Origin of the sequence: Treponema sp. OMZ 906 (assembly GCF_024181185.1) — a bacterium.
Lineage (GTDB): Bacteria > Spirochaetota > Spirochaetia > Treponematales > Treponemataceae > Treponema.
Genome location: NZ_CP051196.1, coordinates 692,058 through 807,400 on the forward strand (window position 1 = coordinate 692,058; position 115,343 = coordinate 807,400).

A 115,343-nucleotide genomic window follows, 5' to 3' on the forward strand; every position below is an offset into this window, starting at 1 on the left:
GCCGATATATATTTAATTGATATGCTCTCTTTTAATAATATAAATGCCAAAAATGTTCCTATGAATGGTGCAAGCGAATAATATGCACTTGCTTTAGCTGCACCCAAGTATTTTTGAGCACGAATGTATGTAAAAATACTTAATCCGTAGGCTACAAATCCTAACAATAATGCGAAAGGAATATATTTAAGAGCAAAACCGATTTTACCGGAAACAAGAGCGACAATTATCGAACCAAATCCTGAACAAAGTCCTTTTATTGTTACAATCTGATATGTACTTTTATTTGATATTCTGCGGGTACAATTATTTTCTAATCCCCAGCAAATTGTTGCTCCAAGAACAAACAAAGAGCCTATGGAAAAATTTAATCCTTCAATATTTTCAAACGAAAGAATTATACTTGAAGCAGTAATAAAAAGAATTGCAAGCCATAATCTCCATGTCACTTTTTCCTTAAATATAATCAATGCAATTAATGCTGTAGCTACTATTTCAAAATTTCCAAGCAAAGATGCATTTGATGAAGTTCCGTATTTAACCCCAAGCATTAACAAAATTGGAGCTACAATATCAAGACCAATCATTCCCAAAGTGTACGGTAAATCAGGTTTACCAAGCCGTTCAGATTTTTGCTCTTTTTTAAAATTGAATAAATACAAAATTCCTACACCAAGTCCTGCTCCAATATAAAGAAGCCCGGCCAAAAATACAGGTGAAATATTTTGAAGGAGTATTTTAGAACAAGGAACATTCAATGCATAAAAAGCTGCAGCAGCAACTGCATAAATAATCGCGATTATATTTTTATTCATTTTCAATTAAATAATGTCCGCTTGAAGCGGGGGGTCTACATTACTTTAATTTTGAGAAAGATATTTTAATATTTTTACAGTTGGAGCATTTTCATTTCGTGTTATCAATGCAGAAACCAAAACATTTGTATCAATAACAACATATTTTTTCATTTGCCGAATACCTGTTTTCTCGTTTCAGCAATTTCTGCATTTATTTCTTCAAGCGACATTTCCGGAACATTATTGTCTTGAATACTTTTTCGAACTTGATCATATATTTTCCATCTGGTATTTTCTTCTCGCAATTCAAACGGTAATCCTCCCACAGCAATACTTTTCTTGAAAAAAATTCTTATTGCAGTCGGTAAATCCAACCCTAAATTTTCATATATTCTTGAAACATCTTCTTTAATTTCGGAATCGACTTTTAGCTGTACTAATGTTGCATTTGTCATAAAAATCTCCATATCTATGCATACTTCAGTATTATTATAGCATTATTTTTTAATATAATCAAATGGTAAAAGGAAAAAGTTGCCCACTGGGCAATCCGTCTAACATCCGCTTAATCTGCAAATGGGCTTGACCCGTTTGTCAGCGTTGAAGCGGGTGTTAGATTTTCTTTTGAATTCCAACAATTTTCCAAAACCCATTGTTAAAACTTGGGATAGCAACATCATCCGTTTTTGATTCATATATTAATCTAAATGTTAATGAGTTTGAATCTGTATCTACATATACTTCAGTTATTGCTGGTGCTTCATTAACTATCTTTGTAAAATGAAATACCTTATAAACCATATTACTATATTCTTGCTTTATACTAGGTATTTTTGCTTGACCTGAATAAAAATAACGTTTCCAGAATAATTCCGAAAGAGCTTTGTAATTTCTCTTTTCGAGGTATCGAAAAAATTGAAGCACGACATATTCCGGTTCATCTTTCTCTATTTTAGATGGATTTACATTGATGAATTGAATATCTTCGACTGAATATTGCTTCGCTTTCCATTTTTCCAGTTCTTCTTTTACAAGATTATTTTTCTTTATTCTTAATAAGATATCCATGAAATCTGGAGGAATATTATCAGCTATAAACTTACTATGTCGTTCTTTTTCAGAGAGCTTTGCTTGTGCCCAGTCGCGAATTACAAATAAATAGTGCCAGCATTTTAAAGCGACTTTTTTATTTGCATATCCTAAATCAAGTCCATGAAGTATACCATTTCTATAAGGCTCTTCTATTTCATCAATACGTGTTTTGAATCGTCCTTTTCTAAATACACTTTGAATGACTTCAAGTCCATTATCAATAGTAGTTATTGAATCCCATGCATCCATATCCTTATTTTCAGAATGAAAGCCTTTACCAACAACATCATTTACAATACCATCTATCATCATCAAAATAATAGGTATCATTGCATAGAATTTATTTTCTTCATAATCCATAAAAGCCGATTTAATAAGAGGTAGTCTTATGGATGTTATTTCTATACGATTAAGCAATTGTATTTCAAATTTTATTCTTTCATTATTGTAATAGTTTGAAAATTCAGCTATTGCATCAGCAAGGTTATCATTCTTAGCCAGGTCAATTTGAGTTTGCATAAAATCGGTATCCATTGAATCATATGCAATCCAGCCATATTCTGAAAAAAATAAATTAAATTCGTCTGGAATTTTCTTCATTTCAATTATTTTCTCTTTGAGTTCTTTTACTTGATTTGCTAAATATTTGACTTTTTTACTTCCACCAAATAAAAAAGGAATAAATTTAGCAACTTTTAATAGAGCTTCAAAACCATATATTTGCTCTTCTAACTTATTAAGTGACTCAGTATCGGAATATTTCATACCTTTTCCATTTTAAATATAAGTCTAACTACCGCTTAACCTGCATTTGCGGCTCGTCCGCAATGTCAGGTTGAAGCGGGTGTTAGATGTTCTTAAATACAAACATTATTATTAAAATAATGACAATCAAAGGAATATAAAATAAATTTAATGTTTTTGAATAAATTGTATTTATCCAAGTATTTTTTCCATTGTTAAATTCTGATGTATTCATCGAAAAGTCACTATCTGAAGATTTTCGTACTTTATCATATAAAGAACGATATTGCCGTTCTTTACTTAAATAAAATGCATCTAAAATCCAAAAACATGGGATAATAATATAAGCAATAATTATAAATTTAATATTAGAATCCTTTGCAGCAAGACCAAAAACGGCTGCTACTATTGTTAATGTCCATCCTTTTATTAAAAAAGAACAATTTGCCATTCTCGAAATTATATTTTCTATCAGTTCTAAATGCTTCTCTTTATCCATGAATATGCCTTCCTTTATTATCAGAACCTAAATATTGATATAAATAATCTAAAGCTTTTATATTTTTAAAGCCTTTCGCTCCCCAGTCTTTTATTTCTTTAAATGTTAATGTTGGCAAATCATTTAAACTATCAACTTCATATTCCACTTTTAATGATTCCTGTGATTTCGAAAAATTCTCGACTATTCTTCTATGTTTAGCCGCAGATTTTTTTTCTATATATTTAATCATAGATAATTCTGTATAAATCCATGGAGACAATGTTTTATTTTTTACAGAGTCCTTTGGTAAAATAGAATTTGGAGTATTAAGAAAAAAAAGGCATTCTGTATTATAAATCATTTTTGTTAGTGCAACTGTTAACATCATATGAACATGGCTTGTTGAGAGATTTCGTAAATCATAATCGTATATATTTTCATTTTCAATCTTACAATACCTTTCATCAATGGCTTTTAACAATTTGTCAGAATATCCCCATATACATGAATCTATAAAACATGCTAAGTCAAGGTTTTTATATAAATAACCGGCTAAAGTCAAAACGCTATCAAAATCTTTATGTGAATGAGAAATAAAAACGTCAGCTTCTATTTGAGGAAACCAGTTTTCTGATAGTTTTGTCGCATTTATTTTTCCATTTATTGAGAAATTTTCCAAATTCGCATCAATCTTTTTTCTCATAGACTCATACATTGCTATCCCTTCGTTGAAATAATACCCATTTTTTTTTAAATTAAATTCTAATGAATAAGCTTTTACCATTTTAAAATTCTCCTTTTCGCACCGATAGGTGTCAATCTAACATCGTTTTAAACCGTAAAAACGGTTTTGCCAACGGCAAAATTGGCGCAAAAGTTGCGGTACCGAAAAGGCACGAAAAGCAGCTTTTGTGCCAAAGTTTTTATCGGTTTTGAAAACCTTGTTATGGCTCAAATATTTCTTATACAAAAATATATTTCATTTTTTTCAGAAACATTTTCTATTCTTTTAGAAGCAACTTTTCTATTTTTTATTTTCAAGTAGCGTAAAGTCGCATTTAATATAATTTGAAAATCTGGCTTGAACAGATTTTCAAATTATTTCCTTTTTTCTTCCCTGCAAGCTTGCTTACAACCTCTTCTTCGTCCAAGCCCTAAAGTTCAATTTCATAATTTCATCGAGCTTGACTCGATGAAATTATATCCCATTAATTATTTTTCTTTCTTGTAAAGGATGATTAAATCACCATCAACAAAACCAAGTCCAATGCCTTCAAATTTTTTCAAAATAGGAGAATTGTTTTCTTTATCTAAATAAATTTTTATATTTGTTTCTATTTCTTTCAATGTTTGTTTCCAATTATTTTTATTAGTAAAAAAATACATATTTTCGCCGGAACTAAATATTTCGTCACAAGCCCAATCTTCATCATCTAAATCAAAACTTTTGGTTGCTACAAATTGAATTCCATAAGTATGCGGATTTTCTTCTTCATATAAATTAAAATTTATACCTTTAGTATTTTCTGGTAACGGATTTTTTAATATTTCATCGAGCCATGAAGTGAAATTATTATAATCAAATTCTTTATAATAATTTTCTTCTTTTTTCTTTCCCCCAAAAAACATTTTAACTCCTTTCAAAGCAGGCCAGTGGCCTGTCGCCATAACATTCGCTTAACCTGCATTGCCGCAAAGGCAATGTCAGGTTGAAGCGCATGTTATACGAAATTCCTTCAAAAAAAATTATATTTTATACATATCGACAATTAAACCCAAAAATTCCAAGTCTTGTATATCGCTAGGATTTTTATAAAAAACTTGAATATTACCATCCGATTTATATATTTTTATTTTACCTCTACTACCAGATAGAGAAGGCATTTTTTTACCATCATAATATATTTCTAGATTACCGATGGAACCATGATGAGGAAGAAAGCCTCCTTTTACTCTAACCGAACATCGAGTTGAATAAACACCTTTTGCTCTTTTTTCGGCAAAAGTTAATTCTTTTTTCTCCGATTTATTCGAACTACTTTCATTTTTCACTTGAGTTGTATCTTTATTAAGTTTTCGTTTCTCTTTTTTTTCGTTTTCAGATTTTTCTTGTTTAAAATCTTTTACCTTAGTTTGATGGGTAGAGGTACTTGGAGAACTTGAACTGAAAATATTTCCGTTGTTTATAAAAATCTTCTTAAATAAATCATCTGAAGCATCATTTCTAATTTCATTTTTTATTTCTGTTTCCTTTATCTTCTTTTTACTTTTTTTATTTATCCTTTTAAGAGAAGGAACTACAAGAAAAACCACTAAAACTATAAAACAAATTACATACCAAGACATTTTATTTTTCTCCCTTTAATTTTTTATGATTGATACAAATCTTTCTATATCAAAATTTTTCATTCGTAAATCTTTTCGTAAGTACAAAGGATGCTTTGGAAATCCGGTTTTACCAATATCGAGACATTTCCATGAAGGATTATAGTTACTAACTAAGTTATAAATATCAAAAAGACATTTTCTTAGAAACTTAATATTCATTATATTACCACCAAAGGCTAATAAAATAACCGGTTTATTCATTCCTGAAATAAGTGTTTTTATTTTGCTTAAGTTTTTTTTATGTATTTCTTGATTGAATTCTTTTAAATTGTATGGTTTTGTTGCTCTTTGTGGATAGAGATTTATCATTGCAAATCCATCGAAGTTTTCTTGTTCTGCATAGTGCATTACTTTTTTCATTGTTCTATCGGGAACTTCAGAATCTGCTGTACTTGGATTAAGACCTAAAACTATAAGTTCATGTTTTCCTTTCTTTTCCAACAAATATCTATAGGACAAAGTATATTCATCAATATATTTTTGATTTTCTGAATCTCCTATTATATTTGTCCATTCCATGTTTTAACCTTTTCTTGCGCCCCAATGCGGGCGTCCGTATAACATTGTTTCGACCTTTCCTCATTATATCATAGAAACTACATGCTTTCAATCTAAACTGTTACAAGATAAGAAATTAAATCTTTCTACTATAATACCCGCCGGAACACATCATCAACAGCCAGATTAGGCCTATCTTCACTAAATGGGATAAAGGCGAATCACATTCGGTCGATAGGGCTTTGAACGCCGAGACCACCGCGGTTGAGGACGTGGGTGTAAACCATAGTGGTTGAAACATCGCTGTGACCGAGAAGTTCTTGGATGGTGCGGATATCGTAACCGGATTCCAGTAGATGTGTTGCAAATGAGTGGCGGAACGTGTGGCAGCCGATTGGCTTCGGAATACCCGACCGTAAAACAACTTCGTGCAAAGTGCGTTGAATAACCGAAGGATCAATATGATGCCGTCCCTGCTCTCCGGTTTCTTTATTCTGCCATCGGCGTGCTTGGGGAAACACCCATTGCCACGCCCACGTTTTACCTGCAGCGGGATATTTTTTTGCAAGAGCAGAAGGAAGCGGCTCTGAACCGAAACCGTCTTTGCAGTCTGCCTCATGAATGCGGCGGACATTTTCCAAATGCTTTTGCAGCGGAAATTTCAAAGATACCGGTAGCATAGTTTTACGGTCTTTTGCTCCCTTTCCGCAGTGTACCGTAATTTCATTTTTATCAAAATCAATATCCTGTACCCGTAGCCGCAGTCCTTCCATCAGCCGCATTCCCGTTCCATAAAGTATGCGGATAAAAAGACTGTAGTCATTCGTGGATAAAAGAGAGAATATCTTTGCTGTTTCCTCACGGCTCAGTACAGCAGGCAGCTTCTTAGACTTTTTAGCACGGATGATATTTTCATGAACTGCTATTTAGAATCACGGACATTCTTGTCGGAAATGATACGTTTAATATTTATTTTGTGCAGCACGAAGTAGATGCCCCTTCCGTAAGCCTTTTGAAAATAGACGCCACAGATGCTAGGAGCCTAGCCGAAATAAAGCGGAGACGTATCGGGTATACGTTGAGCATTTATTTCGGCGTAGCGACAACGCAGATGTGCCGTATATTTCAAAAGGTATGAGGGAAGGCACATTGAATAACCTCCTCCATCCTCGTAACAGGGTGGAACTGAATGCCTTTCTTTACGTGCTCGGGGATTTTTTCGAGGTCGCGGATATTTGCGGCGGGGATGATAATCTCCTTGATGCCGTTGCGGCGGGCGGCGATAGTCTTTTCTTTTAAGCCGCCGATCGGGAGTACCTGACCGGTCAGAGAGAGTTCGCCGGTCATGGCGAGTTTCGGTTTAATGACTTTACCGGACAACAGCGAAAGCAGCGCAACGGTCATTGTGATGCCGGCGGAGGGGCCGTCTTTGGGAGTTGCGCCTTCCGGAATGTGCAGGTGGATAACGTGGTTTTCAAACCACTTAACGCTTGCAATGCCATGTGCGTCGGCAAAGTGGCGCACCCATGTCCATGCAATCGATGCGGACTCCTTCATCACATTGCCCATCTGACCGGTCAGGCGGAATTGCCCCTTGCCCTTATTCGATAAGGCTTCTATCAACAGGGTATCGCCGCCCATGCTCGTCCATGCAAGCCCGATCGCCGTACCGGGGACTTTCGCGTATTTGATATCGTCGTCGCGGAAGATAGGTTTGCCGAGCATCTTTTCGATTTCGGCGGTATCCGGCGCAAACACATCTTTTTCGCCGCGCTCGCCGGTAACCAGCTCAACGGCGATCTTCCGGTGGAGCTTATCGAGGTTCTTTTCAAAGTTGCGTACTCCCGCCTCCCGCGCATAGCCGTTCGCAATATGCAGCAGTATCTGCTTGGAATATTTCACCTGCGTTTTCTTTAAGCCGTTTTTCTCAAGGCTTTTCGGCAGCAGATAGTGCCTTGCGATTTCTACCTTTTCCGAATCGATATAGCCTGCGAGTTGAATAACTTCGGCGCGGTCGAGCAGGGGACGCGGAATACCATCAAGTGTGTTCGCCGTCAGAATAAACACGATATGCGACAGGTCAAACGGCAGATCGAGGTAGTGGTCGCGGAACGAGACATTCTGTTCGGGGTCGAGCACTTCAAGCAAGGCGCTGGAAGGGTCGCCCTGATAGCTTTGCCCCATCTTATCGATTTCGTCAATCATAAAGACCGGCGCCTTTGTTTTTACGATTTTTAATCCCTGCAAAATCTTGCCGGGCATCGCGCCGATATACGTTCTGCGATGTCCTTTAATTTCAGCCTCATCCCGCATACCGCCCACCGAGAATCGGAAAAACGGTTTATTCATTGCACGGGCAATTGACTTGCCGACACTCGTTTTACCGACACCGGGCGGCCCTACCAATAAAACAATCGAGCCCTTCGTATCATTTTTCAGCTTCCGTACCGCAAGGTATTCGATAATCCGCTTCTTTACATCCTCCAGCCCGTAATGATCCGCGTCCAAAACTTTTTTCGCTTCTTCTATATTATACGCTTCCGGTTCGGGAGGATTCCACGGGAGTGTCAGCGCGGTTTCAAGATAATTCCGTCCGACAATGTATTCAGGCGAATTCGGCTCGAGGAACTTGAATTTTTCAAACTCAGCTTCTATCGTCTCTTTTACTTCACCTTCAAAATGGAAAGAGTCGATCAGCTTGCGGAATTTCTCTTCATCGGCATCCTTCGGATCGGAGCTCAAGCCCAGCTCTTTTTTGATGCTTTTGAGTTCTTCATGCAGAAAGTATTCGCGCTGATTTTTTTCAATCCGCGTATTCAGATCGGCCTGAATCTTCCGCTGAACATCGAGCAGTTCTTTTTCTTTTTTGATATGAACAAAAACTTTTTCCATCCGTTCACGGACGTTGATCGTTTCCAGTATTTTTTGCTGATCCTCTTTCGGGATGTTTAAAATGCTGGCGGTAAAGTCTGCAATCTTTCCCGGATGGTCGATATTGACAATGTTGAGCCGCATCTCTTCCGTAAAAAGCGGGTTATTTTCGGAAAGTTCTTTCATCTCTCCGATAAGCCCGCGGAGCATCGCTTTTACCTCAACCGTATTCTCTTCCTCATCTTCGAGGTACTGAACCGCTACGACAATCGGTTTTTTCTCGTTGACAACTTTGCGGATTTTGAACCGCTTTAAGGTTGAAATAAGAATATTGATCCCGCCGTCAGGCAGGTTGATTTTTTTGATAATCCTCGCCGCAGCTCCGATTTGGTATACATCAGAGGCACCCGGATCTTCCGTCTCGTTTTTTAACAGCGAGAGCCCGATAAAACCGGTACTGCCGTACGCTTCTTCGACAGAGCGGATATCATCGGCGTCGTTTATCAAAAGCGGGGTAAAAATCCCCGGATAAATAGGCCGGCCGTTCAGCGGAATAAGATTGATTTTTTTAGGCAAAAGTTCTTCGATTGGAATAACCGCCTTTGCGTCTTGTTGAGTTGACGTATCTGCCGCGTTCGGCGTATCTAAAGTCTTTGAAGTATCTGAATTCATAGCTTTAAATATCGTCATTATTCAGCGAAAAGTCAATAAATGGCCTTTTATCTCTTTAGAAAATGCGGTATACTGACCCTCATGGGGAAAAGTATCGTTTTTGTTAATCAAAAAGGCGGGGTAGGGAAGACCACTTCAGCCGTCAATATCGGCGCATACTTTGCACAGGCAGGGAAGAAAACGCTGCTTGTGGACTTTGATCCGCAGGGAAATATGTCGTCGGGCGTCGGTATTTCCAAAAAGCAGCCGAGTATTTATGATGCAATTGCCGGAAAAATTCCTATCCAAAAAACGGTCAGACCGACGGCGGTTAAGGACTTGTATGCAATCCCTGCCGATATCAATTTATCGGGTGCGACCATCGAACTGGTTGATCAGCAATCTCGAGAATTTTTTCTCCGTGACAATCTTGCGCTCCTTAAAGAAGAATACGAATATATTTTAATTGATTGCCCTCCGTCATTGGGGATTTTAACGCTGAACGGACTCGCCGCTGCGGATGAAGTGTTTATTCCGCTGCAGTGTGAGTATTTTGCGCTTGAGGGGTTAACGCTCCTTTTACAAACCGTTAAAAGAGTACAGGAAAAAATCAATCCCCGCCTTAAAATCGGCGGTATCTTTTTCACGATGTACGATTCTCGCACAAAGCTCGCGCAGGAAGTGGTGCAGCAGGTTACCGCTTATTTTAAAGACCGCGTATGCAGCACGATTATTCCGCGTAACGTCCGCCTCTCCGAAGCGCCCTCCCACGGGCTGCCCATCTGTAAGTATGACGATTCCTGCATCGGCGCCCGCAGCTATGCAAAACTCGCCCAGGAGGTGCTTGACCGTGCCTAAATCTGCACTGGGTAAAGGGCTCGACTCCTTGCTTCCTCCCGACATCACGGATTTGTACTCAAACGATGTTGCTGCACAATCTTCTGATGTACAATCGGATAACGGTTTGTCTGTAATGCAGCAGCAGGGTATGACGCAAGGGGCTGATGTGCAACAAGCCGGTACTCAAAATCGTGCCGATACGTTCGGTTCTGCTCCGGTTGAGCTTGACCCCGCGCTGTTAAAACCCAATCCATTTCAACCCCGCCGCACCTTTAACGAAGAGAGTTTGCAGGAGCTTGCCGCTTCCATCAAAGAGCACGGGATTATTCAGCCGATTATCGCGGAAAAAAACGGCGATGAATACTATATTATTGCGGGAGAGCGGAGAACGAGGGCGGCGCTTTTAGCGGGGCTTACGCGGGTTCCGGTTATCTTCCGTGAATTTGAAAATAGCAAAAAGCTTGAAATTGCGCTTATCGAAAATATCCAGCGGGAAAACCTCAATCCGATTGAAGAGGCTAAGGCATATCAGGAGATTATGCAACTGTCCAACCTCAATCAGGAGGAGACCGCCAAGCGGGTAGGGAAGAGCCGATCGGCGGTTGCCAATGCGATGCGGCTTTTACAGCTGCCCGACGAAATGCAGACGGCGCTGGAAAAAGGCTCCATTACCGCAGGTCATGCGCGGGCAATTCTCTCTCTTATCAATCCGGCGGATCAAACGCTTCTGTTTACCCGCATTACGGAGCAGTCGCTTTCGGTGCGTGAAGCGGAAATGCAGGCAGCTCAGTTGAAAAACGGCAGCCGCGCCGGACAGAAAAAATCAGCACCGCAGCCGGTAAGCCGGCCGGAAACGGATGATGCGCAGCTTGCAGTCAAAGATATTGAGCAGCAATTTATCGATGCGCTGGGTACAAAGGTTGAAATTAAAGGCGATCTTGAAAAAGGTATCGTGCATATTTCGTACTTTTCGCAGGCGGATCTTGATGCGCTATATAATAAAATTGCCGCAAAATAGTATTGCAGGAACATAACCTTCGATGGCAAACCTTTCCGATTATATAGTTTGGCGCGGCGATCTTCCCTTTGAAGTGCGCCCGTTCAATGCGGTAGATGCGCTGATTCTGTGTCAGCTTTCTTACCTTAACTTTTCCGATATTGTTCCAGCCCAATTTACCGATGGTATTACGCTGCGAGAAGCTGCCCGTATCTACGGCGCCGATTCTACGCGCGGAACTCCTGAAGAGTTCGGTGTGTTAATCAACCCGCTTACCGCCGATTTGCTCAAAACTGCTGGGGAAACGGAGCGCTTCGGTTCTATTCTTTTAAAAGGCTTTGTGAATGAGATTGACCGCAGTGCGGATAAGCAGTTTGCAGCGATTACCGCCCTGCTTCCAACGGGGGCTGTCTGTGTTGTCTATCGAGGTACGGACGATAGTATAATCGGATGGAAAGAAGACTGCCTTTTGAGCCTTTCCGCCCCCATTCCCTCTCACGCTGCAGCAGCGGATTATCTTTCGGCGGCTGCGGAAGCTGCCGTTGTGTGCGGTAGCAAAAAGCTCTATATTGCGGGGCATTCCAAGGGCGGAAACCTTGCGCTCTATGCGGCCGGGAGTGCCGCTGCTTCGATACGGGAGTGGATTGAGCGGGTGTTCTGTTTTGACGGCCCTGGCTTTGCTTTTGACATTGAACAGCGGAGCGGATTTCAAGCGATTATTCCTAAAACCTCTTCTTTTATTCCGCAGTCTTCCGTTGTCGGCGTGCTTTTATCCTATCTGCCGCATTATACCGTTATTGAAAGCGCCGAAACCAACACCTTCTGGCAGCATGATGCATTTTCTTGGCAAATTAAACGGGACGAGTTTGTAACCTATCAGCAAGGGCGGACAAAGGAAAGCTATTTTGCGGAAAAAACCATGCGGGAATGGCTTTCTCATCTTAACGATACCGATCGGAAAGAATTTATCGAAACGTTGTTTGCCGTTCTATTCGGCACCGGTGCGGAAACGCTCAGTGAATTAACGGCTAATGGACTGGGTCATTCGCTGCATATTTTAAAAGAGCTGCATACGGTAGATTCCGAGCGGCGGAGAGAGCTGTTTGCCGTTATTAAAGCATTCTTTGGGGCAGTTTATACACATTTTCCGTATCCGTAAGCCTTCATTCGTGCGAGGGGTTAATACCCCGATGCTTTGCTAATGCGGCATCTTCTATCCTGAAGGATGCAAAGCAAATCTAACCGAGCTTTTTCGGATGTCCTAGTCGTTTTCTTTCGCTAAATCAAGGCTTTCGGCATTCGGTTTGAATATCTTACTACAGATAATGAAGCAGATAAAGCTGAGTGCCAATCCCGGAATGATGGGGTCAAGACCGAAAAGCGAGGTCTTTGTTTGCTCAAGGATGATGACGACAATACTTCCGGCAATGAGCGAGGCAATAGCGCCGATGTTTGACGCCTGCTTCCAATAGTGTCCCATAACATACGGGAAAAAGGCGCCTGCCGCTCGCAGTGTAAACGAGAATAGCAGCAGTTTAATGATGCTGCCGGTGTTAAACAGTGCAATGAGCATACCGAATATGCCGACTATCAGCATAGTGATTTGCGTAACGCGCATAACTTCTTTGTTTGTCGCATTCGGTTTGATGTAAATTTTGTAGATATCGTTTCCGAATATGGAACCGGCGCCCAGTAAGTCAGAGTCGGCGCTCGACATCGTTGCAGAAATAATACCGGAAAAGAGAAGTCCGACAATCAATGCAGGCATTGTTGCCATCGCCAAATGCGGCAGCGCATATTTCGGACCTTGGCTCAGTATTATATCTCCGTCTATTTTTTTCATATTGATAAGCGCCAACGTAATGATACCGAGAAGCGTCGGAATGAAGGCATATACAAAGTTCAGTATTGCGGAAATGATTGAGCCCTGTACGGCAGCTTTTTCATCACGGGCGGCATAATAGCGAGAAACCGCTTCTTGCCCCACCGAAAACGATGCAATATACATAACGATCATCGAAATAATCGCGCCGATACCGATTCCCTTAAACGGATTGAATGTGTCGGGCGGAACATTTGCCGCAACTGCTTGCATACCGCCTGCAAGATTGAGAGAGAACGGCAGTGCAAGTGCCATACCGATGATAATCAAGAACACCTGCACAAAGTCGGTAATGGTAACGCTCCATAAACCTCCCATAATCGAATACGCGGTAACGACAATGGCAACAATGATGACCGCTACGGGATAATTGATATTCAGCATAAAAGAAACGATTGTGGCCGAAGCGATAAACTGAGAGGCCGTCAAACCGATCAATGGTAAAATCATAATAATTGCGGTAATGAGTCCTGCCGAACCGCTGTAGCGGCGTCTAAAGTATTCGGGTACGGTTTTAACCATTGTCCGGCGCAGACGGGGTGCGAATACGGCAAGCACGATATACGCAATACCCATCGTTGCAACATACCAAAATGCGCTCAATCCCCAGTTGGTGAAGGACTTCTCAGCCACACCGAGCGAGCTTCCTCCTCCGATTTCCGTCGCGGTTAATGTTCCCGCCATTAAAATCGGCCCCAGCCGCCTTCCGGCTACCATAAAATCTTCATTCGTTTTAATCTTTTTTGAAGATATCCAGCCGATAAAAAGCATCAATAAAAGATATGCGACGACAATGACCAATACCATCGTATTCATGATTCCTCCTATTTACAGACGTCTCGGCAAGTTAACTCACATTCTTAAAACGTCATAAATATATACTACTATAGTTTTTTATAATCCGCTACATTGATATTCGAGGTTTTACATATTAAACCTGCCCGGAAACTTCCGTTTCTGAACAGGGTACCTCTTCAGCCTCTTAACGTATCAATTACTTATTAGTTATCACTAAACAAGAAAATTATTGACATTTTGAGGTATTCAGTATAAAGTTTAAGATGACAGTTATCTACTGTTATAAGGAGCAAACATGTCTGGAATCATGATGGTGATCGTGTGTATTGCTCTCGTAATTATCGGTTTAATTCTTGGATGGACGATTCGCTGGCTGTATGCCAGATTTCAACTATCTGCTTCTGAACAGCGTGCAGAGCGGGTTTTACAGGAGGCTATAAAAGAGGCTGAAGCTCAAAAGAAGGATATCCTTCTTGAGGCAAAAGAACAACTTATTCGGGAAAGAAATCAACAAGAACGAGAGAACCGCGAACGGAGAAGCGACCTTCAACGGATGGAACGCCGCTTAACCCAAAAAGAAGAGCAGCTGGATAAACGGCTGGAATTGGCAGAAAAAAATGAAAAGCAACTCGTTGAGCGGAAGGATGCGCTTGACGAACGTGAAAAAGTCTTGGATGGGGAGGAAGAACGGTATAAGGAAGAGCTGGAGCGGATTTCCGGTTTAACACAGGCGCAGGCCAAGGATTTAATTATCCAGAGCCTTGCAAATGAGGCGAAGAAGGATGCGCAGGTTCTTATCAATAGAATAGAAGAAGAAGCGAACCTTACCGCTGAAAAAAAAGCGCGTGATATCTTGGTTACGACCATTCAGCGGCTGACTACGGAGACAACAAGCGATATAACCGTTTCTACGGTGAGCTTGCCGAGTGATGAAATGAAGGGGCGGATTATCGGGCGTGAGGGGCGCAATATACGTGCGCTGGAAACCTTGACCGGTGTCGATATTATTATCGATGATACGCCCGAGGCGGTGGTTATTTCCTGTTTTGATCCGGTGCGGAAGGAAATTGCCCGTATCGCATTGGAACGGCTTATCCTAGATGGCCGGATTCACCCTGCGCGAATTGAAGAAATCGTACAGAAGGTTACGCGCGAAATTTCGCAAACCGTGTATGAAGAAGGGGAAAAAGTACTCTTTGACCTCGGTATTCACGATATGGGACAGGAAATGGTGCGTGCGCTCGGCCGCCTGCATTTTAGAACGAGCTACGGACAGAACGTATTGCAGCATTCCAAAGAGGTTGCTATTTTGGCAGGTACGCTTGCCGCAGAAATCGGCGCGAATGTGGAAATCGCAAAACGCGGCGGTTTACTGCATGATATCGGTAAGGGTGCCGAAGCGGATTCGGACAAGAACCACGCCGAAGTCGGTATGGAGATGACGCGGAAGATGAGCCTCGATCCGCGTATCGTCAATGCGGTCGGTTCGCACCATAATGATATTGAGCCGTCCTGTGTGGAATCCGTACTGGTACAGATTGCCGATGCTATTTCCGCCGCACGGCCGGGCGCCCGCCGCGAAACGATGGATAACTATGTCCGCCGGCTTGAGAACCTTGAGGCAATTGCGGAAGGGTTCCAAGGCGTTGAAAAAGCGTATGCAATCCAAGCAGGCCGCGAGCTGCGGGTATTGGTAAACAATGAAAAAATACCCGACCAAGAAGTGAAGGCCTTAGGCAGGGATATTGCGAAAAAGATTGAAAACGATTTGAAGTATCCTGGCCGTATTCGGGTAACGCTCATCCGCGAAACACGTATTATCGAATACGCACGATAGCGGAAATGTTCGGTAAAGCAATTCCATTTACCGGTAATTGGTAATGAGTAGTAAAAAGCCGTCCTTAATAGGGCGGCTTTTTTATTTACTACATAAGTTCTATATAAAGTTTAATCATAAAACCCGTAATAACTATATGACCAATAATAACAATAATAAAATTAATTATTTTGTAGTTTAAGCTCGAATAGTCATTTTTTTTACCGATTCTGATTACAAAAATCTCATTCACCATTTCTAATGTCTGATAATATCTGGTACAAATCAGTATTAACTGGCTAAGAAATATCATTATGCAAAACGGCAGAAGTGAAATCACTAAATATTCAGTATTGAAACTTTTTTCTACTATTATCCTATTAATTGAGACTATGATGAAAGGTATATTTATTATCAAAGAATAAATTATAGAAAATGTAAATAAATGTATATATTTCAATTGGAAGTATTTTTCAATGAAATATAAAAAGGAACCTTTTTTATACTTATTTTCTTTTAAACTTTCTTTTTTATCTAAAACAATATCACCTGATAATTCCTTTTCGATTTTATTTATTTCAGCCAAGACTTCATCGTAAATATTTTCATTTACAAATAATTCATACTTTCCTGAAGTATTTCGGATTTCACTTTCATAATATTTATCATTTAAATGATTTTTTAAGAAGTTACTTTCTCTTTTATCATTGGTTTCAAATATTTTTTTCATATATTTTCCTATTATAAGTTATAAGCCATAAAGTCACTTACACCTCAAATATAAAAACTTCCAATAGTAACTTGAGCGCCTATTTTTTGCTTCAAATAATTACAAATCCTTAGCGTCGTGGAAATTTTCTACATAAATTTGAAGATGTATCTCTTTGCTTTCTAATGTTTTCACAAAGATATCATATACCTGCAAATTTCTAAGTTTAGCAAAAGTATTCGTATCCGGTTCTTCTGCAGTTCCTGCCATTTCTGAATCTAAATCCTTTTCGCCGAGTGTATTAAGCAAGGTGGAGAACTTTACTTGATTCTTCTTAACTTGTTTATTCAGTTTGTTGAGTGAAGATTCTTTTACGGTAAATAATGTAACCATATAAGCTACTTCATTATTACTCGCATCCAAGGCTTGTACCATAGAAGTGCATTTCATTCCTGTTATTTCAAATTTTTTTCCTGCCGCAGATGTTATTACAATATCAGCTTTTCCTTGAGGTACGATATTGGTCTGCAATGCTGTTACCCCTGTTCCTTTTGCAACCACGCCTCCCAAATACATTGCAACATCATCATTCACTTCCGTAAGCATTTTTTTAGGTTCATACTCATTGGAAAAACCATAGTTTCCGATAACTACCAATACTAATAATAAAAAAAATTTTCTCATTTTTTCTCCTCCGCGCCGTAGGTGTCAACCTAACATTATTTTAAACCGCATTGCATGAAAGTACAATATCGGCTTTGAAAACGGTGTTAGACGTTTTGTTCTTTAGTAATAATCCATTTATTTTTTGTTTTTGAAGCAACATAGCCTTTTGGTAATATATACATTGCTTCATACAATGGATATTTAATAATTATTTCTTCTAATGCTACAACTCTAGCATCTTCAGTATTCAATTGTCTACCAGATAAAAATTGCCAAGATTCATCTTCATTAGAATATACTACTAATTTTATTTTTTCATTATTTTCGAGAACATATTTATCTGTAAAAGTTATCGAACTTTTTGTTTGTAAAAATTTCCATTCTTTTTTATCGATAATGAAATTATATGTATTAATTAGTAGAATCAGCAAAACCATCCAATAAAGATTATATAAGATGCAAATTGCTTTGTTGCTAAATAATTCCCCCTTTAAAATAAAAGAAATTATATTAAGAATAACGTAAATTACAATTAAATATATAGAGACTTTATAACTAAAATATTCTCTTTTCTTATTTTTCCATAAATTATTTAAAAGCATTTCATAAATTTCAATATTTTCGTGCGTGAATTCATCAGTCTTTTGAATATTAGATTTTTTTCTTGCATCTAATTTTTTTTTACTCACTTTATTGCACAATATTGTCACACATAATCCAACACATATTAAAACAAACGAAATCAATAGGTAATTTATTGAGGATAACAAATTATGATCTTTAATAAAATAATACATTTTTACCCCTTAACTTCCAGCACAGTGCGTATAACATTCGCTTAATCTGCACTTGAGGTCTGCCTGCAATGTCAGGTTGAAGCGGCGCAAAGCTGCGGAAAGCAACTTTTATGACAAAGGTTTTATCGGCTTTGAAAACCTTGTTATGCTTTTTTTATTTTTACCTTGCCAGTTGATTTTAATAACTGAATCATATTTAGTAAAATACAAATACCACACAAAAACAACGATAAATATATATTTGTAAGTAATTCTCTTTTGACTTCAGGTTCTCTTACTGATTCAAAAGAAAGCTTTACAATTTCAAATATTGGATACCCTTTTATTTCTGGAAGCTTTAATACTTCTTTTATAATAACAGCAATATAACTTAAATATACTCCAACAGCCGTATATACCAAACTTATTAAAGAAATTATAAGTACACCCATCTTGTTCATTTTGCCTTTTGCCCAAACATAGCCTTTTTGTGAAAGATAAAAATATATTAAACCTGACGCACCTGCGATTCTACCTAACAAAAATAAAATGAATGTTACTAATATTCCAGGAATAGAAAAAACTATTGCTGCTATTGAACCTTGAAGATAATTATTTGGTTGGAGCCTAAAATCTTCATACGCATTGTTAATTTTAGTTTCTAATCTTTTTGCACAAGAAGAACACATTGGAACCGGAATACCATCAACATCAAATATATTAAGTCCATCTGTTGCTGTACAGTTATCTCCACTGCATTTTGATTTTTCTTGTGGGTATTTTTGTTTAATATACCCAGTTATGTCATCGATTACTTCTTTTATTTTTGAAATTTTGAAAGGTAAAAAATATTCTGTAAATACAATATGAACATCAAAAGACTGATCGTCAAAAAAATCTATACTTTTTGCATATCCTTTCCTTTCCCAAGATAAAATTTTCTTTTTATCATCTTCATTTAATTCAATTGGAAATATGAAATTCACATTTTTCTGATTCGCCCCATCTGCAAACATAACATATGTATTATTTATAAATCCATAAAAATATGTTCCGTTATTTTTGAACCCAAATTCTTTGCCCAATTTTTTTAAACCTGGAAAAACCATCCTATTCCCCCTTTTTCTGAAAACCACGCCTATAGCGTGTGAGCATAACATTGTTTTAAACCGCAAACCGGCTCGTCCGGTTTGTCGGCTTTGAAAACGGTGTTATGTGTTATTTCAAATTCTCATAGTGTGACCACATTCTAATAATTTTTACTGTGCCCTCATATTCAATACTATCTTCTACCATTTTTCCAACATAAACTTGATAGACAAATCTATGCTGAATATTTAATCTTCTGGAAAAAAGACCTGACAGATTTCCTACCAAAGCTTCATATGGTGGTGGATTTTGAAAAGGATATTTTCTAACAATTTCTATCAGTTCTTTGGCTTTACTATCCAGTTTTGCTGATTTCAAATTCTGTATATCCTTTATAGCTTGTTTTTCATATACAATTTTATACATTTACCACTCTACATCTTTCTCTGAAACACATTCGCTTAATGGAGTTTCAATTCCACTTTTAAGAGAATCATACATTCCTGGAATCGAGTTTAAATATAAAGTCTCCTGAATCGCATTCCAATCATCTTCGCCAATTAATACAGCATTTTTTCCTTTACTATTTGTAAGAGTAATTGGTTCTGAATTGAAATTTACATTTGCAATAAGCTGAAAAAGCTTTGCCCTTGCTTGAGTTACGTTCATCGCATGCATATAACACCTCTATCATTAGTATAATGTACACTATTACGTACGTCAATATACTTTTTGTCTATTCTTTAATGTTAAAAACCGAAGTTTCATTAAAATTCAAAGGAATATATCTTTGATGAAATATAATTTCCACTATCATCGAATTTAATTGATAAATAGGTAAAAGGCATTCCAAGGGTAAACATAGATCCTTGCTTTAAGAAATATGACAATTCATTATCTTGAGTGTATTCCATTTCAACGGCTGTAGTTCCAAGTAACTCTAAAACTTTTTCCTTATTTAGCCTTTTCTTTTCTAATATTTGAATTAAATCATCAGACATTTCAAATCTATGACTTACTTTATCCCATTTATTTTTATCAAATTTAGTTTTTTTATTTGATATATAAAAGATACACAATGAGGCAATAAAAAATACAATTACTGATAAAACAATTTTATTCTTTTTTTCCATAATTCAATAGAGAATCAAACGCCGCCACTGGCATTGTACACATAACAAGGAATTACCACAACTGTATTCAGATCTTTTATTCCGAGCAAATCATTTTGCATTACGACGACAGGACGTATTTTTGACGGCAAACTGCCTACCGGCTGCCCAAAATCAATTGTCCATATCTCACCATGTGTCATTTTTTAATTCCTCCCACATAGTGTTCATTGAACCTCGGGCAATATCAGTTTCCATTTCGGCATAGTTTTCTTCATTCCGTTTTTTTTTCAAAGACTCGAGCATTTTTTCCATTAAAATAATTGTCTGTTCATAGGAAAGAGAAAGTACTTGTTCCGTAAAATCTGCGTAAGCGGTATCTGACATATTGCACCTCCAACTTTCATTATACCATATTTCAAACAATTTTTCACAAAATTATGTTTTTTTTATCGGATGCCTGATGACCGTTTTCCATTTTTCCGGAGAACTTTTTCTGGGGTCTGAAAGATAAATTTCATGGTGCAAACGTTTTTCCGTCATATCGTTTTCATATCTATTTGATCGAATGAAATCATCCATAATTTTTACGCTTGTCGGTTCATCGTCATAAGAACCGTTATGCATTATCTGAACGCACAAGCCTTCTTCAATCGATAGAAATTCCGCAGAGGAGCAATCGATTTTTTTCTTTTCAGCAGCAGTCTTTACAGCCCAATCAAAATCTTTTTTTGTAACAAAATCTGGAATACGAATTACTGAAATCCAATTGAAGCTTGATTTGTCTGAATAGTCTACGCCGTCAATCCTGTCCTGCCACCAAAAACCTTCCAACGGAGGAACAACATATTCAAAAAATTCGTTAATTTTATAATCAGTCTTGTAACTCATTTTTAGAGTATACGCTACCGCATATAATACTCCAACTGCCCGCTGATAAGCGCCGCCTTCTTCATTGGGATTTCCTTTTCCCCTAACTGCAATATAATTCATTTTTGGAACTGTTACAATTTCTGGTTTATTTTTGGGAAGATAAAATTCCCGGTATTCTTTCTTGAAATCAAATGCCATTCTTTTCTCCATAATAGCTGCCCGAAGGGCAGTCCACATAACATTGTTTTAAACCGCAACGCAGCTCGTCTGCGTTGTCGGTTTTGAAAACAGTGTTATACGAATTATAAAACTTGTGAAGTTCTTATAATTAATTGCTCTGCTATTAATCGTAATAATAACATTTCTTTTAACAATACTTTATCATCATGGAATGGTTGATATTTAGAATTTTCTAATTCTTTACTATGAATAAGAGCATTACGTGTAATATAAATTCGATTTTCTAATTCTTTACAAACACAATTAAAATCATTGTTATCAAGATTTACAGTATTTCCATTAGAAAAAAGAACTTTCTCCGTCTTTAAATAATTAATATAATTTTTATCTTGGTTTTCAATTTCTTTTCTTAAATCTGTGATATCAATATATTTTTTCAAAGTTAAGGTTAAAGCATTTAATTCATTATGAACCATACCATCATTACCAATACTAGATAATTTTAATACTAATTTTACCAAATCAAGCAAATCTTTTTTTCGTTTGTATGAAAAAGTTGGCATTGTTATTTTTTCTCGAATTTTATTGACTAACTCATCATTAAAAACTGTATCAAAGAAATACTCAATTACATGATAATATGAAATAAATTCAAGATACGGGCTTTCAGATGCCATTGCCATTTGATAATAACTAATCAATTCACTTATATACTTTCTGCGAGGAGGGTCAAATTCTTTTTCTATTTCTGAAAATCTGTTACGTTGTCTAATCAATATCCCCCTTCGCTTAAATAAGTCCTGGATATTTTTTTGGGGCACTAAAACTGTATTATAATTATAACTAATTTGAAAAACGTAAGAAGAAACTAATTCATTAAATTCATTAATACTACGTTCTTTTTCTGATTTAATTTGAATTGTCTGATTTCTAAAAAAAGAGTTTTTTAAAAAGTCATAAATTCCAATTTCATCACCTTCTATTTCTTCAAATCGTCTTTTTAAAAACATTCTTGGAAGTTGTAATGATAAGATTTTTTCATAATCTTCATAATCCATTAAACGATCTAATTGAACCAATATAAATTCAAAAGAAGAAAAATCTATTTTATAATTAATTCTATTTTCAATATCTTCTACCGAAAATAGTTCTTTTGAATTACGGAATCCAAAATTTGAATTTACATCTTTAATTACAATTTCATAAACATTTTTTGTTGCAAATGATAATTCGTCCGTATGGATTATTGAAGCACATTCTTCATATACCTTTAAAATTTCTATATTACTAAAAGAAATTATTTTATCAGTATATTCAGATTTTACTTGTATCAAATTATTATTTTCATAAATAATATTACCGACAAGATTACATAATACATTGACAACATTTTCTTCATTTAAATTTTTCATTATTTAATTCCCTCATCCAGCCCTCTGGGCTGTGCGTATAACATTCGCTTAACCTGCATTTGCGGCTTGTCCGCAATGTCAGCGTTGAAGCGGGTGTTAGGACAATCTACCAATTTCTCACTAAGTTTTTTTCAGAATCCTTCATTCTTCCAAAAACTGCAAGAATGAAATCTATGCTATTTACGAGCACTGATATACTTACAAAACCTATTAATAATATAATAAATACACTTCTATCTATAAGAAGAAGTGAATACCAATAGCGAAAAACCAAAAAAAATTCAGTAACAATAATCAATCCAAGTAATAATTTTCCAATACCTATTACCGTTCGTCCTATATAGAATCTATCAATTCCTAAAAAACCTAAAAATGCAGAATAAAGTATTAAATAAGTTCTGCTTTTTGGTGAAATTCTTTTATTATTTTTTATTTCCAAATATCGGCTTTCGCTCTTTACAATCATACTACCTGCTGATAAAATAAAAGAAATATTTCTTATCAGAATAAATATATATAAAATGGAATTCTGTGCAGAATTAAATGCAGAAAAAAATGTAAGGTAATTTACTCCTTTCTGTGACACAGCGATAAATAAGGCGGAAACCGAAAAAGGATTATCAAATATTATTGTTATGAGAATATAAAAATAAAGTGTTAGAATTCCATACTCCCTTTCATTTGAATTACTTTTTAAACAGAAAATTCCCAGTAAAAAGAAAAAAATAAAGTTCTTAATAATTTCTTGCCACGGAACAATAAATATATCTTTATACTCATCTAAGGATGACAAATATCTTCCTACAATACTTTTTTGAAAAAAAATTAAAAGAATTATTGCAATAAGTAAACTTAGTTCTGTCCAAAATGCAATTAATCCTGTAACTTTTGAAAACTTATTCATTAATTCTCCTGAATTTTGCACGCCGTTAGGCGTGTCGTCCTAACATGGTTTTAAACCGCAACGCAGCTTGTCTGCGTTGTCGGCTTTGAAAACGGTGTTATGTGTTTATAAACTCTTTTACTCCATTTCTCCAACTACACCAAAAATGATTTCTTGCCCCCCACATGATCATTCCTTCAAGCATCATTGGGCATTTGTTTTTAATAAAATCATCTTTAATTTTTCCAAAATCAAATAAATATGCATAAAGAATTGCCATTTGAAAATCATGGGTGCAGAATAAATCTACTGTATTTTCTATATTACCGTTATCAAAAATATAATCAAGCATGATATTACTTGCTTTACCTAATGAATTAAATCCAGGAAGCGCACCATTATTTAATTCATATATAATTCTTGCATTTTCAAACTGATAGTTCTTAAATATTTTATCGGTTAATTCTCTATTGCTTACTTGAGGAAGTTCCAATTCATTTTTAGCCTGATTTATCGGTCGTGTATAGCCGCATCCATTTAATATTTCTTCACATGTTTGAATATTCCTTTCACATGAACTTGAACCTACAAAGCCAATACGATATTTTATATTTCGTCCAAAACTCCTTGCAAATTCAATTCCTTCATTTGTCAATATCGCCTTTCTGATATCACCTAAATCAATACTCTCACGAATTGAATGCCTAAATATAATTTTGCAATTAGCATTATTTGGAATTTTGGCAGCTCCTTTTTCCATGTGTTCATATATTGATATTAATTTCATTACTCAACCTCAAAAATATTGATTTTCTTTTTCTTCAATAAATATGCAAAAGCTCCGCCTGAAACAATACTGTCAAAAGCATTTCCGACACCGAATAATAATGCAATACTCATTAATGTCGGTGTCCATTTACCTGCAAGATACAAAGCAAATGCTATCCCATAATAAATTGAATTGGTAACTATTGATTCAAAAAGCATATAATTTGTTTTTCCAAGTCCGTAAAACTCGCAATCAAATACATTTTGCAATGCGTACAATACATAAAAGCCAAGAAGCACCATAACAAGGTTATATAATTTATCAACATCAGAAAATTGCAGCACATTTGCCATAAATCCTTTCCAACCGGGGATTGTTATAAACCAAACAAGACAGACTATCGCTGTAACTGCAAAATATCCGAGCGTATTATTTTTTATAGCCTTTTCATCTGTACTAACTTCCTGCTTTATCAATTCTCCAAGTTGATTAATCGGCAATAGCAACCATCCCCAGATAAAACTATTTGCAACCCAATAAGTACCCTGTTCATTTACCATATTAACCATACGGCTTATCATAAGCATATAAGCAATATTTCTTACAAAGGATTCCAAACCTGAAATACCGCCAATTTTTACAAATTCTTTTGCCCATGTAAATGAAAGTTTCTCTTTATTGAAAATCTTATATCCTTCTTTTGAAAGCAGAACCACAGATACTGCGAACAAAATTATGTTTACGATTATATTACTATAGCCGATTCCATTTACTCCAAGATTTGCAGATATGTTCAATGTAGAAACCAAAAATGTGTCAAAAACTATGCTTAATATTAATTTTGCGGCGGTAAGGATATAAACATATCGTGATTTTCCAAGTGTTATCAAACAGATAAGTATAAAATTACTTAAAAGTATAAAAATATTTGCTATGCTTTCTATTCTGATATAAATAACTGACTCTGAAATTATATCCTTGCTTGTAGCCATTATGGATAAAAGCGGATTAGTAAAACCTATTATAAAAACAGAACAAACTGCATAAACGGAAAATGAAATGATTAGTCCGGTCTTGATACGGTTTGTATAATCATTTTTATTATTGATCGCTTTTCCCATAAAGAAGTACAAAGGGAGAATAATTGCTTCATCTAAAATTTCATAAAGCAAGTTTACCCACGAAAGTTGACCCGCTATTGAAAACACCCAATCGCCTGGCAGTTTCCCTAAAAAAAAGACGCGTAAAGTTATGTAAATTGATGGACACAACCCCATCACAAGTAAAGAGATAAATAATTTCCAATTCAAATTCTTTAATGATCTTCCAATTTTGTTCATTTCAAAATCTCCTAATACTGGTTATGTGTTAAATGATATTCATTACATTGATCACAATGATAAACAAAAAGTTCTATTCCTTTTTCATCAAAAATTATTTCCGCTCTCCTTTTAGCCGCTTCATAAGTTGGATAGGCTTGCTTTGTTTTACCGTTAGAATCAAGGCAATAACTTATATGATTTGGCGTCTGACGCTCTTTTGGTGAAAGGTGCCAGTAACCACATCGTGAGCATTTATAACTTACTTGTTCATTTCCATGTTGTCTTTTCACATATTCAATAGCTTCTTGCGCTTCATATTCAGATTCATAAGTCTTTAAGGGTGAACCATCTTTTTTCTTGCAAATATCACTATCAAACATTTGTCCTCCTAAACTGCTGCCCGAAGGGCAGTCCACATAACATCCGCTTAACTTGCATTGCCATGCCTGGTATAGGGCTTGGCATGGAAATTGCATAAAAGAAGCACAGCCGCTTTAGCGGCAAAGTGACATAAGCAATTTCCATAACAAAGGCAATGTCAGCGTTGAAGCGGGTGTTATGCTGCTCTTATCAATTATATTTTATTTCAACAATTAACAAAAAATCCAATACTCTTTTATTAAAATCTTTTGTTCCTTCATATGCTGAATGCCCATAATCTTCATACATATAAATTTGGCAGTTCAGTTTTTCAGCAATTTCCTCAGATAAGTTTCCTTCAGTAATATGCAATAAAAATTCCGTTTTCCCTTACTTCTCGTAATGATAAGCAGGGAATCAAAACTAAAGGTTCTTTTCCTTTGCCGAAAACGACATAGTTTATTTGAGAATTATCTAATTTTATTGAAGATTCTTTTATCATTTTTATACTTTTCAACCATCCCTTTAGGCATATGAGCATAACGGCTTAACCTGCAAACGGGCAATAGTCCCGTTTGTCAGCTTTGAACTTCTTGTTAGACGATTATTTCTATATCAAAATTTTTTCTAGCATATATTCTAAATTTTTATCGTTTAGTACAGAATAATCTGTTGTATAGAAAGAATTCATACTGTTTCTCTCATATTCCTGCAGTAAGGAAGTTAAATTTACAGCACAGCTTGGTTCTTGATGATTAGCAAGGAATCTTATTTTATACCATTTACCATATAAGTCATTAGGCTTCTTTACAAGAGCTAAATTGAAGCCAATCTCAACCAAATTTCCTAAACCGTCCTTGGATTTATAATCTGTTTCAATAATTCCAACAAGAACAATATCGTTCTTCTTAAAAAATGTAGTGGCATCATAAGAATAAAAAATTATTCCGTATGGATTACTTCTTTTTTGTCTTTCAATGGCTCTCTGCTTTATATATTCTTCATTTTCAGTTATCGCTTTGTAGCTGCAAAATGAAACATTAAGTTTTTTGTTCAAAAAGCTAACTTGTAAACTTTTCGGGGTTGAATGGCTATAAAGATTAGATTCTTTTATTTGGATTTTTGAGTCTGCAAATCTTAAATTAATGTTATCGACAATTCTTCTTATCTTTAAGTATAATTCCTCTACATGATAATCAATAAGTTTCTTGAAATTCTTTTCTTTTTCTAGTTGCTTTTGTCTTTCGAGTTTTTCTTTATTCGCTTTTTGAAGCGAAAGATTTCCCAGCATAGCTAATCTATCGGCTACGTCAGAACTTTCTTTTTGCAGTTTTTTAGCTTCTTGAAATGCTGATATAATCTCGTCGATTGTTTTATAACGATCAGCGCTCCTTTTCTGAGTCATTTTTTGTATAATCTGATTGATTTTTATAGAACAATCGCTACGCACAGATGTTATATCGGGGATTTGACTAAATAAGTGAGCTTCTCTCCATTCTAATTCACTTGAGCAATTAAATGGTAATTTACCTGCAATAATCTCATAAAAAATTATTCCAAGTGCGTATATATCCATTGCAATAGAATTTGTATCTCCTGTCCAACATTCAGGAGCCATATATGGAATTGTTCCTGCACCTTTGAAAGATTTTGTACGAGTTTTTTCATCAATATATTTTGCTAAACCAAAATCTGAAATTCTAAGATGACCGTCTTCATCTATTAGTATGTTTTCAGGTTTTAAATCGCGATGAACAACCTTGGAGTGTATTTCTTTCATCCCATGTAAAATATCAAAAATCTCAGCAAGACAAGTTTCAATTGCTGTGCCGTTTGAAAGATGTTTTCGAAGGCTTCCTTTTTCATAAAAATCTTGAACAATATAGAAATATGAATTGCCATCTAACTTAATTTTACCAGCAGATTTTGAATTGACAACATTATTATCTTTGAATGAAATACTGACATCTACTTCCCTTTGAAGCAATTCTTCGTATGATTCATCTTCAATAAAAATAAGTTTTAGAATTATCGGATTATTTGTATCTGACTCAATACCCTTATAGATTTCTCCCATTCCCCCTTTCGTGAAAAAAGAGAAATTCTTATAAATATGACCATTTGCTTCTATGTTTGGAATATTCATTTTTCCCCTCCAGATAATTCTATTAGATATGAAAAGATGATCATTGAAAACTGTTTTTTTGCAGGTACATTTATACCTACATTATAGTCACCGCAGAATAAATCGACAAAAGTACCTATATTGTCTGGAAAGAGCGACAAAAGTTGAGGTAATAATTTATATTTACCACCTATATAATTCATAGGTGAAGCTATAATCTGATTCATACCTACAAATATACTAAATTTAACAAAATTTTCTACTACTTAAACAACAGCTCAATGGGTGTCCACATAACATTGTTTCAGCCCTTCCTCATAATATCATAAAAACTACTCGTTCGCAATCTAAACTGTTACAAGATAAGAAATTAAATCTTTCTTCCATAGTATCCACCGGAACACATCATCAACAGCCAGATTAGACCTATCTTCGCTAAATAGGATAAAGACAAATCGCATTCAATCTATAGGATACATAATTAATAATACGCTCGGTACCAAAAGTACAAATTGATAATCTTGCTATGATGTTTGATGGCGAGAAGATGAAATTACACTCCACCTCACCATAAGATTATGTTCGGCATAGAGGTTAAATACTCAGACCAGATATTTATCATATCCATCGCAAGTCACATCTAAAGAAAACTTCTAAAACCTGAAGTTTTTAGCAGTTCCCAATACTTTCTTAGAATATATCTTCCTTTTTGACATTCCCCCGATTTCGCTATATACTGAAATCATCATAGATGATAGCGACTCTCTTAAAGAGAGAATATCTATCGGTATTCTACATTTATTATTTCATGATAGGAGTTTTTATGATTATTTTGACATTGAACTGCGGCAGTTCTTCGGTAAAGTATCAGGTGTATGATTGGGACAATAAAAGTGTCCTCGCATCGGGTGTTGTAGAGCGGGTAACCCAACCCGGCAGCGTGATTACCCACGAGGCAAGAGGAAAAGACAAGTATGTGCTGGAAAGTCCTTGTCCAACCCACACGGATGCGGTTCAGCTCATCATTAAAACGTTGACGCATTCGTCCGTAGGTGTTATCACCGATATGAATGTGATTAAGGCTGTCGGGCACCGTGTAACCCATGGCGGAGATAAGTTTATCAAATCGGTTATCGTAACCCCTGAAATTCTCAATACGTTCCGCGAAGTACAGGATTTAGGTCCGCTCCACAATCCTGCCAATATCATGGGTATCGAGGCTGCTCAGAAGATTTTACCGAATGTCCCGCACTGCGCGATTATCGACACGGCATGGCATCAGACGATGCCCGAGACCAGCTTTATGTATGCTATTCCGCACGAATGGTATGAAAAATACTATGCCCGCCGCTACGGATTCCACGGTACCAGCTTTTTATACACAGCAAAGCGGGCGTCCGTCATTCTTGGAAAAAAGCCTGAGGATACCAATATCGTCATCGCCCATATTGGGAACGGCGCTTCGATGTGCTGCGTTAAGCAGGGCAAGAGTTTCGATACCTCGATGGGACTGACACCCTTGGAAGGCTTAGTCATGGGAACCCGCTCCGGCGATTGCGACCCGGCGCTTCCCTTCTATATTATGCGAAAAACCGGCATGACACCGGCGGAAATGGATACTGCCTTGAACAAGAAATCAGGCTTACTCGGTGTTACCGGACAATATGTTGATCGCCGCGATGTTTCAGAAGCTATGGGGGAAGGCGATAAACGGGCACGGCTTGCCTTTAATATGGAAGTATATCGCTTGCAAAAATATTTTGGCGCCTATATTGCTGCGCTTGGTCAAAAACCGGATGCAATCGTCTTCACTGCCGGTGTAGGAGAATTCGGCTTTGACACCCGGCTCGCCGTCTGCGAAGGCTTAACCCACCTCGGTATCAAGATTGATCCCAAGAAGAATGCGCTTGCCCGTACCCGCAACGCGGAAACCTGCATCAGCGCCGATGACTCGCCGGTAAAGATATTCGTTATCCCCACCGACGAAGAGCTCGTTATGACGGAAGATGCGTATGCATTGATGAAGGGAACATACGACGTGCATACCAAGTTCACCTATTCATTCCAGTCGCCCGACTATGTTAACAAGGCTCGCGCGGAAGGCTTAAAAAAAGACCTTGAAAAGAAACCGGAGCTTGCAAACATCGTCGTAAAGATTCCGGGCGCACGGTAAACATGGCGCTGTCGAGAAACTTCAGTTTTTGGACAGCTTCCTTAAGCTTTAGATGCGATGTTTAAAATTAAATCGTTGCTGTATAAAGACTTAATTTTAAACTCGCCGGGGATGTTCCGAAAGTAACCAACTTTTGGGACATCCCCATTGTTTTTGACATACATCCGTGCATGTCGGGAGTTGAAGTTCCGCCTGGTGCGTTTATCCTCGGCCGGACGAAAGGCTTACAGCTGATGTGAGGTCGCCGGACATCTCTAAAAAGCTAACCGAGTTTTTAGAGATGCCCATAAACTTTATATCTCGTCTAGGATTGCGTACAGATACCCGCATCAGGCCATGTTTTTTTTCCCTCACTCCCCTTGTCTGCAACCATAGTTCTTTTTACATAACCAAGGTTCTTTTTTATTGAAATCGCTTTTTGTATAGAAGATTTTTGATATTATATTTTAATTTTCGCTTCGTTGTCGAGCAGTGTGCATACTGAGTACTGCTCAACGCATCCAAATCTTTAGGAGGATATATTATGGATAAAAATGGAAGGACGAACCTGTTTTTAGGCTGGGCAGCGGTGCTGATGCTTGCCGCATCGGTTTTATTTACCGCCTGCCCCAATGCAAATGCAACAAAGACACCGGAGTCGCCCACACCGAAGCCTAAGTACACACCCGTCGCCTACGACAAACTTGCAGAATACCTTGCAAATACTGCTTCTGCTACAGACGTAAACTACATCGAAGTAACCGGTCTTCAGGCGAAGCACTTAAAAGGGGATGATTCCGAACATGACCCTAAACCGAGTCCGCTCGGAGCAATCCTGCAAGCCCACCCGACTAAAAAAGTTGCACTCAAATTAGGCGGAAGCGTATCAGCTCTTATGGATATGCCCCTCTGCTTTTACAACTGCACAAGCCTTGTAGGAGTAGAGGCAATACCGAAAGGCGTTCAGGATATGACCGACTGCTTTGACTCATGCAAAAGCCTTACGCAGGCGCCGGTAATACCGAAAGGCGTTACGAAGATGAGCGGCTGCTTTCGGGACTGTACAAGCCTTACGCAAGCGCCGGTAATACCGGAAGGCGTTGAGAATATGAAAAGTTGCTTTTCCTCATGCACAAGCCTTACGCAGGCGCCGGCAATACCGGAAGGCGTTAATGATATGAGCTTCTGCTTTCGAAAATGTACAAGTCTTAAAAAGGCTCCGGCATCAATACCGGCAAGCGTTACGAATATGAGTCAATGCTTTGAAAACTGCGCAAGTCTTACAGAGGCTCCGGCATCAATATCGGCAAGTGTTAAAGATATGAGCCAATGCTTTAAAAAATGCACAAGTCTTACGCAGGTACCGGCAATATCGGAAGGCGTTGAGAACATGAAAGGCTGCTTTCGGGACTGCACAAGTCTTAAAGAGGTTCCGGCAATACCGGCAAGCGTTACGGAGATGTCAAGCTGCTTTTTCAACTGCACAAGCCTTACCTCCGTTACGCTTAAATGCAATTATGTTGCCGATAGGTTTGGCATTACATTCAAGAACTGCGAAGCCCTCCGCGAAAAGAGCATAAAAGTACCGAAAGCGTATTATGATGCCTACACTACAGCTGAAGCGCTTGATAGGATGGCTGTTCCCGGTGCCGATGAAGCCGAAAAAAAAGCAAAGTTTGAAGGGCTGACGCAGCTTAATCCTTAATTCAATGCATAATGGATAATTCCTTTAATTGATAATTGGTAATGGGTAATCGATGTTGGCGACAGAAGCCAATTATTACCCATTACAAATTGCAAAATTATTTCCATCCCCTTCGCCCCATCCTATCTTCTTTAGACAACGAGCTTAATCATCTATTTAAGAAAAAGCAAACGGTACTTTTGTATTTTAATATTGTTTTCTTCTTGACAATTACTTCTGTTTAACATTAGTATGGAGAATTGTCTTTAAGTTTGAAAATGGAGGTGCAGAGAATGTTAGAATCACAGATTATCACTGATGAAAAATTACCCAATGTTCACCCTGGAGAAATTCTTAAAGAAGACTTTTTAGATGCAATGAACATTTCTGCATATCGTCTGGCAAAAGAAATCAATGTTCCTGAAACAAGAATTTCGGAAATAATTCACGGAAAGCGTTCAATTACTGCGGATACCGCTATCAGATTTTCAAAATTCTTTGGAACGACAGCAGAATTCTGGCTCAATCTTCAGAATTTGTATGATTTAGAAGAAGAAAACAATAATCACTCCCGAGAATTTGAAACAATAAAAATGCACGCATATGCATAAATTGTCTAACATCCGCTTCAACGCTGACAAACGGGATTATGCCCATTTGCAGATTAAGCGAATGTTAGCAGCCGAATATGACTATGATACGTTGAGGATTTTCAGTAGCGGCACGGATAAATAAGTGCTTTTGAAAATAAATTTTTCGTAAGCCGTTTGAAAATAGACGATGCAGATACGAGGCGCGAGCACAAATTAACCGCAGGCGTATCTATGATACGTTGAGGATTAATTTGTGCGCAGCAACGAAGTAGATGCGCCGTATATTTTCAAACGGAGAAAAGGAGACTCGTATGTACATAAAAAAATTGATAGGCACCCAATGCTATCTTGCGCCGCTCAATATTGAAGATGCCGAACAGTATGCCGTTTGGCTCAACGATATGGAAGTGACCGAAAATCTGCAATTAATTTCGTCGATTATTCCTGTCGATGGAGAAAGAGAGCTTCTAAAAAAGCTCGCTCAAGATCACAATTACGGTATCATCGACAAAAAGACTAATGAACTGATTGGCAATGTCGGCTTTATCGACATCAATCACCTTCACCGGACGGCGGAAATCGGTATCTTCATCGGCAATAAGAGCTATTGGGGTAAGGGATACGGGCAAGAAGCGCTGTCGCTGCTGCTGGATTACGCTTTTAAAAAGCTCAACTTGCATAATATTCTATTACGAGTGTATGACTTTAATCGGCGTGCCGTTGCCTGCTACGAAAAAGTCGGCTTTAAAAAAATCGGAGAAATCCGCGACGGTTTAACCCGAAATATGGAATATCACAATATCATCCTGATGGATATTCTACCTGCAGATTTTTACGAAGCAAATCCGCAGTATAAAGTTGAAAAATAAGGAAACGCTTGCATAAAGTGTCGGAACTTCATAAAATACCGGAGTAACTTCAGCGGCCACAATAAGGCTGCCTCGTTATCCGTCGAGTTTCGGCAGAGCCGAAACATCGCTTATTAAACATGTGCGCTTTTCGCGCACTAATTCAACAGTTTCCAAAATACACATTTTATTCAACTGTTGAATTTTAAGGAATACCATGCTTGACTATCGATTTATCAAAAATAATTTGGAAGCGGTTAAACAAAATATTATTAACCGTGCGATGCATGCCGATGCGGAAGCTGCCGTCCGCCTCTTTGACGAACGAACTGAGATGGTAACTGCGTTGCAAGGGCTTCAGGCAAAACGAAATGAAAACTCCCTTGCAATGAAAAAGGCAAAGGACGCCGCAGAGCGAAATGCGCTTATCGAAACGGGTAAGGCGATCAAGGCTGAAATTGCAGCTGCCGAAGCAGCATTAAAAGAAAAGGAAGCGGCGCTTGATGCGGCCATGATGCAGATTCCGAATATGGCGCACCCTGATGCTCCGATCGGCAAAGAAGATACGGAGAACTGCGAAGTAAAGCGAGTTGGTACCGTTCCTCAGTTCGATTTTGAGCCTAAGGATCACGTACAACTGGCGGAAGCGCTCGACTTAATCGACTTTGATGCTGCGACAAAGGTCTCCGGTGTAAAGTTTTACTACCTCAAAAATGAAGCCGTGTTTTTGGAACAGGCACTGGTACTGTACGGCCTGAATATTTTGCGCAAGCACGGATTTACCCCGTTTATTACCCCGGATGTCGCAAAAGAAGAAATTCTCCGCGGTATCGGTTTTAATCCGCGCGGAAGCGAATCGAATGTCTATACTATAGAAGACGAAGGTACCTGCCTTGTCGCCACGGCGGAAATTACGCTTGGTGGCTATCATGCGGACGAAATACTCGAAAAAGCAAAGCTCCCGTTGATGTATTGCGGACTTTCGCACTGTTTTCGGCGCGAGGCTGGAGCTGCGGGGCAGTTCTCCAAGGGATTATACCGCGTACACCAATTTACCAAGCTGGAGATGTTCGTATACTGCACCCCCGAAGAATCGGATGCCATTCACGAAAAACTCCGTCTTATCGAAGAAGAAATCTTTACCGGTTTAGGCATTGCGTTCCGCGTTGTCGACACCTGTACCGGAGACCTCGGCGCTCCCGCCTATCGTAAATGGGATTTGGAAGCATGGATGCCCGGGCGCAACGGCGGGGAATGGGGAGAAGTTACCTCTACCTCAAACTGTACCGACTATCAGGCGCGCCGCCTCAATGTACGGTTTAAAGACGATGACGGGAAAAATAAATATGTGCATATGCTGAACGGTACGGCGATTGCCGTGTCCCGTGCGCTTGTCGCCATCATAGAAAATTATCAGCAGAAGGATGGCAGTATCAAAATTCCCGAAGTACTGGTGCCCTATTGCGGATTTGACGTCATCAAAAAGAGATAGGAGCGTTTGCAAAGTCTTGCATAAACCTCTCTATTTTTATATAATGCGTGATAATTTACTAAATTTCTGGAGTATCTGTCTATGAGCGGAGTGAGCATTGCATTATTGGTATTTTTCATTATAGTTGCTTTTTTAATTGTGGGGTTGGTATTATTACAGAATGAAGAAGGAGACAGCTTAGGCGGTCTTTTTTCGGGTGGATCGAATTCCGCATTCGGCTCACGTTCCGGCAACATTCTGACAAGGGCAACGTATACCCTGATAACACTTTTCTTTGTCGTTACCTTTTTCCTTGCATGGCTGAACAAAAGTCCCGGCGATTCCGGCTTGCAGCAAGACGCTCAAATACAGCAGGCGGAAACAGCAACGGAATGGTGGAAAGAGAAAGATTCCGATTCCGGCAAAACCGATACTACGGAAAATACCGAAACCGATCCTCGATCTTCCGAAGAGGCGGCAGCTAATAATACGTCTCATTAAAAAGAACTGTTGTATTTAATAACTGTTTTTGTTTTTTGGAATATGAATCGAAATAAGTTGCGGCGAGATGAATATATCTCTATTTCATTCTAGGATTGTTCCTCTATAAAAGGAGCGTACAGGTAGGCATGAAATATTTTATTACATTCGTTAGCACACTTTTTTTAATGGCCGGTTTAGTATTCTGTGCAGATATAACACCACTCTCATTCTATACCGAACCGGTGCTATTCCCCTTTAACGAAGTTGTCGGCATTGCAGAAGACAGCCATGATTGTCTGTACTTTGCTACCCGTTCTGGTCTTATTAAGTATAACGGGATTACGTCCGAAAAATATGAACACCTGCCTTTTGATAATACTACGATCCGTTCAAGTCAGATTCAGACAGCCTATATGGACGCCGATGACATACTTTGGCTTGGCACATACAACGGATTAGAGCGTTTCGATATTAAAAATGGAACAATCACCCATTTTCCTGTCAGCGATGATGTGATTACAGCGGTTTTTCGCGATTCAAAGCGGCACTTATGGATAGGGACAATTAATGGATTATATTTTTGCCGCGATGGAGGCTGTAAGAACTTTACCCCTTTCAATAACCATCAATATAACTCTTTTATCGGGAACAACACCATCAGATCAATCAGCGAGGACTCTCGCGGTGTCATTTACGCCTCAACGTATGACGGGGTGTGGCAATACAATGAAACAGAGAGGTCTTTTGAGCCGTGCAGCCTCATACCTGAGGGATGCCCCGGAAAAAACGGCGTTGTCTACCATTTTATCGAAGACATCAGCGGCGTATATTGGCTTTCCGTTTGGGGAGTTGGACTTATCCGTATTGTACCGGACAAAAATAAATATGAAATCTATTCGCTACCGGATGCGCGAATATATACACTCTATAATAATTTTATTACCGACGATTACATTGCGGTAGGTACGTGGGGCGGCGGTCTGTACGTCATCAATAAAAAGACAAAAGAAGTAACCCCATATAAAGCTAATCAGAACCTGGCGGGGGCTCTGACCAATAATGTCGTATATTCACTTTTTATAAACAAATACAATATGCTCTTTGTCGGGACCGCTGATGCGCTCAATATAGCGGATTTGAGCCGCCTTTCAGGCGATATTGCCGTACCGCTCTATGACGAAGATGCTGCAAGTCAAAAAAAGTTATCGCATCTTGACGATACAATCTCTTGTTTAGCATCCAGTACGAACTATATTTGGGCGGCTTCCAATAACATCCTTGTTCGATACGACCTTGATCAGTTGGAACCGGAAGAGTTCCCGTTCATAGTGAATAAAGATCAAGTAAACGGTGTGATTATTTATTCTATCAGTGTTATCAGCGATACGGAAGCTTGGATAGGTACTAATAAAGGCCTGTACTTCTTTGATTCAAATACGGCTTCATTTACGCCGATTTCTTTATATAACGGCAGAATATCCGATACTTCAAGTTTTTTGGTGCGTTCTGTTTATCAAGACGCTGATGATACGCTCTGGATCGGTACGTACGGTGCGGGGCTTGTCCATTTTTCACCCATAAAGGGAATACTTTCACAATACCGTCATTCAGACGTTCCCCGTTCGTTAAGTAACGATATTATCTTTTTTACCAATCGAGACAGTCGCGGTACACTGTGGATAGGTACAAATAGAGGTCTTTGTCGATATGTATCGGAGACAGACGATTTTATTTCGTACCTGTACGACGTAAATAAGCCTACGGGAATTTCTGCCAATCGTATTGATTCTTTTTGCGAAGATTCAAGAGGATTTCTATGGTTTGGCACAAACGACGGCGGTATTTGCCGGTTCGATCCAAAAACAGAACTCTTCCATACCTATACAAAAAGTATCGGTCTCTCCTCTAACCGGATCATCGGTATTACCGATGCGGATGACGGATTTCTATGGATAACAGCACTCAAATATTTAAATTTATTCGATATAGCACATGAAACGGCTCAAGCATATAATATCACCAATATACGCCGATATGGTTATTTCTCATGTGCGCCCATTGCTTTAAAAGACAAGGGATTGTTTTTCTTCGGCACCGATAAGGGTATATTAAAAATATCTCAAGAAAAGCTCTATGCATTCAGACTCCAGTTTGCGCCCATTAAAATACGAGCATTGACTGCAGACGGCCAGTCAATTAACCTTTATACAAGAAAGCAATCAATTACCTTCAGTTACAAAACAAAGGATATTAAAATTTCGTTTGCAGCGCCCTACTTTTCTCAGCATAAAAAGCCAATCGCTGCCTACAAATTGGTAGGCTTTGATAAAGATTGGGTTGTTGCTTCAGATAGGGATTTTGTACGATACACTAACCTTTCCCCCGGTTCGTATACGTTCTTAGTAAAAAATGTAGCAGAGGGACAAGATGTCGTACACGACAGTATTTCGTTCACCATACGGCAGAGTTTTCTTATTTCTCCCGTTATGATTTGGTTTTATATAGTCGTAGTATCTGTGATTGTTTTCCTAGCATATAAGATTCATAAGTTGTATTGGTTGCAGCGATATACCGATCTGCTCGAAGAAAAACAACTAGTGCTCATACAAGATAACTTTACCCTCAAAGAGCTTTCCCTGCTCGATCACTTAACCGGAATAGGCAATCGCCGGTATATCGATATGCTCGGTTTAAAAATATGGCAAATGGCGATAGAGCATAATGTTCCGATAGCGGTTATGATGTTCGATATCGACTTTTTTAAAAATTATAATGATCGCTTCGGCCATCAAGCAGGTGACGAACTGCTGCGTTTGATTGGAGCAGATTTAAAAAAGCGCATTAGAACGGAGACAGACTTGATAGGTCGGTATGGCGGAGAAGAATTCTTGATTGTAATGTATAATTTGCCTCCTGAAAAGGCGATTCATATTGCGGAAGGAATCAGGAAAACAATAGAAACAATGCATGGGCGGTACGCCACAGAAATGGTTGGACAGGCAACTATCAGTATCGGAGTCTTTGCGGGGAAACCTACCGAAAAAGATACTTTTGAACAAATGATCCATAAAGCGGATTGCGCCCTCTATCGCGCAAAACAGACGGGAAGAAATAAAGTTGTATTTTATGATACGACGATGGATCAGATAACAGACTGTAACTGACATACCGGCTATCCCTGATGCGGCTCGATCGAAATAGTGCTCACAGAATATTGGAATATTAAAAAGGAGCAGTGTGTGTGTAACCTTACTACTATGCGAAATATCGGCATCATGGCGCATATTGATGCCGGAAAAACAACGACAACCGAACGTATTCTTTTTTATACCGGAAAAATTCACCGTATCGGAGAAATCGATGACGGGGCTGCGGCAATGGACTGGATGCAGCAGGAACAAGACCGAGGTATCACCATTCAAAGTGCCGCAACAACAACCTATTGGCGCGATCATCAAATCAATATTATTGACACTCCGGGGCACGTCGACTTTACTGCTGAGGTGGAGCGCTCCTTGCGCGTACTCGACGGTGCAGTTGCCGTACTCTGCGCGGTAGGGTGGGTACAGCCGCAGACGGAAACGGTGTGGCGGCAGGCGGATCATTACCATGTACCGCGCATCTGCTTTGTAAACAAAATGGATAGAATCGGCGCCGATTTTTTTGCGGCGATGGAGGATGTTAAAGAAAAATTCAGCTGTACGGTGATGCCGCTAGAAATTCCCATCGGCAGCGCGGAAAGTTTTGAAGGAGTTATCGATCTTATAACAATGGAAGAAATCCGCTGGGATGCGGACACCGAAGGCGAAAAATTTACTCGCAGCCCGCTTTCCGACCAATACCGTGCGGAGGCTGAAAAATATCGTGAAAAAATGCTGGATGTTGTTTCCGCCTACTCTGATGCGGTAACGGATTTAATACTTGAGGGAGAACCCATTCCGGCAGAATTGATCAAAAAAGAAATTCGAGCGGCGGTACTCCGGCGTGATTATATTCCGTTTTTGTGCGGAGCTTCGCGGCGCAATATCGGTATTCAGCCGCTCATCGACGCAATTGTGGACTATCTGCCCGCACCCGACGAAGTTGCTCCTGCCGAAGGAATACAGGTCAAAAAAGGTACAGCGGTTTCCGTTCCCTGTAAAAGCGACGGTGTGCCGCTTGGTTTAGTCTTTAAGATTCAATACGATCGAGAGGCCGGTGCGCTCTGCTATGTCCGTATGTATTCGGGAAAGGTAAAATCCGGTGATCAGATATATAATGTCGGCAAGAAAAAACGGGAGCGGATCGGCCGTATCCTGCGGATGCACTCCAATAAATCCGAGCCGATGGATAGCGTGGAAGCGGGCGATATTGCCGTATTTGTCGGGCTCAAATTGGCACAAACGGGCGATACGCTCGGCAGCGAAGGGATGCCGATACTCCTTGAATCCATGCAGTTCCCCGAACCGGTTATCTCCGTAGCCATCGAACCGAAAAGTCTTTCGGAAAGCGATAAGCTCAAAGAAACACTCGCTATTCTATCACGGGAAGATCCCACCTTTATAAGCCGTGAGGATGCGGAGACGGGACAGCTGATTATCTCCGGTATGGGTGAACTGCACTTGGATGTTCTTACAACCCGTATGCTGCAGGACTTTAAGGTGGAAGCCCGTATCGGCAAGCCTCAGGTAACCTACCGCGAATCCGTTACACAAACGGTAGAACACACCGAGCGATTCAGCAAGGTGCTGGCCGGTAAAGAGCAGGCGGCACAGCTCACGCTCCGTGTAGAGCCGCTTGAACGAGGTTCGGGGAATAGCTTTAAGAACACGGTTAAGGTCTCGACGGGCGGCACTCCGCAGGCGCATTCCCTACCTGAAGATATTATCGAGGCGGTGGAGCACGCGATCCGCGGCGCCTTTAATTCGGGTATTCAATACGGCTATCCGTGCGTAGACATCGGCGTAACGCTCATCGATGCCGAATACGACGAGCTGACTGCGACAACCTTTGCGTTTGAAGCCGCCGCTGCGATGGGCTTTGACGAGGCGTGCCGAAAAGCCGCTCCCGAACTGCTTGAGCCGGTGATGAATGTTGATATTCTCTGTCCTAAGGAATTTGTCGGAGATGCGATGAGTCAGATGACGCAGCGCGGCGGCATGGTACTCGGCATGGATTCGAAGCCGAATATCGATGTCATTCATGCACAAGCGCCGATGGCGAAACTCTTCGGCTTTTCTACCGATTTACGCTCCGTTACGCAGGGACGCGCCTCTTTTACGATGAGCTTTAGTCATTTTGAAATTAAAAAAGGCGGCCTCGGCAGCTAACCGACCAACAACCGGTTAACCGGCAAAGCAGGTGCCGACATCCCACGCGGCGCGAATCATCGGGTGGTCTTCCGGTACTTTCTTGACCTTATCGGCGACCTTACTGAGGGGTACGGCGGTGATCCCCCCCTGTTGCAGAGCTGTCATAACGCCGTACCGTTCCTCTGCGGCGAACTCGGCAGCAGCAGCGCCGAAGCGCGTTGCCAATATACGGTCATAGCCGGAGGGGGTACCGCCCCTCTGCAAATAGCCGAGCACCGTAACCCGCGCATCGGCACCGGTAGCCGCTTCTATCTCCCCTGCGACCCGATATCCGATCGAACCGACCATAGATTTACGTGCTTCCTTTAAGGCTTTTTTGTTCATATCCTTTTCGCTAAACGATACGGCACCTTCGGCAACAGCAATTACGGAAAAATGTTTTCCTTTTTTACGGCGTTCCAGTAAGTGCTCGGCTATTGCTTCAATCCGGTAGGGGATTTCGGGGATGATAATAACATCGCTGCCGCCGGCAATACCCGCGTAGAGCGCAAGCCATCCCGCCTTATGTCCCATAATTTCTATCACCATAATACGGTTATGACTCGCCGCCGTCGTATGCAGCCGGTCAATAGCATCCGTTGCAATATCAAGCGCGGTGTGGAAGCCGAAGCTCATATCATTATGCACAATATCGTTGTCGATGGTTTTCGGAATACCGATGATATTCAGTCCTTCATTTGCGAGCATATCGGCCGTCGTTTGCGAGCCATTGCCGCCGAGGACGGCGAGACAGTCTAAACGTAAGTCTTTGTAATTTTTTTTAATACAATCAACCGCCCCGCTGCCGTCCGCATTACGCCAACCGCGGTCTTTAAACGGTTTTTCACGGGAAGCCCCCAAAATAGTCCCTCCGCGCGCGAGGATGCCGGAAAGATCTTGCTCCGTCAATATATGATACTTATTTTCGATGAGGCCGCGGTACCCTTGCTCAATACCAACCACTTCCATTCCGTAACGGTTCATCGCTGTCCGAGCTAAAGCTCTGATAGCGGCGTTTAAGCCGGGAGCATCGCCCCCCGATGTTAAAATGCCGAGGCGTTTATGTGCAGTCATATTAAAAGAATACCCTGCTTTCCCCGCTTATGCAAGTGCGCACTGGTAACAGGTATAAAAATTCGCTATACTGAAAAAATGAGTGAATTGATACAACCGAAAGTTCTTAAAGGATTTAGAGATTTTTTACCGCGCGACGAAATACGGCGGGCACTTTTAATCGAAACCGTTACCAATGTATTTAGAAATGCAGGGTTCGTACCCATCGACACCCCTGCTTTGGAATATTCCGAAGTGCTGTTGCGCAAAAGCAACGGGGAAACCGAAAAGCAAGTATTCCGTTTTAACGATAACGGTGGACGCGACATTGCGCTCCGTTTTGACCTGACCGTCCCCTTTGCCCGCTTTATTGCGGAACACTACAGCGAATTATATTTTCCGTTTAAGCGGTATCATATTGCAAAAGTCTGGCGCGGCGAAAAACCGCAGGCGGGACGTTACCGCGAGTTTATTCAATGCGATTTTGACAGCGTCGGTTCGGACTGTGCTTATACCGATTTTGAAATCCTGAAAGTCATGTATAGCGCCCTCAAAGCGCTCGGCGTTACAAACTTCCGTATTCATATCTCGCACCGCGGCATATTCAACCGGTTTTTAGACAGGCTGGAGCTAAAGGATAAAAGCGAAGATATTCTCCGCATTGTCGATAAATTGGCAAAAATCGGTAAAGAATCAGTAATTGAACAACTTGCGGAAATTGCCGGAGCTGAAAAGGCTGAAAAAATCGTGCAATACAGCAGCGGCCTTTCGGCAGACAGCGATTTTGAAACAATCCTCGCGCACATAGAAGCACTTGCAGGAGGCGCTGCCCCCGATACCGGCCGCTTACGGGACGTATATCAGCTCCTATGCGACGCAGGTATCGCGGACAGCTTTGTGCTTGACCCCTCCATTACACGCGGCCTTGACTACTACACCGGCATCGTGTACGAAACCTTTTTAACCGACCTTCCGCAGCTCGGGTCGGTTTGCTCCGGCGGCCGCTACGACAATTTAACGGGACTCTACATGAAAGATACGATAAGCGGGGTCGGCGCTTCGATCGGACTTGACCGTCTCCTTGCAGGATTGGAGCAGCTCGGCATCGGCTCCAAAGAGGCCTGTTTTATCGATGCAATCGTATTTTACGAAAAAGGCAACTTCATTCGGCGAAACAGCGCAGCGGCGAGTTATCTGGAACAATGCGGCTGCCGCGTAGAGGTCTTCCCCGAACCTAAGAAGATACAGCAGCAGTACGGCTATGCCGAAAAGAAAGGCATCGACTGGGGGCTTTTTATCGAGCCGCTGCCGGAAGGTTCCGATAGCAACAGCGAACCGGATGGGGTCTCCGTTTCTCCGGCACTGCAGAACTGTGCCGAAATGCCGGTGCGTCTTAAACACCTGCCGAGCCGTACGGAAACCCATCTGTTATTAAAAGATGTTCCGGCATCTCTAAAAGGTGGTAAAAAATGATTATTGCAATAGACGGCCCTGCAGGTTCGGGCAAAAGCACCGTTGCAAAGATGATTGCGGCGGATTTGGGCTTCACCTTTATGAACACCGGCAGCTTTTACCGTGCAATGGCACTCGCAGTACTCCGTTCATTAGGCGGAGACGAAAGCGGCGCCGGTGCGAAGAAGCCGGATTTAACAAACGAGGCCAAGTGGACGGATTTTGCAAAAAACGTATTGCTTGAATATAAGCGGGATGGAATGTATTTAGACGGCCGCTGCGTGGAACCATATCTTCGCAGTGATGCCGTCGAATCGATAGTCGCCGCTCTCTCCGCGATTGTGCCTATCCGGCACCTTATCAACAAAAAAATCCGTGCCGCTGCAGCAAAACTCAACATCGTCTGCGAAGGCAGGGATATGACCACCGTGGTATTTCCTAATGCCGAATGCAAGGTATACCTCGACGCCTCCGTAGATGCCCGAACACGGCGCCGTTTTGAACAAGGTACCAGCAGCCTTTCTGAAGCCGAAATACGGAAAAATATCGAAGAGCGGGACGCTATCGACCGGAATAAAAAAGAGGGCAGTTTAAAAATTGCCGAAGATGCTTTCTATTTAGATACATCGGACTTGACCATAATGCAGGTTTGTGAGAAAATAAAAGACAAAATACACGATAAAGGGTTATTTATGGAACAAAAGGAAGTGGCAATGGATGCAGTTACAAATTCCGATCAGAGCATCCAAACACAATTACCAGAGGAGTATTTAAATTTTGAATCTCCTGAAGTCGGAACATTAAAAGAAGGCCGTATTATTGCGATAACCGATGATTCGGTTTTTATTGACGTTGGCGGTAAATCAGAGGGACGTGTTGCACGCGAAGAATTTACCGAAGAGCCTCAAATCGGCGATACCGTACAGGTATACATTGAAAAGACAGAGGCGACGGACGGTAAGCTGATTATCTCCAAGCAAAAAGCAGACCGCAGCATTTTACGCAAAGAGCTGCAAAATGCATACCGAAACAAAACTCCTGTAACAGGTACCATCATAAAGCTCGTAAACAAGAGCGGATACGATGTAGATCTCGGTGCGAACATGATTGCATTCTTGCCGATCAGTCAGGCTGCCGCCCAGAAAGTAGATAAGCCTGAATCCCTGTTAGGCGAAAAGGGAACTTTCTATATCGAAAAGATGGTTTTTGACCGCAAGGGGAACAGAGATAATATTGTAGTTAATAGAAGAAAATATCTTGAAGATACTCTCGAAAAAAATCGCGAAGCGTTTTTTGAAAATACCAATATCGGAGACGTTGTAAAAGGAACAGTCAAGAGCTTTACCAGTTTCGGAGCCTTTATCGACCTCGGCGGTTTTGACGGTTTGCTTCATATTAATGATATGAGCTGGGGACACGTTACCCGGCCGAAAGATTTTGTAAAAAAGGGTCAGGAAATCGATTTAAAAGTTATCAGACTTGATCCCACCGAAAAACGTATCAATCTTTCATTAAAGCATTTCACCCCCGATCCGTGGCTTGAATTTGAAGATAAATTCCAAGTAAACGATATTGTAAAGGGACATGTTACAAAGATTACCGATTTCGGAGCTTTTGTAGAATTATCGGAAGGTATCGAAGGTCTTGTACACATCAGCGAATTCAGCTGGGTAAAAAAGGTAAGCAAACCGAGCGACATGGTTAAAATCGGTGATGAAGTTGAATGTATGATCCTCGGTTACGATATCCAAGCAGGGCGCGTCTCCCTCGGCTTAAAGCAGGTAACGGCAAACCCGTGGGATAATATCGATGAACGCTATCCTGTTGGAACCCGCTTAACCCGCAAAGTGGTTAAATTAACCAACGCCGGTGCGTTTATCGAGCTTGAAGAAGGGATTGACGGCTTCTTGCATGTCGACGATCTTTCGTGGACAAAACGGGTACGCCATCCGAACAGTGAGCTTCAGGCAGGTCAAGATCTCGAAGTAATTGTTATCGAATGCAATCCTGCCGAACACCGAGTTCGCCTTGGTGTAAAGCAGCTAAGTGATGATCCCTGGAAGACCTTCGCAGAGGCATATAAACCCGGTTCAACCGTCGAAGGCGAAGTTACTTCGGTAACCGACTTCGGCATATTCGTGAAAGTACCCGGCGGTATCGAAGGTCTTATTCACAAGCAAAATCTTGTAGAAAATCGTGAAGATAATCCCGACGAAGTATTAAAGAAATATGCCGTCGGCGACAAGGTAAAAGCGGCTGTCCTTGACGTAAATGTTAAAGATAAGAAAACGGCTTTTTCCATCCGCGACTATAAGAAACGTCTCCAGCAAGAAGAGCTTTCCCGCTATATGTCTACCAAACAGGAAGACGGCGAAGGCTCCTTTACGTTGGGCGATTTAATGAAGAATAAAGCATCGGAATAGTGTTGCCGTGAGGGCAGCGTATGTATATCTCAGGCCGTATTTTACCCGAAAGATTAGCTGCTCTCATCAACACACCCTTATTCACCCGCGGTGCTTTGGCTTCGGGTGATACCTTGCTCGAACTTATTCTCCGTTCGACTATGCAAGCAGTGGGCAGTACCGCTGCTTCTCTTTTTTTAGCGGATGAAACACTCCAAAATGCCCGGACGATTGCCTATATATGCGATGACGCCTTTTATTGCATTGACGCAAAAAGAGCATTACCGGCAGCAGCGGCATGGGTGTTACGACAAAACGAACCGTTAAGAATGAATACGCCCGATACGGAAAGCCGCTTTACCTCAAACGGTATGGATGAAACTCCTTATTCGGCATCGGGATTTATTGCAGTACCGCTACGTATAGAGGATTTCCGTATAGGAATACTTGAAGCAGTGGATAAAAAAGATGGAGGAAATTTTTCAGAGGCCGATCTTTCGTTATTGAGCCTTATAGCCGGATACGCTGCACCGGTTTATCGTACTTCGTGTGCATACCGACTCTATGTGGATACTGTAAAATACACGGAACAGCGAACAGACCGTGAAGCGAAAGAAACTCCCTTTATAGCGGCCAGTCCGGTAATGCGGGAAAAACTCGCACTCTGTAAACAGCTGGCATTTTCCGATATACCGGTATTTATTATAGGGGAAAACGGAGTAGGAAAGACATCTGTTGCAAAGCAGTTGCATGTTTACAGCCGTCGAGCGGGTTATCCCTTTATTCGTGTGAATTGTGCCGAACCGGCAGAGGAGCTGCTTGCACACCGCTTATTCGGTGCTAAGTCGGACAGTACAGATGTTTCCGATGAAAGCTGTTTTAAACAAGCGGAAGGAGGAACGTTGTTCCTTGATGAAGCAGCCGCCATTCCGCTTTCACTCCAAAAGAGGCTTTTAGACAGGATTTTACAGCTTGAACAAAGCGGCGGAAACATACGGTTGATTGCCTCAACATCCCGCGATATCGAGCAGTTAACCCGCGAAGGAGATTTCCTGTCGGAACTATACGGTAAATTAAACGTATTGCCGCTGTATATACCGCCGCTGCGGCAACGCAAAGAAGATATAGATGCACTCGCTCGGTTTTTTTTGCACCAAGCGGCGCAGGAAATGCGGAAGCCGTTTATTGATTTTTCGCCAGATGCTCACGAAGCGTTACAACAAGCGGAATGGAAGGGAAATATACGGGAGCTAAAAAATACTGTAGAATACGGGTGCTTAAACGGATGTCCGCCGCTTGTTACCGCTGAATATTTATTTCCCCGCTCTACTGTCGCAGTGTCGGCCGGAGACGTTGGCGGCCTTAAATCTGCAACGGATGCGTTTAAGCGGACATATATCAGAACGGTACTTGAAACGACCGGCGGAAATCAAACGGCGGCGGCTTCAATACTCAAAATTCAAAGAACATATCTTTCACGATTGATGAAAGAATTAAACATAAAAAATTAACGGGAGACATATATGACAGAACAAAACGATCAAACGCTTTCTTTTTCGGAACGCTGCGGACAATTTTTAACTCAACATCGGAAACCGATTGTCATTATACTGGGAGTAATTTGTGCCGTTGTCGCTGTCGCTTTGATTGCGTCGGCAATGACGACACGCGCCGCAAAAAGTGCATCCGTAGAAACGGAAGCAATTATCTCCGAATGGGCTGATTTACGGGATAAAAATGCTGAAGATATGACGGCAAAGGAAGATGCCCTTGCCGAAAAATTGGGAAAACAGGCCGTAGCAAACGGCCACACGTATGCCGCATTTCGGGCGTATACGACTCTCGGAGAAATCTATGTGCTCCGCAAGGATTGGGAAAAAGCGCTCGCCTTTTACCAAAAGGCAGGAGAGGCGCTGCCGAAAGCTTATACCGCCGGTATTGCCTATTTTAATGCAGCAGTCTGTGCAGATGAATTACAGCAGCACGATAAAGCATTGGAACTGTATACCTTATCAGCAGCCTTAGAGGACTTTCCGCTGAAGCCCCGAGCATTATTTAACATCGGACGGCTTGAAGAAAGCCTTGCTCATCCGGATAAGGCGATTGAAGCATATACAAAACTTACGGAAGCCTACCCCGATAACGATTGGACACTGCTTGCAAAATCGCGGATTATTGCACTTTCCATCAATTAGCGGGAAGGTACTATAAGGGATTATGCCGCTGTTACGGCTTTTATATCAGCGATACACTTTTCTTTTTTTCTGTTTTACTGGCCTGTTCATAATGGCCTGCGGTATTCCAAGTTTTATCTATCTTGAAAAGCCGCAACGCTCAGGGCATAATCCCAGTAATCTGACTGCCCTAAATGATCGATATTGTGAGTTCAAAACTGCAGATTCTGCAAATACAGCACATGCAGCGGGGTACATTAAGGGAACGGAAATTTACTACCGCATCTATGAGCGAAAAAATGACTGCGAGAACGACCGTAGTAGAATCGACCAATATAATGATGATAACCCATTCACAGCAGCAGAGTATTTGGAAAACACTAAGAAATACTATCGCCTAGCGGCGACCGGTATATATACACGCCCGTTGATTGGTACATATCCATCCGATGCCTCTGTTCGTTTCCGTTTACAGGACTACGGCTCACCGGTTAGCGATCCTGCACAGCTTACCGTAAACGGAATTCAACAGGGTATACCGCAAAGGGATGACAGAATTCCCCATGCCAAACGCACCTTTAATAAAGACAATATTACCGTAGGTGATGACGATGTACAGCAGGCTTCCGTATCAGGAGGAACAGAAACATACTGGTGTGTAAATTTTTATGCTGTCAGCTATGGATACACGGCAACGTTTAGTACGCTCCACAGTGCATTGGAATATCTAGGATACATTTTAATAGAGAAAAAAAATCCGTAAAATACTCAATAAGTGCTGATATTTTAACGATATATAAAATATGAGATTAAAATATTAAGGAATGATTATGCTCAAAAGATTTCCGCTTAAAGCACGCTTGTCACTCACTTTCGGTTTATTATTCACCGTTTCAATGGTAACTATTAATTTTATTTCTGTTCGCAGCTCCCGCCTTGCGCTCGAGCGGCAAGCAGCTTCCCATTTAATAACGCTTGCAGAAAATCAAGCTACGATATTTGAGCAAACATATATTGAAAAATTTAGGATACAAATGGAAACATTAGCTCGGGGATCGGTAGTTTCAAATCCAAACACTCCCCTGTCCGAAAAAATAGAAATTTTAAAAAGTGAGGCAGAAATAGCTAAGAAAGACGGATGCTTGCGGATGATTGTAACCGACGCCCAAGGGAATGCTTATAGAACTGATGGTACGACGGCAAATGCTAAGAATTTTGAATGGTTCCAAAAGAGCATACAAGGAGAATTTTTCCTCAGTACGCCATACCCTTCGTATAAAGACGGATCGCTTGTTTGCACTATAGCGGCGCCCATCTACGGAAGAGATAAAGCAATCATCGGTACAATTGCAACCGTATACGATGGGCTCAAAATATATGAGACAATACGGAATATAAAAATTGGAGAGAGCGGTGAAGTCTATATCTTGGACAAAGACGGTGTTACTATTGCCGACCATGATGTCGCACTTATTTATTCACAAGAAAACGCATACGTAAAATCTCAATCGGATAAAGAACTTGAAAGTATAGGCCGTTTTGAGCATACAGCGGTTCAATCGACAACTTCTGGCTCCGGATCTTATAAATATAAAGGGGCGATAAAAGATGCCGCTTATGCAAAGATATCTACGACGGGATGGACGCTTATTACGACGGATTACCGGCAAAAATATATGGTTGCTATTAGGCTTATTATCATTATCGATACGATATTGGTGACCTTGGTTGTTTGCATTATTTTTGTCGTGTCGTTGGGGCTTTCCCGAGCGCTACAGAAAACGGCTACTGCCCTAAAAGAGATAGCGCAGGGAACGGGAGACTTAACGGTTTCACTACCGGTAAAGGGAAAAGACGAGCTTACCGATATAGCACGATATTTTAATGAAACAATCGGAAAAATTGCCGATGCAATCCGCTCGATAGAAGCGAATACAGCTGACATGGAAGTAACCGGCACCAATCTTGCAGATAATATGCTTGAAACGGCAAGCGCAATACGGCAAATTACGGCAACGACAGAAACGGTAAAAGAGAAAATGATCAACCAAGCAGCAAGCGTTACCGAAACGGCGGCAACCGTTGAAGAGATTATTAGAACAATCAAGCAATTAAATAGCAGTATCGAAACGCAGGTAGGCAGCGTCGCACAATCTTCGTCTTCAATAGAGCAGATGGTTGCAAATATTGCTTCGATCGGTCAAACACTCGGAAAAACCGATCAAATTATCAAAAACTTTGTTTCGGCTACGGGAGACGGGAAAGCAGCCTTAGTAACTTCTAATGCCGTAACACAGAAGATTGCCGAAGAATCCGGTTCGTTAATGGAAGCCTCTAATGTTATTCAACATATCGCCTCGCAGACCAACCTGCTTGCAATGAATGCCGCAATCGAGGCTGCCCATGCGGGAGAAGCCGGAAAAGGGTTTGCTGTTGTCGCCGATGAAATCCGTAAGCTTTCGGAAGATTCTGCAATGCAGGGAAAGACAATTACAGCAACGCTTAAATCCTTAACTGCGGAAATCGAAACACTGTCCACTTCGTCTAAAATTGTCGAAGGGAAATTCAATTTGATTTTTGAATTGGCGGAACAAGTAAAATCGATGAGCAATCTTTTAACAGCAGCAATGAAAGAGCAAGAACACGGTAGTAAAGAGATTTTATCGGCTATTAAAAACATTAACATCGTAACAACCGAAGTACAAGCCGGCTCAGAAGAAATGCTGAAAGGCGGAGAAGGTGCTGCACACGAAATGCATACACTCGACGAATTAACACGCATTATCACCGATAGTATGAACGAAATGGCTTCCGGCGCCGTGCAAATTAACAACGCTGTACAAGAAGTTAATACGATGACGCAGAAGAATCGAGAAAGTATCGCAAGGCTCGCAAACGAAGTGGGAAAATTTAAGGTCAAATAGGGGATATTTTTCTTTTTTCTCGATAAAAAGATAATACGTTTCAGTACGCCTAAGAATGGACAAGGATATTCATTTTTGAGCGAGAACGGAGTAACGTTTCCTCTATTCTTTTTTCTGCAATAAGGTACCTAAATGCTGATGACTGGTCTGTACGACATCCAGTATTGCCCCTGTCTCTTTTAGAAACTCGTTGATAGCCTTAAGCGAGTTGAAGCCTTCGTGTATACTGCCATCTTGCTCTTTAATCGAAGATGAGATTTCTGCTAACGAAAAGCCTGCTGCATCCAAGGTTTCCGAATTTTTATCGTAATTGGCAAGAATACCGGTAAAAGATTTTTGAAATTCCGAAAAGAGCGAAATAAAAAGAGACATACTTTCACTGATGCTCTTTACCGATGACTGCAATTCTGCCATTTTCGTTTCGATCATCTTGGCGAAGGTACCGGTTTGGGTAGAAAGATTTCGTACTTCATTTGCAATAATTCTAAAACCGTCACCGGCTTTGCCTGCGTGAGCGGCTTCGATTGAAGCATTAATAGCCAAAATACCGGTTTTTACCGAAATGTTTTGGATGTCAGAGACCATCGCTTTAACTTCTCCGGTGTGTTCCTTGAGTGTTTCAAACGAGGCAGCTGTTATTTGTGCCGTGGATGCCGCTTCATCGATTTCATCAAGTCGTTTATGGATTTCTTTTTGCAGCGTTTTTCTGCTGCCGAGCGCCGTATCCAGTAGATTATCAACACGAACAGCATTCGCAGCAGAAGAACTACTCTCTTTTTGAATTTCTTCAAAGACCGAAAGGATAGTTTCAAACCGTTCTTCCAGCTGCTCCATCGAGCTTTTGATAATTTGAAACGAATGCTGCGTTACAAAGTCTAAGACAACACCTTTGTTGTATTTAACGACAATTTTATCTACTAAATCGGTAAAATTTTGAAGCGCTTCTTGTTCTTCTACCATATAGTCATTTCCTAAAATAACCGGTCAAGATAATCTATGCCGCATTGCAAATGAGAAAGCCAATCTAAGAAGAGCTCTACCTTATCATCGGTGTAAACAGCTCCGTGCTGAGGCGCAATAACAGACGGGTTCAATAGTCGCACTGCTTCAACCCAGCGCTTGACAATCTTATTGGCTGCCATATATCTAACGTGGAAGGGTTCGATCAATGGGATATGCTTTTGGAAATCGTCGATAAAGAGCGTTTCGTCTTCCTCTTTTTCAAATACGGCGGCGCCAATATCACCGCTAAACAAGATACGAGAACGTTCGTCAAAGAGCGAAAACTGTCCCGGCGAATGCATAAAGTGGGAAGGTACACATCGCAGCTTATTGCCGGAAGTCAAAGAAATGCTCATACCCTTGTCAGGAATGCCGGTCATACGCGAAACGTCAACAATGCCGAAGTGAGGCATGAAACGGAGCCAAAGAGAAGAAATATAAATCTGTGCCTGTGTAATACCAAGCCACAGGGCAATGCCGGAAGATACATCGGGATCTTGATGAGAGAAAAAGATGATGTCGATTTTATCTACTGATATAAACCTACTGACGGCGGTTACTACCTGCGAGAAAAGATGCACCCCACCCGGATCCAGTAGGATTCCGCGACCGTTATCGATGATCAAGTACTGCATGGTCTGTACGGCGCCCTTCCGGTATTTTGTTTCGCCGCCCAGCCAGATAAACTTATGATTCTCATCTTCGTAAAGAATCTTGCCTTGCACACGTACATTTGCATCAGATGTCATTATTTTCCTACTACCTCGTATCTAAAGACTGTATTCAACATATACTTGCAGTATATCGATAAATCAAATGAGAGACAAGTCAAGTGGAGAATGATCCCTAATATTAGCAGTTTATCAGTAGATGAATGATCCCGTATGGTATACGACGTTTACTTTTTTTTGAAAATGATATTGACGATTACGGATAATTCAGTAAATTCTATAGGAAGGCATAATAAAATTGATATAAACAAAAAAATACGCCGGAAGGTTACAAATATGAAATATGGAAAAAGGTATGCGTATACGGTAATAGCGGTTATTGCAGTTGTTACCGTATTTTTCGGCTTTATGATTCCGAAAATCAACATGGATAATGAGTTACGTCATTTCTTCCCGGAAGAGCATCCGTCGAATATCAGGTTCAAACAGTTAACAAAGGACTTTGGCGATCAATATGCGATGGATATCGTGCTGGAAACTAATGAAGATACTATTCTTCGCCCTGATTATATCGCTGCAATTAAAAATATCTCCGAAGAGCTTGCGTTACTCGATAATGTCGTAAAGGTACGGTCTTTAACCGATATCGAGTTTATTACCGCTATGGACGGCGCCCTTGTTGTAGAACCATTACTCCCCGAACGGTTTTCGGGAACTGCGGCGGAAATTCAAGCGATAAAGCAAAAAATTTTTGAATGGCCGCACGCCTACCTCGGCACGATTATTTCGGATAGTTTTAAAGGCGTGCAGATTGTCGTAACTATCGCCTCAACGAGTACGCCTACCGAAGTCAGTACGCTCTATAATAATACGGTAGAGATAGTCAAGCGGAATTTGCAAACGGTAAACGGGGTATCGTATAAAATTGCCGGCGATCCGGTACTTGCCGAACATGCAAAGCTTTTTATGTATGCGGATTTACGCAATCTTATCCCGCTGATCACTGCAGTGGTATTACTCTGTCTGTTTTTATCTTTTAAGAATATTGAAGGAACTATTCTGCCGCTGCTTGCGGTGCTTATCAGTACGGTATGGACGATCGGCACGATGGCTCTTATCGGAGAACCGTTGACTATCGTTTCGAGCTGCTTGCCGGTACTGCTGATCGCCGTCGGCTCCGCTTACGGTATTCACATTGTCAATCATTATTATCAGCATCTTGAAACGGAGCCGCCGATCCCCTCACAGGAACGCCATCGCGCCATCGTCGCTGAATCGCTGAAAGGAGTTCGTGCGCCGGTACTGCTTGCAGGTATTACGACAATCGCAGGGTTTATATCCACCATCACCAGCCCGATAAAACCGCTAAAATCCTTTGCAACGTTCAGCGCTTACGGTATTGTAATCGAATTGGTTATAGCATTTCTACTTATCCCTGCATTGTTGATCCTGAAACCCATGAGTCTTGTGCAAAAACAGCAAAAAAAGATGCAGATGCATTCGACAAAGCAAAATGCGCGGCTTGCCGCATTGGGGATAAAGATAGACGAAAAAGGGATGATGCATAGGATTTATCTCTTTTTTAACCGACATCGGGCGGGGTTTATCATCATGCTGCTTGTCATTATCAATCTTTCGATCTGGGGCATCTATCAGTTAAATATCGAGTCGGCTTTTTTGGAGTATTTCCCTAAAAACTCCGAAATACGGGAAGGTGTTTCTTACATCGACAGTCATTATGTCGGCTCTACGGGGTTTAGTCTGGTGATCGACGGTAAAAAGAAAGGTGCGCTTTGCGATCCGGAAATTTTAAAACAAATGGACGGGCTTTCAGGTTTCCTCACGGATAACTACGCCGATATCGGCACGATATTATCGTTTTCCGATTTTATTAAGCGACTTAATCAGGTGATGCATAAAGATATGCAAACCGAATATTCCGCGACCGCCGAATCTGCCGACAAAGGTTCGCAATCCGGCGAGAGCTTCTTTTCGGATGCCGGAAGTTTCTTTGCCGATTCCGATACCGAACAAGGCAGCAGAATACCGGCTGAGTCTTCACCGGATAGTCTTGCGGTTCAGACTGTATCACGCGCGGCCGACACTTCACCTTCTTTTGCTGCACGGTATCGCGGAAAGGCATTGACAGCCGATGACGTGATGGAGCTTTTTATCGCCGCGTATGCGCAATCGGGAGGAAAGGACGTTACACTCCCCGAATTTATAGCCGCACTGCAAAAGGAACTGAACTACAACGGAGCTGCTTACGATGAAATTCCCTACGACGTTTCAAAATATCCGGTTGCTAATCGTGAGGAATTAAAAAACTTAATTTCGCAATATCTTCTATTGTATTCAGGTTCGCTTGATGATTTGGTGGATGAGCAGCTGGAGCCGTCAAAGACCCGTATGCAGATAATGATGCGCGTTCACGACACCGGTAAGATAAAAGCGGTTATCGATGCTGCGACGCAGTATGCGCAGCAGCATTTTCCCGAAGGCTACACGTTGGAAGCCTCCGGTCTTGGGGAGCTTGAAACCGCAATGACCTCGATGATTATCGGTAGTCAGATATCCAGTTTGCTGCTTGCCATTGTGATTGTGTTTTGCATTTTGTCCCTGTATTACCGTTCTCCGTTTGCAGGGCTTATCGGTGCGGTTCCACTCGGCGTTTCCATTCTGATGAACTTTGGCATTATGGGACTCACCGGTATTAACCTCGATATGGTAACCAGTCTGGTGGCAGCGATTGCCATCGGGATCGGCATCGACTATACCGTTCACTTTATGAATAACTATCATAAGGAGCGGCTAAGAACGGACGATTTAACCGCCGTCACGGTCAATACGTTACAGCTTTCGGGAAAAGCCATTATGGTCAACGCCGCATCGGTCGGGTTCGGCTTTGTCGTGCTGTGCTTTTCCCGCTTTGTGGTGTTGCGGTTTGTCGGGTTTCTAGTCGCGGTTGTTATGCTGACCGGCTCCGTTGCAGCTATGACGATTTTGCCGATGTTGCTCAACATATTTAAACCGCGTTTTATGGCTAAATAGATAGGAGGTGTGATAAAAAGCACCGTCTAAAATTGCGTCGGCGCTTTTTATCTCAAGTTTGCGTCGCATCATCAACCAATGTACTTCCGTGTACATTGGTTGATGGCGAATTTTGGCAACGCCAAAATATCGCTTCTGTTATAACCACCGCCATCCGTGGCGGTATTGATAGGAGATACGATAAAAAGCACCGTCTAAAATTGCGTCGGCGCTTTTTATCTCAAGTTTGCGTTGCAAACTCGATTATTATATATGTGCGCGCAACGCGCACGGCTAAAAACTTTTTCGGATGTTCAAACATCCTGCAAAAGTTTTTATAGGAGGTGTGAAGATGACACACTTAATAAGAAAGATGGTGTTGATACCGTTGCTCGCTGCCGGTATTGCTGGGGTGCTTGCTGCCGAAGACGGCAAAAGTGTCGTACAAAAGTCGCTCGATGTGCCGCGCCCGCGGTTTACCCATAGCGCCGTAAAAATGGAATTGATCGATTCAAATAATTCCGTCGACGAACGTATGATCGAAGAATGGGCAAAGGATCCCGGAGACAAAACCGGCGCGGCGCTGATTATATTCCGACAGCCTGCTTCGGTAAAGGATACGCGCTTTTTGCAAATTGTGAATAAAGACCGTGCCAACGACAAGTGGATCTATATGCCTGCGCTGCGCACTACCCGCCGTATCGCTTCTGCTGACGGAGCAAAGTCCTTTATGGGCACCGATGCCAGTTATGACGATCTGGAAACGCGCAAAATCGACGAAGATACGCACGAACTGCTTGGAACCGAAACGGTCGGCCCGTATACCTGTTATAAAGTTGAATCAACACCGGTTAATGTAAAGTCAAGCCAGTACCTTAAACGGATTTCATACATCGATCAAGAAACATCCATACCGGTTAAAATCGAAATGTACGATAAAAAAGGCGCACTGCTGAAAGTCTTGGAGATCGAGAAGATCGAAAAACAGGGAGACTATCGGATTCCTATGCAGGGGAAAATGACAAACGTACAGACGAAACATACCACCCGCATCACCATCCTCAAGCTCGAACTGGACAAACCGATCAACGATAAAATGTTTACGCAGAATTTCTTAAACACGGGGAAACTGTAATATAATTGGTAATTCATAATTTGTGATGGGTAATTACGTATTACAAATTGCCAATTACAAATTGATTACGCATTACCAATTATCCATTGAATTGCCGCAGGAGTCCGTCGCTGATGCGATGAATACGGAGAGGTGCGTTATGAAGAAAAAGTATTTGATGTGTGCACTGGTTTCAATTGCGCTGCTGAGAGCGTTGGCTGCGCAGGATTCTTTTTTTGATGATGCGGGCGGAATAGTCCCTGATTCTGCGGAAACAAATTTCAGTTCAGCGGAAACGGATACGAGCGGCGCAATGAGCTCCGCTTCGATGAGTAAATCGGAGAAAATACTGGAATGGCACGGCTTTGCCAAACTGGATGCGCGGCTTTGGGTACATCCCGATGTAAAGCGCGCTGATGCAATTCCCGTGTTCGGATTGACGGTAAGTCATAGCAGCCCTAAAACGGAGTTGTCCGCCGATTTGCAGTTGAATGTGCGGACAGTAAAGGATTATCCGCTCGATATCCTCAATGAACTGACAATGCGCGCTTATTTAGGCGACTGCGTGCTATCCGCCGGAAAACTGAAACTCGTGTGGGGCAAGGGCGATATGATTCACGTGCTCGACGTATTCAATGCAAACGACCTTACCGACTTTACCATCCCCGCCTATATAGACCGCAGAATAGGCGAACCGATGGTGCATTTTGCCTATAATGCCCCGATTCCGCTGCGGCTTGAACTTGCATGGGCTCCGTCCATGACACCCGACCGTATTGCGTTGTCCGGCCCGTGGGTACCGCCTCAGCTGTACCGAGCGAAGCAGAGTGCGCACAATCATCTATTAGGGGCTATAAACGATTCAACTTCGGCTTTTTCACTCTTTTTTGATGAAACAAAACTACAACAAGCGCTTCATGATCCTATTTCAAAGATACTGAAAGAAAATATCCCCGATTCAATTACCATTGATATGAAAGATATTGTAGAAAAACTTGATGAAAACGCTTTACTTAAAGGTATCGACCCTCTTTTGGTAAAGCCGCAGATAAAGAAATTGTTGGAAAATCTTGCAAAACAGAAAATCACCATACCGACTACGGAAATCATTAAAAAGTTTTTGCCTCCCAAACCGGACGGTACCCCCTATACTGAAGCGGAATTGAAAGAGGCGCTGCAAGGGGAGCCGTTTTTAGCACAGGCAACAGCCTTTATAGCGAAACAGATCGCCGACACAGCAAAAAAAGCGGAGACGAAATTTATTGCAAGTCTAAAAACAGCCGATGCGGTTATCGGGAGTTTCCGGTTTGATGAATTTGTAAAAATCGGCATGAATGCCTTTTTACCCGATATGCATAACATCAAATACGGTCAGTACGGTATACGACTTTCCGGTTCGGCGGGGCCGGTGGATATGGCGGGGCAGTATTATTTCGGACACTATAAGACGCCGTCGATTGACGTAGACGCTATGGTTGCCAATGCGCTTGCCGGAAAAAGCCTTGCCGATTGCGTACACTACGATCCTGTACATATCTTCGGCATCGATCTGGGAACGGCAATCGCAATGTTCAATTTAAAGTCTGAATTTGCCTACTACATGACAGGCGATTTTAAAGGTACCGACCCTGCAGTGCATAACAACAGCATTCAGTGGGTAATGGGATTTGACGTCGATATCCCCTTAAATAACATCAATGTTAATATCCAAAACCTCGGCGCATGGACGCTCGGCTTCAAAAAAGTGAAAGAAAATAATGAGAACGGGAAATTCGACATGGATTGGAATACGGCGGAAAAATCAACCAACAATAAGTTGATTGTCAACATTTCCGATTCGTGGCTGCATGAAAATCTCACCGATTCCCTTACCTGTATCTGGGGCATAGAACATAACGATTTCGTCATAATACCTAAATTGCGCTACCGTATTAAAGATGAACTGTACGTAGAAGGAACAGGCGCTTACATTTATGCCGCAAATAAAAAGAGCGAGTTTTCAAACTGGAAAAACAATCATTTTGTCCAAGCAAGTCTTGAGTATCGATTTTGAAAACTAATTAATTTTTTAGAGATGATATGCTGACACTTTGTAGAAAAAGAGGTATAGTAGGGCGTCCCAGAAATAGAGATTTCTATTATAACGGTGTTTTTTAAAGGAGTATACGGTATGAAACACGGTAAATTATTTGTCTTTAGCCTTATGATTCTTATTTTTATAATATCGTGCGGCAATAAAGACGCAAAGAATATCATAAGCATTAAAAACGCGTCAGCTGAAAAGCTTATCAATTCATTTACGAAATTTGAAAACAATTTTATGCTGCGCAGTGATATTGCCGACAACGGCTATGAACAATTAAATTTTTTTCTTACCGATTATGATATACAGGGGCCGAAAGTCGAAAAGTTTTTGCAATCGGCAGCACCGTTCATTGATTCGGTTATCGAAAATAAAATCGGTGTAACGAGCCGCTTTATAAACGATAAAAAGGCACAAGCATTTAAGTTTTCTTATGCATTCAATAATATTTTACAAAACGAAGAAAAAACCGATGTCATCAATATCGTTATGGGACAAAAAAATATTGAAGCGGCGAGTCCTTCGATATTCAATAAAGCCTTTTCTATTCCTGCACAAGACCTCGGAAAAGCGCTTGCGCTTATTGCCCCTAAAGAAGTTCCTGCAAACCTCAATATCGATTTGACCTATAATACACTCAGAACATTTACTTCCATTCAACCGGATAAGGCGTCGCAAAAGCGTTATGATAAGGCTCAAGGTATTCTCTATAAGCATGCGGTTATCACACGGAATGGCGATACATATTCCATCGTATTCAATAATGATGATATCGTTAAATTCATCCCGGCTCTGGTAAATGCGGTAAAAAACGATAACAGGATAAATGCTCTCTGGAATTTTTATGAAAAACTTTTTGAAAAAGAATTTAAAGAGATCGAAGAAAAATTCAATACGGAAATAAAAGACAAGATTAAGGAGTGCTCCTTTACAGAAGAATTGATTGTTAAAGACAATCTAGTCATAAAGGATATATGCACCGTCAGTACCAAAGGTAAAGAAATTGTACATCTTGAGACCGGTATTAAAAATTATGAGAACCCGATTGACGGTATGACGTATACGCTCAATATTACCGATCCTAAACTTATCGATAAAGATACAAAAGCGGATATAATATCTTTTGTATTTGCTACCGAAGGTACTATTACCGATACGACAGCCAAAATCGATTATTCGGCATCTATGTCCGTTACAAACGATACCGAAAAATCCTCCCTTTCGGATATTGATATGCATTACTATTTTTATGCCGATACAACGAAGCAGAACGATAACTTTAAAATAGGAATGGATGCAACCGCATATAACGGTCTTGATGGTAAGGACAAAGGTACAAAACAAGTCCTTATGAATATCGCAATGCAGGCATTAGGAAGCGTTGAAAAAGCACCGGATATCATTATTTATAAAGTCGACACCATCGGCATGGACTTGAAGACACCGGATACGGAGCAGTATACCGTGCAACTTGAAACCGATGCATCGGTTATATACAGTAAAAATATCCTTGAAGATATTGTGATACCTAACGATACGGTTAAAGTGCTTGAGACAAAGGTCAATGAGTGGCAAGCCATTAAAGACGAAATTACCGCGAACCTCAACGCACTTTCAACCCTCCTCAATTTATAGGGCATTTCTAGTTTTTTAGAGGTACCCTATAAAACACACCTCACACCACGTGCACGAAATTTTCTCCAAAATTTCGTGCATTTTTTTTCTTCTATAAAAGAAGGGAAAACGCATCAGATGAATAGAAGCAATATCGCAGAATACAGAGGTTGTGAGACCATTTGAATCGCCGAGCGATTCAACTTTGGTTGAACAGCCTCTGTATTCTGCGGGCAATGCACCAAAAAGTCTGATGCGTTTCCTTCCTTCTGCGTGAAATTTTATCCAAAATTTCACGCACTTTATTCTCTAAAAGAGGCAAACGCATCAGATGAATAAAGCAACTGCCACAGAATAATTGAGGTTGCGAGACCATTTGAATCGCAAAGCGATTCAACTCTGGTTGAACGACCTCAATTATTCTGTGGGGGTATAAAAACGTCTGATGCGTTTGCCGATTTCCCTCAAGGTTTTCCGCTAAATTCCGACACTGTAGCAGAAGGGGTATCAGATGGACAAAGTATCCGCTGCAGGGAAAATCGAACAAGTCTTACAGCAGCAAATTAACGTGATGAAAGAAGTATATGCATATCAAAAAGAGCTTTCCGACTCCGTGCGGAACCGCTCATGGGAAGGCATTGAACGCTGCGTGTTGAAAAGTACGCAGGCTTCCAATGAGTTTTTACGGCTTGATAAGCAGTGTTTTTTGCTTCTTAATCAGCTTGATCCGTATAACGAAGAGGTGAGTGATTTTTATGGCTATATTGCATCACTGCCTGCAGAAAATCAAAAAAAGCTATCGTATTTATATCGCCGCCTGCAACAGCAGGTGCAGCTCTCAAAAACTGCAAACGATACGCTTGACGCTTACGTTACTCATGTACAGACGCTGGTACAAGATATGATGGATGCCGCTGAAATCGGTACGAGAACAGCATTTTATACCCGTACCGGTGCGCCGAGTCAATCAAATTACAGCAGTTTGGTTATCGATACGGTATTTTAACGGATAGTATTCAAGAAGGCGAGATAAAAAGCGCTGTCTGAAATAGCACCATCGCTTTTTATCTCAAGTTTGCGTTGCAAACTCGATTATTTTACGAATGCGCTGATGCGCACGGCTAAAAACTTTTTTGGAAATTTAAATTTCCTGTAAAAGTTTTTATGGGAGAAAAAATGTCTACATTTGCTTCGATTGAATTGGGAAAACGCAGTTTTTTTGCACACCAGCAGTCTATTCAAACAGCCGGTCATAACATATCGAACTCATCCACGGAAGGATATACCCGTCAGCGTGTTCAGCTTGATTCTTACGAGCCGCTGTACCGTCCCGATCTTTCACGGGCGGAAACTCCCGGACAAATCGGACAGGGTGTTGCTGTCAGCTCCATTACCCGCCTGCGCGACGAGCTGTTGGATCAGCGGATTGTCGCCCAAACCGATAAGCAGGGGTACTGGGAAACACGCGATTCCTACATTTATATGTTGGAACAGCTATATAACGAACCGGAGGATACTTCCGTACGGACACGGCTCGATCAATTTTGGGATTCATGGCAGGAGCTGTCAGTCTATCCCGAATCGACGGCGGCGCGCAGTGCGGTTGCAACCCGCGCAAAAACGCTGACCGATGCCGTGCACCACCAGTATCGGGGATTGCAGGGCATCCGCGATATGATCAACGGCGACATTGAAGCGCGGGTTAAGCAGGTAAACTCCTTTACCCGGCAGATTGCGGCGCTCAATGAAGAAATCGTAAAAGTCAAAGCGATGGGCGATAATCCCAACGACTTGATGGATAAGCGCGATGTTTTAACCGAAAAACTTGCCGACCTTATCTCCATCTCTGTAGAGAAGGTAGATGCCGACGAATCCTATATCATTTATTCGGATGGTATGGAGTTGGTACAGGGGCGAACATTCCGTACTTTCGGGCTTAAAAGCGGTACCGGAAATGAAGGGTATGCTAATGTCGTATGGGAAGATTCCGGCAATCTTGCACACTTCGGCGGCGGTAGGCTGGCTGCTCTTATCGAACTGCGCGACGGAGATGTCCGCGACGAAATCAATAAACTCGATACAATGGCGATGAACTTTGTCGACCTCGTTAACGACATTCATCGCAATGCAATGGGCTTAAACGGAAAAACCGGTATTGATTTTTTCAAAGAACAATATTTTATCAACAATACGGTCGGTAATTTCGACCGGAACGGCGACGGTGAATATGATTCTTCATATATCTTCCGTTTGACCGGCGCATATAGTCTTGATCCGCGCGAACAAATCGGATTGGAAGGGACGATCACCCTTTCCGCAGGAACGGGAACGGTTCAAGTACCCTACGCTTCCACCGATATGGTCGCCGACCTTGTAGACCGCATCAACCGTTCCGGCGCAGAAGTCGTCGCGTACCTCGACCAAAACAACAAACTCGTGCTCAAGGGGACGGCGGCACAGGATACCGAAAATCCCGACTTTGTTATCAGACACGTCGAGGATTCAGGACGCTTTTTAGCGGGCTACGCCGGCGTGCTTACCGGCAGCGGTGCAGAAAACGCCTACGACTGGCAGCAGCCCGATGCGGTGAACGTACTGTCGCAGGAAGGCGCACAGTATGCCGTTTCCCCCATTGCGCACCCCTCCGGCTGGATGGAAATCAATCCGGTTGTGGTAAGCGATTTACAGAATATCGCCGCCGGTTACCCCAGTCCTGAAGGCATCCCCTATCCCGGAGACAACCGCGCCGCCGTCGCTATCGCAAAGATACGGAATACGCCGGTTATGGTCGGCAACACTCGCACCTTCGATGAATTCTTCGCCGAAGCTGTTACCGATATGGGCTTAAAGGGTGAACAGTCCGAGCTTGCGTTGAATACGCAAACCGCTATCGGCAAGGAACTCCGTGATATGCGCGACTCGATTTCCGGTGTCAACATCGACGAAGAATTGGCGGATATTATTAAATTCCAGCACGGCTACAATGCGACTGCTCGTTTTGTCGCTACCGTCAACGAGATGCTCGATACGATCATCAACCGCCTTGGTGTCTAGGCCATGGGTAAATATATCAGGGGGCGGTGACTAATCGAAGCCGCAGAATAAAAGCGGCAGGAAAACCATTTGAATCGCGAAGCGATTCAACTCTGGTTGGACGGCCGCTTTTATTCTGCGGGCTATATCACACTACCCCTGATATATTTACCGGGAAAAAGGAGTAAGTATGCAACGGATTAGTTCAAATATGCAGCATTCGGATAGCAGCTATTCGGTGCGGAGGCAGGAAAGTAGGCTGCACAAGGTAAACAGTCAACTCAGTACTCAGCGGCGTATTCAGCAGCTTCGTGATGATCCTGTTGCGGCTGGACACTCGGTACGCTATAAATCGCTTCTGGCACGGCTTGACCGCTTTGAAAAAAATGCCAAGACGCTCAACGACCAATATAAGGTTGCGGAGGCGCCGATGCAAAGCGCACTCAACATTATGCAGCGGCTCCGCGAACTTTCCGTAGCGGGTGCAACCGGCACTTATACTGCTTCGGATCTTAAAAAGATGGCGCCGGAAGTAGACGAACTGTTATACGAGCTTGTTCAAACGGCGAATAGTTTTAGCGCGGACGGCACCCGTCTCTTTGCCGGTACTAAAAGTTTTACCGAACCTTTTGAGATTGTGATGGGCGATATCGACGGCGCGGGTTCCGCCGTTATCACCAATGTACGGTACAACGGTTCCATCGACACCAAACAGGTGGAAAGCGATGAGCTTTCATTTATGGATGCGAATCAGGCGGGGAACCGTATCTTTTGGGCGGAACGGCAAACGCTCTTTTCTGCAACCGATGCACGGAACTTCATCGTGCAGCAGGACAGCGCCATCGAGGTGGACGGAGTAACTATCCCGCTCATCGCGGGCGATAATGTCTATGCGATTATGTCTAAGATCAACAGTTCAGGTGCAGCGGTTAAGGCTTCGCTCGACCCTGTTACCAACGGTATGAATATCGAAACCACCGATGCACGGCAACTCTGGCTGCGCGATGCAGGCGAGGGAAACGTGCTCGCCTCGCTCGGCATTGTGAAACCTCAGCAGCGGCCGCCGTACAACCTTGCCGATTCGGTGCGCGTTTCCGGCGGTTCGCTTTTTGATGCGGTAATCGCGATGCGTAATGCGATGTATGCAGGCGACCATGAATCGCTCGGCGGCAAAGTACTCGGCAGTGTGGACGGGGCTATCGACAACCTCGCAGCGCGGCTTGCGGAAAACGGTTCCCGCTATGAACGCGCGGAAGCGGCGCTCGCCCGTTTGAATATGCAGATACCGAACGTAACGGGAGCGGAATCCCGCGAAGCCGATTTGGATTTGACACAAGCGATTTCCGATCTTAAAATGTATGAGTATACTCATCAAGCATCGTTAAGCACGGTCGGCAATTTATATAAAAACACGCTGCTCAATTATTTAAGATAACGATGACAAAAGAAAGGGAGTTTTAGTATGGAAATAAAAACGAAGGCGTTGGGTACGGTTCAGATTGAAGAAGATCAAATCATCACCCTGTCTGAAGGTTTTTACGGATTTAAAAAGTATCACCGCTTTGCATTGCTCGATGCGAAGCAAAAGCCGTTTATATGGATTCAGTCGCTTGACGATGCGCAGCTTGCCTTTATTGCCATCGATCCTTTTATCTTCCGGCCTGACTATGAACTGGATATCGATGACAGTTTGCTTGAGCCGCTCGGTATTGAGTCTCCGTCAGACGTACTGGTGTTCGCATTGGTTACCGTTCCGTCAGACGGCTCGGCAATTACGGCAAATTTGCAAGGGCCGCTCATTATCAATAAAAAGAATAAAAAGGCAATGCAGCTGGTCATCGGCGGGGAAAAATGGAAGACTAAGCATGATATCGTCGCTGAAATGAAACGCGGAGGTTCGTCATGTTAATCCTTTCCCGAAAGACAAACCAAAAAATCCGCGTCGGCGATTCAATTGAAATTACCGTTATTGAAGTACGGGGCGATCAGGTTAAAATCGGCGTTGAAGCCCCCCGCTCCGTCAAGGTATTCCGCGAAGAAATTTACGACGAAATTCAGCGCGAAAATAAAGCGGCACTCGCGACCGGCAATATCGATTCGCTCTCTCAACTGGGGTTGAAGTAAAAAGAAAAATCTTAATCCGTATAAGAAGCGGAGAAAGTCAATTCACAATTAAGAATGCATAATTATGAATTATTACCGGCTATTTTTGCATTCGTGCTGTATAAGAGATGTATACTAACGGAGGCAGAAGATGATAAGAGAATCCCCTGAGTGGAACAATCTTCTCTGCGTACGAATAAAAACCTTTTTAAGATTACTTCATATTTTTCCCTGTTTGCCGATATTGAGTAAAGATGAGCCTCTAAAAACTGTAGTTTGTAGAGGCTCGCCAGAGAGGTTCTTATGATTAGAGGTTGGTACACTGCGGCAAGCGGTATGAACGCTCAGCAAAAACAGTTGGACGTTATCGCTCAGAATTTAGCAAATGCCGATACGACAAGCTATAAACGGGACGTTGCGACTCATAAAAATTTTCCCGAATTGCTGATACGGCGCTTAAATGATGACGGCGTTGTTAAAAATCCCTTTGGTTCGTCAGACATTGCGCCCATTATCGGAAAACTCGGCCTTGGGGTGGAGCTGAATGAAATCTTTACCGAGTTTGAGCAGGGTTCCTTAAAGCAGACCAATGCGGCCTCCGATCTCGCGCTTGAAGGCAAAGGCTTTTTCTGCGTGGAAACCCCTTACGGTGAACGGTATACCCGCAACGGGAACTTTACCGTCGGCGTTGAAGGCTATTTGATGACAAAAGAAGGCTATCCCGTCCTTGGGGAAAACGGACGTATTTTTTTACAGGACAAGGAATATAAGGTAAACCAAAACGGAGAGGTCTATGCGCGGCCGATGACCGAACCTGATTCGGATGCAACGCTGACCGACCGGCTCAAAATCGTTACCTTTGAAAATGACCGGTATCTGAAAAAGCGCGGTTCCAGTTTTTATCTTGACACACCCGTGTCGGGGCCTGCTATCGCTGCGGAGGGCGGCGACCGTCCCGTTGTAGTACAGGGCTTTGTCGAAGCTTCAAATATTAAGGTAGTCAACGAGATGGTACGCATGATCGAAGTAAACCGTGCGTATGAGGCAAATCAAAAGACAATTCAATCCGAAGATACAATGATGAGTAAACTTTGGAACGAGGTTGCGAAAGTAAAATAGCGTAGGAGAATAAGATGGTAAGAAGTTTATGGACAGCCGCAACCGGCATGAACAGCCAGCAAGCAAATATCGATACCGTTGCAAACAACCTTGCAAACGTGAATACCAGCGGTTTTAAAAAGCAGCGGGCGGAGTTTGAAGACCTGCTGTATCAGACCATTCGGGCGGCGGGAACACCTGCAACCGAAGATACGATTACACCTGTCGGCGTTGAGATGGGGCACGGTGCAAAGCTCGCCGCAACGCAGCGGAATTTTGAACAAGGGTCGCTGCAGAACACAGGTGTTTCTACCGATGTGGCTATTGCAGGAGAGGGCTTTTTCCGTGTGCTGCAATATGACGGTACCTATGCCTATACGCGGGACGGTTCCTTTAAAATCGATGCCGACCGGCAGTTGGTAACCTCAAACGGACTCCGCTGTTTGCCGGAAATTATTTTCCCGGAAAACTATCTTCCGCACACAATCGCAATCAGCCAAGACGGCCGGGTGTCGGTGCGGGTAGGGGAGCAGGATGATCCGGTAGAAGTAGGTCAGATTGAGCTGTACCGCTTCCAGAATCCGGTCGGGCTTTTCGCTCAAGGAAGCAATTTGTTCCGGCAAACTCCGGCATCGGGTCAGGCTATCGCAGGGCGCCCCGGCTTTAACGGCTTCGGCAAAACCGAGCATAAATTTTTGGAAATGTCGAACGTCTCTACCGTCAGCGAAATGGTCAACATGATTGTCGCACAGCGTGCCTATGAATTTAACTCAAAAGCCATCCAAACCAGCGACAATATGCTCGGTACCGCAGTCGGCTTAAAGCGGTAGTATTCCTTTTGTGCGAAATTTTTCTGAAATTTCGCATATTTTTTTATTGTAGAAAACGGGCAACCATTATTCTGCGGGCTGTTAAAAAAACAGTCTGGTGCGGTTGCCCTGATTGAAAGGAGCGGATTTGATGATTGAAGCGGTAAAGCAGAATATCTATACGGTACAGCAGCAGTCGGTAGCACGGGATACTTCCCACACAAAAGGAGCTCGTCCGGCGAACAAACATGCTGCAAAAAACACGCAGAGCTTTTCTCAGTTGCTCGATTCCTTAAAGACCGAATCCGCCCGTTTTTCTACAGCGAAGGAATCCGCTCATTCAAATCTTTCGACACGGCTTCCGGGTGAGTATCTAAGCTCATTTGAAATCGTCAATCCTACCGATGCAGATCGTGCGGCTCAACCTAAGGGTATGGGCGCCGTTTCTGCGGCACAGCACTCCGGTGCAAAGGCCACTATCGATAAAACCTCCGAACTGTATCAGCAAGCCCTTGAGCTTGAATCCTACTTTGTCAAAATCATGCTCGATTCCATGCGGAGTACGCTCGGCAAAAATAGCCTCACCGGAAAAGACAGCTTTGCCGGTAAAATGTACGACGATATGATGTACGAAGAGCTTTCCCGCACAATGACCAAAAATGCAGGGCTCGGCCTTGCCGATCAAATATACTTACAGCTGAACGGGCGAGCGTAAGGAAATCTCTGTCCCAGCAATTCTTGTTAAAGCCTTGAAACGCCGGTTAATTCAGAAATGAATTAATCGGCATTTTTTTATTCTTGACATTGATAAAAAGTTAGCGTAGGATAACTGTTATTTTTAGATACACGAATGCCTATCTATAGGACATCTCTCAAAACTATAAAAGGATATGATGATGAATGAACAAAAGCATACTCCGCCTCTGCAATTAGGTGCTATACAAGAGACGATGCTGATACCGGTTACGATAAAAGCAACTGAGACTCAGCGGAAAAATGCGAGGATTAAAGATTATACCGCTGTAAAAATTCTTGAGACCTTGCAGTGCGATACTTCAAAATACGACAAATTTATGAGCCATGAGGGAGTTATTGCACGCACGATTATGTTTGACCGGGAAGCTGCCTCTTTTATTGCAGCGCATCCTGATTGTACTGTACTTAATCTTGCGTGCGGACTTGATGACCGATTCTCCCGTGTCGATAACGGAACTATCCGCTGGTTCGATCTTGACCTTGCCGACAGCATGGCGGTACGGCGGCAGTTCTTCTCCGATACCGATCGGAGAAAGATGCTCACCGGATCCGTACTTGATACTGCATGGGTTACCGCGGTAAAGAGTTCCGGTAACTACAAGGAACCCTCTTATGTATTGATCATAATAGAAGGGCTTCTCATGTATCTGACGGAAGCCGAGGTTAAAGAGACCTTTGACATTATTGCAGACTTTTTTCCAGAAGCACAGATTATCACTGAGCTGATGTGTAGAGCCACAGCAGGATTCTCGAAGCACCACGATACCGTTAAACACACCGGTGCGGTATTCCGATGGGGAATCGATAACGGTACTGAGCTTGAAGAGCTGTGCCCAAAGCTGAAGCTGCTTAAAGAAGAAAGCTTTAATCTGGAAATGAGCAAATACACATTCCGCGGCTGGCTATTCGGTAATCTGCCTAAGTTCAAGCGGCTGAATAATAGGCTTGCGGTATTTGGAGTGAAGGCTTACTCTCCTACCCCCCACCGTTTCGGTATAGACTTCAATATCCCCCGACACGGAATGCAGGGGGATTAAACGATCCGTACTACTGAATTAAAAATACTGCCGTTTTGCCTCTGCACGGGGATGCAAAATCCATTCTACATCGGCATCGGTAAGCGTCATATTATAGAATTGTTTATAATATTCTTTTATTTTTTGATTCATATCGATATCGCCGAAAAGGTCGGGACGGGCTGTTTTTGCAAACCACCACATAGCAAGCGGAGTATCGGTTGTAGGCGGCCACCAACGGTGCATTCCAAAGGGAAACTTAAATACCTGCCGGTTTTTGACCGCATTTATGCCGCTCCAATCATGTCCGGGAGCTGCAGTGTTGTTGTATAAATTATCCGGTGTCTTATCGGAAAAGGTTAAGATAAAGACCTGATCAGGCTGCCATTCATATATTTGTTCCATATTGATAGCTCCCTGAGTTGCCTTCCCGCCAAGGTTTATTCCGCCCAGCAAGTTCGCCCAGTATTGCCCGAATGATTTTTTTCCGGCAGAGGCGATGGTTGTGTCCGAATACTTACTGATAAACAAAATCTTATTCGGAGAGGGGAGCGGATGTTTTTCAATTCGAGCTTTAATTTCCTTTTCAACTTGTTCGCCGTAGGCAATAATCTGTTGAGCAGGGCTTTCCATTTGCAGCGTTTGAGCCATTGTATCCATCCATGACTTGAGGGTTACAAGCGGGCTTGCATCCCATCCGGTACTCGGATGTGCTAAGGCTACAGCAGCAATCCCGGCTTGCTGGAGCGGTGCGGCAACCGATGCATCCATATAAAAGACAACATCCGGCTTGAGCTTTATCAATTCTTCCAAGTTGAGCTTTCCGCCGGTATAAAACGCAGAGGAAATATTTTGAAAGTCCGGGGCATATTTTGAAAATATGCTGTACTTTGCTCCGTTGACGGAATCGGGAGAGACCCCGACAATATTGTCGGTCTTACCCTGTTGAAACACGGTTAGAACCGTCGGCGCAGGCAGCGGACCTAATACAACGATTCGTTCGATCTTATTGGGAACCTCTACCGAATTTCCCTTAAAGTCCACAACCGTATGAGTTCCTTCTGCAGCACTCATCGCCGCGGTTCCGGCTGTCTTTGCCGGTTCATCTTTTTTACCGGCGCCGTAGACACCGCCCAACACAATAGAAAAAAACAATACCGTTATTAGTAGTTTTTTCATACCTTACACTCCTTCTGGTAAGTTAATTTTTTACTTCGCTAAAGATACCGCCGTTACAGCGCTGTACGGTATCCCTTTATACGAAGCCTGAAGAATATCAACGTGCACCTGAAAAACATCTTCCATTATCTCTGCGTTAATAACCGCCTCCGATTGCCCGAATATACTTTCTCCGCTGCGGGAGAGAATGAGCGACTTGTCGGAAATACGCAGGGCATGGGCGGGGTAATGCGTATTGAACACACAGCATAAGCCGTCAACTTTTGCAAGCCGGTGAACCGTTTCCAAAATGATAAGCTGGTTGCGGAAATCCAAGTTTGATTCAGGTTCATCCAGCACCAGCATCTCCGGCTTGCTGCACAGCGCCCGGGCGATCAGCACCATTTGCAGCTCCCCGCCGCTTAAACGGTTGCAATACTTGCCGCGTAAATGGGAAATGCCTACGGCTTCCATCGCTTCTTCGCAGTATTGTCTATCCTTTTGTCCCGGTACGCCGAACAATCCGATGTGTACACTGCGTCCCAATAGAATCATCTCCTCTACGGTAAAAGCAAAGGGGAGATATTTTGCCTGCGGAACATAGGCAATACGTCTCCACAGCTGTTGTGCAGGAATTTCTACAATATTCTGTTCGTCAATCGTACTAGTGCCGGAATTCCATTGCAGCATCCCCATCATGCAGCGGAGCAACGTTGTTTTTCCGACACCGTTGGGGCCAAGGATGGATAATATCTGTCCACTTTCTATCGAAAAAGAAACATCCCGTAAAACCGGTGCGCCGCCTTTAAATGTAAATGTCCCATTGTGAACCGCGAATATCACTTCCAGCCGCCTCCCGTCCGTTTTAGCAGTATGATAAAGAAAGGAGCTCCTACAAGGGCTGTCAGAATGGAAAGGGGAATTTCCGACTGCGTTGCACTGCGGGCGACTGTATCTAACAGCAGCATGAACACAGCACCGATGCTGGCGCTTGCAGGAATAACCCGCCGGTTATCACTTCCGAAGAGCATCCTGCATACATGGGGTACCACGAGTCCTACCCAGCCGATTTGTCCGCACATAGAAACACTGGAAGCAATAACCGCAGCCGATGCGATAATGATCAATAAGCGTATTTTTCGGAGATCGATCCCCATAGACTTTGCTTCATCATCAGATAAGGTGAGAATATTGCATTTCCATCGTGCAAGGATTAAGATTACCGTTCCTGTTACAATAATCGGCGCTCCTACGGCTAAACCTTTCCATGTGGCATTATTCAGACTTCCAAGCAGCCAATAGGTAATTGTCGGGAGTTTTTCTTCAGAATCTGCCGTGTATTTAATGAGTGATACCATTGCCTGGAATAGCGCAGACACCACAACGCCTGCTAATACCAGCATAACAATGGAGTTCTGCTGCTTTATTTTTCCTGCTTGATAGGTAAGGTATAGGGCAAGGATACCGAAAACAAGAGCACTGAGCTGTACAATCAGCAGGCGTTGATCTGCCAGCAATGCCAGTGCGGCGCCGAAACTTGCCCCTGATGCTACTCCCAGCGTATCGGGTGAAACCAGAGGATTGGAAAGCAGCGCTTGTAACCCTGCTCCGGCGCTTGCCAATGCACAGCCGCAGAGCAGCCCTAATAGGATGCGGGGCAGTCTGATGCCGATAATAATGTGGGCTTCAACATTATCTTTTGCCAATGCGATATTATTGTGTGTAATGAACTGTATAATTGCGCGAATAGTACTACTTGCCGGCACCGAATACCGTCCGATAGAGAGGCTGATCATCATTGCAATAAGCGGCGCTAAAAATAAGAGACATCCAAATAAAACAGGATACTGCCGTCGGTTCTCTTTTTTGATCATTGTTGACATTGAAAAAAAGTTAGCATAAACTAACCATGTATTCTGTTGCCGTTGCAACAAAGAAGGAAAAAATGCTTAATTTTTGCACAGCTTTTTTAGCGCATTCTGCGGTATTTAAAGGTATCCCTGCTCAAGAAATTGATAAAGCTGTTTCCTGCCTTCACGGATTTTACCGGTTACTTGAAAGCGGACAGGAAGTACATCCTATAGCTGATACTATCCCTTACGCAGGCATTGTGATTACCGGCTGCATTCATGTAGAACAAATCGGTGTTGATGGGAAGATCATACTGCTTAAGCAAGTGCAAAGGGGAGACCTGTTCGGCGCAGAACTCAGTTGTTTAGAGCGGACAAATCCGTTTTTACGTATGGTAAGTGCTCAAAAATCAAAGGTGCTGTTTATCAAAGTGCCGTCTGCACAAAATAAGACGTGCCGAACCTGTCCGTATAAGATGACTGTTTTAGAGAATATCCTCAGGGAAGTTGCACGTGATGCAGTATATCTGAATCTGAAAATTCAGCTTCTTTCACAGCCGACACTTCGTGATAAACTGCTGTTTTACTTGAATGTAATGCATGACTCGCAGCACTCTCATGCTTTTACGATCCCGTTTACGCGGGAAAAACTTGCACAGTTTATTTGCGCGGACAGAAGTGCGGTATCGCGGGAGTTGAGCCGTATGCAGCGCGAAGGTATTATCACAATTGAGGGGAAACAGATCAAGTTTGTGTTGCACCGGCAACAGACGGTAAACGGATAAATCCGGTATAAGTAATGTATGGAAGATTTAAAGGCTATTTTGGATATAAACCGTTCGTTGTATAAAAGATTCGGCTTACCGCTGCCGATTTTTGATGAGCTTATTACAGGCTTCCGCTGGATTATGACAGCTGATACCGACTCACATATAAGCCTTGCGTTGCATGTTGAAGAAAATATAAGCCCTGAACAATATGCGAAAATTGCAGCGGAGCTTTACGGTAAGCCGGTAGACGTATGTATCGAGATACTGCTTGAACGGCGGAGTCCTCAGTTGAGGAATCTCATCGTAAGTTTAAGCAGTTTGATGAGTAAGCCGCTTAATACGGCGGAGCTTCTGGCTAAGCGCGGCATTGTGAGGACGGAAGGTCTGCAATTCCGGTATCAAACGGAAGGAAAAAAGGTCGGGCTTATCGGATTCGGTGTTTATATCAACCGTTTTTTGAACCGCTGTAAAGAATTTCATGTGTTCGATTTACGGAAACCGGAAGCAATTCTAAGTTATCGTTATAAAAACGGACTGCAGCGGTTTCCGGAAGGCATACAATGGCATCTTGGACACAATGCCGCTGATTTTTGCGATATACTCAGTACGCTTGATATTATCATTATGTCAGGCAGTACTATTGTGAATAATTCATATACGGCATTGCGGCAAGCGGGATCCAATGCAGAAATTGTAGGCTTGTACGGACCGAGTTGCGAGCTCTGTCCCGACTACTTTTTTGAGCAAGGGTATAACTATATGTTCAGTACCTCGGTTAGGGATAAGGAAACGTATTTGAAGACTGCCCTCGGTGCAGAGCAGACATACCGTGAATTTGACTACATGGATACTTATGAACTTGAAAGGAAAAGGGCATCTCTCAATTAACAATCGAGGTGTAGAGATGTCCTTCTCTATAAAACTTTCTGTAGGAGATTATGATGTACGAAGCAGGACATGTTTTTTTAGCAAGAATCGGTAAAACGACGCTTCGGCCGGGCGGTATTGAGGCTACCGAATGGCTAATCGATCAGGCTGCTATAACACAGAAGACAAAGGTGCTTGAGGTTGCGTGCAATAGAGGGCGCACCATGATTCAGTTGGCAAAGAAATTCGGTTGTGCCGTTACAGGTGTCGATCTTGATGAAAATGCCTTACAAAATGCGAAAGCCAATATCGAAAAAAATAATCTACAAGATAAACTTACACTGATACACGGCGATGCAACAGCATTACCGTTTGAAGATAATAGTTTTGATGTTATTATCAATGAAGCAATGCTGACCATGCTGGTGGGCGACCGCAAAGACAAAGCACTCAAAGAGTATTTCCGTGTGCTTAAACCGGGCGGTAGAGTAGTAACGCAGGATGTTTTTTTTACCGTTAAAGATGCGGCACAGCAAAAGGAACTCAGAATGGGTCTAAGCAAGACTATTAACGTAAACGTCGAGCCGCTCGATGCCGAGGGGTGGGAGAGCCTTTTTTCCCGGAACGGATTTACCGTAACGCAGAAGCGCGGAATGATGACCCTGCTCAGCCCCCGCGGTTTGCTCCGAGATGAAGGCTTGTGGAATACGCTGCATATTATCCGGTGCGCACTCAAGAAAGAAAACAGAGCAATGTTCTCCAAGATGTACCGTTACTTCAACGGACACAAGTACGAACTGGGCTATATCTGCAACGCAGGCGTAAAATCGGCAGCGGTCTAATGCTTAGTGTTCAACTCAAAGCCTCGCCGCCGCTTATTCCGCTGTATTTGCGCCTGCCGTTTCGGTGTAAACCTCTTTGTTGAGTACTTCCAGTGAAAGCTTTGTTCCTTCCGGAACGGTGTATGGTACTGAACATGCGCCGCCCGGATGCCGGAATGAGGTAAGGAGATCTTTATCCCCGTTGGGATACGCTGCATAGAGCGAAACGGTAAAGGGATAGGGAAACTCTGCCAGTGTTGTTTTAAGGATGCCGGATACCATACCGTTTGCCGATTCCGGTAGGGAAACGGTCAGTGTTACCGGAGAAAATACCGGAACTCCACTCTGTGCTGCGGCGCTTTGCTGTTGTACGGTAATATCCGTTCCCGTGGTACTACCTGCTGTAAAGGCAAAAGTTACCGCAGCTCTCTGCATTACCTGATATATTTTTTTTAGATCGGCACCGGCCATATCGGGAACTTGGGTTGTTTCCGCTTGCGTTCCCTTGCTTACTACAAAGGTCAGTTCCATATTATTCGCAATCGGAGTTCCCGCTGCGGGCTCCTGCTCAAGGATGGTTCCTGCGGGTTCGGCGCTGTATTTTGTCAAATACGGCTGTTTAATCTGGAGGTATTGGCGGCTGCCGGAGGTAAACAACTCCCGTATCCGATTTTGTACATCTTCAATATTCTCTCCGATATAGTTCTGTACCGTATCGATGACAGTTCCTTGGCTTACTACCAGCTCGATCCGCTTGCCGCCTTTGACGATAGCTCCCGGGCTGGGATCCTGTTCAAGGATAAGCCCTTTTTCGTCTGCTTTTTGAGAATAGCGGAGTTGAATGCGCGGATAGAGTTCACGCGCCTGTAAATCGAGCAGCGCTTCGGGTAAATCTTTACCGACAACATTCGGCACCATCACCTGTTCGGCGCTTTTTAACGAAATAAAAAAGACCAGCGTCGAAACCGCAATAAAAACGATGAGCATCACCAACGATGTAATAACAATTGTTTTTCCGTTTCCGCTGATATCATCAGCAATATCACCTACACTCATACTTAATCCTTAGATTTATGTTTCCGGAAGTGACCGGAGCGTTGTTCCGATAAAGCCGGCAGCCCCGTTTAAAAAATCCTTCCATTGCATTGCTTTTTTTGTTTCCTTCTGGAGTACCTGTACCGCTAAAATACCCTTGCCTGTTTGTACCAATACGCCTTCCCGTTTATCAATGCTGAGTACCAGTCCCGGCGTTTCGGGAGATTCCGCCGCTGCGTTCCCCGTATACGGATGCGCCTGTATAATAGAAAGTTTTGAACCCATCCAATAGGTAAAGGCTCCCGGCCACGGGGTATAGGCGCGTATTTTCCGGTCTATTGCGGCGGCATCGTCTTGCCAGCACAGTAATCCGCTGTCTTTTTCCAACAGCGTACAATAGGTTGCCGCTGCATGATTTTGCGGTGTTGCGGTTACGGAACCCGTTTCTACCGTTTTAAGCGCTTGCACGATGAGTGAAGCACCGAGTTCTGCACAGCGGGTTAAGAGCGTTTCGGTCGTATCGGACGGTTCAACCGGCAGCTCTTTTTGAATGATGATGTCTCCCGCATCCATTTCCTGCGCCATATACTGAACGGTTACACCGGTTATGCTATCTCCTGCAAGGATTGCTGCCGGTACCGGACTCGGCCCTCTCCATCGGGGCAGTAGGGACGGATGAATATTGAGCGCACCGTGCGGAAATAAAGCTAACGTCTTCGGGCCGAAAATCTTTCCATACGCAAAACATACCAGTACATCAGGCCGGAGCGCCGCTACGGCTTCACGGAACTCTGTGTTTAATTTCTCCGGTGTAAAGACCGGTACCTCTTGAGCGATGACGCCACGTTCTTTTAGTTCGGCAACCGCCTGCGCTATCGCAGCGTCCGCATATTTTTTACCGCGTCCGACACGGGCGGGCGGAGCGGTCAGCACACCGGCAAGAGGATATACCTTCGCGATTGCCTGTAATGCGGGGATTGCGCACTCAGGGGTTCCGGCAAAAAAAACGTTCATTATGCACGCGCCCGCTTTTTTGCTTCACGCTGTTTTTTGCGCTCTTGCTGTTGAGTGAACTTTGCAACGAGGCTATCCCGTTCTTTTTCGGATAACCGATCGATGAAAAGGACTCCTTCAAGGTGATCATACTCATGCTGGATAACCCGCGCGAGTAAACCGGTTGCTTCTATCGTCCTGCGCCGTCCATTCATATCCTGATATTGCACAGTCACGGCTTCGGGGCGGACAACGTCCGCATATATTTTAGGGATGCTTAAACAGCCTTCTTCGTAGCTGCATTGCTTTTCCGAAGTGCCGACAATGAGCGGATTAATGAATACCCGTTCAATACCGTCATCGATTTTTACGATAAAAAGTCTTACATTTTTTCCTATTTGAGGCGCTGCCAAACCGATACCTTTGTCAGTATCCATCGTTATAAACATTTCCCGTATCAGTTCATGCAAGGCTTCATCAATATGCTCTACCGGCTTTGAGGGCTGCCGGAGCGTTTCTTCACCTAAATATAGTACCTTCATCGCGCATCATAGTACAAAATTTATGCCGTGCGGTCAATGTGTTTACAAAGTGAACGTACCGGAAATCTCTGTCCCGCACCTATCAGCTACTTGACTTTTTTGGGGTTATTTGGCATTATCGCCTGTATTCACGGTGGGTGTAGTTCAGTGGTAGAGCGCCAGATTGTGGATCTGGTTGTCGTGGGTTCGAACCCCATCACCCACCCTTTTACGTTTATGCTTGATGCGCAGACGCTTATAAATCAGTCTGTTTTGGGCATAACGGAAAATGCGCCTGTAGCTCAGTTGGATAGAGCAACGGACTTCGAATCCGTAGGTCGCACGTTCGAGCCGTGTCGGGCGCACGTTTTTTACTCATTCATATTTTTTTACAAATCCCGTTACTCATCACCGGACAAGTCTTTTATATACAGCAGCCCTTTCTGCTCAAAACCTTCCCGTTCAAGTAGCGCAATCAAATGAGCCGGTGTGCAAAAGTCGGCAAATATCAGTACATCAGCCAAAGATTTAGCATACATACAGGATCGCTGTAGAAGCTCTTTACCGAGTCCAAGCCCCCGATACTCAGGCAATACCCGCAAGAACGGAATGCAAAAACTTTCGTTAAATGGAAAAGCAACGATGGAGCAAACCCCGCACAACCCGTTTTCATTGTATGCAGTGATATACACAGCATTATGCTGAGTTGTGCCATACTTCTGTCCGGCTGCGGCACAAACATTCGCGTCAAAAAATGATGTGTATCCAAGTAGTCTACCCGCTTCAAATGCTGCCTTTTCATCAAAGTCGTCAAAGGATATTATCTTATCACTGTCCTCGGAAGTTGCTTCCGTTTTACGGATAAAATTCCGCAAAAGTTCGGTATTCAACGCATCGTATTTTTCAATCAGAAACGTAAAATCTTCCTGTAAAAGCTGACTGTCTGTTTCATCTTCAAAACTGATTTTTTCCAATCCCCAAAGTTTTCTCAGATCATTGTACCATTCGTAAACAGCAGCTTTCATCTGCTGATCCTTGAACCGGTACCATTCACGTTCAACGATAGGCGCGGTTTTCAGTACTTCTTTATACCGGCGAAAGACGCCTTTCCGCTGTCCGAGCGCATTGAGCAATGCCTCCCGCAGCAGAGGGTTATGTACCTGCGCCGTAAACTGTTCCATTACATGGAAGCCTTGAGCGGAAGTCCAGTCGGGGAGATCGTAATAGCGTTGATCGTCGATAACTGTCCCATAATCATCATCAATCTCATCCATATCGACACAGATACCTTCGAGCGCATCGAATAAAAGAATTTCCGTTTGATTTTCCATCGCAAATATAATGTCATCGATTATTTCAGGTGATAAAATAAATGTCATACCATTTGATTATATCATAAAATAAGTGTAATATGTAATGAATTATCTCTAGGGCATCTCTAAAAACTCGGTTAGCTTTTTAGAAGTTCCCTCTGAAAGATGGGAGGTCGTATATGAGCGATATTGTGTATATTGAAGGACGTGAGATTCTCGATTCTCGCGGAAATCCTACGGTTGAAGTTGATGTTGCATTGAGCGACGGCAGTTTCGGACGCGCCTGTGTTCCGTCCGGAGCGTCTACCGGCGAGTTTGAAGCGTTGGAGATGCGCGACGGCGATGCAAAACGCTACGGCGGCAAGGGTGTATTAAAGGCTGTCGATAACGTAAATACCATTATTGCGGAAGAGCTTGAGGGAATGGATGCCTTGGAACAGGCTGAAATCGATCAGACTATGCTTAATCTGGATGGGACACCGAATAAGTCAAAACTCGGCGCCAATGCGATGCTCGGCGTTTCGATGGCAGTGGCTCGCGCCGCCGCCGACTATGTCGGTTTACCGTTGTACCGCTACTTGGGCGGTGCACATACCTTGCAAATGCCCGTACCGATGGCAAATATCATCAACGGCGGCAAGCATTCCGACAACAAAATCGACTTTCAGGAATATATGGTGATGCCGATCGGCGCCGAGTCCATTCACGAAGCGGTGCGCATGACGGCGGAAGTTTTCCATGCGTTAAAAGGCCTTTTAAAGGCGGACGGTAAGGCAACCTCCGTCGGAGATGAAGGCGGTTTTGCCCCGGATATCGATAACGAAGCGGCGCTGGAATATATTATGAAGGCAATCGATAAGGCAGGCTACAAGCCGCGCACCGATATTGCCATCGCGCTCGACTGTGCTTCTTCCGAATTGTTCGATGAGGGCGGACGCAAGGGCTATAAATTCTGGAAGTCAAATCCTGGCAAGCTGTTCACTGCGGATGAGATGATCGAAATCTATAAAAAGTGGATTAATACCTATCCGATTGTTTCTATCGAAGATCCGCTCGATCAAAATGATTGGGAAGGCTATGCACGTTTAACTAAAGAACTTGGCAGCAAAATTCAGATTGTCGGCGACGACTTCTTTGTCACCAACACCGAACGGTTGCAGCGCGGTATTAAAGAAAAGGCTTGTAACTCTATTCTGATTAAGCTCAATCAGATCGGTACCGTTACCGAAACCATCGATGCGGTACGAATGGCGCAGAATGCAGGCTATACTGCGGTTATCTCTCACCGTTCAGGCGAAACCGAGGATGCGTTTATCGCCGACCTTGCCGTCGCAGTAGAAGCGGGGCAGATTAAGACCGGTTCGATGAGCCGCAGTGACCGTATTGCAAAGTACAACCAGCTGATGCGCATTGAAGAAGAACTCGGCTGCCAAGCCCGCTATGCAGGCGCCGCAACCTTCGCACGCTACGGATTTTAACATTTAGTCTCACATTCTTAATTATCCATTCATAATTGAGAATGTGAGTAATTACCCATTACAAATTACCAATTACTAATTGATTTATAGGAGAAGTTATTTATGAAAAAGATTATTGCAACAGACAAGGCGCCGGCCGCAATCGGACCGTATTCGCAAGGAACAGCCGCAAATGGCTTTATCTTTACCTCCGGCCAGCTGCCGATCGATCCCGCTACGGGCGCTTTTGTTCCGGGCGGCATTGCCGAACAAACTCGCCAATCGCTGATGAACCTGAAAGCGGTACTCGAAGCAGGTGGTAGCAGTTTGGACAAGGTGCTTAAAACAACCGTATTTTTAAGCGATATGAACAACTTTGCGGAAATGAACAAAGTGTACAGTGAGGTATTCGGTACCGGAAATTATCCGGGGCGCTCCGCGGTACAGGTAGCCCGTCTGCCGAAAGACGGACTGGTTGAAATTGAGGCGATCGCTCTTGCGTAAGTCGATGTTGGCGCTGTCGCTTGCGGCAGCGCTTGTTTTTTCCGCTTGTACAAAACAAAAAGCCGAAACTGCCTCGTCGCAAACGCCCAAAAGCGCATCGACGGTACCGGTTGAAGCACAGCCTGCAAATCATTGGAAATATTTTTCCATTGGTGACAACGGTTCCGTGGAATTTAAAAATGCCGATGCCGTTTCCGCAATACCTGCTGTAGTGTTTAAACCGTGGACGGAGGCGGTTCAAGTTTCCGATTTCGGCTTAAATAACGGGGATGCCGTCTTTTTAATCAATAAGTGCGGGCTGTATCCTATTCGATATTTACAATCAAATGCACAGCTTCCCGTTAGGCATGAGCTCTTTCCACACGTCACCGCCGGAGATCTCTATGTGGAGGATGGGCAGTATTTTATCCGTATCTATCAAAATTCGATCTTTTCATCGCGCGATATATCCGAAAATACACACTTCCTATTGCGTACCGATCCTGAATGCAAAGTCTATACACCCGCAGCCGATGTTGCATATCTGCATTTACCGAAAGAGGCACAATGTAAATCGCTTGAGCGGGTAGGCGGCCAATGGTATGCAAGTTTTAAAGCTGATAACGGCAGGGATGTTTCTTTCTTCTATATAAGGTGCGGTAACTTTTCCAGCTTTATGCAAGATGATGCCTATAAACATATCGAACAACTGTCTGCCGAGGGCTTTAGAGCAGCCTGCGAACCTCCGCCTTATAACCGGATGCCGGATATGCTCAAAGTGTTGGCGGACGCAATCGAAAATAATAGGGATTTGTACTTAAATGTATTCACCGAAGATTCGGCGGATGGTACTATTTTCTTTAAGTCCGCACGGAATCAAACGAACGATACGCTGGAGGAGAGGGTACCGGTAAACGTTTACGCAGTTCAGTATTCCCAAAGTGACGGTAAGCAGAATGCAGCAATCCTCTTACCTGACGGAACTTTGCTGCTCAATACGAGCGAGCACGGTATCCGCAAAGTACAACTGCCGTCTCTACCGGAAAACTTCACGTATACCGCGTTTTCCATCTCGGATACGGCGATTACTGCTGCTTGGGAAGAATCGATATTCTATGAAGTCGGCCGTGCGGGAATCTTTACCGCCGAGTTGAGCGAACTGGGGCTGTAAAAACTTCCGGAGTGGTTGCAGTGCACTCGGCTTTAATATCCCTTGTTACGGGCTTAAAGAAGCCAAGAAGCACCGAGGTACTAAATCTCTGCACGGATATTTCTTTATACGTCTTTCGGCTGTTTTACAATAAAGGGAAGACCGAGCAGCAATTCATCGAGGCTTGTGATAAGATGACGGGGACGTATCCTATCTTTATATTCAAGCAATTGCTTGAATATAAAGAGGGATTCATCGAGCATTGTACCGAGCGAACCCGGAAGTTGAATCCGTACCTGTAGTGTCCACCGCGAAATAAAGATCATCGCTTGCAGAACAACTGCTTTTTCCAAACCGTTCAGCAAGGCTCCGCTTGTGAGCGAGAAACTCCCTATCGAGAAAAGCTCTTTTCCTACCGGAATAAAAAGATGACATACGATAATACCGACCGTTGAAATACAGAGCGGTATCCAATATATTTTTTGTTTTTCTGCCAAGCAAAGTGCAAATCCGGCGCAAAAAATAACTGTTTTTGCCGGTAAGCCGGGGATAAAAAGGAGCGTTGTGAGCAAGGTAAAGCCGGTTATCAATCGAAGCTGCGGATGAGCGACGGGGTTCGTATCGTCCGGTAACTGTATATAAAGCGGAGAATCGGCATCCCGTATGTGGGCGTACCATTCGGATTCCGCTTCAAAGCTTTCGCAAAAAATACCGAGAAGCAAGGACGTTACTGAACCGATAAAGAGAAAAGGTGGCACCATATAACGGATGCCCTCTCCGAAAATAAAGAAGCGTCCGATAAAAAGCTGTATGCAGTTTGATACAAAGGCGCCTGCCATACTAATTCCGGCAAGCGATAGCGCTTTACGGGGAATCTTATGCAAGGCGTACATCATAAGTGCTGCGCCGCTTGTTCCCGCTGCCGAAAACAGGATGAGATAAGAAAAAAGCGTTCCGCTGATAAAAGCCTGTCCCAGAATTTTTATCACCGTCAGTAATAAAAACGCCGGGAACGACAGCACGTCGAGCGCTAACAGCAGCGGAACATTTGCGAGCCCTATCCGCAGAAACGGAAGCGGCTTGGGAATAACAAACTCAATAGCCGAAAGAAAAAAGCATAAAGCGCCGAAAACCGGCACCAGCGCATCCTGTTTTTTATTCATAGTATAGCCGGTTTAATGACAGCCTGAACATCCGCCGCAGCCGCCCTCTCCCGTACCGCAGCTGCTTCCGCACCCTGCAACAAAGGATTGCTGAACTTCTTCAAGCTCTTCGGGGGTGGCATCCCGCACACCGGTAACTTTTATGTCGAAGTGTAATGTCTTTCCGGCAAGCGGATGGTTCGCATCCAGCGTGATAATATCGCCGTCAATGCCGGTGATTACCACATGATGGCCACTCGTTTCAAATTCCATACCGACTTCCAGCTGTGTGTCGGGTGGAAACTGCGCGCGGCTTACCTCAAAAACGGCGCGTGGATCGATTTCGCCGTAAGCTTGCTGCGGCGATACCGTAAGCGAAAAACTTTCACCTGTTTCGCGTCCTTGAAGCGCTTTTTCCAAACCGGGGATAAGCTGGCGATAACCGTGAACATAGTCCAGCGGTCCCATCTGTTCCGATGAATCCAAAACCTTTTGGTCATCATCTTTTAAGGTATACTCAAGGGTAACCAAACAATCGTCTGCAATTTTCATGCTGAATATGATACCGATTTTTCTACGTTCGAGCAAGGCAAAAACTCGAAATGCGTTTGTCCTGAATCTGCATCTTGACCTCTATAGGCCGTTTATGCTATATTTTGAAATCAACCGTTTAGTTTTGATGGTATGCACCCGTTCATATATCATCATACAAAAATCTAGAAAATACGCGGAGTTATGTATCGTATTTAATGATAGATACTTCCGCAGAAATGTAAACAGAGGTTTTTATGTACGCACTTTTTGAATATAAAGGCAAGCAGTATAAGGCTGAACAAGGTTCCAAGATTCTGGTGGACAAAATCAACGAACCGCAGGGAACGGCTATCGATATCGATACCGTTTTACTGGTTAACAATGACGGTAAAGTGTCTGTTGGAGCTCCCTACGTTGCGGGCGCGAAAATTTCGGCAACGGTTGAAGAGAGTATGCGTGATAAGAAGGTGATTGTATACAAGTACAAGAGCAAGAAAGACTATCACCGCACAATCGGGCATCGCCAGCACTACACCTATTTAACGGTTAATTCGATTACCGGGGTGTAAGCACGGAATGATACAAGTCCTTTTGGAGCTTGATGAAAAGGAGCATCTCCTTTCCGTTGAAGCTTCCGGCCATGCGAATAGCGGCATTAAAGGACATGATATTGTGTGTGCAGCCGTAACGATCCTTTTAAGGACGACTGTACAGGCGCTCGGTTCCGTGCAAGCTGATATCAGTGCGGAGCGGCGCGGTTCGCTTTCTTTTCGGGTTCTTAACTATGACGAAACGCAAAGCGAAAAATTACGGTATGCAGCGGAGTTTTTATGGCTTGGGATAGCTTCTTTACAGGAAGAATATCCGCAAGCGGTTCAATGCAAAAAGATACAGCGGTAAGCAAGCAGATGCTTACCTGATACGAGGAGGCTACTATGGCACGGAAACGAGGCGGAAGCGGTGCAAAAAACGGACGAGATTCAAATCCTAAATATTTGGGCGTTAAGGTATACGGCGGACAGACGGTAAAAGCCGGTTCCATTTTAGTCCGTCAGCGCGGAACTCCCATCCATCCGGGCGATAATGTCGGCCGCGGCAAGGATGATACCTTATTTGCAACTGTAGACGGTACGGTTGTGTATCATCGCCGCAATGGCAGACATTTAGCATCTGTAACGCAAGCGTAGGGATGGATGAGCGGTTAATTCCGCAATGATATAGAAAACCTCTAAAAACTTCAGTTTTTAGAGGTTTCTCTTAGATTTAAGTTGCGATGTTTTAATTTCAGTCATTATAATATCAAGACTGAAATTAAAACTCGTCGGGCGATTCTAAAAATCTAACCGAGTTTTTAGAATTGCCCAGTTGTAAGCCGGCTCTAATGCCGGCTTTTTTTTCGAGAAGGAAACGAGGCGATGATTCAATTTGCGGATGAAGCTTTAATCGAAGTTTCATCGGGAAAAGGCGGAAACGGATGTATTGCGTTCCGGCGGGAAAAATACGTGCCTAAGGGCGGCCCGGCAGGCGGCGACGGCGGGCGCGGCGGCGATGTGCTGTTTGAGATTAAACGGAATATGCGCACGCTTGTGCATTTACGCCATAAGCGGGTATTCCGGGCAAAAAACGGCTTGGATGGGCAAGGTTCAAAACGGTTCGGTGCGAAAGGTGCTGACTGTATTATTCCGCTTCCGCCGGGTTGCATTATTAAAGACGCCGATACCGATGAGCTTGTCTACGATTTCGGCGACCGGACTGAGGGGCTTATTCCTTTCTTGACCGGCGGTAACGGCGGCTGGGGAAATTGTCATTTTAAAACCTCCACTAATCAAGCGCCGCGCACCGCTTTGCCGGGACAGGAGGGCAAAACCCGCCGGCTTAAAATTGAGCTGAATATCATTGCCGATATCGGGCTTGTCGGTTTTCCCAATGCCGGTAAGTCCTCTCTGCTGGATTACTTTACCAATGCCCGCCCTAAGATTGCGCCCTATCCGTTTACCACCAAAATACCGAACCTCGGCGTCCTCCGCATCGATGAGGAACAGGATATTATCATCGCGGATATACCGGGGATATTGGAGGGCGCTTCGGAGGGAGTCGGCCTCGGTATCCGGTTCTTAAAGCATATTTCGCGGACGGCAGGGCTGGCCTTTCTGATTGACCTTTCCGATGAAAATTATTTAACCGCGTATGATACCCTCTGCGGAGAGCTTGCAGCCTATTCGGAAGAATTGGCTGCAAAAAAACGGGTTATTATCGCTACTAAACTCGATCTTGAGGGAACAAAAGAGCGGCTCAAAACTCTGCGGGAAAAACTTTCCGATGTGCCCGTACTCGGTATTTCGGTGTTTAACCGCTGGGGCTTGGACGAGGTTCGCGATGCGTTTGTTGCGCTGGTGGAAGAGCTTGCTGCAGCGGATGCGGATAAGAGCGCTGAAGCTTCGGCGGGGGGCATATCCGGCTTTGTTCAATCCGATGCCGCTACCTTTGGTAATGATGTTACCGCCGAAGGTTTATCGGCAGATATGGCTGCGGGAGGTATGTTTGATTTTGATAGCGCTGTTGTCAGCGGTTTTAACGATAGCGCTGCAGGAAGCAACCATTCTAATGCCGCCGGCGGTGTGCAAAAGACTATCGTACCGGCTGCGGCAGATAATAACTTTATGCATGCGGAACTGGAAGACCCCGTTTACGTGCAACAGGAAGGCTTCGGCGCAACGGTGAGTTTAAGCCGCAAGCGGAAGGGTAAAAAATGAGGCTCGCCGTATTGGGCGGATCTTACAATCCTATTCATATCGGCCATTTGATGCTTGCCGATGCGGTTGCTCTCTGTTACGGGTACGACACCATAGCCTTTGTCCCCGCATTCTTATCACCCTTTAAAGACGGACACTCCGGCTGCACTGCTGACGACAGACTCGCAATGGTGAAACTCGCAATCGCCGATAATCCGGCTTTCTATTGCGAACCCTGCGAGATACAGCGGCAAGGCGTTTCATATACCATCGATACGTTAAAATTCCTAAAGAAAAAATTTCCTCAATGTGAAGGAAAAATCGGGCTGATTATCGGCGATGATTTACTGGAAGGTTTTGCTGGCTGGCGTGAAGCGGAACACATACCCGATTATGCCGATATAATAGTAGGAAACCGCATTATAGACCGGTATTCCACGGAACGAGCCGCTTCCGCGGGCAGGGTTCCTCATTTGAGAGTAGATAATGCCCTGCTGCCGGTGTCTTCAAGCGGAATACGGGCAGCCATACAAGAAAAAAAGAGCTGGCGCTATCTTGTACCTTCAGGCGTATACTCGTATATTAAAGAACATAAACTCTATGAATGATATCCGTATTGAAGAATTCATCACAGCGCTGGACAGGTATGCACGAGCCAATCTTTCCGATTACCGCTATGAACATTCATGCAGGGTTGCCTCTTATGCGGAAGAACTTGCCCGCCGGTATGGCTACGGACACAGGCTGCAACGGCTTTGTTATCTCGCCGGTATTTCTCACGATATGTGCAAAGAAAAACCTATCGGCTTTCTGCTCCGCACTGTACGGACGGATGGGCAGCCTGTTACGCCCGATGAAGCGGCAAATTCCGAGTTGCTGCACGGGCGGGCAGCAGCGGTTTTATTGCAGGAGCATTACGGGATCCATAAAAAATCGCTTTTAAATGCGGTACGCTATCATACCTCTGCTTCTACAAAGTTTGATGCGTTAGGGCGGATTATCTATATTGCAGATAAAATCGAACCCGGCCGGAAAAATTGCGATTACTTACGGGAAAAGGTTGAGCAGCTGACGCTCGATGAGCTTTTTCTTGAAGTGCTGAAAGAGGTTATCGGCTTTGTGGAGTCAAAAGGAAAAAAAGTGCAGGCGTGTACGTATAAAACATATCGGTTTCTAAAAGAGAAAAATGTTTTACAGGGTAGGCAGCAGATACCGGATATGCAGACGAAAACGATCCGTCGGGAGGCAAGGAATTGAAAGAAGGAAAAAACATCATCTTTTTATTGCTCATCTTAGCGATGCTCATTCCTTCGGGGGTGATTGTGGCACGGAATCTCAATGTTGACCCTATCAGTACCTCTCTTTCTGAGGATAATGTGCTCAAGGTATTGTTTATCATCGAAAACGACAATGTTCCTATTTCTACGAATGTTGTTGCGCACTATTCACAAACACGGCGCGCAGCAATGTTCGATATCCCTGCGAATATCGGGTTGATTTTGCCTCAGCTTGGACGTACCGGAGGTATCGGTTCGCTCTATACGGAAAAGGGCGCGGCTGTCTATAACGGAGAAATTGAAAAACTGATCGGTGTAGACATTCCGTTTTATATTGTCTGTTCGCTGACCGACTTTATGCATTTGACGGATTTGCTCGGCGGTATTTCGGTTTTTATTCCTTCTTCCGTCGATATCGATTCCGAAAAATATGGAAAGATTTTGCTTCCCTCCGGTTCGGTGCTGTTGGATGGCGATAAGGTGCGCGACTATCTGTTGTATGAAGATGAGGCGGATGCCGAAGGTGAAGCGGTAACCCGTAAGCAAAAAGCGGTATTGGCCTTTCTGCGCAGTTTATATGAGCATCCCGAAATGCTCGAAAAAGAACAGTTTAAAGTGTTCAGCCCGTTGCTGCACGGCAATGTTACCGGCGGAAATTTAAAGCAGCTGTTGGAATATCTCTGCAAAATCGATTCGGAGCGGTTGGTGCCTCAGCGTTTAACCGGCGCGGTGCGTATCGTCGATTCAAAGGAATTACTCTTTCCGTTCCGCGACGGTCAGCAAATAAAAGAGATTGTCGGACAGACGCTTGCGGCGCTTGCTTCAAAAGAAGGTACAACGTTGGAACGGGTGTATGCGCTGGAAGTTTTAAACGGAACCGATGTGAACGGGCTTGCGCGGACTGCCTCCGAGCTGTATCAGAGTTTTGGGTATGACGTTATCCGTGTCGGAAATGCGGCACAAACGGGAGTTGAGCATACGGTTTTAATCGATAGAATCGGGAACGAGGCAGTGGCAAAGATTGTCGGACAGGTTGTCCGTTGCGAAAATATCGAATCCGCCCAAATCGGCGACGATCATTCCGGCAGCGAAACGAACGTCGACTTTACGTTGATACTCGGTAAAGATTTTAACGGCTATTCGGTACGGCAAAAAAAATAGAGAAGAGGATAAGAAAATATTATGGAAGTTAATTTTGAACAGGCGGCTTTAACATTCGGAACGATTTTGCGCGATCTTAAAGCGGAATCGGTGGTAGTGCTCGATTTACGGCAGGCGCATATTTGGACGGATTTTTTTGTGATTGCAACTATATCGAGCGGTAAACAAGCCGGCGGCCTTGAAGGCAAGATTATGGAAGCGGCGAAAGAGCTGCAGATTGAGGAATACCGGACTATCAGGAAAAGCCCCGACGGCGACGAATGGAAGCTGCTCGATTTCGGTTCCATCGTTGTGCATTTAATGAGTCCCACCGCCCGAAAATTTTACGACCTTGAACGTTTGTGGTATGACAGCCCTAATCTGTTAACATAAGGTATAAAGTGCCGGGAATCCCGAAAAAATGAAATTTCTAAAGATTCCTGATCGAGGGTTTTTAAAAGTAAAGTCTTGGAGTTCCGATAATGATTGCAGGAGTATTATAATGAAAAAACTTATTTTTATGATATTAACCGTGCTATCGGTACTCATGGTACCGATGTATGTGGTTGCAGATACATACCCATCGAAAACAACGACCGACAAAACCGTATCGCAGGAGAAACTGCAACCGGAAAATGATACTCAAAAGAGAGAAACAGGACAACCGGAAGAAAAAAAACAAGAGCTGGATGAGATTGAAAAAGCCCGCCAAGCATTACAGTACGGATTGGAATCCGAAATACTTGAGGTAATCAATAAGGTTGATAAGCGAGATTTTGAAACACTGCAAGGCGATTTTAACCGTCTTTTTATGGAGACAAAGAGTCCTGCCGTGCGCGAGGGGCTTTTCGGTTTGTATCAAAAATACAATAATACTCAACTGACAGATGCTGCAGTTGCAGTGTTGGAAGCTTATGAAGCCCAACAACGGACGCTGGTAAAAGCGGTGCTGTCTTACCTCGCAACGGTAAAGCCGGAACTTTCATCCGGCTTAAACGAGGCGCTGCAAAAAATACTTACCCAAAATGCTGCGGAATACGGTGTAGAAACGGTTTCTGTATTAGGAGAAATCGGTGGTAATGAAGAGGCGTCCTTTTTAGTAGAGTATTTTGACAACTTGACAATTGACGATGCAAAGCAGGAACTTATTTTAAAACAGACGATTATGGCTGCGCTTGAAAAGTTACATAGTGAAGATACCCGTACATTTTTGCTGAATCGGGCGCAGGATGAAAACGAAAATATTTATGTTCGTTCCAGTGCTGTTGCCGGTCTTGCCCAAATGGGAAAACCTGATATTGTGCCTCTGCTGGCCGAATTTTTCGAGCAACCGGAACCGCAGCTACGGGAAGCCGCAATACGAGGGGCTGCCTCTTTCGATACGGATGAAACCCGAAAGCTCATCTTGCAGGGATTCAAAGATAGCTATTATAAAGTTCGGCTCGAAGCCTTAAAGACCGTACAAAAGACAAAGATGCAGGAGGCTGCGTCGTATGTGTTGTACCGTGCGAAGTATGACCCGACGGATGCGGTTCGGTTTGCAGCGATAGAAACGCTGGCGGTATTGAATACGGCAGAAGGCAATACATGGCTTGCCGAAACATTCCGTGATTCTAAAAAGAGCGAAAAACTGCGGGTTACAATCCTGAGCGCAGCGTTGAAGCATAATTCTACGGCGCTCGCAGCCGATTTGGATACGGTGGTGTTGGCAACCGTAGCAGATAAAAAGCAAAAAAAACTGCGATATGAGTTCGGTAAGGAAATTGCAAAAATAGAAAATACTGCAACGGCAGAAATTTGCAAGGCTTTTTTACAAAGCGATGATGTGTTAACCAAGAGTATCGGGCTCGATATGTTTAAGACGAACGCTCCTTCGGATGCCCGCACGTTAGTAGAAGCCATCGCGCGAGACGAAAAACAAGGTGCGTTGCAGCGCCGTGCTCAGCGATTACTGGAATAGCGATGGAGTAGGCATTACCCATGGCTTGCATAATCTTTTTCTTTATGGTACTATTCATAAAGAACTTTATTATCCTTATAAGTCTAGGCAGGAGTCGTTCAAACGGCTCTTTTTTTGTTTACGGGAGTTGATGCAATGGAATATGTGCAAAAAGAAACCGTTCCGTATTTTACCGATTATGAACAGCTTGTTACCGGTCTCGGATATAAATTGGTTGATTTGCAGATTGTTCATCAAAAAACAATGTGGCTGGTAAAAGCCGTTATCTACAGTAAAGATGGAGTTGGGATAGATGATTGCTCAAAGGTACATCGGGCATTATTATCACGTGCAGAAGTTTTGCTCAATTCTCAGGATATTCAAATGGAAGTAAGCTCTCCGGGGCTTAACAGAGTGATAAAAAATGCAGCAGAATTTCAAGCCTTTATCGGAGAGAATATAAAGGTATTGGAAGTTTCCTGTCCCGATTGGGTTGAGGGAGAATTGTTGGCTGCGGATTCGACGGGCATCTGTTTAAGTATTTCCGGCGGGCAAAGAGATATCCGGTATACGGATATAAAAAAAGCGAAATTGAATAAGATCTAAGGAGTCGTGATGGCTGGAGTAAAGATTGAAGATGTCCGTAAATTCGCGTTGGAAAAAGAACTGGATGAAGATCTTGCATTGAAAATTGTTGAACAAACATTGAAAGCTGCATACAAAACAGCTTTTAAAACCGATGTTAATGCGGTTGTTATCACCGGCGATGATGCAGTAAGCATATATGCTCGTAAAAAAATTGTTGATGATGTTGTGAACCCTGTGCTTGAGGTGGATATAGAAGAAGCAACAAAGCTCGCTCCTGACTGTGAACTCGGCGATGAGCTTCTTTTCGAGCTGGATCCTAAGGATTTTAAGCGTGGTTCGATTCAAGCGGGTGTACAGCGCGTGCATCAATCGACGCGAGAAATTCAAAAGGACAGCATTTACTCCGAGTATAAGGCGAAAGAGGGCGAGATTATCATCGGTTATTATCAGCGGAAGAAAAACGATAATATTTATGTCGATCTCGGAAAAGTCGAAGGTCTTTTACCGCGGAAATTTCAGCTTCCCCAAGAGATATATCATCCGAACGATAGAATAAAAGCTCTTATAAAAGAAGTAAAAAAACACCGGCAATCAAATGTCGTGCAGCTTATCCTTTCTCGTACCGATCCCGATTTTGTCCGCCGCTTGATGGAGCTTGAGGTTCCTGAAATTTACGATAATATTGTTGAATTGTACAAAATTGTCCGTGAACCCGGCTACCGAACAAAAGTCGCCGTTATCTCTCATAGAGAGGATGTGGATCCTGTCGGCGCCTGTGTCGGTCCGAAAGGTACTCGTATCCAGACGATTATTACCGAGTTGGAGGGGGAGAAAATCGATGTGCTTGAGTATTCGAGTGATCCGGCAGTATTTATTGCCAATGCCCTCTCTCCGGCTGAAGTATTGGATGTTGTTATCCTTGATACGGAAAAACGTACGGCACTTGCCGTTGTTGCGGAAAGTCAGCTTTCAATCGCCATTGGAAAACAGGGTTTGAATGTTCGGCTGGCAAACCGGTTGGCGGATTGGAGTATCGATGTAAAGACTGAAAAACAGTTCCAAGAGATGGATATCCATGCTGAAACTCGTAAGGCTGCAGAAGAGCTGTTCAATGATGATGTCGCTTTACTGACAGAGGTTGAAGGCATCGATCCTGATGTTTTGGCGCTCTTGCACGAAAATCATATTGAAACAGTCGAACAGCTCTTGGATACTCCGCGTGAAGAACTCTGTGCACTTCCCGGTATGTCGGAAGAAAAAGTTAATGCTCTTGAGACGTTGATCAGCGAATCATTTGAGATTGTCGATGAAAATCAAGAGCCGGAACAAGAAGTGCAGTCTAAAAATCAGCCAATATCTGCATCTGCTGAAGATGAGGAAGAAGAAGTATACGAATGTCCCGAATGCGGGGCTCCGATTACGATCGATATGACAGTCTGTCCTAACTGTGGTGTCGGTTTAAGTTTTGAATATGAGGACGAAGAATAGGAGTCGTATGGCAGAAGGTATCGAAAATACTCAAGAACAAAAAGTTATTCTCAAAAAGGCAAAGCCCGATTCTGCATCGGTAGCGGCAACCCAGCCTCAAGCACAGCAGACCGTGGAACAGAAACCGGTACGGACAATAAAGCGTAAACTTAAACCTGTAGCGCACCCTACTTCGGCAGCGGCTCCAGCCAATACTGCGGGAAGCCGCCCTTCCGGTGAACAAAGGCGACGTCCTGTTGTATCTTCAACTCCTGCGGACATTTCTACTCAGGCAAAAAAAATACCGGAACGTTCGACTCAGTCACTGGAACGAAAAAACCCCGCCCATACACAGGGAGATGAAACCCGCCGCGTACAAAAGCATAGCGGCGAGCGCATAGAACGTTATGATAGGAACCGACCTGAAAAATCAATACGGAGAGAAAGTACCGAAGCCCAATCCCAGACTCAACAGGCGCAAGCGGATAGTAAGAATCAAATTCGCTCACTGGATTTAAGCAGTAAACGGCCGGATCGGCGCGCAGGAAATCTTGCCGGCGGTTCCAAACCTACGAGCCGTTTTGGTAGCCAAGGTAACCGTCATAAGCCCGGTTTTATGGATGGACAGGGACGGACGCAACGGCAACAGGATGGACGCGGTGATCAGAATAACCGTGGAGGACGTTTGGGGGGCTATTCGTCGGATAGATCGCGGGCAGGTGGTTTTAATAAGCCCGGTTTTCAAGGTGGGCAGAATAGAGGCGGCGGCCGACCAATGGCGAGTCCAATGCCGCTTGAAACCAATAAGCAAAATACCAAAAAAGCGTTTAAAGGTAAAAAGACCTATTCACGCAAGGATCAAGAAAGCGAGTTCTTTGAAGAGAAACTGCTTCAGCAAAAGAAAAAGGCTAAAGAAAAGGTAAGTGCTGTTCCTAAGAGTATCGAGATAATGGAATCTATTTCCGTTGCGGAATTGGCTCGGAAAATGAACCTTAAAGCCTCCGAGCTTATCGGTAAGCTGATGGAAATGGGCATGATGGTAACGATGAATCAGTCCATCGATGCGGATACTGCGACTATTCTTGCTTCGGAATACGAATGCGAGGTAAAAATCGTCAGTCTCTATGATGAAACCATTATCGAAACCGTCAGTGATGAAAATGCCGAATTGCTTACACGTCCGCCGGTCGTTACTATTATGGGGCATGTCGACCACGGTAAAACAAAGACATTGGACGCTATCCGCAGTACCAATGTTACTGCCCATGAGTTCGGTGGTATTACACAACATATCGGCGCTTATATGGTGTCTACTCCCAAAGGTAATATTACCTTCCTCGATACGCCCGGCCACGAAGCCTTTACGATGATGCGTGCGCGTGGCGCCGAGGTTACCGATATTGTCGTATTGGTGGTTGCAGCCGATGACGGCGTTATGCCTCAGACTATCGAAGCGCTGAACCATGCAAAGGACGCAAAGGTTCCGATTATTGTTGCGATTAACAAGATCGATAAACCGGAAGCCAATCCTGATAAGATAAAGACTCGCCTCGGTGAACTCGGCCTTGTTGCCGAAGAATGGGGCGGAGACACGATCTATGTTCCTATTTCAGCCTTGCAGAAGAAAGGTATCGACGACCTGCTTGATGCAATTCTGTTACAAGCGGAAGTATTGGAGCTCAAGGCAAACTATAATTGCCGCGCAGAAGGAAAGGTCGTTGAGTCTAAAATCGATCACGGTCGGGGCGTTGTTGCAACGATAATCGTACAGCGTGGAACGCTCCATACCGGTGACCCCTATGTCGCAGGTGTATATTCGGGGCGTGTTCGCGCTATCTTTAACGATAAAGGTGAGAAGATCGACGAAGCGACGCCGAGTATGCCGGTGGAGATTTTGGGGCTTGAAGGAATGCCCAATGCGGGAGATCCCTTCCAAGTCACCGAATCCGAGCGTATGGCTCGTCAGATTTCGTTAAAACGGCAAGAGCTCAAGCGGTTTGAAGATTCACGTAACGTGAAAAAGGTAACGCTCGATAACCTGTATGAAACGATTACCGACGGCGAAGTACTTGAGTTAAAAGTAATTATCAAGGGTGATGTGCAGGGATCGGTAGAAGCCTTGAAGCAATCGCTCGAAAAGCTGTCTACCAAAGAGATACGCTTAAATGTTATCCATGCGTCTGCCGGTGCTATCAATGACTCCGACGTTATGCTTGCCGCGGCGGATTCCAATGCGATCATTATCGGCTTCAATGTTCGTCCTACGTCGCAGGCAAAGGCGCTGGCAGAGCAGGAGAAAGTCGATATCCGTAAGTATAACGTTATCTATAAAGCGGTTGAAGAAATTCAGCAAGCGATGGAAGGAATGCTTAGCCCCGATATTAAAGAGAATGTTATCGGTATGGCGGAAATCCGCAGCGTTATCAAAGTACCTAAGGTTGGTAATATTGCCGGTTCTTACGTACTTGAGGGTACAGTGAAACGGAATAGTACGGTTCACCTTATCCGCGACGGGATTGTGGTGTTCTCCGGTAAGCTTGCGTCCTTGCGCCGGTTTAAGGATGATGTCAAGGAAGTGGCCGCCGGTTATGAATGCGGTATTGCACTTGAGAACTTCAACGATATAAAAGTGGGCGATCAGCTTGAGATTATCGAAACTGTCGAGGTTGCACGCAAGCTGACTGATACGCAGCATTATGAAGCGCCCGAAGTTCATACCGATAACGGAGAAGCAGCCAAATGAGTGAGTTCCGATTGGATAAACTTGCGGAGCAAATCCGCGAAGAAATTTCCCAGTTGATTTTTTCGGGAAAGATAAAAGATCCGCGCGTTTCCAACTTTCTTTCGATAAACAGGGTGGAGGTGTCCGGCGATCTTGCGTATGCAAAGGTGTATGTTTCCAGCTTTATGGATGCGCATAAGACAAAGCAGGGTGTCCGGGGTTTGGAAAACGCAGCGGGATTTATCCGTACAAGTTTGGCAAAAAAATTGCACATCCATCAATGTCCTCAGTTTACCTTTATCTATGATGAAAGTATCGAAGATGGCTTTAATATGGTAAAAAAACTTGAAGCCTTAGAAGCGTCGTCTAATTCCGGGAACAATGCCCAAGAGTGACCCTCAATTCATTATCCCTTTTGCAAAACTGGCCGGCATCACCAGCTTTACCTCCCTTTGGCAGGTAAAGCATGCGCTCGGTACTAAAAAAGTGGGGCATACCGGTACGCTCGACAGCTTTGCTGACGGTTTACTTGTATTGCTTTCCGGGAAATTGACCAAACTTGTACCGTATATCACGGATTTTGATAAAACCTATCGCGTGCTGTTCTATTTCGGGAAGGAAACCGATACGCTCGACCCCGAAGGCGCCGTCATCGCCGAAAAGCCGCTTCCAGTGTATGCCAACTTTATTGCAGCAATTCGGCAGCTGACCGGAACCATCGAGCAAGTACCGCCTGTTTATTCGGCGGTAAAACAGGCAGGTGAGCGGCTTTCCGATAAAATACGGCGTGGAGAAGCAGTAACCGTACCGCCCCGAATCGTTACCATCTATAACATCGATATCGAAGAAATTTTTTATGCACCGGAAGCTGATACGGGCGTTGAACATCTTGAAGCGGATGCAGCCGCATTGAGTACGGCTCAAAAACTGTCAGGCGCCGAAAAATCCGAAATAGGCGCAGCTCAAAAAGTGCTTGGCGCCGTTCTGTGCGTGCACTGTTCTAAAGGAACATATATCCGTTCATTGGTGCGGGATATTGCGCACCGCTGCGGGTCTGCCGCGTATGTCTATGCGCTTAGGCGTACGGCTGTCGGGCCGTTTACCCTTGAACAGGCGGCAGGCTTTCCGGCGTTGCCTCCTTTCGGAAGCACTGCGGCGGGTATGGAAAGTGTATCGTATTCGATTACCGAAGAAGAGATAAATCGGGCGGCGCTGTCTTTGAATGAAGAAATCGCCCGCGCTATGCATTTTCAAATAGCGGTGCTTCAAGATAAATATTATCCTGCGTTTATAAACGGGAAAACCATCAGCGGGCACTGGTTTACGGAAGTGCAGCCGCTTTCGGACGGCGGAACTATCGCAGTATTTTATCAGAACATCTGTGCAGGTTTGATCACGAAAAACGGTAACCGGTTTCATTATCAAATAGTATTTAACAGGGGCGGGGTAAACGCATCAGATGTGTAAATTGATTCGTGCGGCGTATATCACAAAGAATCTGATACGTTTACCCTGATAGGCTGGAGTGATGAAGATTATCTACTGGGATGATTTAATAAAAGGAGAAAACATATATCCGCAAGGTTCCGCTATTTCGATCGGCGGTTTCGACGGGCCTCACCGTGGGCACGAGCGTATCTTATCGGCGGTGTTGAAGGCTGCACGAAAAGACGGCATTCCCGCAGGGATTATCACTTTTTTCCGCTCCCCTCGATCGGTTAAGGCGGGCAACATGTACGCAGGCGATGTGTCGACACTGGAAATGAGGCTGCAAAAATTTGCCGAGCAAAGATTTAGCTTTACGGTGCTGATTGACTTTTCCGCTGATTTCGCTAGAATGAAAGGTACTGTTTTTTTTGACATACTAATAAAAACTATCTGCATAAAATATCTTGCCGTTGGCAGTGATTTTACCTGCGGGTATCGCCACGATACGGGAGTAGGGGACTTACAGCGCCTTGCTCGTGAAAGGGGCTTTTGTTTTGATTCCATCGAACAGCTTTATTCGGCACGGCACGAGCGTATCAGCTCAAGTGCAATACGGCAGGCCGTTGAACAAGCTGATTTCGCCCTTGCAAAAGATCTCCTCGGGTATCCTTTTTTCTTAGATGTCGCAAAAATAGTTCAGCGGACAGAGAACGGTGTATGGGCTGTCGAGAAAGCGGCCGTAACACAGATTCTCCCTCAAAACGGACAGTATTCAGCTCGTGCATATTTACAGACGGGAGCGATTATTCCCGTACAGGTGAAAGTTATGGATACTTTGCTTGAAGTTTTCGAAGATACCGCAGCGCCGATTCCGTTTGCCGCAGAAACATTGATACGTAAATTGGAATTTATACGAAAGGAGTAAGAAATGGCACTTACAAAAGAACAGACTGCATCGGTTGTGATGAAATTCGGTGCAAATGAAAAAGATACGGGTAATACCAGAGTTCAGATTGCTTTGCTGACCGATAGGATCCGCCAGCTCACCGAGCACTGCAGAATCAATAAAAAGGATAAGAGCAGTCAGCGGGGGCTTTTGGTATTGGTAGGACAGCGTCGACGCTTGCTGAAATACTACAAGCGGACGAACCTCGAAGGCTACCGTGCCCTTATTAAAGAGTTAGGCTTGCGTAAGTAAGATACATGCTGCTTAATGTGCAGGAAACAGGAGGTGTCCGCAGACTTCGGTTTTTGACAGCTTCCTTGCTTCCTCTTAGATCGCTTTAAGCGGCATACAACGGTTACCTATCGAAAAACGGGTAGGTAGCCGTTTTTTATAAGCAATAGAAATTATGGAAGGAAAGATTATGAGACAGAGAGTAACGTATAAGATCGGAAATGAAGAGTTAATTTTAGAAACTGGCCATTTAGCGAAACAAGCAAACGGCGCAATTTATGCACAGTATGGCGGAACAGCTGTTCTGGCGACGGTGTGTGCGTCATCTACAGCGGTTGAGGGGCTCGACTACGTGCCGGTAACCGTCGATTATAATGAAAAATACTATGCAGCGGGAAAGATACCGGGCGGTTTTATCAAGCGTGAAGGCCGTCCTAAGGATAAAGAGATTTTAGTTTCGCGGCTCATCGATCGTCCGATGCGGCCGTTGTTTGAAAAAGCCTTTGGGCGGGAAATTCAGATTGTACCGACCTGTATTTCATCGGATATGATCAATCCGCCGGATATTTTAGCGGTTATTGCAAGTTCGGCTGCGGTTGTTATTTCCGACATTCCCTTTAACGGGCCGGTTGCGGGCGCTCGCGTGGCATACCTCGACGGCGAGTTTGTGATAAACCCGACATTCAGCCAGATTGAAAAGGCTGATATGGAAATCGTCGTCGCAGGCACCGCCGAAGGTATTACGATGGTAGAAGGCGGCGCTCACGAAGTTTCGGAAGAGATCATGCTCAAGGCTTTGGAAAAGGCGCATGAATTTATCAAAGCAATGTGTGCACTCCAAAATGAGCTTCGTGCGGCGTGCGGAAAGGAAAAACTGCCGCTTGCCCCGGTGAACGCAACGCTTGCCAATAAAGATGCTATTTACGCAAAGGCTTACCCCGAACTTTCCAAAGCCCTGTATACAAAAGGAAAGGTAGAGCGCCGCGAAGCCTGCGATGCTATCAGAAAGGCTATCGCCGAAGAATATGCGGAGCAGCTCACCGATGAAACACAGGCGAAGCTCTTTGCCGCTTTATTCGACGACATGGAATACCATATTTTGCGCGAAAACATACTGGAAAAAGGCTTGCGGGTTGACGGACGCGGCTTGGAAGATATCCGCCCCATCACCTGCGAGATCGGTGTGCTGCCGCGGCCGCACGGTTCTGCGGTATTTACCCGCGGGGAAACACAGTCGCTTGCCGTTGTTACGCTCGGTACCGTGTTTGACGAACAAGTCTATGATGATATCGAAGGCGACCGGCGTGAGAATTTTATCCTGCATTATAACTTCCCGCCCTATTCGGTCGGTGAGGTAGGACGGCTTGGAACCGGACGCCGCGAAATCGGGCACGGGCACCTTGCGCACCGCTCGTTGATGCCGATGATTCCGTCCAGAGAAGCGTTCCCGTATACCATCCGCGTGGTTTCCGAAATTCTGGAATCCAACGGTTCTTCTTCGATGGCAACCGTGTGCGGCGGTACGCTTTCGTTGCTGCACGCCGGCGTCCCGATGAAAAAGCCGGTAGCCGGTATTGCGATGGGACTTATTACCGACGGAAGCCGCTTTGCGGTACTCTCCGATATTCTGGGCGAAGAAGATCACCTCGGCGATATGGACTTTAAAGTCGCCGGTACCGCAGAAGGTATCACCGGTTTCCAGATGGATATTAAAATCGCCGGCGTTTCCGCTGAGATTATGAAAAAAGCGCTTGAACAGGCAAAAAAAGGCCGGCTTCATATTCTTGGCATTATGAATCAGACTATTTCTAAACCTTCATCACAGGTGTCCAAGTATGCACCGCGGATTGAAACGCTCAAGATTCCGGTCGATAAAATCGGAGCGCTCATTGGGCCGGGCGGCAAAATTATCAAAGCGTTGTCTGAACAATACCATGTAACAATTAATACCGAAAACGATGGTACGGTTACTATCTATGGACGGGATTCTTCGTCCGCGCTCGGCGCCAAGGCTGCGGTTACCGGTATTGTGGAAGACCCTGAGGTCGGCAGAATTTATGAGGGTACCGTTAAGTGCATCAAGGATTTCGGCGCCTTTATCGAAATTCTTCCCGGTAAAGAAGGGCTTTGCCATATTTCCAAACTGTCGCGCAGTCGCATCGAAAAAGTTACCGACGTGCTGCAGGAAGGACAAAGAGTGCCTGTCAAGCTGTTGGAAATTGATAAGCTCGGCCGTTTAAACCTTTCGTATATCGATGCCTGCGAAGAGCAGGAAAAAAACGCGAGCCGTTAAATGGCAGCTGTTAATCCGTTGGCAGAGGAAAGAGAGTGAGTATCGCTGACGGGGCAGTAAGAGTTTTTTCCGTACTCAAGGAAGGAGCCTTACTGCCTGAATATCAAACATCCGGTTCCGCCGGCGCAGATTTACATGCGTATTTGGCTGAACCGGTAACGCTGAAGCCGATGGAGCGTAGGCTTATCCCGACGGGGTTATTTGTTGAATTGCCTGCAGGCTATGAATTGCAGGTACGTCCGCGTTCGGGACTTGCGTTAAAGCATGGCGTCACGGTACTCAATACTCCCGGCACGGTGGATTCCGACTACCGTGGAGAACTGTGTGTGCTGTTGATAAATTTTGGCAGCGAACCCTTTACCGTACAAAACGGCGATAGAATTGCGCAGGCAGTCGTGGCTCAGGCGGTACAGGTGAGCTTTGTGCAAACTGATGCACTTTCAGAAACCGGACGGGGTGTCAATGGATACGGTTCAACCGGCATCGCATAAATTGATATAACGGTATATAAGATGATCGGTATGAGGCAAAAGCAACTTTTTTTGTATATTTTAAAAGAGATGTTGCTGTATTTTTTTGTCTGCTTTTTGTTTTTGTTCTTTATTTTTTTTGTCAATAATATTTTGCTGTTGGCAAGCGATGTCTTATCAAAACATGCGCCTTTTAAGGATGTCGCATTATTGATGTTGTATTCGCTTCCTGCGGTTATCGCAAATGCCGCTCCCTTTGCAGCTCTAATCGGTATATTAATGGGGCTCGGGCGCTTTGTCAGTGATTTGGAATTCCTTTCTATGAACGCGCTTGGTGTGTCGCCTCGCTTTCTGATGTTGCCTGTGTTACTGTTCGGTTTAGTTGTTTCGGTTGTTTCCTTTTTTACCAACGATGTATTGTTGCCTGTCAGTGCCATTAATTTTCGGCGAGTCTATTGGGATATCGCGACTTCAACTCCTGCACTGGAGCTTTCTTCTTATTCTATAAAGCGCAATCATAATGCGGTTGTTGTAACGGGATTAATACAGGATGGTAAAATCCACAATCTTTTGATTGTGGATAAAAATGCAGATAAAGCATTTCGCATACTCGGTACACAGGCTGCAGAGATTGAAAAATCCAATGATCCTTCAATCGTGATGTCGCTCAAAATGCTGCTACCACACCTTCTCATTTTAGATCCTTCCGACAAAAAAAAATATGATGCAGTAAACGGCGAAACGGTAACCTACAACGTGCTTGCAAAGAGTATTAGGTCTTCTTATTTTAATACGATCGGTCCGTCCGAAATGTCTTCATTTGATCTTTATAAGGATATAAAGGAAAAACAAACACAAAACGAAGATAGGAGAACACTCAATTTGTATTGGATGGAGTTCCATAAGAAGTTTTCCTTTCCTTTCGGTGCCTTCTTTTTCGTGCTGCTTGCCTTTGCTATCAGCAGTGCCGGTAAGGTACACAATCAAGGTGCGGGTTTTGTGTTAGGCCTTTTAATTGCTGTTGCATATTGGGCATTGTTTATGGGCGGGCAGACACTTTGTTTACGGCTTGATTGGAATGGGACGGTTGCCATGTGGGTTCCTAATATTATGGTATTTGCCGCTGCTATTGTACTGCTGGGGAAAAAGTTATTCAGATGAAGATTCTTCAACGATATTTAATCCGACTCTTTTTCCCCGTCTTTGTGATAACGATTTTATTTTTTATTTTACTGCTCCAGCTTGGTGATCTATTCCTCAATTTGCCACAGTATTTACAAAATCAAGCACGCTTTATTACGCTGCTTCGGGTGATGTATTTGTATTTTCCAAAATGTGTCTCGTTTGCAATGCCGCTTTCGGTTTTATTTGCGAGTTCGTATACAATGGGGAATATGTACGCAAAAAATGAACTTACCTCGATCTTTGCCTCCGGTATGCCGCTTGCCGTATTGGTGGCGCCGCTTGTATTGTGTGGATTTTTGCTATCGATTGGGATGTTTTATTTTGAGGATCGTATCTTAATCCACTTTCAGCGGCAGAAAATTGCACTGGTAAATTCCATCTTGGAACCTCAACAGAATTTGAATAGCAGCGATTTGGTTATTTTATCCGATTCGGGGAAAATCGTGTATTTTGCCGATTATTATGATGATACTCAAAAGGAGTTGAATAATATATTGATTGTTGTGCGTACCGAATCGGGAGATATTTCTACTGTCATAAAAGGTGAATCTGCACACTGGCAAATCGATCATTGGGAGGTGACGGATAAGGCTGTCTACACTTTTACTGGCGAGAATGGTGTGCTTTATCAAGATTCAATCGATGAGAAACTTTTTTCCGAACCTCCCGAAACCTTTCAACGGAATATTACATCTATTGATGAGATGACTATTGCACAGGCAAAACTCTTTATCGACAATTTAAAAAAAATGGGGTTACCCTACCATGAATACCTTTCGCAATATTACCGTCGTTTTTCATTCCCGTTTACAACGTTCATCGTTTTGTTTTTTTCCGTTTCTATTGGAGGTCGCTTTAAAAAAAATATCCTGCTGATGAGTTTACTTTTTAGTTTAGCCCTTGCAATTCTCTATTATGTAACCGAGATGATGACCATGCTTTTTGCAAAATGGGAGTATATCTCTCCGCTTGCCGGTGCGTTCCTCCCTCTTTTAATTTTTACGGTGTTGAGCGTCGCAATGCTTAAAATAGCGCGTACGTAAAAATCATACCTGCTAAACTTCCGTTCCAGAACTAACCCCTAGAATTACGGCGGGTTCTTAGGGTAGAACCCTAAGCCGTTATTTTTCTTTTTAGGGGTCGTAGGGGGCATTTTTCTTTTTATCGGAAAAAAAGAAAAATACCCCCTACTTGACTTTGAATTTGGAGACTTCTACAACTAAATTCTCAATACTTTGTTTATTCTGCTGCGTAATACCGTTAACTTCCTGTACCGCATTGTTGATTTGTACGGCACCGGAAGCCATTTCGTTCATACTGTCGGTAATAACACGGGTAAGGTTATCCAGTTTTCGCATTTCTTCCGCGACACCTTCGCTGCCCTTCAACATTTCAGCGGAGCCTGCTTGTACCTCCAACGTTACCATATTGATGTTTTTGATCGCGGTAAGTACTTCTCTACTGCCGTGCTCTTGTTCGCGCATTGCTTCGGTAAGGCTGTTACTCATCTCTTTAACCTGTTCGGCAAGGGTAAAGATTGTATTGAATTTTCCTTCGACGATTCTGGAAGAATCTGCAAGCGTTTCAATCTCACCCGATAGCGTTTTAAGCGTTGTTGTTATCGTTTTGCCTTGAGCAGCTGAATCTTCGGCAAGTTTGCGGATTTCATCTGCGACGACAGCAAAGCCTTTACCTGCTTCGCCTGCGTGTGCGGCTTCTATTGCAGCATTCATTGCCAGCAGGTTTGTTTGCGATGCAATATGTTGAATAACGCTTGATGCTTCTATCAGAGACCCCGATTCTTCGGCAATCTTTTTGGTAACCGTATTGGAGGTTATCAATGTGTTTTTCCCGTCTCCCGTAGCACCGGTAAGGCTTCTGATAGCTTCATCGGTTTTACCGAGCGTTTGGCCAATGGATGTGATGTTTGCAACCATTTGTTCTATCGATGAAGAAGATTGCGCAACACTCGCTGCCTGCGTTTCGATACTACCGTTTAGCTGCTTAATGGTGCGGACAATTTCTTCGATAGTCGCTGCCGTTTCGGTAACACTTGCTGCTTGAGTAAGCGTTTGTTGTTTAACGCTTTCGATATTTGCATTTATTTGATGTACAGCGCTTGCCGTTTCGGTCATGTTGCTTGCAAGCTCTTCGCCGACATTTTGCATAACCTCTGAGCTATCTTCGACCGCTTTAACCGATGTACCGATCTTCTCTATTGTTTGATTAAAGTAATTTGAAAGATCCGTTATTTCGTCATGTCCTGCAACCGGTAAGCGTACCGTTAAATCACCTTCTCCTTGCGCTATATCTTTTAACGCCTCTACTGCTGCCTTTATCGGCTTTACTATTTTGTATGCAGTAATATACACGACAATAATTGCGAGTATTAAGATTATGGCCGTAATGGTATACAGCACTTTTTGCATAACCGTTATACTGCCTAAAAATTCATATATAGGAGCGGCAACGATAATCCGCCATCCGGTATTTGCAATTATTCCGAAAGCAGCTATTTGTTTTTCGCCATCCCAATCATAGAACCCTACATCCGGTTCTGTGGATTGCAATGCTTTTTTTTCGAATGCTGCTATTTCGACAAAGGAAGGATCGCTTTTCGCTTTTTCCATACTGTTTTCTTGGGATTTTACCGCCTCAATGTCGGAATCTCCTATAGTATTGCCGGAAAGTCCTATGACATAGCAGTCGCCTGTCTTTCCAACTACAATATCGGATATCATATTGGAAAGCCCTGCAGCATAGACACGCGCATATAACACTCCGATGATATGCTTTTGGTTGTCATAAATAGGAACGGAAAAAAATACAAAAAGTTCTTTGTCGGCGCGAGAAATAATCGGTTCGGTTACATAAGCTTTGCCGTTGATGGCCGATTGGTAGTATGACCGATCGGAAATATTTAATTGATTGCCGTCAGTGATCCATGCATTTCCTATACGGTCGCAAATGCCGAACGCATTGATTTCCGAATTGCTAAATGCAAGTTCATTGGCAAGGATAGCCGTTTTTTCTTCATACGAAATGTCTTTTCTTAATACTTCCTGCCGCGCAATAGCTGCAAGCGTAGTAAAAAAAGAATTGATACGTTCATCTATCAGTGAGGCAGTATCTTTCGCCTTTTCGGTAAGTTGCAGACGGACTTTTTCCAGTAGCGCCTTTTTTGAAATCGTTATTGTTGTAATACCTAAAATGGAAATTACAAGCAGTATTAGCAACCCGAATATACAGATAAGCTTACGGCGAATTGAAAAATATTTTCGGGGGGGGGGGGATAATGGTTTCTTTCATTTGTGTCAAGCCTCTCAAATAAAGTCTTCCTAAATATCGATTCTTTCGGCTATATATAATTTATATTGATATTTAAGAGGGGGTGATTATATCCGTAAATATACTCTTGTGCAAGAGAGTCGCCATTCTTTTTTAACCGTAAATATTGAGGGTATGCTATAAAGGGAGACTGTTTATAAAGAATGAAGAGTTTACGTTTCTTTCTTTTTTACGGCAATCTGATCGATACGCTGTCCGTTCATGGTGAGTACCGTACAAACGTAGGAGCCGGTATCGATGCTGTCGCCCAGTCGAGGGATGGTGCCGAGCCGCGCAAGCAAATAACCGGCAAGGGTGTAGTATTCTTCGGTAGGGGGGCGTTCAATATCATTTAAAAGTCCGAGTGCCTGTATTTCGTCAAGACTCACCTGTGCATTGATAATAATACTGCCGTCAGCTTGCCTAATGGGTTGTGAGCCTATATGGCTTGCTGTTTGGATGCTTCTATTAAACAAGCCCTCTAACAAACCGCCTTTGGTTATAAAGCCTTCAATGCCACCGTATTCGTCAATAACGCAGGCTGCATTTACCTTACGGTCGTTTAGTAATTCGAGTGTATGTTTAACGTTTTGTGATTCGGGGATGAACAGCGGTTTTGTTAAAATCTTTTGCAGATTCGGAGGCGGTATTTCAAGCCTGCTCTGTAAATAATCCCGTGCACTAACAATGCCGATAACTGAATCAATCTTACCTGCACATACCGGAAAGTAGTCAAAATTTTTGTGTGTCTTTATCAATGTAAGGATATCCTGACTTCTATCCGTAATATCGATCCATACAATATCGGAGCGGTAGGTCATGCAACTGCCGATTTTTCGTGTATATGCAGGCTCTCTCTTTCCTTTTTCCTGATACTGCGGCGGTAATGGGATATTCATACGGTATGTGCAGCACAAAAAATGCAAAGCATAAGGTTCAAATAGTATCGATTATAAACTGAGATCGACAAGAGCTGCAGTCCGTGTCGTACTGGCATAGATACTTTCTTTATGTGCATAAGGCCGTTTCAATGATGCTATTTGCTGCCGTAAACCGGTAATATGCGTTTGTAGGAGCTCACGGTTTCTCTTATTCTGAGCCAAAACTCGTTTTTGCAAGTCATCTAAATCCGTTTTAAGATGTGGAATATCAGAATGTTCATTTTTGCAAATATTGGTATACATATATTCCAGCGGATCGATTACTTTTTGAATAGTAAATATTTCGGCAATAATAGATTCTTCCAATTCCGTGTGCTGTAGGACAGCATCGGTATTCTCATCGGAAATACTTTTTTCTTGTTTTTCTAATACTGTAAGATATTCGCGGAATTTAAGCCGCTGTTGCTCTAACAACGACCTGAATCGTTTGAGAACCGCAACCCGTTCGGCAATTTCGGAATCGTTAAGTTTGGCTGTATGCATAACCCTATCCTGCTATATTGACGCCCGAAACTACCGGTTTTATTTCTGTTGCAGCGGCGGCTGTTGAGTTTACAACATGATGCCATGCCTCACGCAGTTCTTCCATCATGCCGCGTACCGTTATAAGCGGTTGCGGATCCTTTTGTATATTCGCTTGAAAAAGCTGTTGGTTGAAAAAGGAGTAAAGCGATAATAGATTTTCAGCAATTTCTCCTCCTTCATCCATATTTAAAGCCGCCATTAGCTCGGTAATAATATCTTGTGCTTTTAATATATACTGGTGGATGCGCTCAATATTCTCCGCTTCGATTTTTCCGCCAGGCATGCCTTCAATGGCAAGGGTAATATTTTTAATACCCTCATCATACAGCATAATGATTAGAGATCCCGGACTCGCCGTCTTTACCCGTGTCTCTTTATATGCCGTTAAGGCTTGACTGTTATAACTCATTTTTAATCCCCCATGCGATCGCGTGTTCCTTCTATCTTATCGGCAAAAGAACCAGTCTGTTGAGTCCCTCCGTGAAAAATCTTTCGCATTCCTTTATGGGAAGCCCCAAATATCGCAGCTTTTAGAAACGCCCCCTATATCTTAAACTTTCTAACCTCAGCAGCAAGATTTTCGATGCTTACTGTGTTTTCTTGCGCAATACCGTTAACTGCTTGTACGGCATCACCAATCCGTTCGGAAGCGGCAACCATACCGTGCATATGTTCGCTGATGCTCAGTGTTATTTGATTTAACCGCTGCATTTCTTGTGCGACCTGCTCTCCGCCGCGCAGCATCTCGGCGGAAGCATCGCGGACACCGCCGGTAACTTCGTTAATATTCCGAATTGCCGCCAACACTTCGCGGCTTGTATTCTCCTGTTCGGCCATTGCGGTAACAATTTGTTCTTCTTGTTGAGAAATTTGGTTGACCGATTCATATACTTCAACAAAGCTTTTTTCTGCTCCGGCTCCGGCGGTGGTTAAGTTGCTGATTATTTGTATTGCATCCTTTATAACGGTACCGATCTGTTTTCCTTGTGTATTTGATTCTTCGGCAAGTTTGCGGATTTCGTCGGCAACAACTGCAAAGCCTTTACCTGTTTCTCCGGCATGGGCCGCTTCGATTGCCGCATTCATAGCCAATAAGTTTGTTTGGCTGGCAATATTTTGGATAACCTGGCTTGCTTCCAAAAGCGCTTCGGTTTTTTCGGCAATTTGCCCGACAACCTCATTAGCATACCTTACTCGGTGTTTACCGTTTTTAGTTTGATCATAAACTGTCTTGATAACCGTATTATTCTTTCCGAGGCGGTCTGAAACGGCGCCGATATTTGCGACCATTTCTTCTATGGCGGCTGATGATTGTGCAACGCTTTCCGCTTGTCTTTCAATACTTTGATCCAGCTGCTTGAGTCTTTTAATGACCTCTTCAATTGTTGCAGCCGTTTCGGTTACGCTCGCGCTTTGGTCTACCGTTTGATTTTGTACTAATGCAACGCTTTTTTCTATTTCTTGTGCCGCCATTTCAGTTTCTGCCATATTTCCGGCAAGTTTTTTGCCGACCGTTTGCATAGTGCCGGTGTTATGTGAAACTGCCTCTATAACCGATCCGATTCTTTCAATGGTTTGTTCAAAGTATTGGGAGAGTTCGGCTATCTCGTCGTTCCCTTCGACCGAAAGATGAACGGTTAAATCGCCCTCCGCTATGGACATGAGCGCATGGATAACTTTTTTGACCGGCTTTATAATAAATTTTCGGGTAAATCCGGTAATTGTTACTACAAAAAGGCAAAGGATTACAATGAGAATAATCGCTGTTTTAAGGAAGAAATCCGTTCTTCTTGTTAAAGTATGTTCGATTGAAAAACAGAATTTTGCATATCCGATTCTTTGTCCAGAAAAGTCTTTTAGCGGATAATAGGCAAAGGCATCGTTTTTTTCAGTGCGGATCATTCCGTCATCGGGCAATGTTTCCGTGATTTGTGCAGCATCCGAATCAACTTTGCTTTCAAAATTGGAACCGATGAGCTGATAGGTATTATCCAAGGTACGAGCAATAACCGCTACTTTTAAGCCGTCTTTTAATACTTCCGGTGTTGTCGTTAGAACGAATTGGTCGATAAATGCCGTATTTACCGCACCGCCGTATTCTACGGTTCCGAGCATTCGTCTTGCCGTATCGAAAAGCGGCCGTACGACTCTAAAACCCAGATCGTTTACCCCAACTTCAAGGCCGTAAATTTCTTTTTTTTGTGTTTGGGCGGCTACGATGGTCGCTCTAAAAGAAGAAAGGTCGTCGCCGAATTTTGCAGGATTCTGAACGCGAAGAAAAGAGACTGCCGACGGCGTATGAAAATGGAATTGCTGCGCTCTATATTTTTGCTTTATATCGGTAAAAATCGGCTGCGTTAACTCCAGCAGCTTTGCTCTGTCCCGTGAAGCAAAGGCTTGAACAATATTTTGATCCCGAGCGATATCGTCTAAAAGGATGCGGCCGACAAGCGAATAACTATTTAATTCGTTATAAAACGCAGAATATTTAAGATCTGCGGTTGCTTTAATTTGATTTTCCGAAAACTGTGTGATGCTCCGCCAATCCTTATAGGCAATAATCCCATACTGAAGCAGTAGCAGCATGATAGTAACAATGAGCAGTTTCGTACCGATGGACCGAACCTGTTTTTTACTGAAATGCAGTCGTTGAAAATGAGCGTTGTTTTTGATCATACTGTGGTGGTCTCCTTTGCAAGACTATTATGTGAACTTTATACGAATAGCGTCAATGTGACAACCGGTATCCGGTATATTAATCAAAGAGAAAGTAGTTGAGATGGAAATATGAGTGGGAAAGAATTGTTGTTGTGTGCTACAGCGGATGAAGGGAGTCGAACCCTCGTCTCCAGCTTGGAAGGCTGGGGTAATAGCCGTTATACGACATCCGCAAAAAACATGAAGCTACTATACCGGAAAACACCTAATATGTCAATCGGAATCTTTATTTTTACTGCTCGATTTTGTATACTCTATAGTATGATTAAAGCATGTATTTTTGATTTGGATGGAACATTGACCGATACCGTCCGGACACTCGCTTATTTTGTCAATACCGAGACGGCAAAGCACGGATTACCGCCTGCGCCGGTGGAACAGTTTAAGTATTTTGCGGGAAACGGCGCACGGACGCTTATTCATAGAGTTTTGGCATATCACGGCGTTACGGATGCTGCGCTAGAAAACAGTATTTTACAGGATTACAACGCAGCTTATGATGCCGATTTTTTACACCTCTGCTCTTTGTACGACGGCGTTGCCGATATGATACAAGAGTTGCATGGCAGGGGGATTCAACTAGCAGTTCTTTCGAACAAACCGCAGCCGACTACGCAAAAGATCATCAAAGCTTTTTTTGATGAGGGCACATTTTCTGTTGTTTTTGGACAGCGGGAAGGGGTTCCGCTCAAACCGGATCCTGCCGGCGTATTTGAGATTTTAGGTCTTTTACACCGCCAAAAACAGGAATGCCTCTACATCGGGGACACTGCCGTGGATATAAACACTGGAAAAAACGCAGGCTTGACAACCGTCGGTGTCCTGTGGGGCTTCCGCGGCCGTGCCGAATTGGCAGGCGCCGGAGCAGCTCATATTATTACAGAGCCGTCGGAGCTGCTGCCGCTTGTAACCGCGATCCGGTAATTAGTCTTTTTTTAAAAATAGAATAAGTGCAATCGTGCAGATAATGATATACCCGGCAATGCTGTAGCGGTCGGGTATTTCGTGGAACAGTAAAAAGCCGAACGCTGCGGCAAAGAGAATTTGCGTATAGTCGAAAACTGCGATTCTTTTTGCCGGTGCATAGGAGTATGCAGCGGTAACGGTAAATTGTCCTCCTGCCCCCGCAGCTCCGGCGGCAAGCAGCCAGAAAAGCTGTTGCAAGCCCATCGGTTCAAAGTCGTAGAGGAAAAAAGGCAGCAGCATCAACATCGATGTTGCCGAAAAGAAAAACACCACAAATGTACCGGATTCTTTATGTGTTAACAGATAGCGCACACAGGTATATGCACCGCCTGCACAGAGGCCGCCGGAACATGCCACTGAGGCTGCAAAGATATGACCCGATCCGGCAAAAGCAGGCTTGATAATTAAAAGGCTTGCGGCAAATGCGCATACGGCTGCAAGAAGCCGGGTAAAACGTATGCGCTCTTTTAAAAACAGAAATGAGAAAAAAATAGTAAAAAACGGTGCAAGCTTTGCCAAGATAGAAGCATCGGCAAGCGCTAAGTGACTGACGGCATAGAAATTGGAAACTAAACCGGCAGTGCCCAATACCGCCCGCAATATAAGGAAGGGCATATTTTTTTTCTGCGGCAGCACAAATTGACGGTTCTTTATTAAAACAAAGAGTGAGGTACAACAGGCAATACTGTTCCTAAAAAACGCTTTTTGGATAGACGGCAAATCGCCGGAAAGCTTTGCACATAAATTCATCACAGTGAAAAAGAAAGCCGAACAAATAATGCACAAGATCCCTTTTTGTGCGGATGTCAATCGAATACTCATAATACCGGTAAAGTATAGCAGAAAGAAAGATAATTGAAAATTGCTTCGTGTGAGTATTTGCATTGTCAGCTGTTTTTAGGTTAAATAATTTTAACACTTTCCTTTTTTGCATAAAAATACTATTTTACTCATAGTTTTTCTCTATTTTTTGTATATTTATGCATATTGTGCTTGACATTTTTTGTATAAGGCCTTAGTATCAAATTAACGGTTGTTTTTAATATACATTTTAAAAGCTGCCGAATGTAGGAGGTGTCGCGTTATGATATCCTTACACTATCAAAAGGAGATAACTATGAAAAAAAGAATGTATGCCGCATTTGTTTTGTTGTCTGCCGTACTCTTGAGCCTATCCATCTTAGGGTGTAGCAAAAAAACGGAAACAAAACCGGAGAAAGTCGGGTCGGATGGTAACGGAAAAAACGCCTCGTACCATATCGGTATTGTAACGGGAACCGTCTCCCAATCCGAAGATGATCTCCGCGGCGCCGAAAAACTGATAGAAATGTACGGTTCCGCAAAGACCGGCGGTATGATTCAACATATCACCTATCCTGACGATTTTATGTCGCAGCAGGAAACGACTATTACACAGATTGCCGCTCTTGCGGACGATCCGATGATGAAGGCCATTATCGTCAATCAAGGAATTCCCGGAACTGCAGAGGCGTTTAAGCGCGTTCGAGAAAAACGTCCCGACATATTGTTGTTTGCAGGAGAACCGCATGAAGACCCGCTGGTTATTCAAGCTGCGGCTGATATGGCGATAAGCAATGACTTTGTATCCCGCGGATATACGATTATTTGGGCGGCAAAGGAGCTCGGTGCAAAGACATTTGTGCATATTTCTTTCCCACGGCATATGTCCTATGAAACGCTCGGCCTTCGCCGCCAAATTATGGAAGCCGCATGTAACGATACCGGGGTGAAATTTGTGTTTGAGACCGCTCCCGACCCGACCAGCGATGTCGGCGTTGCGGGCGCTCAGCAATTCATCCTTGAAAAGGTTCCGCAGTGGATTGAAAAATACGGCAAAGAAACTGCATTCTTCTGTACGAACGATGCACATACGGAGCCGCTCTTAAAGCAGCTTTTACAGTACGGCGGCATCTTTGTTGAAGCAGACCTTCCTTCACCGTTAATGGGGTATCCGGGCGCCCTTGGTATCGACCTTACCGAACAGGCAGGGGACTTTGCCGCTATCTTAAAGAAGGTTGAGCAGTCCGTTATCGACAAGGGCGGAGCAGGCCGGTTCGGTACGTGGGCATACTCCTATGGCTTTACCGTCAGTGCCGGTTTGGGTGAATATGCACGCCGCATTATCGACGGCGAAGCGGAGAAAGGCAGCCTTGCTGATTTGTCAAAAGCGCTGGGTGTCTTTACTCCCAATGCACGGTGGAAGAGCGCATACTATACGGATGCAAATACCGGTGTGCGTGCAAAAAACCAAGCGTTAGTATTTATGGATACTTATATTCTCGGAAAAGGCTTTTTGTCGACAACCGAGCAAGAGGTACCGCAGAAATACTTGAATATGAAATTTAATAAATAGTAGAGAATGGAAACTATTTAAAAAAAGCCTCCTCAGCAGAACGGGTACATGGAAAATTTTGAAGTAAACCTGTTCCGAAACGGAAGTTGCGGAATAGGTTACCTTGAATGCGTGTACCCGTTTTTTTTATCGATAGCAAAGAGGAAACATTGAGATCGGATATCTCTATTGTTTATAAGGATGATAGAAGTTTATGAATAATGATGAAGTTATCTTATCCATCGATCATATTACGAAGGAATTTTCAGGAACGCCCGTTTTGCAGGGGGTGAGTTTTGATGTCCATGCGGGAGAGGTGATTGGGCTGGTAGGAGAAAACGGAGCCGGAAAGACAACGCTGATGAGCATCCTGTTCGGTATGCCGGTGATTGCCGAAACGGGCGGATACGGCGGAACGATTCGGCTGCAGGGCAAAGAGGTCGTGTTCAAAACGCCGTTCGACGCTCTCGGTGCGGGCGTCGGAATGGTGCATCAGGAATTTTCGCTGATTCCGGGTTTTTCTTCCGGTGAAAATATTATGCTGAACCGCGAGCTCGAACAGGAAAGCATTATCTCCGACCTCTTTGGGCCGCGGCTTACAACGTTAAACCGCAAAGCGATGCGCGAGCGGGCGCAGCAGCGGCTTAACCAACTCGGGGTTTCGATTAGTGCAAAGACGCTCATTTCCGAAATGCCGGTCGGGCATAAGCAGTTTACCGAAATCGCCCGCGAAATAGACCGCGATAATGTGCGGCTTTTGGTGTTGGATGAGCCGACTGCCGTCCTCACTGAATCGGAGGCGGAGGTTCTGCTCAAATCCATCAAGGCATTGGCGGAGAAGGGCATCGCGGTTATCTTTATTTCCCATCGCTTGCACGAGGTTATGGAAATTTGCGACCGGGTTGTCGTATTGCGCGACGGTGTTTCAATCCAAGACACGGAAACCGCAAAAACGGATATGCAGGCGATTGCGGCTGCAATGGTGGGAAGAAAGGTTGAAGGGCAGACAGCCGAAAGGACGGCGCGTCAGTTTGACGAAACCATCCTCGAGGTAAAACACCTGTGGGTGGATATGCCGGGAGAGCTGGTTGATGATGCAAGTTTCTCCGTTAAAAAGGGAGAGATATTCGGCATCGGCGGTTTGGCAGGGCAAGGAAAAATCGGTATTCCCAACGGTATTATGGGGCTGTTCCGTGCGGGCGGTGAGGTTATCTTTAAAGGCAAGCCGCTCGACATCAGCAAAACCTCAAAAGTGCTTTCGGAAGGGATTGCTTTTGTTTCCGAAGATCGACGCGGCGTCGGTCTTTTACTGGATGAAAGTCTTGACTGGAATATCGCTTTTACCGCTATGCAGGCAAAACATAAATACTTAAAAAAATATCTGGGCGGGTTAATCACCATCCGCGACGAAAAGGCAATGAAGGCGCTTGCCGACGAGTATATCAAGATGCTGCAAATTAAATGCACCGGTTCCCAGCAAAAGGCACGGGAGCTTTCCGGCGGCAATCAGCAAAAGCTATGTTTGGCAAAAGCATTTTGTCTGGAGCCCGATTTGCTCTTTGTTGCGGAGCCGACGCGGGGTATTGATGTCGGTGCTAAAGCGCTGGTGTTGGAAGCAATCCGCACGTTAAATAAAGAAAAAGGCGTTACCGTTGTGATGATTTCGAGTGAACTTGAAGAGCTGCGGTCTGCGTGCGACCGTATTGCGGTCGTATTCCAGGGTAAGGTTGCGCATATACTGCAGCCGTCCGAAGATCCGGCGGAGTTTGCACTTTATATGGCAGGAGTAAAATAGATGGAACAGTTAAAAAAACAACTTGCGGCATTCGGATGGCCGCGCATTATCATTTTCTTGTTTTTATTGTCGCTGTTTATCGCGGCGCCTTTTGTCAATGTCAGTATCGGCGCTTCCCTGTCGGATACGATAAACCGCTTTGGAATGAATGCCCTCTTGGTGCTTGCGATGGTGCCGATGGTGCAGGCAGGCTGCGGTCTTAACTTCGGGTTATCGCTCGGCGTTATCGGCGGACTGCTCGGTGCGACAATCGCGATGGAGCTGAGCCTAACCGGATGGGCAGGCTTTTTTTCAGCCGTGGCTTTTACGATATTGATCTGTGCGGTGATCGGCTATGCTTACGGTAAACTTTTGAATCTGATTAAAGGCGAAGAGATGACTATCGCTTTGTATGTCGGCTTTGCTGCGGTTATGTTCATGTCGATTTTGTGGCTGCTGTTACCGTACACCAATCCGACGATGGTGTGGGGCTATGCGGGAAAAGGTTTGCGTACAACCATCACGCTCGAAGGATACTGGCTGAAAATACTGAACAATTTATGGGCGTTTAAAATCGGCGCGTTCGTGTTTCCGACCGGTCTTATTCTCTTTGTCTTTATCTGCTTTTTTATTATGAAGGTATTTATGAAGACACGGACGGGAACGGCGTTGACTGCGGTCGGTTCAAATCCAGAATTCGCACGGGCAAGCGGTGTAAATATCGATCGAGCGCGGATTATCAGTACGGTGTTGTCCACCGTTATCGGCGGTGTCGGGATTTTGCTGTATCAGCAAAGTTTCGGCTTTATCCAGCTGTATCAAGCGCCACTCTTTATGGCCTTCCCGGCGGTAGCGGCTATTCTTATCGGCGGCGCATCGGTCAATAAGGCGTCGATTTTAAATGTGATGCTGGGAACATTTTTGTTTCAAGGTATTTTAACAATGACTCCCTCCGTTATTAACAGTGTGCTGCAAACCGATATGTCGGAGGTTATCCGTATTGTCCTGTCAAACGGTATGATCTTATATGCACTGACGCGGAAGACGCAGGCGGCGAGGTAGATTATGGTATCGTCTAATATGCTTAAAAAAAAGTGGGAACATTTTTCCGCGGTAGATTTTATTCTGGATAATTTGGTATCCATCATATTTTTGGTTATTTCGTTTCTTGCCATTCCCGTGTCGGGGTTGTCGGCGCACC

107 protein-coding genes, 3 tRNA genes and 1 pseudogene (2 of these 111 cut by a window edge) are annotated in these 115,343 nt (G+C 43.4%); 64 read left to right on the forward strand and 47 right to left on the reverse strand.

Annotated features, from left to right (window positions below):
- From E4N69_RS03060 to lon, 10 genes and pseudogenes are all read right to left on the reverse strand, one after another.
- A protein-coding gene (locus tag E4N69_RS03060; protein ID WP_253824473.1) for a DMT family transporter crosses the window boundary here: on the reverse strand, positions 1-815 show its 5' portion. The gene continues 241 nt to the left of window position 1, outside the view; only the first 815 of its 1,056 coding nucleotides appear in the window; it begins with the start codon at positions 813-815; its stop codon lies off the left edge, out of view.
- A 149-nt stretch (positions 816-964) separates the two neighbouring features.
- Positions 965-1,252, reverse strand: coding sequence for a type II toxin-antitoxin system RelB/DinJ family antitoxin (locus tag E4N69_RS03065; RefSeq protein WP_253824474.1), 288 nt, complete (start codon positions 1,250-1,252; stop codon positions 965-967).
- Between the two features lie 157 nt (positions 1,253-1,409).
- Complete coding sequence (locus E4N69_RS03070) at positions 1,410-2,654, reverse strand: hypothetical protein (protein ID WP_253824475.1); 1,245 nt, start codon at positions 2,652-2,654, stop codon at positions 1,410-1,412.
- 82 nt (positions 2,655-2,736) lie between these two features.
- A complete protein-coding gene (locus E4N69_RS03075) occupies positions 2,737-3,132 on the reverse strand; it encodes a hypothetical protein (RefSeq protein ID WP_253824476.1) in 396 nt (131 codons plus the stop codon).
- Positions 3,125-3,898: a hypothetical protein gene (locus E4N69_RS03080; protein WP_253824477.1), complete on the reverse strand. Its 774-nt coding sequence runs from the start codon at positions 3,896-3,898 to the stop codon at positions 3,125-3,127. Before E4N69_RS03080 ends, E4N69_RS03075 begins: the two co-directional genes overlap by 8 nt.
- 428 nt (positions 3,899-4,326) lie before the next feature.
- Positions 4,327-4,782, reverse strand: a complete 456-nt coding sequence (locus E4N69_RS03085; RefSeq protein WP_253824478.1) for a hypothetical protein — start codon at positions 4,780-4,782, stop codon at positions 4,327-4,329.
- Between the two features lie 78 nt (positions 4,783-4,860).
- On the reverse strand, positions 4,861-5,460 hold the full coding sequence (locus E4N69_RS03090; protein WP_253824479.1) for a hypothetical protein: 600 nt from the start codon (positions 5,458-5,460) through the stop codon (positions 4,861-4,863).
- Positions 5,461-5,475: 15 nt separating this feature from the next.
- The gene (locus tag E4N69_RS03095; protein ID WP_253824480.1) at positions 5,476-6,021 is read right to left on the reverse strand and encodes a DUF1643 domain-containing protein; all 546 of its coding nucleotides are present in this window, start codon (positions 6,019-6,021) and stop codon (positions 5,476-5,478) included.
- A gap of 200 nt (positions 6,022-6,221) precedes the next feature.
- Positions 6,222-6,926 (reverse strand): annotated as a pseudogene (locus tag E4N69_RS03100) (integron integrase); the annotation flags it as partial.
- Positions 6,927-7,125: 199 nt separating this feature from the next.
- Positions 7,126-9,561, reverse strand: coding sequence for an endopeptidase La (gene lon, locus E4N69_RS03105; RefSeq protein ID WP_253824481.1), 2,436 nt, complete (start codon positions 9,559-9,561; stop codon positions 7,126-7,128).
- Between the two features lie 63 nt (positions 9,562-9,624).
- Between lon and E4N69_RS03110 the strand changes: the two genes are divergently transcribed.
- Genes E4N69_RS03110 through E4N69_RS03120 form a run of 3 tightly spaced genes read left to right on the forward strand, consistent with a single transcriptional unit; the run spans position 9,625 to position 12,518 of the window.
- Complete coding sequence (locus tag E4N69_RS03110; RefSeq protein WP_162662597.1) at positions 9,625-10,380, forward strand: ParA family protein; 756 nt, start codon at positions 9,625-9,627, stop codon at positions 10,378-10,380.
- Positions 10,373-11,380, forward strand: a complete 1,008-nt coding sequence (locus tag E4N69_RS03115) for a ParB/RepB/Spo0J family partition protein (RefSeq protein ID WP_253824482.1) — start codon at positions 10,373-10,375, stop codon at positions 11,378-11,380. Before E4N69_RS03110 ends, E4N69_RS03115 begins: the two co-directional genes overlap by 8 nt.
- Positions 11,381-11,402: 22 nt before the next feature.
- A complete protein-coding gene (locus tag E4N69_RS03120) occupies positions 11,403-12,518 on the forward strand; it encodes an Mbeg1-like protein (protein ID WP_253824483.1) in 1,116 nt (371 codons plus the stop codon).
- Positions 12,519-12,620: 102 nt separating this feature from the next.
- On the opposite strand, the gene E4N69_RS03125 is transcribed toward E4N69_RS03120, so the two are convergent.
- Entirely contained in the window at positions 12,621-14,057 is a 1,437-nt protein-coding gene (locus tag E4N69_RS03125) for a sodium:solute symporter family protein (RefSeq protein WP_253824484.1), read from the reverse strand.
- Between the two features lie 277 nt (positions 14,058-14,334).
- Here E4N69_RS03125 and rny point away from each other — a divergent pair, with 277 nt between their 5' ends.
- Positions 14,335-15,876 carry a ribonuclease Y gene (gene rny / locus E4N69_RS03130; protein WP_253824485.1) on the forward strand — a complete coding sequence of 514 codons (1,542 nt, stop codon included), beginning with the start codon at positions 14,335-14,337 and terminating at the stop codon, positions 15,874-15,876.
- Positions 15,877-15,964: 88 nt separating this feature from the next.
- Here rny and E4N69_RS03135 read toward each other — a convergent pair whose 3' ends face one another.
- From E4N69_RS03135 to E4N69_RS03215, 17 genes are all read right to left on the reverse strand, one after another.
- Entirely contained in the window at positions 15,965-16,585 is a 621-nt protein-coding gene (locus E4N69_RS03135; RefSeq protein WP_253824486.1) for a hypothetical protein, read from the reverse strand.
- 99 nt (positions 16,586-16,684) lie between these two features.
- Positions 16,685-17,248, reverse strand: a complete 564-nt coding sequence (locus E4N69_RS03140) for a hypothetical protein (protein ID WP_253824487.1) — start codon at positions 17,246-17,248, stop codon at positions 16,685-16,687.
- 86 nt (positions 17,249-17,334) lie between these two features.
- Positions 17,335-17,940 (reverse strand): hypothetical protein, encoded by a 606-nt coding sequence (locus E4N69_RS03145; RefSeq protein WP_253824488.1) that lies wholly within the window; start codon positions 17,938-17,940, stop codon positions 17,335-17,337.
- 230 nt (positions 17,941-18,170) lie between these two features.
- A complete protein-coding gene (locus E4N69_RS03150) occupies positions 18,171-19,115 on the reverse strand; it encodes a VTT domain-containing protein (protein ID WP_253824489.1) in 945 nt (314 codons plus the stop codon).
- Between the two features lie 109 nt (positions 19,116-19,224).
- Entirely contained in the window at positions 19,225-19,521 is a 297-nt protein-coding gene (locus E4N69_RS03155) for a Txe/YoeB family addiction module toxin (RefSeq protein ID WP_162662609.1), read from the reverse strand.
- Positions 19,522-19,773, reverse strand: coding sequence for a type II toxin-antitoxin system Phd/YefM family antitoxin (locus tag E4N69_RS03160; protein ID WP_162662611.1), 252 nt, complete (start codon positions 19,771-19,773; stop codon positions 19,522-19,524).
- 89 nt (positions 19,774-19,862) lie between these two features.
- Entirely contained in the window at positions 19,863-20,228 is a 366-nt protein-coding gene (locus E4N69_RS03165; RefSeq protein ID WP_253824490.1) for a hypothetical protein, read from the reverse strand.
- A 14-nt stretch (positions 20,229-20,242) separates the two neighbouring features.
- Positions 20,243-20,410, reverse strand: a complete 168-nt coding sequence (locus tag E4N69_RS03170; protein ID WP_253715144.1) for a type II toxin-antitoxin system PemK/MazF family toxin — start codon at positions 20,408-20,410, stop codon at positions 20,243-20,245.
- Complete coding sequence (locus tag E4N69_RS03175) at positions 20,397-20,594, reverse strand: hypothetical protein (RefSeq protein ID WP_016518909.1); 198 nt, start codon at positions 20,592-20,594, stop codon at positions 20,397-20,399. The genes E4N69_RS03170 and E4N69_RS03175 overlap by 14 nt, the downstream gene beginning before the upstream one ends.
- A gap of 51 nt (positions 20,595-20,645) precedes the next feature.
- On the reverse strand, positions 20,646-21,278 hold the full coding sequence (locus E4N69_RS03180; RefSeq protein ID WP_253824491.1) for a GyrI-like domain-containing protein: 633 nt from the start codon (positions 21,276-21,278) through the stop codon (positions 20,646-20,648).
- Positions 21,279-21,382: 104 nt separating this feature from the next.
- Complete coding sequence (locus E4N69_RS03185) at positions 21,383-22,672, reverse strand: hypothetical protein (protein ID WP_253824492.1); 1,290 nt, start codon at positions 22,670-22,672, stop codon at positions 21,383-21,385.
- A 106-nt stretch (positions 22,673-22,778) separates the two neighbouring features.
- Positions 22,779-23,576: a TM2 domain-containing protein gene (locus E4N69_RS03190; RefSeq protein ID WP_253824465.1), complete on the reverse strand. Its 798-nt coding sequence runs from the start codon at positions 23,574-23,576 to the stop codon at positions 22,779-22,781.
- Positions 23,577-23,673: 97 nt separating this feature from the next.
- On the reverse strand, positions 23,674-24,342 hold the full coding sequence (locus tag E4N69_RS03195; RefSeq protein ID WP_253824493.1) for a hypothetical protein: 669 nt from the start codon (positions 24,340-24,342) through the stop codon (positions 23,674-23,676).
- Complete coding sequence (locus E4N69_RS03200) at positions 24,342-25,664, reverse strand: MATE family Na+-driven efflux transporter (RefSeq protein WP_253824494.1); 1,323 nt, start codon at positions 25,662-25,664, stop codon at positions 24,342-24,344. Before E4N69_RS03200 ends, E4N69_RS03195 begins: the two co-directional genes overlap by 1 nt.
- Before the next feature lie 11 nt (positions 25,665-25,675).
- On the reverse strand, positions 25,676-26,026 hold the full coding sequence (locus E4N69_RS03205; RefSeq protein ID WP_253824495.1) for a hypothetical protein: 351 nt from the start codon (positions 26,024-26,026) through the stop codon (positions 25,676-25,678).
- Between the two features lie 590 nt (positions 26,027-26,616).
- Positions 26,617-28,152, reverse strand: a complete 1,536-nt coding sequence (locus E4N69_RS03210; protein WP_253824496.1) for a serine/threonine protein kinase — start codon at positions 28,150-28,152, stop codon at positions 26,617-26,619.
- Positions 28,149-28,358: a DNA adenine methylase gene (locus E4N69_RS03215; protein WP_253824497.1), complete on the reverse strand. Its 210-nt coding sequence runs from the start codon at positions 28,356-28,358 to the stop codon at positions 28,149-28,151. The genes E4N69_RS03210 and E4N69_RS03215 overlap by 4 nt, the downstream gene beginning before the upstream one ends.
- Before the next feature lie 596 nt (positions 28,359-28,954).
- Here E4N69_RS03215 and E4N69_RS03220 point away from each other — a divergent pair.
- From E4N69_RS03220 to fusA, 8 genes are all read left to right on the forward strand, one after another.
- Positions 28,955-30,304 (forward strand): acetate kinase, encoded by a 1,350-nt coding sequence (locus E4N69_RS03220; protein ID WP_162662617.1) that lies wholly within the window; start codon positions 28,955-28,957, stop codon positions 30,302-30,304.
- A gap of 523 nt (positions 30,305-30,827) precedes the next feature.
- On the forward strand, positions 30,828-31,988 hold the full coding sequence (locus E4N69_RS03225) for a leucine-rich repeat domain-containing protein (RefSeq protein WP_253824498.1): 1,161 nt from the start codon (positions 30,828-30,830) through the stop codon (positions 31,986-31,988).
- Between the two features lie 272 nt (positions 31,989-32,260).
- Positions 32,261-32,578: a HigA family addiction module antitoxin gene (locus E4N69_RS03230; protein WP_253824499.1), complete on the forward strand. Its 318-nt coding sequence runs from the start codon at positions 32,261-32,263 to the stop codon at positions 32,576-32,578.
- A 293-nt stretch (positions 32,579-32,871) separates the two neighbouring features.
- On the forward strand, positions 32,872-33,429 hold the full coding sequence (locus E4N69_RS03235; RefSeq protein ID WP_253824500.1) for a GNAT family N-acetyltransferase: 558 nt from the start codon (positions 32,872-32,874) through the stop codon (positions 33,427-33,429).
- A gap of 196 nt (positions 33,430-33,625) precedes the next feature.
- Positions 33,626-34,900 (forward strand): serine--tRNA ligase, encoded by a 1,275-nt coding sequence (serS, locus tag E4N69_RS03240; RefSeq protein WP_162662625.1) that lies wholly within the window; start codon positions 33,626-33,628, stop codon positions 34,898-34,900.
- An 81-nt stretch (positions 34,901-34,981) separates the two neighbouring features.
- Entirely contained in the window at positions 34,982-35,380 is a 399-nt protein-coding gene (secG, locus tag E4N69_RS03245; RefSeq protein ID WP_162662626.1) for a preprotein translocase subunit SecG, read from the forward strand.
- Between the two features lie 128 nt (positions 35,381-35,508).
- A complete protein-coding gene (locus E4N69_RS03250; RefSeq protein ID WP_253824501.1) occupies positions 35,509-38,526 on the forward strand; it encodes a ligand-binding sensor domain-containing protein in 3,018 nt (1,005 codons plus the stop codon).
- A gap of 93 nt (positions 38,527-38,619) precedes the next feature.
- Entirely contained in the window at positions 38,620-40,671 is a 2,052-nt protein-coding gene (fusA, locus tag E4N69_RS03255; RefSeq protein WP_253824875.1) for an elongation factor G, read from the forward strand.
- A 15-nt stretch (positions 40,672-40,686) separates the two neighbouring features.
- On the opposite strand, the gene E4N69_RS03260 is transcribed toward fusA, so the two are convergent.
- Positions 40,687-41,766, reverse strand: coding sequence for a 6-phosphofructokinase (locus E4N69_RS03260; protein ID WP_162662630.1), 1,080 nt, complete (start codon positions 41,764-41,766; stop codon positions 40,687-40,689).
- A 78-nt stretch (positions 41,767-41,844) separates the two neighbouring features.
- Here E4N69_RS03260 and hisS point away from each other — a divergent pair, with 78 nt between their 5' ends.
- From hisS to E4N69_RS03290, 6 genes are all read left to right on the forward strand, one after another.
- Complete coding sequence (hisS, locus tag E4N69_RS03265; RefSeq protein WP_253824502.1) at positions 41,845-43,218, forward strand: histidine--tRNA ligase; 1,374 nt, start codon at positions 41,845-41,847, stop codon at positions 43,216-43,218.
- Positions 43,215-45,620 (forward strand): 30S ribosomal protein S1, encoded by a 2,406-nt coding sequence (gene rpsA, locus E4N69_RS03270; protein WP_253824503.1) that lies wholly within the window; start codon positions 43,215-43,217, stop codon positions 45,618-45,620. The genes hisS and rpsA overlap by 4 nt, the downstream gene beginning before the upstream one ends.
- A 20-nt stretch (positions 45,621-45,640) precedes the next feature.
- Positions 45,641-47,110: a sigma 54-interacting transcriptional regulator gene (locus E4N69_RS03275; RefSeq protein ID WP_253824504.1), complete on the forward strand. Its 1,470-nt coding sequence runs from the start codon at positions 45,641-45,643 to the stop codon at positions 47,108-47,110.
- 12 nt (positions 47,111-47,122) lie between these two features.
- The gene (locus E4N69_RS03280) at positions 47,123-47,794 is read left to right on the forward strand and encodes a tetratricopeptide repeat protein (RefSeq protein ID WP_162662636.1); all 672 of its coding nucleotides are present in this window, start codon (positions 47,123-47,125) and stop codon (positions 47,792-47,794) included.
- 91 nt (positions 47,795-47,885) lie between these two features.
- The gene (locus tag E4N69_RS03285; protein ID WP_230977998.1) at positions 47,886-48,536 is read left to right on the forward strand and encodes a hypothetical protein; all 651 of its coding nucleotides are present in this window, start codon (positions 47,886-47,888) and stop codon (positions 48,534-48,536) included.
- A 67-nt stretch (positions 48,537-48,603) separates the two neighbouring features.
- Entirely contained in the window at positions 48,604-50,697 is a 2,094-nt protein-coding gene (locus E4N69_RS03290; protein WP_253824505.1) for a methyl-accepting chemotaxis protein, read from the forward strand.
- 102 nt (positions 50,698-50,799) lie between these two features.
- Here E4N69_RS03290 and E4N69_RS03295 read toward each other — a convergent pair whose 3' ends face one another.
- Both E4N69_RS03295 and E4N69_RS03300 read right to left on the reverse strand, forming a co-directional pair.
- Positions 50,800-51,657: a methyl-accepting chemotaxis protein gene (locus tag E4N69_RS03295; RefSeq protein ID WP_162662641.1), complete on the reverse strand. Its 858-nt coding sequence runs from the start codon at positions 51,655-51,657 to the stop codon at positions 50,800-50,802.
- Between the two features lie 11 nt (positions 51,658-51,668).
- Positions 51,669-52,448, reverse strand: a complete 780-nt coding sequence (locus E4N69_RS03300) for an oxygen-binding di-iron domain-containing protein (RefSeq protein ID WP_162662643.1) — start codon at positions 52,446-52,448, stop codon at positions 51,669-51,671.
- 258 nt (positions 52,449-52,706) lie between these two features.
- Here E4N69_RS03300 and E4N69_RS03305 point away from each other — a divergent pair, with 258 nt between their 5' ends.
- From E4N69_RS03305 to E4N69_RS03365, 13 genes are all read left to right on the forward strand, one after another.
- Positions 52,707-55,421 carry an efflux RND transporter permease subunit gene (locus E4N69_RS03305; protein WP_253824506.1) on the forward strand — a complete coding sequence of 905 codons (2,715 nt, stop codon included), beginning with the start codon at positions 52,707-52,709 and terminating at the stop codon, positions 55,419-55,421.
- A 352-nt stretch (positions 55,422-55,773) separates the two neighbouring features.
- Positions 55,774-56,535 (forward strand): outer membrane lipoprotein-sorting protein, encoded by a 762-nt coding sequence (locus E4N69_RS03310; protein WP_230978140.1) that lies wholly within the window; start codon positions 55,774-55,776, stop codon positions 56,533-56,535.
- 139 nt (positions 56,536-56,674) lie between these two features.
- Positions 56,675-58,567: a hypothetical protein gene (locus tag E4N69_RS03315; RefSeq protein ID WP_253824507.1), complete on the forward strand. Its 1,893-nt coding sequence runs from the start codon at positions 56,675-56,677 to the stop codon at positions 58,565-58,567.
- A gap of 117 nt (positions 58,568-58,684) precedes the next feature.
- On the forward strand, positions 58,685-60,232 hold the full coding sequence (locus tag E4N69_RS03320) for a hypothetical protein (RefSeq protein WP_253824508.1): 1,548 nt from the start codon (positions 58,685-58,687) through the stop codon (positions 60,230-60,232).
- A 490-nt stretch (positions 60,233-60,722) separates the two neighbouring features.
- Complete coding sequence (locus E4N69_RS03325; protein WP_162662653.1) at positions 60,723-61,217, forward strand: hypothetical protein; 495 nt, start codon at positions 60,723-60,725, stop codon at positions 61,215-61,217.
- A gap of 170 nt (positions 61,218-61,387) precedes the next feature.
- Positions 61,388-63,265, forward strand: a complete 1,878-nt coding sequence (flgK, locus tag E4N69_RS03330) for a flagellar hook-associated protein FlgK (protein ID WP_253715168.1) — start codon at positions 61,388-61,390, stop codon at positions 63,263-63,265.
- A 169-nt stretch (positions 63,266-63,434) separates the two neighbouring features.
- Positions 63,435-64,679, forward strand: coding sequence for a flagellar hook-associated protein 3 (locus E4N69_RS03335; protein ID WP_253824509.1), 1,245 nt, complete (start codon positions 63,435-63,437; stop codon positions 64,677-64,679).
- 27 nt (positions 64,680-64,706) lie between these two features.
- Entirely contained in the window at positions 64,707-65,153 is a 447-nt protein-coding gene (gene fliW, locus E4N69_RS03340; RefSeq protein WP_253824510.1) for a flagellar assembly protein FliW, read from the forward strand.
- On the forward strand, positions 65,147-65,368 hold the full coding sequence (gene csrA, locus E4N69_RS03345) for a carbon storage regulator CsrA (RefSeq protein ID WP_253824511.1): 222 nt from the start codon (positions 65,147-65,149) through the stop codon (positions 65,366-65,368). Before fliW ends, csrA begins: the two co-directional genes overlap by 7 nt.
- 282 nt (positions 65,369-65,650) lie before the next feature.
- Entirely contained in the window at positions 65,651-66,466 is an 816-nt protein-coding gene (gene flgF, locus E4N69_RS03350) for a flagellar basal-body rod protein FlgF (RefSeq protein ID WP_253824512.1), read from the forward strand.
- Between the two features lie 14 nt (positions 66,467-66,480).
- Positions 66,481-67,275, forward strand: a complete 795-nt coding sequence (flgG, locus tag E4N69_RS03355; RefSeq protein WP_253824513.1) for a flagellar basal-body rod protein FlgG — start codon at positions 66,481-66,483, stop codon at positions 67,273-67,275.
- Positions 67,276-67,405: 130 nt separating this feature from the next.
- Complete coding sequence (locus E4N69_RS03360; protein WP_253824514.1) at positions 67,406-67,969, forward strand: rod-binding protein; 564 nt, start codon at positions 67,406-67,408, stop codon at positions 67,967-67,969.
- 181 nt (positions 67,970-68,150) lie between these two features.
- Positions 68,151-69,047 carry a class I SAM-dependent methyltransferase gene (locus E4N69_RS03365; protein WP_253824515.1) on the forward strand — a complete coding sequence of 299 codons (897 nt, stop codon included), beginning with the start codon at positions 68,151-68,153 and terminating at the stop codon, positions 69,045-69,047.
- An 18-nt stretch (positions 69,048-69,065) separates the two neighbouring features.
- On the opposite strand, the gene E4N69_RS03370 is transcribed toward E4N69_RS03365, so the two are convergent.
- Genes E4N69_RS03370 through E4N69_RS03380 form a run of 3 tightly spaced genes read right to left on the reverse strand, consistent with a single transcriptional unit; the run spans position 69,066 to position 72,067 of the window.
- Positions 69,066-70,205 carry an ABC transporter substrate-binding protein gene (locus E4N69_RS03370; protein WP_253824516.1) on the reverse strand — a complete coding sequence of 380 codons (1,140 nt, stop codon included), beginning with the start codon at positions 70,203-70,205 and terminating at the stop codon, positions 69,066-69,068.
- A gap of 30 nt (positions 70,206-70,235) precedes the next feature.
- A complete protein-coding gene (locus E4N69_RS03375; protein ID WP_253824517.1) occupies positions 70,236-71,027 on the reverse strand; it encodes an ABC transporter ATP-binding protein in 792 nt (263 codons plus the stop codon).
- Positions 71,024-72,067: a FecCD family ABC transporter permease gene (locus E4N69_RS03380; RefSeq protein WP_253824518.1), complete on the reverse strand. Its 1,044-nt coding sequence runs from the start codon at positions 72,065-72,067 to the stop codon at positions 71,024-71,026. The genes E4N69_RS03375 and E4N69_RS03380 overlap by 4 nt, the downstream gene beginning before the upstream one ends.
- 62 nt (positions 72,068-72,129) lie before the next feature.
- Here E4N69_RS03380 and E4N69_RS03385 point away from each other — a divergent pair, with 62 nt between their 5' ends.
- The 3 genes from E4N69_RS03385 to E4N69_RS03395 are packed head-to-tail and all read left to right on the forward strand — an operon-like array spanning position 72,130 to position 74,513.
- Positions 72,130-72,819: a Crp/Fnr family transcriptional regulator gene (locus E4N69_RS03385; RefSeq protein ID WP_253824519.1), complete on the forward strand. Its 690-nt coding sequence runs from the start codon at positions 72,130-72,132 to the stop codon at positions 72,817-72,819.
- A gap of 18 nt (positions 72,820-72,837) precedes the next feature.
- On the forward strand, positions 72,838-73,692 hold the full coding sequence (locus E4N69_RS03390; RefSeq protein ID WP_253824520.1) for a Rossmann-like domain-containing protein: 855 nt from the start codon (positions 72,838-72,840) through the stop codon (positions 73,690-73,692).
- 50 nt (positions 73,693-73,742) lie between these two features.
- Positions 73,743-74,513: a class I SAM-dependent methyltransferase gene (locus tag E4N69_RS03395; RefSeq protein WP_253824521.1), complete on the forward strand. Its 771-nt coding sequence runs from the start codon at positions 73,743-73,745 to the stop codon at positions 74,511-74,513.
- 33 nt (positions 74,514-74,546) lie between these two features.
- Here E4N69_RS03395 and E4N69_RS03400 read toward each other — a convergent pair whose 3' ends face one another.
- Genes E4N69_RS03400 through def form a run of 3 tightly spaced genes read right to left on the reverse strand, consistent with a single transcriptional unit; the run spans position 74,547 to position 77,062 of the window.
- Entirely contained in the window at positions 74,547-75,548 is a 1,002-nt protein-coding gene (locus tag E4N69_RS03400) for a PASTA domain-containing protein (RefSeq protein WP_253824522.1), read from the reverse strand.
- 15 nt (positions 75,549-75,563) lie between these two features.
- Entirely contained in the window at positions 75,564-76,541 is a 978-nt protein-coding gene (gene fmt, locus E4N69_RS03405; protein WP_253824523.1) for a methionyl-tRNA formyltransferase, read from the reverse strand.
- Positions 76,541-77,062: a peptide deformylase gene (gene def, locus E4N69_RS03410; RefSeq protein ID WP_253824524.1), complete on the reverse strand. Its 522-nt coding sequence runs from the start codon at positions 77,060-77,062 to the stop codon at positions 76,541-76,543. Before def ends, fmt begins: the two co-directional genes overlap by 1 nt.
- 133 nt (positions 77,063-77,195) lie before the next feature.
- On the opposite strand from def, the gene E4N69_RS03415 reads away from it, so the two are divergent.
- Together E4N69_RS03415 and E4N69_RS03420 are read left to right on the forward strand one after the other, a co-directional pair.
- Positions 77,196-77,267 (forward strand) — tRNA-His (locus tag E4N69_RS03415).
- A 65-nt stretch (positions 77,268-77,332) separates the two neighbouring features.
- Positions 77,333-77,406, forward strand: a tRNA-Arg gene (locus E4N69_RS03420).
- A gap of 36 nt (positions 77,407-77,442) precedes the next feature.
- Here E4N69_RS03420 and E4N69_RS03425 read toward each other — a convergent pair.
- Positions 77,443-78,420, reverse strand: coding sequence for a GNAT family N-acetyltransferase (locus E4N69_RS03425; RefSeq protein ID WP_253824525.1), 978 nt, complete (start codon positions 78,418-78,420; stop codon positions 77,443-77,445).
- Positions 78,421-78,533: 113 nt separating this feature from the next.
- Here E4N69_RS03425 and eno point away from each other — a divergent pair, with 113 nt between their 5' ends.
- The 3 genes from eno to E4N69_RS03440 all read left to right on the forward strand — a co-directional run bounded on the left by eno (position 78,534) and on the right by E4N69_RS03440 (position 81,465).
- Entirely contained in the window at positions 78,534-79,832 is a 1,299-nt protein-coding gene (gene eno, locus E4N69_RS03430; RefSeq protein WP_162662683.1) for a phosphopyruvate hydratase, read from the forward strand.
- Positions 79,833-79,934: 102 nt separating this feature from the next.
- Positions 79,935-80,315 (forward strand): RidA family protein, encoded by a 381-nt coding sequence (locus tag E4N69_RS03435; protein WP_253715184.1) that lies wholly within the window; start codon positions 79,935-79,937, stop codon positions 80,313-80,315.
- Positions 80,308-81,465, forward strand: a complete 1,158-nt coding sequence (locus E4N69_RS03440; RefSeq protein ID WP_230978000.1) for a DUF8086 family protein — start codon at positions 80,308-80,310, stop codon at positions 81,463-81,465. Before E4N69_RS03435 ends, E4N69_RS03440 begins: the two co-directional genes overlap by 8 nt.
- A gap of 104 nt (positions 81,466-81,569) precedes the next feature.
- Here E4N69_RS03440 and E4N69_RS03445 read toward each other — a convergent pair whose 3' ends face one another.
- Positions 81,570-82,607 carry a Gx transporter family protein gene (locus E4N69_RS03445; protein WP_253824526.1) on the reverse strand — a complete coding sequence of 346 codons (1,038 nt, stop codon included), beginning with the start codon at positions 82,605-82,607 and terminating at the stop codon, positions 81,570-81,572.
- A 12-nt stretch (positions 82,608-82,619) separates the two neighbouring features.
- The gene (locus tag E4N69_RS03450) at positions 82,620-83,138 is read right to left on the reverse strand and encodes an FKBP-type peptidyl-prolyl cis-trans isomerase (protein ID WP_162664726.1); all 519 of its coding nucleotides are present in this window, start codon (positions 83,136-83,138) and stop codon (positions 82,620-82,622) included.
- A 236-nt stretch (positions 83,139-83,374) separates the two neighbouring features.
- Between E4N69_RS03450 and rplU the strand changes: the two genes are divergently transcribed.
- The 20 genes from rplU (at position 83,375) to E4N69_RS03550 (ending at position 102,581) form a co-directional block, all read left to right on the forward strand.
- Entirely contained in the window at positions 83,375-83,689 is a 315-nt protein-coding gene (gene rplU, locus E4N69_RS03455; RefSeq protein ID WP_016522145.1) for a 50S ribosomal protein L21, read from the forward strand.
- Positions 83,690-83,696: 7 nt separating this feature from the next.
- Positions 83,697-84,020 carry a ribosomal-processing cysteine protease Prp gene (locus E4N69_RS03460; protein ID WP_253715186.1) on the forward strand — a complete coding sequence of 108 codons (324 nt, stop codon included), beginning with the start codon at positions 83,697-83,699 and terminating at the stop codon, positions 84,018-84,020.
- A gap of 35 nt (positions 84,021-84,055) precedes the next feature.
- Positions 84,056-84,307: a 50S ribosomal protein L27 gene (gene rpmA / locus E4N69_RS03465; protein ID WP_253824527.1), complete on the forward strand. Its 252-nt coding sequence runs from the start codon at positions 84,056-84,058 to the stop codon at positions 84,305-84,307.
- A gap of 228 nt (positions 84,308-84,535) precedes the next feature.
- A complete protein-coding gene (gene obgE, locus E4N69_RS03470; RefSeq protein WP_253824528.1) occupies positions 84,536-85,873 on the forward strand; it encodes a GTPase ObgE in 1,338 nt (445 codons plus the stop codon).
- Positions 85,870-86,460, forward strand: a complete 591-nt coding sequence (nadD, locus tag E4N69_RS03475) for a nicotinate (nicotinamide) nucleotide adenylyltransferase (protein ID WP_253824529.1) — start codon at positions 85,870-85,872, stop codon at positions 86,458-86,460. The genes obgE and nadD overlap by 4 nt, the downstream gene beginning before the upstream one ends.
- The gene (gene yqeK, locus E4N69_RS03480; protein WP_253824530.1) at positions 86,453-87,109 is read left to right on the forward strand and encodes a bis(5'-nucleosyl)-tetraphosphatase (symmetrical) YqeK; all 657 of its coding nucleotides are present in this window, start codon (positions 86,453-86,455) and stop codon (positions 87,107-87,109) included. The genes nadD and yqeK overlap by 8 nt, the downstream gene beginning before the upstream one ends.
- Entirely contained in the window at positions 87,106-88,290 is a 1,185-nt protein-coding gene (locus E4N69_RS03485; protein ID WP_253824531.1) for an LCP family protein, read from the forward strand. Before yqeK ends, E4N69_RS03485 begins: the two co-directional genes overlap by 4 nt.
- Positions 88,291-88,311: 21 nt before the next feature.
- Complete coding sequence (rsfS, locus tag E4N69_RS03490) at positions 88,312-88,662, forward strand: ribosome silencing factor (RefSeq protein ID WP_253824532.1); 351 nt, start codon at positions 88,312-88,314, stop codon at positions 88,660-88,662.
- A gap of 109 nt (positions 88,663-88,771) precedes the next feature.
- Positions 88,772-90,229, forward strand: coding sequence for a HEAT repeat domain-containing protein (locus E4N69_RS03495; protein ID WP_253824533.1), 1,458 nt, complete (start codon positions 88,772-88,774; stop codon positions 90,227-90,229).
- A 135-nt stretch (positions 90,230-90,364) separates the two neighbouring features.
- Entirely contained in the window at positions 90,365-90,814 is a 450-nt protein-coding gene (rimP, locus tag E4N69_RS03500; protein WP_162662699.1) for a ribosome maturation factor RimP, read from the forward strand.
- A gap of 9 nt (positions 90,815-90,823) precedes the next feature.
- The gene (nusA, locus tag E4N69_RS03505) at positions 90,824-92,284 is read left to right on the forward strand and encodes a transcription termination factor NusA (RefSeq protein ID WP_162662701.1); all 1,461 of its coding nucleotides are present in this window, start codon (positions 90,824-90,826) and stop codon (positions 92,282-92,284) included.
- Positions 92,285-92,291: 7 nt separating this feature from the next.
- The gene (gene infB / locus E4N69_RS03510) at positions 92,292-95,006 is read left to right on the forward strand and encodes a translation initiation factor IF-2 (protein WP_253824534.1); all 2,715 of its coding nucleotides are present in this window, start codon (positions 92,292-92,294) and stop codon (positions 95,004-95,006) included.
- Positions 95,003-95,380: a 30S ribosome-binding factor RbfA gene (gene rbfA, locus E4N69_RS03515; protein ID WP_162662704.1), complete on the forward strand. Its 378-nt coding sequence runs from the start codon at positions 95,003-95,005 to the stop codon at positions 95,378-95,380. Before infB ends, rbfA begins: the two co-directional genes overlap by 4 nt.
- Positions 95,367-96,452 carry a tRNA pseudouridine(55) synthase TruB gene (gene truB / locus E4N69_RS03520; RefSeq protein WP_253824535.1) on the forward strand — a complete coding sequence of 362 codons (1,086 nt, stop codon included), beginning with the start codon at positions 95,367-95,369 and terminating at the stop codon, positions 96,450-96,452. Before rbfA ends, truB begins: the two co-directional genes overlap by 14 nt.
- Positions 96,453-96,513: 61 nt before the next feature.
- The gene (locus E4N69_RS03525; RefSeq protein ID WP_253824536.1) at positions 96,514-97,338 is read left to right on the forward strand and encodes an FAD synthetase family protein; all 825 of its coding nucleotides are present in this window, start codon (positions 96,514-96,516) and stop codon (positions 97,336-97,338) included.
- Between the two features lie 3 nt (positions 97,339-97,341).
- On the forward strand, positions 97,342-97,611 hold the full coding sequence (gene rpsO / locus E4N69_RS03530) for a 30S ribosomal protein S15 (protein WP_162662710.1): 270 nt from the start codon (positions 97,342-97,344) through the stop codon (positions 97,609-97,611).
- A gap of 169 nt (positions 97,612-97,780) precedes the next feature.
- Entirely contained in the window at positions 97,781-99,883 is a 2,103-nt protein-coding gene (pnp, locus tag E4N69_RS03535; RefSeq protein ID WP_253715194.1) for a polyribonucleotide nucleotidyltransferase, read from the forward strand.
- A 35-nt stretch (positions 99,884-99,918) separates the two neighbouring features.
- On the forward strand, positions 99,919-100,374 hold the full coding sequence (gene dut, locus E4N69_RS03540) for a dUTP diphosphatase (protein WP_162662712.1): 456 nt from the start codon (positions 99,919-99,921) through the stop codon (positions 100,372-100,374).
- Positions 100,375-100,404: 30 nt separating this feature from the next.
- Entirely contained in the window at positions 100,405-101,514 is a 1,110-nt protein-coding gene (locus E4N69_RS03545) for an LptF/LptG family permease (RefSeq protein WP_253824537.1), read from the forward strand.
- Positions 101,511-102,581, forward strand: coding sequence for an LptF/LptG family permease (locus E4N69_RS03550; protein ID WP_253715196.1), 1,071 nt, complete (start codon positions 101,511-101,513; stop codon positions 102,579-102,581). Before E4N69_RS03545 ends, E4N69_RS03550 begins: the two co-directional genes overlap by 4 nt.
- A gap of 144 nt (positions 102,582-102,725) precedes the next feature.
- On the opposite strand, the gene E4N69_RS03555 is transcribed toward E4N69_RS03550, so the two are convergent.
- From E4N69_RS03555 to E4N69_RS03580, 6 genes are all read right to left on the reverse strand, one after another.
- Entirely contained in the window at positions 102,726-104,783 is a 2,058-nt protein-coding gene (locus E4N69_RS03555; protein ID WP_371922376.1) for a methyl-accepting chemotaxis protein, read from the reverse strand.
- A gap of 255 nt (positions 104,784-105,038) precedes the next feature.
- Positions 105,039-105,764, reverse strand: a complete 726-nt coding sequence (locus E4N69_RS03560; protein WP_253824538.1) for a transporter associated domain-containing protein — start codon at positions 105,762-105,764, stop codon at positions 105,039-105,041.
- A gap of 51 nt (positions 105,765-105,815) precedes the next feature.
- Positions 105,816-106,289, reverse strand: coding sequence for a flagellar biosynthesis protein FlgN (locus E4N69_RS03565; RefSeq protein ID WP_253824539.1), 474 nt, complete (start codon positions 106,287-106,289; stop codon positions 105,816-105,818).
- A 4-nt stretch (positions 106,290-106,293) separates the two neighbouring features.
- The gene (fliS, locus tag E4N69_RS03570) at positions 106,294-106,740 is read right to left on the reverse strand and encodes a flagellar export chaperone FliS (protein ID WP_162662720.1); all 447 of its coding nucleotides are present in this window, start codon (positions 106,738-106,740) and stop codon (positions 106,294-106,296) included.
- Positions 106,741-106,874: 134 nt separating this feature from the next.
- Positions 106,875-109,007 carry a methyl-accepting chemotaxis protein gene (locus tag E4N69_RS03575; RefSeq protein ID WP_162662722.1) on the reverse strand — a complete coding sequence of 711 codons (2,133 nt, stop codon included), beginning with the start codon at positions 109,005-109,007 and terminating at the stop codon, positions 106,875-106,877.
- Between the two features lie 143 nt (positions 109,008-109,150).
- Positions 109,151-109,222, reverse strand: a tRNA-Gly gene (locus E4N69_RS03580).
- An 88-nt stretch (positions 109,223-109,310) separates the two neighbouring features.
- On the opposite strand from E4N69_RS03580, the gene E4N69_RS03585 reads away from it, so the two are divergent.
- Positions 109,311-109,973, forward strand: a complete 663-nt coding sequence (locus tag E4N69_RS03585) for an HAD family hydrolase (RefSeq protein ID WP_253824877.1) — start codon at positions 109,311-109,313, stop codon at positions 109,971-109,973.
- Here the strand turns inward: E4N69_RS03585 and E4N69_RS03590 are convergent, their stop codons facing one another.
- Positions 109,974-110,765, reverse strand: a complete 792-nt coding sequence (locus tag E4N69_RS03590; RefSeq protein WP_253824878.1) for a DMT family transporter — start codon at positions 110,763-110,765, stop codon at positions 109,974-109,976.
- A 367-nt stretch (positions 110,766-111,132) separates the two neighbouring features.
- Here E4N69_RS03590 and E4N69_RS03595 point away from each other — a divergent pair, with 367 nt between their 5' ends.
- From E4N69_RS03595 to E4N69_RS03610, 4 genes are all read left to right on the forward strand, one after another.
- Entirely contained in the window at positions 111,133-112,389 is a 1,257-nt protein-coding gene (locus E4N69_RS03595; RefSeq protein WP_253824540.1) for a DUF3798 domain-containing protein, read from the forward strand.
- A 193-nt stretch (positions 112,390-112,582) separates the two neighbouring features.
- On the forward strand, positions 112,583-114,163 hold the full coding sequence (locus E4N69_RS03600; RefSeq protein WP_253824541.1) for a sugar ABC transporter ATP-binding protein: 1,581 nt from the start codon (positions 112,583-112,585) through the stop codon (positions 114,161-114,163).
- On the forward strand, positions 114,164-115,204 hold the full coding sequence (locus tag E4N69_RS03605; RefSeq protein WP_253824542.1) for an ABC transporter permease subunit: 1,041 nt from the start codon (positions 114,164-114,166) through the stop codon (positions 115,202-115,204).
- A gap of 3 nt (positions 115,205-115,207) precedes the next feature.
- Positions 115,208-115,343, forward strand: partial view of an ABC transporter permease subunit gene (locus E4N69_RS03610; RefSeq protein WP_253715204.1) — the beginning only. It continues 992 nt past the right edge of the window; 136 of the gene's 1,128 nt are visible here — the first part of the coding sequence; the start codon lies at positions 115,208-115,210; its stop codon lies off the right edge, out of view.

Bases quoted from the DNA above. Each gene is read 5' to 3' on its own strand.
- E4N69_RS03230 (WP_253824499.1), top strand. From the start codon at position 32,261: ATGTTAGAATCACAGATTATCACTGATGAAAAATTACCCAATGTTCAC.
- E4N69_RS03400 (WP_253824522.1), bottom strand. From the start codon at position 75,548: ATGAGTGTAGGTGATATTGCTGATGATATCAGCGGAAACGGAAAAACA.
- truB (WP_253824535.1), top strand. From the start codon at position 95,367: ATGCCCAAGAGTGACCCTCAATTCATTATCCCTTTTGCAAAACTGGCC.
- E4N69_RS03605 (WP_253824542.1), top strand. From the start codon at position 114,164: ATGGAACAGTTAAAAAAACAACTTGCGGCATTCGGATGGCCGCGCATT.
- E4N69_RS03450 (WP_162664726.1), bottom strand. From the start codon at position 83,138: ATGAAAATTGCAGACGATTGTTTGGTTACCCTTGAGTATACCTTAAAA.
- E4N69_RS03325 (WP_162662653.1), top strand. From the start codon at position 60,723: ATGGACAAAGTATCCGCTGCAGGGAAAATCGAACAAGTCTTACAGCAG.
- serS (WP_162662625.1), top strand. From the start codon at position 33,626: ATGCTTGACTATCGATTTATCAAAAATAATTTGGAAGCGGTTAAACAA.
- yqeK (WP_253824530.1), top strand. From the start codon at position 86,453: ATGAATGATATCCGTATTGAAGAATTCATCACAGCGCTGGACAGGTAT.
- lon (WP_253824481.1), bottom strand. From the start codon at position 9,561: ATGACGATATTTAAAGCTATGAATTCAGATACTTCAAAGACTTTAGAT.
- fmt (WP_253824523.1), bottom strand. From the start codon at position 76,541: ATGAACGTTTTTTTTGCCGGAACCCCTGAGTGCGCAATCCCCGCATTA.
- E4N69_RS03280 (WP_162662636.1), top strand. From the start codon at position 47,123: ATGACAGAACAAAACGATCAAACGCTTTCTTTTTCGGAACGCTGCGGA.
- fliW (WP_253824510.1), top strand. From the start codon at position 64,707: ATGGAAATAAAAACGAAGGCGTTGGGTACGGTTCAGATTGAAGAAGAT.
- rimP (WP_162662699.1), top strand. From the start codon at position 90,365: ATGGAATATGTGCAAAAAGAAACCGTTCCGTATTTTACCGATTATGAA.
- E4N69_RS03180 (WP_253824491.1), bottom strand. From the start codon at position 21,278: ATGGCATTTGATTTCAAGAAAGAATACCGGGAATTTTATCTTCCCAAA.
- E4N69_RS03140 (WP_253824487.1), bottom strand. From the start codon at position 17,248: ATGAGAAAATTTTTTTTATTATTAGTATTGGTAGTTATCGGAAACTAT.
- E4N69_RS03215 (WP_253824497.1), bottom strand. From the start codon at position 28,358: ATGAATCAGATTATAGCTTCACCTATGAATTATATAGGTGGTAAATAT.
- E4N69_RS03370 (WP_253824516.1), bottom strand. From the start codon at position 70,205: ATGAAAAAACTACTAATAACGGTATTGTTTTTTTCTATTGTGTTGGGC.
- nusA (WP_162662701.1), top strand. From the start codon at position 90,824: ATGGCTGGAGTAAAGATTGAAGATGTCCGTAAATTCGCGTTGGAAAAA.
- E4N69_RS03210 (WP_253824496.1), bottom strand. From the start codon at position 28,152: ATGAATATTCCAAACATAGAAGCAAATGGTCATATTTATAAGAATTTC.
- E4N69_RS03525 (WP_253824536.1), top strand. From the start codon at position 96,514: ATGAAGATTATCTACTGGGATGATTTAATAAAAGGAGAAAACATATAT.
- E4N69_RS03275 (WP_253824504.1), top strand. From the start codon at position 45,641: ATGTATATCTCAGGCCGTATTTTACCCGAAAGATTAGCTGCTCTCATC.
- E4N69_RS03285 (WP_230977998.1), top strand. From the start codon at position 47,886: ATGGCCTGCGGTATTCCAAGTTTTATCTATCTTGAAAAGCCGCAACGC.
- rpsA (WP_253824503.1), top strand. From the start codon at position 43,215: ATGATTATTGCAATAGACGGCCCTGCAGGTTCGGGCAAAAGCACCGTT.
- E4N69_RS03080 (WP_253824477.1), bottom strand. From the start codon at position 3,898: ATGGTAAAAGCTTATTCATTAGAATTTAATTTAAAAAAAAATGGGTAT.
- E4N69_RS03235 (WP_253824500.1), top strand. From the start codon at position 32,872: ATGTACATAAAAAAATTGATAGGCACCCAATGCTATCTTGCGCCGCTC.
- E4N69_RS03395 (WP_253824521.1), top strand. From the start codon at position 73,743: ATGATGTACGAAGCAGGACATGTTTTTTTAGCAAGAATCGGTAAAACG.
- infB (WP_253824534.1), top strand. From the start codon at position 92,292: ATGGCAGAAGGTATCGAAAATACTCAAGAACAAAAAGTTATTCTCAAA.
- E4N69_RS03200 (WP_253824494.1), bottom strand. From the start codon at position 25,664: ATGAACAAAATTGGAAGATCATTAAAGAATTTGAATTGGAAATTATTT.
- eno (WP_162662683.1), top strand. From the start codon at position 78,534: ATGAGCGATATTGTGTATATTGAAGGACGTGAGATTCTCGATTCTCGC.
- E4N69_RS03390 (WP_253824520.1), top strand. From the start codon at position 72,838: ATGGAAGATTTAAAGGCTATTTTGGATATAAACCGTTCGTTGTATAAA.
- E4N69_RS03590 (WP_253824878.1), bottom strand. From the start codon at position 110,765: ATGAATTTATGTGCAAAGCTTTCCGGCGATTTGCCGTCTATCCAAAAA.
- E4N69_RS03195 (WP_253824493.1), bottom strand. From the start codon at position 24,342: ATGAAATTAATATCAATATATGAACACATGGAAAAAGGAGCTGCCAAA.
- E4N69_RS03125 (WP_253824484.1), bottom strand. From the start codon at position 14,057: ATGAATACGATGGTATTGGTCATTGTCGTCGCATATCTTTTATTGATG.
- E4N69_RS03065 (WP_253824474.1), bottom strand. From the start codon at position 1,252: ATGACAAATGCAACATTAGTACAGCTAAAAGTCGATTCCGAAATTAAA.
- E4N69_RS03560 (WP_253824538.1), bottom strand. From the start codon at position 105,764: ATGAATATCCCATTACCGCCGCAGTATCAGGAAAAAGGAAAGAGAGAG.
- E4N69_RS03565 (WP_253824539.1), bottom strand. From the start codon at position 106,289: ATGCATACAGCCAAACTTAACGATTCCGAAATTGCCGAACGGGTTGCG.
- E4N69_RS03250 (WP_253824501.1), top strand. From the start codon at position 35,509: ATGAAATATTTTATTACATTCGTTAGCACACTTTTTTTAATGGCCGGT.
- rsfS (WP_253824532.1), top strand. From the start codon at position 88,312: ATGGAAGTTAATTTTGAACAGGCGGCTTTAACATTCGGAACGATTTTG.
- E4N69_RS03165 (WP_253824490.1), bottom strand. From the start codon at position 20,228: ATGGAAAAAAAGAATAAAATTGTTTTATCAGTAATTGTATTTTTTATT.
- E4N69_RS03445 (WP_253824526.1), bottom strand. From the start codon at position 82,607: ATGAATAAAAAACAGGATGCGCTGGTGCCGGTTTTCGGCGCTTTATGC.
- rplU (WP_016522145.1), top strand. From the start codon at position 83,375: ATGTACGCACTTTTTGAATATAAAGGCAAGCAGTATAAGGCTGAACAA.
- def (WP_253824524.1), bottom strand. From the start codon at position 77,062: ATGAAGGTACTATATTTAGGTGAAGAAACGCTCCGGCAGCCCTCAAAG.
- E4N69_RS03205 (WP_253824495.1), bottom strand. From the start codon at position 26,026: ATGTTTGATAGTGATATTTGCAAGAAAAAAGATGGTTCACCCTTAAAG.
- rbfA (WP_162662704.1), top strand. From the start codon at position 95,003: ATGAGTGAGTTCCGATTGGATAAACTTGCGGAGCAAATCCGCGAAGAA.
- E4N69_RS03360 (WP_253824514.1), top strand. From the start codon at position 67,406: ATGATTGAAGCGGTAAAGCAGAATATCTATACGGTACAGCAGCAGTCG.
- rny (WP_253824485.1), top strand. From the start codon at position 14,335: ATGTCTGGAATCATGATGGTGATCGTGTGTATTGCTCTCGTAATTATC.
- fliS (WP_162662720.1), bottom strand. From the start codon at position 106,740: ATGAGTTATAACAGTCAAGCCTTAACGGCATATAAAGAGACACGGGTA.
- E4N69_RS03600 (WP_253824541.1), top strand. From the start codon at position 112,583: ATGAATAATGATGAAGTTATCTTATCCATCGATCATATTACGAAGGAA.
- E4N69_RS03120 (WP_253824483.1), top strand. From the start codon at position 11,403: ATGGCAAACCTTTCCGATTATATAGTTTGGCGCGGCGATCTTCCCTTT.
- E4N69_RS03170 (WP_253715144.1), bottom strand. From the start codon at position 20,410: ATGACACATGGTGAGATATGGACAATTGATTTTGGGCAGCCGGTAGGC.
- csrA (WP_253824511.1), top strand. From the start codon at position 65,147: ATGTTAATCCTTTCCCGAAAGACAAACCAAAAAATCCGCGTCGGCGAT.
- secG (WP_162662626.1), top strand. From the start codon at position 34,982: ATGAGCGGAGTGAGCATTGCATTATTGGTATTTTTCATTATAGTTGCT.
- E4N69_RS03425 (WP_253824525.1), bottom strand. From the start codon at position 78,420: ATGACATTTATTTTATCACCTGAAATAATCGATGACATTATATTTGCG.
- E4N69_RS03160 (WP_162662611.1), bottom strand. From the start codon at position 19,773: ATGCATGCGATGAACGTAACTCAAGCAAGGGCAAAGCTTTTTCAGCTT.
- E4N69_RS03110 (WP_162662597.1), top strand. From the start codon at position 9,625: ATGGGGAAAAGTATCGTTTTTGTTAATCAAAAAGGCGGGGTAGGGAAG.
- E4N69_RS03295 (WP_162662641.1), bottom strand. From the start codon at position 51,657: ATGGTAGAAGAACAAGAAGCGCTTCAAAATTTTACCGATTTAGTAGAT.
- E4N69_RS03310 (WP_230978140.1), top strand. From the start codon at position 55,774: ATGGTGTTGATACCGTTGCTCGCTGCCGGTATTGCTGGGGTGCTTGCT.
- E4N69_RS03185 (WP_253824492.1), bottom strand. From the start codon at position 22,672: ATGAAAAATTTAAATGAAGAAAATGTTGTCAATGTATTATGTAATCTT.
- rpsO (WP_162662710.1), top strand. From the start codon at position 97,342: ATGGCACTTACAAAAGAACAGACTGCATCGGTTGTGATGAAATTCGGT.
- E4N69_RS03385 (WP_253824519.1), top strand. From the start codon at position 72,130: ATGCTTAATTTTTGCACAGCTTTTTTAGCGCATTCTGCGGTATTTAAA.
- E4N69_RS03545 (WP_253824537.1), top strand. From the start codon at position 100,405: ATGAGGCAAAAGCAACTTTTTTTGTATATTTTAAAAGAGATGTTGCTG.
- E4N69_RS03460 (WP_253715186.1), top strand. From the start codon at position 83,697: ATGATACAAGTCCTTTTGGAGCTTGATGAAAAGGAGCATCTCCTTTCC.
- nadD (WP_253824529.1), top strand. From the start codon at position 85,870: ATGAGGCTCGCCGTATTGGGCGGATCTTACAATCCTATTCATATCGGC.
- E4N69_RS03090 (WP_253824479.1), bottom strand. From the start codon at position 5,460: ATGTCTTGGTATGTAATTTGTTTTATAGTTTTAGTGGTTTTTCTTGTA.
- E4N69_RS03070 (WP_253824475.1), bottom strand. From the start codon at position 2,654: ATGAAATATTCCGATACTGAGTCACTTAATAAGTTAGAAGAGCAAATA.
- E4N69_RS03175 (WP_016518909.1), bottom strand. From the start codon at position 20,594: ATGTCAGATACCGCTTACGCAGATTTTACGGAACAAGTACTTTCTCTT.
- E4N69_RS03075 (WP_253824476.1), bottom strand. From the start codon at position 3,132: ATGGATAAAGAGAAGCATTTAGAACTGATAGAAAATATAATTTCGAGA.
- E4N69_RS03155 (WP_162662609.1), bottom strand. From the start codon at position 19,521: ATGTATAAAATTGTATATGAAAAACAAGCTATAAAGGATATACAGAAT.
- E4N69_RS03335 (WP_253824509.1), top strand. From the start codon at position 63,435: ATGCAACGGATTAGTTCAAATATGCAGCATTCGGATAGCAGCTATTCG.
- obgE (WP_253824528.1), top strand. From the start codon at position 84,536: ATGATTCAATTTGCGGATGAAGCTTTAATCGAAGTTTCATCGGGAAAA.
- flgF (WP_253824512.1), top strand. From the start codon at position 65,651: ATGATTAGAGGTTGGTACACTGCGGCAAGCGGTATGAACGCTCAGCAA.
- E4N69_RS03085 (WP_253824478.1), bottom strand. From the start codon at position 4,782: ATGGCGACAGGCCACTGGCCTGCTTTGAAAGGAGTTAAAATGTTTTTT.
- E4N69_RS03225 (WP_253824498.1), top strand. From the start codon at position 30,828: ATGGATAAAAATGGAAGGACGAACCTGTTTTTAGGCTGGGCAGCGGTG.
- E4N69_RS03585 (WP_253824877.1), top strand. From the start codon at position 109,311: ATGATTAAAGCATGTATTTTTGATTTGGATGGAACATTGACCGATACC.
- fusA (WP_253824875.1), top strand. From the start codon at position 38,620: ATGCGAAATATCGGCATCATGGCGCATATTGATGCCGGAAAAACAACG.
- E4N69_RS03290 (WP_253824505.1), top strand. From the start codon at position 48,604: ATGCTCAAAAGATTTCCGCTTAAAGCACGCTTGTCACTCACTTTCGGT.
- E4N69_RS03315 (WP_253824507.1), top strand. From the start codon at position 56,675: ATGAAGAAAAAGTATTTGATGTGTGCACTGGTTTCAATTGCGCTGCTG.
- E4N69_RS03380 (WP_253824518.1), bottom strand. From the start codon at position 72,067: ATGTCAACAATGATCAAAAAAGAGAACCGACGGCAGTATCCTGTTTTA.
- E4N69_RS03300 (WP_162662643.1), bottom strand. From the start codon at position 52,448: ATGACATCTGATGCAAATGTACGTGTGCAAGGCAAGATTCTTTACGAA.
- E4N69_RS03260 (WP_162662630.1), bottom strand. From the start codon at position 41,766: ATGACTGCACATAAACGCCTCGGCATTTTAACATCGGGGGGCGATGCT.
- rpmA (WP_253824527.1), top strand. From the start codon at position 84,056: ATGGCACGGAAACGAGGCGGAAGCGGTGCAAAAAACGGACGAGATTCA.
- E4N69_RS03435 (WP_253715184.1), top strand. From the start codon at position 79,935: ATGAAAAAGATTATTGCAACAGACAAGGCGCCGGCCGCAATCGGACCG.
- flgK (WP_253715168.1), top strand. From the start codon at position 61,388: ATGTCTACATTTGCTTCGATTGAATTGGGAAAACGCAGTTTTTTTGCA.
- E4N69_RS03135 (WP_253824486.1), bottom strand. From the start codon at position 16,585: ATGAAAAAAATATTTGAAACCAATGATAAAAGAGAAAGTAACTTCTTA.
- E4N69_RS03220 (WP_162662617.1), top strand. From the start codon at position 28,955: ATGATTATTTTGACATTGAACTGCGGCAGTTCTTCGGTAAAGTATCAG.
- E4N69_RS03365 (WP_253824515.1), top strand. From the start codon at position 68,151: ATGAATGAACAAAAGCATACTCCGCCTCTGCAATTAGGTGCTATACAA.
- E4N69_RS03190 (WP_253824465.1), bottom strand. From the start codon at position 23,576: ATGAATAAGTTTTCAAAAGTTACAGGATTAATTGCATTTTGGACAGAA.
- E4N69_RS03320 (WP_253824508.1), top strand. From the start codon at position 58,685: ATGAAACACGGTAAATTATTTGTCTTTAGCCTTATGATTCTTATTTTT.
- pnp (WP_253715194.1), top strand. From the start codon at position 97,781: ATGAGACAGAGAGTAACGTATAAGATCGGAAATGAAGAGTTAATTTTA.
- flgG (WP_253824513.1), top strand. From the start codon at position 66,481: ATGGTAAGAAGTTTATGGACAGCCGCAACCGGCATGAACAGCCAGCAA.
- E4N69_RS03595 (WP_253824540.1), top strand. From the start codon at position 111,133: ATGAAAAAAAGAATGTATGCCGCATTTGTTTTGTTGTCTGCCGTACTC.
- E4N69_RS03575 (WP_162662722.1), bottom strand. From the start codon at position 109,007: ATGATCAAAAACAACGCTCATTTTCAACGACTGCATTTCAGTAAAAAA.
- E4N69_RS03550 (WP_253715196.1), top strand. From the start codon at position 101,511: ATGAAGATTCTTCAACGATATTTAATCCGACTCTTTTTCCCCGTCTTT.
- E4N69_RS03305 (WP_253824506.1), top strand. From the start codon at position 52,707: ATGAAATATGGAAAAAGGTATGCGTATACGGTAATAGCGGTTATTGCA.
- E4N69_RS03150 (WP_253824489.1), bottom strand. From the start codon at position 19,115: ATGGTTTTTCCAGGTTTAAAAAAATTGGGCAAAGAATTTGGGTTCAAA.
- E4N69_RS03495 (WP_253824533.1), top strand. From the start codon at position 88,772: ATGAAAAAACTTATTTTTATGATATTAACCGTGCTATCGGTACTCATG.
- E4N69_RS03095 (WP_253824480.1), bottom strand. From the start codon at position 6,021: ATGGAATGGACAAATATAATAGGAGATTCAGAAAATCAAAAATATATT.
- hisS (WP_253824502.1), top strand. From the start codon at position 41,845: ATGAGTGAATTGATACAACCGAAAGTTCTTAAAGGATTTAGAGATTTT.